Origin of the sequence: Affinundibacterium fentianense, assembly GCF_018139545.1 — a bacterium.
Lineage (GTDB): Bacteria > Pseudomonadota > Gammaproteobacteria > Burkholderiales > Burkholderiaceae_D > Undibacterium > Undibacterium fentianense.
The window spans coordinates 288,357-403,699 of sequence record NZ_JAGSPJ010000002.1; the positions used below are offsets into that span (position 1 = coordinate 288,357).

The 115,343-nt window shown below is 45.5% G+C and carries 94 protein-coding genes, 1 tRNA gene and 1 other RNA gene (2 of these 96 cut by a window edge); 47 read left to right on the forward strand and 49 right to left on the reverse strand.

Annotation, left to right across the window (positions count from 1 at the left end; genetic code table 11):
• Nucleotides 1-12, reverse strand: the start of a protein-coding gene (gene dnaE / locus KDM90_RS06050) for a DNA polymerase III subunit alpha (RefSeq protein WP_230409674.1). 3,420 nt of this gene lie to the left of the window's left edge; the window shows 12 of its 3,432 coding nt (coding positions 1-12); the start codon lies at nucleotides 10-12; its stop codon lies off the left edge, out of view.
• Nucleotides 13-265: 253 nt separating this feature from the next.
• Complete coding sequence (locus KDM90_RS06055; protein ID WP_212674702.1) at nucleotides 266-1,678, reverse strand: NAD(P)/FAD-dependent oxidoreductase; 1,413 nt, start codon at nucleotides 1,676-1,678, stop codon at nucleotides 266-268.
• 353 nt (nucleotides 1,679-2,031) lie between these two features.
• On the opposite strand from KDM90_RS06055, the gene KDM90_RS06060 reads away from it, so the two are divergent.
• Nucleotides 2,032-3,591 carry a sigma 54-interacting transcriptional regulator gene (locus KDM90_RS06060; RefSeq protein ID WP_212674703.1) on the forward strand — a complete coding sequence of 520 codons (1,560 nt, stop codon included), beginning with the start codon at nucleotides 2,032-2,034 and terminating at the stop codon, nucleotides 3,589-3,591.
• Between the two features lie 111 nt (nucleotides 3,592-3,702).
• Here the strand turns inward: KDM90_RS06060 and KDM90_RS06065 are convergent, their stop codons facing one another.
• The 4 genes from KDM90_RS06065 to KDM90_RS06080 all read right to left on the reverse strand — a co-directional run bounded on the left by KDM90_RS06065 (nucleotide 3,703) and on the right by KDM90_RS06080 (nucleotide 9,462).
• The gene (locus KDM90_RS06065) at nucleotides 3,703-5,886 is read right to left on the reverse strand and encodes a serine/threonine-protein kinase (RefSeq protein ID WP_212674704.1); all 2,184 of its coding nucleotides are present in this window, start codon (nucleotides 5,884-5,886) and stop codon (nucleotides 3,703-3,705) included.
• A 225-nt stretch (nucleotides 5,887-6,111) separates the two neighbouring features.
• Entirely contained in the window at nucleotides 6,112-7,362 is a 1,251-nt protein-coding gene (locus KDM90_RS06070) for a lanthionine synthetase LanC family protein (protein WP_212674705.1), read from the reverse strand.
• Nucleotides 7,359-8,378 (reverse strand): T3SS effector HopA1 family protein, encoded by a 1,020-nt coding sequence (locus KDM90_RS18255; protein WP_212674706.1) that lies wholly within the window; start codon nucleotides 8,376-8,378, stop codon nucleotides 7,359-7,361. The genes KDM90_RS06070 and KDM90_RS18255 overlap by 4 nt, the downstream gene beginning before the upstream one ends.
• Nucleotides 8,368-9,462 carry a phosphotransferase gene (locus tag KDM90_RS06080; RefSeq protein WP_212674707.1) on the reverse strand — a complete coding sequence of 365 codons (1,095 nt, stop codon included), beginning with the start codon at nucleotides 9,460-9,462 and terminating at the stop codon, nucleotides 8,368-8,370. The genes KDM90_RS18255 and KDM90_RS06080 overlap by 11 nt, the downstream gene beginning before the upstream one ends.
• A 256-nt stretch (nucleotides 9,463-9,718) precedes the next feature.
• On the opposite strand from KDM90_RS06080, the gene KDM90_RS06085 reads away from it, so the two are divergent.
• Together KDM90_RS06085 and KDM90_RS06090 are read left to right on the forward strand one after the other, a co-directional pair.
• Nucleotides 9,719-9,904 carry a hypothetical protein gene (locus tag KDM90_RS06085; RefSeq protein WP_212674708.1) on the forward strand — a complete coding sequence of 62 codons (186 nt, stop codon included), beginning with the start codon at nucleotides 9,719-9,721 and terminating at the stop codon, nucleotides 9,902-9,904.
• Entirely contained in the window at nucleotides 9,905-10,285 is a 381-nt protein-coding gene (locus KDM90_RS06090) for a hypothetical protein (RefSeq protein ID WP_212674709.1), read from the forward strand. It abuts the gene before it with no gap.
• A gap of 197 nt (nucleotides 10,286-10,482) precedes the next feature.
• Here the strand turns inward: KDM90_RS06090 and KDM90_RS06095 are convergent, their stop codons facing one another.
• Both KDM90_RS06095 and KDM90_RS06100 read right to left on the reverse strand, forming a co-directional pair.
• Nucleotides 10,483-11,793, reverse strand: a complete 1,311-nt coding sequence (locus KDM90_RS06095) for a hypothetical protein (RefSeq protein WP_212674710.1) — start codon at nucleotides 11,791-11,793, stop codon at nucleotides 10,483-10,485.
• Between the two features lie 104 nt (nucleotides 11,794-11,897).
• Nucleotides 11,898-14,087, reverse strand: coding sequence for a serine/threonine-protein kinase (locus tag KDM90_RS06100; RefSeq protein ID WP_212674711.1), 2,190 nt, complete (start codon nucleotides 14,085-14,087; stop codon nucleotides 11,898-11,900).
• A 359-nt stretch (nucleotides 14,088-14,446) separates the two neighbouring features.
• On the opposite strand from KDM90_RS06100, the gene KDM90_RS06105 reads away from it, so the two are divergent.
• The 4 genes from KDM90_RS06105 to gluQRS all read left to right on the forward strand — a co-directional run bounded on the left by KDM90_RS06105 (nucleotide 14,447) and on the right by gluQRS (nucleotide 17,789).
• Complete coding sequence (locus KDM90_RS06105; protein WP_212674712.1) at nucleotides 14,447-15,334, forward strand: sulfurtransferase; 888 nt, start codon at nucleotides 14,447-14,449, stop codon at nucleotides 15,332-15,334.
• Between the two features lie 199 nt (nucleotides 15,335-15,533).
• On the forward strand, nucleotides 15,534-15,965 hold the full coding sequence (locus KDM90_RS06110) for a hypothetical protein (protein ID WP_212674713.1): 432 nt from the start codon (nucleotides 15,534-15,536) through the stop codon (nucleotides 15,963-15,965).
• On the forward strand, nucleotides 15,965-16,753 hold the full coding sequence (locus KDM90_RS06115) for a DUF2145 domain-containing protein (RefSeq protein WP_212674714.1): 789 nt from the start codon (nucleotides 15,965-15,967) through the stop codon (nucleotides 16,751-16,753). Before KDM90_RS06110 ends, KDM90_RS06115 begins: the two co-directional genes overlap by 1 nt.
• Nucleotides 16,754-16,883: 130 nt before the next feature.
• Nucleotides 16,884-17,789, forward strand: a complete 906-nt coding sequence (gene gluQRS / locus KDM90_RS06120; protein ID WP_212674715.1) for a tRNA glutamyl-Q(34) synthetase GluQRS — start codon at nucleotides 16,884-16,886, stop codon at nucleotides 17,787-17,789.
• Nucleotides 17,790-17,857: 68 nt separating this feature from the next.
• Here gluQRS and KDM90_RS06125 read toward each other — a convergent pair whose 3' ends face one another.
• The 4 genes from KDM90_RS06125 to KDM90_RS06140 form a co-directional block, all read right to left on the reverse strand.
• Entirely contained in the window at nucleotides 17,858-19,318 is a 1,461-nt protein-coding gene (locus KDM90_RS06125; RefSeq protein ID WP_212675023.1) for a DEAD/DEAH box helicase, read from the reverse strand.
• Between the two features lie 407 nt (nucleotides 19,319-19,725).
• Nucleotides 19,726-20,886 carry an o-succinylbenzoate synthase gene (gene menC / locus KDM90_RS06130; protein WP_212674716.1) on the reverse strand — a complete coding sequence of 387 codons (1,161 nt, stop codon included), beginning with the start codon at nucleotides 20,884-20,886 and terminating at the stop codon, nucleotides 19,726-19,728.
• Between the two features lie 10 nt (nucleotides 20,887-20,896).
• Entirely contained in the window at nucleotides 20,897-22,315 is a 1,419-nt protein-coding gene (locus tag KDM90_RS06135; protein WP_212674717.1) for a transporter permease, read from the reverse strand.
• Nucleotides 22,316-22,408: 93 nt separating this feature from the next.
• Nucleotides 22,409-25,165: a TonB-dependent receptor gene (locus KDM90_RS06140; protein ID WP_212674718.1), complete on the reverse strand. Its 2,757-nt coding sequence runs from the start codon at nucleotides 25,163-25,165 to the stop codon at nucleotides 22,409-22,411.
• Between the two features lie 295 nt (nucleotides 25,166-25,460).
• Here KDM90_RS06140 and KDM90_RS06145 point away from each other — a divergent pair, with 295 nt between their 5' ends.
• From KDM90_RS06145 to KDM90_RS06165, 5 genes are all read left to right on the forward strand, one after another.
• Nucleotides 25,461-26,792, forward strand: coding sequence for a cyanophycinase (locus tag KDM90_RS06145; protein WP_212674719.1), 1,332 nt, complete (start codon nucleotides 25,461-25,463; stop codon nucleotides 26,790-26,792).
• Between the two features lie 5 nt (nucleotides 26,793-26,797).
• Nucleotides 26,798-28,129, forward strand: a complete 1,332-nt coding sequence (locus KDM90_RS06150; RefSeq protein WP_212674720.1) for a M20 metallopeptidase family protein — start codon at nucleotides 26,798-26,800, stop codon at nucleotides 28,127-28,129.
• Between the two features lie 8 nt (nucleotides 28,130-28,137).
• Nucleotides 28,138-29,256 (forward strand): succinylglutamate desuccinylase/aspartoacylase family protein, encoded by a 1,119-nt coding sequence (locus tag KDM90_RS06155; RefSeq protein ID WP_212674721.1) that lies wholly within the window; start codon nucleotides 28,138-28,140, stop codon nucleotides 29,254-29,256.
• Nucleotides 29,257-29,318: 62 nt separating this feature from the next.
• On the forward strand, nucleotides 29,319-30,329 hold the full coding sequence (locus KDM90_RS06160; protein ID WP_212674722.1) for a GlxA family transcriptional regulator: 1,011 nt from the start codon (nucleotides 29,319-29,321) through the stop codon (nucleotides 30,327-30,329).
• Nucleotides 30,326-31,354: an arginine N-succinyltransferase gene (locus KDM90_RS06165; RefSeq protein ID WP_212674723.1), complete on the forward strand. Its 1,029-nt coding sequence runs from the start codon at nucleotides 30,326-30,328 to the stop codon at nucleotides 31,352-31,354. Before KDM90_RS06160 ends, KDM90_RS06165 begins: the two co-directional genes overlap by 4 nt.
• Nucleotides 31,355-31,564: 210 nt before the next feature.
• Here the strand turns inward: KDM90_RS06165 and KDM90_RS06170 are convergent.
• Together KDM90_RS06170 and rpoD are read right to left on the reverse strand one after the other, a co-directional pair.
• Nucleotides 31,565-31,642, reverse strand: a tRNA-Ile gene (locus KDM90_RS06170).
• Nucleotides 31,643-31,868: 226 nt separating this feature from the next.
• Nucleotides 31,869-34,091 carry an RNA polymerase sigma factor RpoD gene (gene rpoD / locus KDM90_RS06175; RefSeq protein ID WP_212675024.1) on the reverse strand — a complete coding sequence of 741 codons (2,223 nt, stop codon included), beginning with the start codon at nucleotides 34,089-34,091 and terminating at the stop codon, nucleotides 31,869-31,871.
• Between the two features lie 619 nt (nucleotides 34,092-34,710).
• Here rpoD and KDM90_RS06180 point away from each other — a divergent pair.
• Nucleotides 34,711-35,037, forward strand: a complete 327-nt coding sequence (locus KDM90_RS06180; protein ID WP_212674724.1) for a hypothetical protein — start codon at nucleotides 34,711-34,713, stop codon at nucleotides 35,035-35,037.
• A 354-nt stretch (nucleotides 35,038-35,391) separates the two neighbouring features.
• Here the strand turns inward: KDM90_RS06180 and dnaG are convergent, their stop codons facing one another.
• From dnaG to ybiB, 6 genes are all read right to left on the reverse strand, one after another.
• Nucleotides 35,392-37,191, reverse strand: a complete 1,800-nt coding sequence (gene dnaG, locus KDM90_RS06185) for a DNA primase (protein WP_212674725.1) — start codon at nucleotides 37,189-37,191, stop codon at nucleotides 35,392-35,394.
• Nucleotides 37,192-37,272: 81 nt separating this feature from the next.
• Nucleotides 37,273-37,719, reverse strand: coding sequence for a GatB/YqeY domain-containing protein (locus tag KDM90_RS06190; protein WP_212674726.1), 447 nt, complete (start codon nucleotides 37,717-37,719; stop codon nucleotides 37,273-37,275).
• Between the two features lie 168 nt (nucleotides 37,720-37,887).
• The gene (rpsU, locus tag KDM90_RS06195; protein WP_186891961.1) at nucleotides 37,888-38,100 is read right to left on the reverse strand and encodes a 30S ribosomal protein S21; all 213 of its coding nucleotides are present in this window, start codon (nucleotides 38,098-38,100) and stop codon (nucleotides 37,888-37,890) included.
• A 172-nt stretch (nucleotides 38,101-38,272) separates the two neighbouring features.
• A complete protein-coding gene (locus tag KDM90_RS06200) occupies nucleotides 38,273-38,842 on the reverse strand; it encodes a hypothetical protein (protein ID WP_212674727.1) in 570 nt (189 codons plus the stop codon).
• 13 nt (nucleotides 38,843-38,855) lie between these two features.
• Nucleotides 38,856-40,079 (reverse strand): BaiN/RdsA family NAD(P)/FAD-dependent oxidoreductase, encoded by a 1,224-nt coding sequence (locus KDM90_RS06205; protein WP_212674728.1) that lies wholly within the window; start codon nucleotides 40,077-40,079, stop codon nucleotides 38,856-38,858.
• Between the two features lie 84 nt (nucleotides 40,080-40,163).
• Complete coding sequence (ybiB, locus tag KDM90_RS06210) at nucleotides 40,164-41,150, reverse strand: DNA-binding protein YbiB (protein ID WP_212674729.1); 987 nt, start codon at nucleotides 41,148-41,150, stop codon at nucleotides 40,164-40,166.
• 186 nt (nucleotides 41,151-41,336) lie between these two features.
• Between ybiB and KDM90_RS06215 the strand changes: the two genes are divergently transcribed.
• Nucleotides 41,337-41,831: a response regulator gene (locus tag KDM90_RS06215; RefSeq protein ID WP_212674730.1), complete on the forward strand. Its 495-nt coding sequence runs from the start codon at nucleotides 41,337-41,339 to the stop codon at nucleotides 41,829-41,831.
• 36 nt (nucleotides 41,832-41,867) lie between these two features.
• Nucleotides 41,868-42,233 carry a VOC family protein gene (locus tag KDM90_RS06220; RefSeq protein ID WP_212674731.1) on the forward strand — a complete coding sequence of 122 codons (366 nt, stop codon included), beginning with the start codon at nucleotides 41,868-41,870 and terminating at the stop codon, nucleotides 42,231-42,233.
• A 74-nt stretch (nucleotides 42,234-42,307) separates the two neighbouring features.
• On the opposite strand, the gene KDM90_RS06225 is transcribed toward KDM90_RS06220, so the two are convergent.
• From KDM90_RS06225 to KDM90_RS06240, 4 genes are all read right to left on the reverse strand, one after another.
• Nucleotides 42,308-42,991 carry a LysE family translocator gene (locus KDM90_RS06225; RefSeq protein WP_212674732.1) on the reverse strand — a complete coding sequence of 228 codons (684 nt, stop codon included), beginning with the start codon at nucleotides 42,989-42,991 and terminating at the stop codon, nucleotides 42,308-42,310.
• Nucleotides 42,979-44,016 (reverse strand): isopenicillin N synthase family dioxygenase, encoded by a 1,038-nt coding sequence (locus KDM90_RS06230; RefSeq protein ID WP_212674733.1) that lies wholly within the window; start codon nucleotides 44,014-44,016, stop codon nucleotides 42,979-42,981. The genes KDM90_RS06225 and KDM90_RS06230 overlap by 13 nt, the downstream gene beginning before the upstream one ends.
• Before the next feature lie 536 nt (nucleotides 44,017-44,552).
• Nucleotides 44,553-45,077, reverse strand: a complete 525-nt coding sequence (locus tag KDM90_RS06235) for a carboxymuconolactone decarboxylase family protein (protein WP_212674734.1) — start codon at nucleotides 45,075-45,077, stop codon at nucleotides 44,553-44,555.
• 161 nt (nucleotides 45,078-45,238) lie between these two features.
• Complete coding sequence (locus tag KDM90_RS06240) at nucleotides 45,239-45,787, reverse strand: peroxiredoxin (RefSeq protein ID WP_212674735.1); 549 nt, start codon at nucleotides 45,785-45,787, stop codon at nucleotides 45,239-45,241.
• Nucleotides 45,788-46,171: 384 nt separating this feature from the next.
• On the opposite strand from KDM90_RS06240, the gene asd reads away from it, so the two are divergent.
• Together asd and KDM90_RS06250 are read left to right on the forward strand one after the other, a co-directional pair.
• The gene (gene asd, locus KDM90_RS06245; RefSeq protein ID WP_212674736.1) at nucleotides 46,172-47,011 is read left to right on the forward strand and encodes an archaetidylserine decarboxylase; all 840 of its coding nucleotides are present in this window, start codon (nucleotides 46,172-46,174) and stop codon (nucleotides 47,009-47,011) included.
• Between the two features lie 295 nt (nucleotides 47,012-47,306).
• On the forward strand, nucleotides 47,307-47,957 hold the full coding sequence (locus KDM90_RS06250; RefSeq protein WP_230409637.1) for an energy transducer TonB: 651 nt from the start codon (nucleotides 47,307-47,309) through the stop codon (nucleotides 47,955-47,957).
• 56 nt (nucleotides 47,958-48,013) lie between these two features.
• Here KDM90_RS06250 and KDM90_RS06255 read toward each other — a convergent pair whose 3' ends face one another.
• Nucleotides 48,014-48,622, reverse strand: a complete 609-nt coding sequence (locus tag KDM90_RS06255) for a glutathione S-transferase N-terminal domain-containing protein (protein WP_212674738.1) — start codon at nucleotides 48,620-48,622, stop codon at nucleotides 48,014-48,016.
• A 367-nt stretch (nucleotides 48,623-48,989) separates the two neighbouring features.
• Between KDM90_RS06255 and purB the strand changes: the two genes are divergently transcribed.
• Nucleotides 48,990-50,417 (forward strand): adenylosuccinate lyase, encoded by a 1,428-nt coding sequence (purB, locus tag KDM90_RS06260; protein ID WP_212674739.1) that lies wholly within the window; start codon nucleotides 48,990-48,992, stop codon nucleotides 50,415-50,417.
• 148 nt (nucleotides 50,418-50,565) lie between these two features.
• Here purB and KDM90_RS06265 read toward each other — a convergent pair whose 3' ends face one another.
• The gene (locus KDM90_RS06265) at nucleotides 50,566-52,398 is read right to left on the reverse strand and encodes a M4 family metallopeptidase (RefSeq protein WP_230409638.1); all 1,833 of its coding nucleotides are present in this window, start codon (nucleotides 52,396-52,398) and stop codon (nucleotides 50,566-50,568) included.
• A 402-nt stretch (nucleotides 52,399-52,800) separates the two neighbouring features.
• On the opposite strand from KDM90_RS06265, the gene KDM90_RS06270 reads away from it, so the two are divergent.
• Genes KDM90_RS06270 through KDM90_RS06285 form a run of 4 tightly spaced genes read left to right on the forward strand, consistent with a single transcriptional unit; the run spans nucleotide 52,801 to nucleotide 54,990 of the window.
• Entirely contained in the window at nucleotides 52,801-53,346 is a 546-nt protein-coding gene (locus KDM90_RS06270; protein WP_212674740.1) for a cytochrome b, read from the forward strand.
• Nucleotides 53,343-53,909, forward strand: a complete 567-nt coding sequence (locus tag KDM90_RS06275; protein WP_438947425.1) for a YceI family protein — start codon at nucleotides 53,343-53,345, stop codon at nucleotides 53,907-53,909. Before KDM90_RS06270 ends, KDM90_RS06275 begins: the two co-directional genes overlap by 4 nt.
• A gap of 19 nt (nucleotides 53,910-53,928) precedes the next feature.
• Nucleotides 53,929-54,498: a YceI family protein gene (locus KDM90_RS06280; RefSeq protein ID WP_212674741.1), complete on the forward strand. Its 570-nt coding sequence runs from the start codon at nucleotides 53,929-53,931 to the stop codon at nucleotides 54,496-54,498.
• Between the two features lie 60 nt (nucleotides 54,499-54,558).
• Nucleotides 54,559-54,990 carry a MarR family winged helix-turn-helix transcriptional regulator gene (locus tag KDM90_RS06285; protein ID WP_212674742.1) on the forward strand — a complete coding sequence of 144 codons (432 nt, stop codon included), beginning with the start codon at nucleotides 54,559-54,561 and terminating at the stop codon, nucleotides 54,988-54,990.
• A gap of 103 nt (nucleotides 54,991-55,093) precedes the next feature.
• Here the strand turns inward: KDM90_RS06285 and secA are convergent, their stop codons facing one another.
• Together secA and KDM90_RS06295 are read right to left on the reverse strand one after the other, a co-directional pair.
• Nucleotides 55,094-57,856 carry a preprotein translocase subunit SecA gene (gene secA / locus KDM90_RS06290; protein ID WP_212674743.1) on the reverse strand — a complete coding sequence of 921 codons (2,763 nt, stop codon included), beginning with the start codon at nucleotides 57,854-57,856 and terminating at the stop codon, nucleotides 55,094-55,096.
• Nucleotides 57,857-58,058: 202 nt separating this feature from the next.
• Entirely contained in the window at nucleotides 58,059-59,042 is a 984-nt protein-coding gene (locus tag KDM90_RS06295; protein WP_212674744.1) for a M23 family metallopeptidase, read from the reverse strand.
• Nucleotides 59,043-59,093: 51 nt separating this feature from the next.
• Here KDM90_RS06295 and KDM90_RS06300 point away from each other — a divergent pair, with 51 nt between their 5' ends.
• Nucleotides 59,094-59,591 (forward strand): DciA family protein, encoded by a 498-nt coding sequence (locus tag KDM90_RS06300; RefSeq protein WP_230409639.1) that lies wholly within the window; start codon nucleotides 59,094-59,096, stop codon nucleotides 59,589-59,591.
• Nucleotides 59,592-59,634: 43 nt separating this feature from the next.
• On the opposite strand, the gene lpxC is transcribed toward KDM90_RS06300, so the two are convergent.
• From lpxC to KDM90_RS06405, 21 genes are all read right to left on the reverse strand, one after another.
• Nucleotides 59,635-60,570 (reverse strand): UDP-3-O-acyl-N-acetylglucosamine deacetylase, encoded by a 936-nt coding sequence (gene lpxC / locus KDM90_RS06305; protein ID WP_212675028.1) that lies wholly within the window; start codon nucleotides 60,568-60,570, stop codon nucleotides 59,635-59,637.
• Nucleotides 60,571-60,692: 122 nt separating this feature from the next.
• Complete coding sequence (locus KDM90_RS06310; protein WP_212674745.1) at nucleotides 60,693-61,199, reverse strand: peroxiredoxin; 507 nt, start codon at nucleotides 61,197-61,199, stop codon at nucleotides 60,693-60,695.
• Nucleotides 61,200-61,390: 191 nt separating this feature from the next.
• Nucleotides 61,391-62,584 carry a cell division protein FtsZ gene (gene ftsZ, locus KDM90_RS06315; protein WP_212675029.1) on the reverse strand — a complete coding sequence of 398 codons (1,194 nt, stop codon included), beginning with the start codon at nucleotides 62,582-62,584 and terminating at the stop codon, nucleotides 61,391-61,393.
• A 182-nt stretch (nucleotides 62,585-62,766) separates the two neighbouring features.
• The gene (ftsA, locus tag KDM90_RS06320; protein WP_212674746.1) at nucleotides 62,767-63,999 is read right to left on the reverse strand and encodes a cell division protein FtsA; all 1,233 of its coding nucleotides are present in this window, start codon (nucleotides 63,997-63,999) and stop codon (nucleotides 62,767-62,769) included.
• Nucleotides 64,000-64,108: 109 nt separating this feature from the next.
• A complete protein-coding gene (locus KDM90_RS06325) occupies nucleotides 64,109-64,870 on the reverse strand; it encodes a cell division protein FtsQ/DivIB (RefSeq protein ID WP_212674747.1) in 762 nt (253 codons plus the stop codon).
• Between the two features lie 28 nt (nucleotides 64,871-64,898).
• The gene (locus KDM90_RS06330; RefSeq protein ID WP_212674748.1) at nucleotides 64,899-65,843 is read right to left on the reverse strand and encodes a D-alanine--D-alanine ligase; all 945 of its coding nucleotides are present in this window, start codon (nucleotides 65,841-65,843) and stop codon (nucleotides 64,899-64,901) included.
• 49 nt (nucleotides 65,844-65,892) lie between these two features.
• The gene (murC, locus tag KDM90_RS06335; RefSeq protein ID WP_212674749.1) at nucleotides 65,893-67,278 is read right to left on the reverse strand and encodes a UDP-N-acetylmuramate--L-alanine ligase; all 1,386 of its coding nucleotides are present in this window, start codon (nucleotides 67,276-67,278) and stop codon (nucleotides 65,893-65,895) included.
• Nucleotides 67,279-67,300: 22 nt separating this feature from the next.
• On the reverse strand, nucleotides 67,301-68,383 hold the full coding sequence (murG, locus tag KDM90_RS06340; protein WP_230409640.1) for an undecaprenyldiphospho-muramoylpentapeptide beta-N-acetylglucosaminyltransferase: 1,083 nt from the start codon (nucleotides 68,381-68,383) through the stop codon (nucleotides 67,301-67,303).
• The gene (gene ftsW, locus KDM90_RS06345; protein ID WP_230409677.1) at nucleotides 68,380-69,513 is read right to left on the reverse strand and encodes a putative lipid II flippase FtsW; all 1,134 of its coding nucleotides are present in this window, start codon (nucleotides 69,511-69,513) and stop codon (nucleotides 68,380-68,382) included. The genes murG and ftsW overlap by 4 nt, the downstream gene beginning before the upstream one ends.
• Nucleotides 69,514-69,596: 83 nt before the next feature.
• Nucleotides 69,597-71,099, reverse strand: a complete 1,503-nt coding sequence (gene murD, locus KDM90_RS06350) for a UDP-N-acetylmuramoyl-L-alanine--D-glutamate ligase (RefSeq protein ID WP_230409641.1) — start codon at nucleotides 71,097-71,099, stop codon at nucleotides 69,597-69,599.
• Nucleotides 71,100-71,172: 73 nt separating this feature from the next.
• Entirely contained in the window at nucleotides 71,173-72,342 is a 1,170-nt protein-coding gene (gene mraY, locus KDM90_RS06355) for a phospho-N-acetylmuramoyl-pentapeptide-transferase (protein ID WP_212674751.1), read from the reverse strand.
• A 21-nt stretch (nucleotides 72,343-72,363) separates the two neighbouring features.
• The gene (locus KDM90_RS06360) at nucleotides 72,364-73,746 is read right to left on the reverse strand and encodes a UDP-N-acetylmuramoyl-tripeptide--D-alanyl-D-alanine ligase (protein WP_212675032.1); all 1,383 of its coding nucleotides are present in this window, start codon (nucleotides 73,744-73,746) and stop codon (nucleotides 72,364-72,366) included.
• The gene (locus tag KDM90_RS06365) at nucleotides 73,746-75,290 is read right to left on the reverse strand and encodes a UDP-N-acetylmuramoyl-L-alanyl-D-glutamate--2,6-diaminopimelate ligase (RefSeq protein WP_212674752.1); all 1,545 of its coding nucleotides are present in this window, start codon (nucleotides 75,288-75,290) and stop codon (nucleotides 73,746-73,748) included. Before KDM90_RS06365 ends, KDM90_RS06360 begins: the two co-directional genes overlap by 1 nt.
• A complete protein-coding gene (locus KDM90_RS06370; protein WP_212674753.1) occupies nucleotides 75,290-77,050 on the reverse strand; it encodes a peptidoglycan D,D-transpeptidase FtsI family protein in 1,761 nt (586 codons plus the stop codon). The genes KDM90_RS06365 and KDM90_RS06370 overlap by 1 nt, the downstream gene beginning before the upstream one ends.
• Nucleotides 77,047-77,322: a cell division protein FtsL gene (gene ftsL / locus KDM90_RS06375; protein WP_212674754.1), complete on the reverse strand. Its 276-nt coding sequence runs from the start codon at nucleotides 77,320-77,322 to the stop codon at nucleotides 77,047-77,049. Before ftsL ends, KDM90_RS06370 begins: the two co-directional genes overlap by 4 nt.
• Nucleotides 77,322-78,278 (reverse strand): 16S rRNA (cytosine(1402)-N(4))-methyltransferase RsmH, encoded by a 957-nt coding sequence (gene rsmH, locus KDM90_RS06380; RefSeq protein WP_212674755.1) that lies wholly within the window; start codon nucleotides 78,276-78,278, stop codon nucleotides 77,322-77,324. Before rsmH ends, ftsL begins: the two co-directional genes overlap by 1 nt.
• 9 nt (nucleotides 78,279-78,287) lie before the next feature.
• Nucleotides 78,288-78,716 carry a division/cell wall cluster transcriptional repressor MraZ gene (gene mraZ / locus KDM90_RS06385; RefSeq protein ID WP_212674756.1) on the reverse strand — a complete coding sequence of 143 codons (429 nt, stop codon included), beginning with the start codon at nucleotides 78,714-78,716 and terminating at the stop codon, nucleotides 78,288-78,290.
• Between the two features lie 387 nt (nucleotides 78,717-79,103).
• Complete coding sequence (locus tag KDM90_RS06390; protein WP_212674757.1) at nucleotides 79,104-82,274, reverse strand: bifunctional diguanylate cyclase/phosphodiesterase; 3,171 nt, start codon at nucleotides 82,272-82,274, stop codon at nucleotides 79,104-79,106.
• A 304-nt stretch (nucleotides 82,275-82,578) separates the two neighbouring features.
• Nucleotides 82,579-82,959: RNase P RNA component class A (gene rnpB / locus KDM90_RS06395), an RNA gene on the reverse strand.
• An 88-nt stretch (nucleotides 82,960-83,047) separates the two neighbouring features.
• A complete protein-coding gene (locus KDM90_RS06400) occupies nucleotides 83,048-83,653 on the reverse strand; it encodes a chalcone isomerase family protein (protein WP_212674758.1) in 606 nt (201 codons plus the stop codon).
• Nucleotides 83,654-83,828: 175 nt separating this feature from the next.
• Nucleotides 83,829-85,634: a hypothetical protein gene (locus tag KDM90_RS06405; protein ID WP_212674759.1), complete on the reverse strand. Its 1,806-nt coding sequence runs from the start codon at nucleotides 85,632-85,634 to the stop codon at nucleotides 83,829-83,831.
• Between the two features lie 200 nt (nucleotides 85,635-85,834).
• Here KDM90_RS06405 and KDM90_RS06410 point away from each other — a divergent pair, with 200 nt between their 5' ends.
• The 24 genes from KDM90_RS06410 to KDM90_RS06525 form a co-directional block, all read left to right on the forward strand.
• A complete protein-coding gene (locus tag KDM90_RS06410; protein WP_212674760.1) occupies nucleotides 85,835-87,523 on the forward strand; it encodes a thiamine pyrophosphate-binding protein in 1,689 nt (562 codons plus the stop codon).
• 41 nt (nucleotides 87,524-87,564) lie between these two features.
• On the forward strand, nucleotides 87,565-88,980 hold the full coding sequence (locus tag KDM90_RS06415) for an MBL fold metallo-hydrolase RNA specificity domain-containing protein (protein WP_212674761.1): 1,416 nt from the start codon (nucleotides 87,565-87,567) through the stop codon (nucleotides 88,978-88,980).
• Nucleotides 88,981-89,119: 139 nt separating this feature from the next.
• Nucleotides 89,120-89,836 carry a DUF6588 family protein gene (locus KDM90_RS06420; RefSeq protein ID WP_212674762.1) on the forward strand — a complete coding sequence of 239 codons (717 nt, stop codon included), beginning with the start codon at nucleotides 89,120-89,122 and terminating at the stop codon, nucleotides 89,834-89,836.
• 64 nt (nucleotides 89,837-89,900) lie between these two features.
• Nucleotides 89,901-90,572, forward strand: coding sequence for a 5-oxoprolinase subunit PxpB (gene pxpB / locus KDM90_RS06425; protein WP_438947426.1), 672 nt, complete (start codon nucleotides 89,901-89,903; stop codon nucleotides 90,570-90,572).
• On the forward strand, nucleotides 90,565-91,524 hold the full coding sequence (locus KDM90_RS06430; RefSeq protein ID WP_212674764.1) for a 5-oxoprolinase subunit C family protein: 960 nt from the start codon (nucleotides 90,565-90,567) through the stop codon (nucleotides 91,522-91,524). The genes pxpB and KDM90_RS06430 overlap by 8 nt, the downstream gene beginning before the upstream one ends.
• The gene (gene pxpA / locus KDM90_RS06435; protein ID WP_212674765.1) at nucleotides 91,517-92,287 is read left to right on the forward strand and encodes a 5-oxoprolinase subunit PxpA; all 771 of its coding nucleotides are present in this window, start codon (nucleotides 91,517-91,519) and stop codon (nucleotides 92,285-92,287) included. The genes KDM90_RS06430 and pxpA overlap by 8 nt, the downstream gene beginning before the upstream one ends.
• 80 nt (nucleotides 92,288-92,367) lie before the next feature.
• Complete coding sequence (locus KDM90_RS06440) at nucleotides 92,368-93,084, forward strand: DUF969 domain-containing protein (protein WP_212674766.1); 717 nt, start codon at nucleotides 92,368-92,370, stop codon at nucleotides 93,082-93,084.
• Nucleotides 93,081-94,070, forward strand: a complete 990-nt coding sequence (locus tag KDM90_RS06445) for a DUF979 domain-containing protein (protein ID WP_212674767.1) — start codon at nucleotides 93,081-93,083, stop codon at nucleotides 94,068-94,070. Before KDM90_RS06440 ends, KDM90_RS06445 begins: the two co-directional genes overlap by 4 nt.
• A 21-nt stretch (nucleotides 94,071-94,091) precedes the next feature.
• Entirely contained in the window at nucleotides 94,092-94,742 is a 651-nt protein-coding gene (gene pcp / locus KDM90_RS06450) for a pyroglutamyl-peptidase I (RefSeq protein WP_212674768.1), read from the forward strand.
• Nucleotides 94,743-95,408: 666 nt separating this feature from the next.
• Nucleotides 95,409-96,074 (forward strand): methyl-accepting chemotaxis protein, encoded by a 666-nt coding sequence (locus tag KDM90_RS18525; protein ID WP_438947427.1) that lies wholly within the window; start codon nucleotides 95,409-95,411, stop codon nucleotides 96,072-96,074.
• A 71-nt stretch (nucleotides 96,075-96,145) separates the two neighbouring features.
• The gene (locus KDM90_RS06460) at nucleotides 96,146-100,969 is read left to right on the forward strand and encodes a PAS domain S-box protein (RefSeq protein ID WP_212674770.1); all 4,824 of its coding nucleotides are present in this window, start codon (nucleotides 96,146-96,148) and stop codon (nucleotides 100,967-100,969) included.
• A gap of 232 nt (nucleotides 100,970-101,201) precedes the next feature.
• Entirely contained in the window at nucleotides 101,202-101,606 is a 405-nt protein-coding gene (locus KDM90_RS06465; RefSeq protein ID WP_212674771.1) for a response regulator, read from the forward strand.
• 230 nt (nucleotides 101,607-101,836) lie between these two features.
• Nucleotides 101,837-103,258, forward strand: coding sequence for a high affinity choline transporter 1 (locus tag KDM90_RS06470; protein ID WP_212674772.1), 1,422 nt, complete (start codon nucleotides 101,837-101,839; stop codon nucleotides 103,256-103,258).
• Nucleotides 103,259-103,371: 113 nt separating this feature from the next.
• Nucleotides 103,372-103,716 (forward strand): FmdB family zinc ribbon protein, encoded by a 345-nt coding sequence (locus tag KDM90_RS06475; protein ID WP_212674773.1) that lies wholly within the window; start codon nucleotides 103,372-103,374, stop codon nucleotides 103,714-103,716.
• 94 nt (nucleotides 103,717-103,810) lie between these two features.
• Nucleotides 103,811-104,434: a DUF502 domain-containing protein gene (locus tag KDM90_RS06480; RefSeq protein WP_212674774.1), complete on the forward strand. Its 624-nt coding sequence runs from the start codon at nucleotides 103,811-103,813 to the stop codon at nucleotides 104,432-104,434.
• Nucleotides 104,435-104,540: 106 nt separating this feature from the next.
• Nucleotides 104,541-106,343, forward strand: coding sequence for an aspartate--tRNA ligase (gene aspS / locus KDM90_RS06485; protein WP_212674775.1), 1,803 nt, complete (start codon nucleotides 104,541-104,543; stop codon nucleotides 106,341-106,343).
• 230 nt (nucleotides 106,344-106,573) lie between these two features.
• Entirely contained in the window at nucleotides 106,574-107,035 is a 462-nt protein-coding gene (gene nudB / locus KDM90_RS06490) for a dihydroneopterin triphosphate diphosphatase (RefSeq protein ID WP_212674776.1), read from the forward strand.
• 44 nt (nucleotides 107,036-107,079) lie between these two features.
• Entirely contained in the window at nucleotides 107,080-107,907 is an 828-nt protein-coding gene (locus tag KDM90_RS06495; RefSeq protein ID WP_212674777.1) for an endonuclease/exonuclease/phosphatase family protein, read from the forward strand.
• Nucleotides 107,900-109,063, forward strand: coding sequence for a cardiolipin synthase ClsB (gene clsB, locus KDM90_RS06500; RefSeq protein WP_212674778.1), 1,164 nt, complete (start codon nucleotides 107,900-107,902; stop codon nucleotides 109,061-109,063). The genes KDM90_RS06495 and clsB overlap by 8 nt, the downstream gene beginning before the upstream one ends.
• A gap of 19 nt (nucleotides 109,064-109,082) precedes the next feature.
• The gene (locus KDM90_RS06505) at nucleotides 109,083-109,463 is read left to right on the forward strand and encodes an RNA-binding S4 domain-containing protein (RefSeq protein ID WP_212674779.1); all 381 of its coding nucleotides are present in this window, start codon (nucleotides 109,083-109,085) and stop codon (nucleotides 109,461-109,463) included.
• Between the two features lie 226 nt (nucleotides 109,464-109,689).
• Nucleotides 109,690-111,402 carry a methyl-accepting chemotaxis protein gene (locus KDM90_RS17885; RefSeq protein WP_212674780.1) on the forward strand — a complete coding sequence of 571 codons (1,713 nt, stop codon included), beginning with the start codon at nucleotides 109,690-109,692 and terminating at the stop codon, nucleotides 111,400-111,402.
• A gap of 335 nt (nucleotides 111,403-111,737) precedes the next feature.
• On the forward strand, nucleotides 111,738-112,340 hold the full coding sequence (locus KDM90_RS06515) for a TetR/AcrR family transcriptional regulator (protein WP_212675033.1): 603 nt from the start codon (nucleotides 111,738-111,740) through the stop codon (nucleotides 112,338-112,340).
• Between the two features lie 78 nt (nucleotides 112,341-112,418).
• Nucleotides 112,419-114,209 carry an acyl-CoA dehydrogenase C-terminal domain-containing protein gene (locus KDM90_RS06520; protein WP_212674781.1) on the forward strand — a complete coding sequence of 597 codons (1,791 nt, stop codon included), beginning with the start codon at nucleotides 112,419-112,421 and terminating at the stop codon, nucleotides 114,207-114,209.
• A 109-nt stretch (nucleotides 114,210-114,318) separates the two neighbouring features.
• A protein-coding gene (locus KDM90_RS06525) for a 3-hydroxyacyl-CoA dehydrogenase/enoyl-CoA hydratase family protein (protein ID WP_212674782.1) crosses the window boundary here: on the forward strand, nucleotides 114,319-115,343 show its beginning. The gene runs 1,375 nt beyond the window's last position; the window shows 1,025 of its 2,400 coding nt (coding positions 1-1,025); its start codon is at nucleotides 114,319-114,321; its stop codon lies beyond the right edge, outside the window.

Below are 115,343 nucleotides of genomic sequence, written 5' to 3' on the forward strand. Positions count from 1 at the left end.
TTCGGAATGCATGCGCAAGTGAACAAATTGAGGAAAAGCTCCTACCTCCGTTGGGTTTCGAGGAGATTGGGTAGAAGATGCAAGAGCATCGGAAGTTGGCACAATAGCGAGATCTGTATTCATCCCGCTATTTTACCGTGTTGCGGCGAGCTTGAGAGGCAAAGATAGATGATTAGCATCGTCACGACCGAGCTGCGATAGCAACTGTCGTCATAACATCTCAAGTCACTTTTGCTTAGAAATAATCAATCAGATTGCATAATTTTCAATCAAAATATAATCGTTCAGTGTTGAAAAAGACCTTATCTTCCTCATCTTCACACGCGAGTTCAAGAAACCCAGTTTCTATCAATTCCTGCAAGCCGAGTAAGCATTTTTGCTCGGGAATAGGCAAGTGTTTCTCTTGGAACTGCTCAATCACAAGTTTCACCGGTTTACCCAATTCGCAGAGCAACCATAAGTCTTGCAACTCATTCGCTTTCAAGTGCACCGGGCTGCGTGCGAGCTTTTGTTCAAAATAATGCGTCGCTTTGATCTTTGATTCTTTAGAAATAGCAATGACAGCGCGCCTTCTTGCCCAAAAGATTGCGTTTGGCCAGCGGCTCTCACGTTGATAATACTGCCATTGCGTTTGCAAATACTGCCTAAAATCTTGCTCAATTGCTTGCGCATAAGCCCCTAGCAATTCGCCCCGAGAAAATAAACGATCAACAGCAATGAAAGCACCATGTATACCACTGGCGAGTGCACGTGGAATTCCAGAAGAAGAAATTGGATCATAGGAGGCAACGGCATCACCAACTGCAACCCAATCTTGACCACCAGCTTGCTTCAAATAAGATGAGAAACAAGGAAATGAGCGTGGGTTATCTTGAAACAATAGGAATTTCGCTTGCTCGCCCATGATTGGTAACTCACTTAGCAATGACTGCCAAATTTCGCTATTGCAAATTTGCATTTTGTGGGCGATATCGGGATCCGTCATGAGCATGACCGAGACTCTCCCGTCAGACATCGGAGAAATATGCCACCAACCATATTCACAAGCCTCAACCTGACTCACTATTTTTTCACGACGAGTTGCTGGCACGTCCGCCACGCATGCAATGCCGATCAAACGATCATGTACAGTGAGCGCTAAATTCAAATTCGTACGCATCACACCGCGCCGGCCAGTCGCATCAATAATATATTTACAAAAGATCGTTTGCATCTGCTGATCTTTGGACTTCACTTCAACGCGCCACCCTCCCTCTTCTTGACGATTACAAGTAATAACTTGGGTGTCCGACACCAATTTGCCGCCTTGTTTTACAAACGCGTTTGCCAACATTTGTTCAAACGCGAGACGATCCAAATTCCAGCCAGTACCGTGAGGCGTAAACATATAACCCAATTGGCGCTGCACCTCGTTTCCCCAAGCGACTTGACTGTAATATGGTGTTAAGTTTTGAATTTGTGAAAACGTTTCCCAAACATCGAGATATTCAAGTGTAGAACGTACGCCAGATGAAAGTGATTCTCCATATTTATGTTCAGAATAATCACTCCGCTCAATCAACATCACATCCACATCGCGACGCTTCAACAAGGCAATGCCAGCGGAAGTTCCAGCCGGACCACCACCCAAGACCAACACATCGAGCCTTTGTACTTTGCCAGTTTGCAACGCATCCATATAATTTGCCTTTTTTCATCGATACTCTGTGAACCAACAAAAAACGCTGCCAACGTTCACAACGATCTATTTAGGTGCTATTGCAAATCACATGCCAGCATTGGTCGATGTTAAAGTGCTTGAGCATTTAGGAGAAAGGCATGAATTATGCTTAAGTTCTCAAAGAATTGAGTGCATTGAAAAGAGTACAGTTGAATATCGATGCAAAAGGTACAATAGGGGCAGCAATGTTCCGCGAATCTTCGTCGCATTGGACGCACCAACAATATGTAAAAATTTCGTGTAAATTGATTTTTTACACGTAAAATAATTTTATTTATGACAATCAAACCCGTTTTTTACATCTAGTCACAATGTCGAACGCCGATTACACCATCACCTCGCCTTTGGCACTAACAACCGGCAACAGCCGCCCATTGCTCAGTTTCACGATTGCGTGGCATCCTGACACTGCGCGTATCGGTGAACAATTTATTGGAACCACAGAGGCCGGATTAATTGAGCTCAGTCGCTTTGTACCAGGTTTTCGCCACGTCAATGGCGACGCGCTGCCGCTAGGGCACGGTGGAATATCCCGCGATCCTCTTCGAATCGTCCGCGACAACAGCGATGGCATCACCATTTGCCCTCCCAATAGCAGAATGGTCGTTGAGATAAATGGTGAGGAAATTAAAGAGCCGCGCTATATCAATCCTGACCAGATCAACGCAGGTGTGATTTTGACTTTAGGACGGGCAATTTTTATCTGCATTCATTGGATGCGTTGTTTGCCAAAAAATAATCCGGTTGAAGGCTTTATTGGTGTTGGCAGCAGTGCCATATTCACCCGCGATCTGATTCGCCTCGCTGCGACCAATGACAATACCGTCTTATTATTGGGCGAAACCGGAACTGGCAAAGAAGTTGCCGCGCAGTCCATTCATAATTTAAGCAAACGTTCGAGCCAAAAAATGGTATCGGTCAATATGGCGGCCTTGAATGAGTCCTTAGCAGCGGCTGATTTGTTTGGCGCAACCAAAGGTGCTTATACTGGTGCACAAAACAGCCGTGATGGCTATTTTAGCGAGGCACAAAATTCGACATTATTCCTTGACGAGATTGGCAATACACCATTACCCGTTCAACCGATGCTCCTGAGAGTATTAGAAAACGGTGAATATCGCCCACTAGGCGCTACGAGAGATGCACGATCGACGGCGAGATTGATTACCGCAACCGATCAAGATCTCTATCACACCAATTTCAACCATGCTTTAGTTCGACGCCTTGAGAGTTTCATCATTCGCATTCCACCATTACGCGCACGTCGCGAAGACATTGGCCTACTCATCTGCCATATGGCAAAACGCGCTGACTTCGCGCAAATTAACCTTGGTCTAATTCCGCCATCACTGATAAGCGAATTGCTCAACTTTGAATGGCCTGGAAATATTCGTCAGCTCAGCAACGTCATTAAGCGAGCTTTACTCTCATTGCAAATGGGCGAGTTTCCCCATCTAAGCAATATGGTCGAACCACCTAGAATCACGGTCACCCAAAGTGCTGAGCTACGTCGCTTAGCGACTGCTTCGAGTAACGCTGCGGTGCCGCCGACGACCTTCAGCGAAGCAGAACAAGCTCCAACAGAACGCAAAAAATTAAAAAATCTAACCGAACAAGATGTGATCGATGCAATGAATCGACATGGTTGGACTATTCAATACGCGGCTGAAGATTTAGGAATTTCACGCCCTTCAATGTATAAATTGATCGAAGCCAACGCGCAAATTCGCCGAATAGAACAAATTCCGGCAGAAGAAATTCGTCAAGAATTTTATGCTGTGGATATGGTGGTCGAATCCTGTGCTGCCAATTTAAAGACACCCACCGAAGCACTTCGCCGGCACTTGCGCGGCTTAGGTTGGATTAAATAAAACTCTAGCGATATTTTCTCAATATCGGCCAAATGAACCTAGATTAATACCCAGAACCGACAACCAATATGCCAAGTTAGATGAACGATTTTCCACTTCCATCGTACTTGGCTACCGCAAATATTTTGGATCGCGCCGCAACGCTAACAATTCTGGTTCTGCTTCAATCAATTTATTTGGGTAACCAAACTCTTTGGATTTCACGATCGCCGCCAACGCTTGCGCACGCATATCAATCATTTCATAGCTAACCGCAGCCCGAAATTGAATCTCTGCACTATTTGGAGCAAGTGCAAGAGCCTGCTGAACAAAGTTCAACGACTCCGCATTCTCACCTAATTTTGCCGTGTAAAGTCCCATCAAAGAAATTAAATTTGCATCATGCGGTGTAATTTGAAGACGACCTTGCAATAAATTTCTTGCTTTCGCATAGGCAGATTTTGCAATATCAGCCTTCCCCGGTAACCATGACAAACTCTCAGCAAGTCTCGCCCAAGCTTGAAAATCTTTAGGATTTCCCTTGTCTTCACTCACTGCACTTTCAAATGCATTTGCAGCACCGACATAGTCACCTCGAGTAAACAGCGTATTACCGAGCGCACTAAACAATTCAGCTCCCGGTCGAATCTTAATGCCAGTCTGTAATTCTTGAATACTATCTTCCGCACGATTCAAAGCAAGTAAAGTTTGCGCCAATCCAATATAAGATGCGCTCGCATCGGGTTTGATTTGCAGACTCAATCGATAAGCAATTTCAGCTGCTTTAAAATCATTCTGAGCAAGGTAAATCTTTGCCATTTGATCCGCAAAAATCCTCTCGGAAGGATGATTTTTTTGCACCAATTTGACCTTCGTCAACGCCTCATCAAGACGGCCTGCTCGTATCAATACCTCAATTTGTGCACTGATCGCTAAAACGCTATTTGGATCCAAAGCCAGTGCCCGTTCGATGTCAGCAAATGCATCCTGAAATTGATCTTGTAATTCATACACTTTGGCCATTGCAACATGACTTAATGCCAGAAAATCATTTGAATCCACAGCTTGTTTTGCCTCGCTTTCTGCTTTCTGCAACCAAACTGTATTTTGGCGATCAGTCAGATAACGTTGACTATGCACCAAGGAAAGACTGGCAATCGCCGCGGCATGATTCGGTGACCTATCGATAATTCGCTGAAAATGCTGTTCGGCGCGATCCAGCATTGCAACTCGATCAAAATTATTCAAGGCATCAAGGCCCAATTGCATTTCGCGCGACTCAGAGTAGGTCTGTAGACCTTCACGCATTTGCGGCCAATAAGGTTGCGAATACCATGCGCCAATCATCGCACTGACAAGCAATACCGTCAGGCCCGTGCGTCTGCTATTTTTAACGAAGCCGCTCCAATTAAATTTTTTGTTCTCCGGCACTAGCGGCACACTCAATTTCAATGCTGAAAGGTTGAATGTGCCAGAGTTTAACGAAACCGCATCAATCGCAGCGATCTGAGCACACTGATTAGCGACCTCTTGCATCGTGCCAATACGATGCTCAATCTGCCGAGTTGTCATGGCTCGTACGAGTTGACGCAAGACCAATGGCAAGTTGTCAGGCCAAGGCCATTGATCAGAATTAGATTGAATGACGGCGGCAGCTAAAGCGAGTCCCGATAAACTAGCAAATGGTCGCGCCCCCGTCAGCAATTCGTACAGAATCACGCCCAAGGCGTAGATATCAGCACTCGCTTGTAACGGTGCACCCGTCAATATTTCAGGAGCCATATAGGCAATTGTGCCCTGAGGATCAGCTTGGACAAGCGAAGTTGTCGCATCTCGATCGGCCTGCGTCGCCAACCCAAAATCTAAGATCCGCACCACACCACTTGGCTCTTGCATTAAATTTGAAGGTTTTAAGTCACCATGCACAAGACCCGCAGCATGCGCTTCTTGCATCGCTTGGGCAATTTGTAAGACGATATCAATAACATGTGAAATGCTTGGAGTTTGAGTCTCAAGAACTTGACGCAAGGTTCGTCCGGGTACTAACTCCATCACAATTGCTTGGGATTCGCCAGCTTGTTCCAGAGCATGTACTTTAACAAATGCCGCATGCTGTAATGATGCAGCAAGTCTCGCTTCTTTAAGTAAATCGAGACCCGTCGCGAAATTCTTCAGATATTTAATCGCAACTTGTCGATGCAATTTTGCATCCCAAGCTTGATAGACGTGACCAAAGCCACCCTCGCCTAGACTTTTGCCTAGTTGATAGTGTAAAAACTGATCGGGTTGTGCAACATTATCTTTGCTAACGGACATGAACAATACTGGCGATTTTCGAATTTCAGGTTGACCGCCTATTCTAACTCGAATTCCACTCGAGAAAGGTATTCAATGGCAGGAACAACAACATTCGGTTCTATCGTACAAAGCAATGAGTGCAATCGGTCGAGAAATTGGCATAGCCGATCTGAAGTGTAGCGCCGGTGCTGCAAAAAAAGTTTTAGATGGTTTTATGTCGAAAATATAATTAGACGCAGCGCTCTAAAAATCTTCCACAATCAACAACACAGAGGGTACTTTTTGCGAATTATAGAGACGTAAATAGAAATGCCCTATGCCCGCCAAGCCCAACATTAGGTTGGGTGTCGTTCCCGAACCTCCGTTTCCACAAGGCCATGGCAAACCCTGCCTCGAATAACAACGGATGCCTTGCTCGCCCACATGTTCTGCTACTGCAATCAAATCTGGACGGGATAAATACTGACCAGCGGCGATCAGAAGCTCAGCATTTCCCGAAGCGCCATGGCATAGAGAATAATTTCCCTGTCCTGGGATCCAAATTGACGAAAGTGACTTACAACTAGTTTGTAGACACAGCTCTAAATCACTTTGCACGACAGGATTTTCTGGCAATACTTGACGAGCAAACAAACGCGACAGTCCAATCCCTGGTGCACCATGGCACCATCCAAGATAAAAATTGTCTGATGTCATTTGCGTCGAACTCATAATACGTAAATCACGCCAATTTCCGACTTCCGTATCAAGATAAGAATTTTCGTATCGTAAGGCCTGCAATGCAGCATCATGAAATCGCACTTCACCACTATCTCGATACAGATCCAACAATGCCACCATCAATCCAGCTGTTCCATGTGAATACCCAACTAGGTTAGCTTGCACAGGCATCGTTACGGTAGGCCAAGAATAGCCTCGCTCGTTTTCAACAAGTGAATCCAATAGATTTTGCCCATGCTGGTAGGCCAAATCTCTAGCCGCTTGAGACCCATTTCGGCGAGCAATCGAAAGCAAGCGTGGAATCGCACCTGCTGAGCCATTCACAACGTCCAAATGCTGTCGACTAATCGCTTCTTTTGATAAAGCAATGACTAGTGCAAGCGCCTCCTCGCGCAAATCGTCACGTTGCAACACCTCAGCAGCGCGCAAAAACGTGTGGATGATTCCAACATAGCCCGTATATAACGCGTGTTTTTGAGCAGGGGCAATTTTCGGTAACACTGAACGAATTTGATTAATTGCACCGTCAATGATTCTCAGAACTTGCAGATCCCCAGTAAACTGGTACAACTCAATCAAAAATAAGGCAATCCCGGCGTTACCATCATACAAACAAGCTGGCATAGACCGATAAACGTGCCATGTTTTATAGGCTTGCGCCTCCATTTCCCATCCTAGCCACGTACATCGGCCTTGACTATCCCACAGGGCATCACGGCACAGTTCTCGCCCTAAGCGATCTGCGATTTCAAGAAATTCTTGCTTGGTCTTCATGCACAATTTACTTTCGCAAAAATGTCTTTAGATCGCGGATTCAAGTAAGGTGCCGCCAACATCAGACCATATTCTAAGAATTTTTTTTCCACGCAATGAAAGCGCTCAGTTGAGGACTCCATTTGATGTTGCCATGCATAAACTAACGCTTCGGCCAAAATACGACAACGATGCATGCCAAAACTCTCACCCGTTGCAGGGTCTTCTGCGAGACCAATCCCTGGGAATAGTGCTAAGCAAAACAAAGGAACCTCGGAACGCAAACCTGCTCCCAATAAGCTAGGTAATTCTTCGATGAGCGAGGACACGATCTGATAATAACGACGTGCAATATACAAAACCGCAGCATCGGCTCGATCGTAGTGCTGAGCCTCAACCAAGGTCTTGAAATGAAATGGCACAAGATAGGCATTTAATCGTGTACTCAAAAAAGTTAACAAAGTCGTCGCAGAACTTGCGTCAATATTGAAGTAAATTCTCACGGCACTAAAGTCATCAAACTGATCAGAGAATTGACTCCCATACGAATGAAAAAAAGCCTGCTGCAATGCATTCGTACTTGGATAAACATGTAAGGCGACGAAGTCTCCCACTTGCACACCCGAATTTTTCATTTTATCAATCAAGTAGGTTCCAGAAAATGCGGCTCGTGAGCGATCACCTTTTTGTACAAAAATTTTTCCATCTCCACCGACTTGATAGATTCGCCACCCAAAATCCCAAGCGGCTTGGGTATGATTGGCTTGATTCAATAGCTCCGTTAAATTAGGCGGCAATTCAGTACCTGTCTCGAATTTTGAGCTCAATTGACCCGGATCGCATTTTCGAATGTAGCAATGTTCATAGAGACACTCGCCGATACGCCTAATTAATTCTGCTATGTCTGCGACCTTGTGCTGCGCACCGCCCAAGCCCGGCGATGGGTATTGAATACCTCTAAAGCTAAAATGCTCCAGATTATTGATCTCCAAATTCACACAAATGTCCTGAATTTCCTGTTCGAAGTTAGTACTCACCGATCTCCCCTTCCTGCACTCCGAAAATCTCACGAACTGCCCATTTAGGGTCGCGAAAAATACGATCGCTTAACGCTAGCATCACCGCAGAAAATGGCGATAAATAATTCAATTGGCAGGACCATTCAAATGCCGTCAACACCAAACGCCCAGCCGCAAATTCGACACATTGCGCAAAGTAGGCGCGCTGTGAAGTTACTTCCCTTTTCGAGGTATTGAGGTATTGCCGCCAAAAGGCACTCGCCGACGAATGAATCAATGAAACTTGCTGTAGGATTTCAGTGACGGGGTCTAATGAATTGGGAGAAGTCTGGATTTGCCGCTTAATCAGATACACAAGGTAAGATTGTAAAACTCCGCCAATGTCCCATCGCGCATCACCAACATCAAGCAATTCCCAATCAATAATTTTGAGTTGCAATTCCTGTTTTGAGTCAAGGTAGACGATACAGTTTTCCCATTTCATGTCTCCATGGATTAAACAATCGACTCGCCACTGGTGTGCCAAATTCTGTAATCTTGGAAAATGATCTGGTCGCAAATGTAACTGCTCAATAAATTTCTGCGCGCCCGCAGTTGCACCAGATGGCGCTTCGCTAAACGAGAATATCCAGGGAACTTGGTTAGGAAGCCGCATCTGAATCGTTTCTCGAATTGAATCGAGGTCAACAGCTTGATGGCAAAACGCCAAAGCCTCACCCCATTTCTCTGCAATTCGAGTTGAAAGATTACCTGTTCGGTCCAAGTATTCCGTTAAATTTTCAGCTGCAGGAAATAATTCCAGACATAGGCTATGGCGCGCTGGATTGCTCTCAATTATCTTTGGAAGATAAGCCGACCAATCCGAATACTTCTCAGCTAATTCAAAACAAAAAATTTCACGCTGAATAGTCGCGACGCTCTGCGTGTCCAGGGTCTTCACCTGTTTGATGAAATAGCCTTGATTATGACCAAAAAAGACTTTGAAATTTCGATTTCTTTGCCCCGCCTCGATGACTCGAAAGTCGCCATCAACGACGGATTCCACATCGAGCAAATTACGTGACAAGAGGTAATGCACCAAATTCGATGCAGTTAGAAACATAGACTATTCTCAACTCTAGACAAAATTCGACCGCGACAAAGCGCGGTCGAAATAAGGAAACATTTTCTCTACTCAACAAGCAAATTATCCAGGACAGCAAACTTGGGTAGACGTTGGACCGCTATGGCCAGTCTGTTTTGGTGGAATAAAATCACCATGCACAGGGCAACAAACCTGAGTCGAAGTTGGCCCAGATGTCGCGCCTTGAGCTGGCGCAACAAAATCACCCTGTGCTGGGCAACAAACCTGCGTCGATGTGGGCGATGGCGTTGTCGCCTGTTCTGGACAACACGTCTGGGTAGTTGTTGGCGGCGGTGTCGTTAAGTCAACAGGGCAGCAGGTTTGGGTTGAGGTCATTACTGCTGCAGTTGCTTGCGCTGGACAACAAGTTTGTGTCGTTGTTGGCGGCGGTGTAATTACATCCGTTGGACAGCATGTTTGAGTGGAAGTCATCACCGGACAACGGCTTTGTGTTGATGTTAGCGAGCTAGCTGCACCATCCACAGGGCAACAAGTTTGGGTTGTGGTAGGAGGTGGTGTCAACGCCTCTAAAGGGCAACATGTTTGCGTCGTAGTAATCACGGATCCACTCGAAGGGCAACAAGTCTGCGTTGTTGTCGGTGGCGGTGTCAATGCATCCACAGGGCAGCAAGTTTGTGTTGAAGTCATCACCGGGCCACCTACTTGTGCAGGACAGCAGGTCTGCGTCGTTGTTGGTGGCGGTCTAAGGGCATCAGATGGACAACAAGTTTGCGTTGTCGTTGGCGGTGGCGTCATTGCCTCTGCTGGACAACAAACTTGTGTCGATGTTGGTCCTAGTTGATTTTCTGGCTTGCTCATTCTCTCATCTCCTGAATCTATCTTAGTGTACGGATTTTTCAAGCTAACTTTTTCAATGCATTTATTGTTTCTTCATCGACATATGTAAAATGAAATCTCAAAACATATCATCCTGCTTCGTTTTGCAATTTCTATGCCAATTACGTGTTCGTGTTGAATGGCATTATCGGCATGAAACGTTTACGGGCTCTGCATAGCCAGCAAAAATGGATTATTCAGCCCATATATATGCAGCGCTCCTGGACCTGCGGCAAAATAATCCGAGAATGTGCCTTGAGTCAGATGGGGTTCATCCACCTCGACAACGCTGGTATCGTTACTTGGCATAATTTGAAAACTTGCAGGTGAAATGTTAGGGTCATTCCCAAGCGCTGCTGTTTCCACTCTGGCTAGCTGCGAGTGTGCGGAATAATTCCCCGATGTGTAATTGACGTAGAGTGATTCAACTCCATACAGATTACCTTCTTGAGGTCCAATCCTTTCGTTCAGAACCGTTTGACCATCACAATTGAATACAAAGCCGCCGTGGTTGGCAACAACATTCTCTTGGACAATCTGCGAGCCATATGAGGGAATCAACTGGATATGTATTCCATCCGACTTTTGTGGATAGGGCTGCAATCCCAAGTTATTTCGCAAACGCCCATCGTCGTGATCCAAACAAATCTCTACAGCAAAATCAAGATGGGGCGGCGCATTGCCGAGTGCGTAATTTTGTCTAAAAATCGCATACTTATCAAAAGCGTGTTGCTTTATATCGCCATTCGACAGGTCAATAGGAAAATAGGCAATCATTTGCTCTGTAATAATTTGATCGCCTGCTGTGCTTGGACATAACAAAAAGTCTTCCTCAGAGACGTAGTACTTTTCAGAGGTCATGACATTCGCATCCAGCTTTTGGGTCGGTGTATCCAATAAAATATTGCTGACAATAATTGCGCGATCACGGACATTGACGTTTGGCGCATCCTGACAATCATCGATAAAAGCACGTAAAGTATTTGCGATCAATTGATAAGTGGAACCACTAGCATTTTGCAGTTGTTGCGCGAGCGTTTGTACAATCGCATTCCGAGCAAGCACACTTTCCGACGCAAATACATTATTCAAATTTGCCACACGCGCAGTCACGGCCGTTCCAAAAACAAATGTCCAATTGGGATATTCTGTAGGATTAAAAACTTTTCGTAATTCACTTAACAAAAAAGGAACTGGATCTTCCGCGTCTGTCGCATACACATAAGGCCCTAGGACTCCATGAAAGAAAAATTCAGGAACCATAAAGAGATTAATAACACCAACATCCTTCGCTGAAGAGAATCTTGAGCGAGCCATGTCAACAGCATTCTTAAGAACTTGAATGCGCATGGCGATGTCAACTTGGTTATTAGAATTTCCCAAATAGCTGCCAACTCCTACTCCTGAGAGTGCTGGTCCGGTTGGGATTGCATAAGCGATAAATCGAATATGTGTATATTGATTGTCCGTCATTGATTGTCCGTTACTGTCTTATCTTTGATCACCGTGCCTCCGCAAGCCAATTGCTATTTGTAACGATCGAGTATTTTCTAAATTCAATCCAATTCGACTTAACACTATTCATACTTAGGATCTTCTCGCAAGTTCTTTAAGAGTGGATGCGTTTCGATTCTCCGTTTCGAAAACCCCTGCATTTTTGCGATGTGAATCAACTCGAGCGCACGTTTCCGCTGCCCCAGTAACTCATACGTCAATGCAGCAATAAATGCGCGCTCTGGTTGATTAGGTGCAAATTTTAAAGCTTGTTCGGTCAAAATTCTAGCTTGCGTAACATCGCCCAAACGCGCCATGATCAAACCCATCTCCACTAACAATACATCGTCGTCGGGTGATCGATTTAAACGTATTTCAAGTAGTTTTCTCGCATTCTCATAGGCTGCTAAGCCTTCCTTTTCACGTCCCGGAACCCACATCAAACATTCAGCTAATTCAAACCACCTAAAATAGCTACCCGAAATGCCTTTTTCAGGCGAAGCTGCATTCGCAAAGGCCGCTGCAGCGCCTACGAAATCACCCTGTTTGAATTTAATGTTACCCAAAGTCGCATACAGATTTGCATTGGGGCGTATTTGCAAACCTTGTTGGATCACTTGCAAAGCTTCTTGTGATCGTCCTTGCACTTCAATCGTCTGTGCCAATAAAGCATAAGCATTCGCTGAATCAGGTTGACGCTGTAGACTTTGTCGAATGGCTTGCTCCGCTTCGACAAATTCATTTTTTGCAAAATGTGTGCCACCTTTAATATCAAGCAAGAAACGATCTCTCGGGAAAAGCTTAGCGCCTTTTTCCGCCCAAAGAATTGCTTCATCGAGTCGATTTGACTCAAAAAGAGAACTCATTTTGGTATGCCAAGCAAAAATATTCTCTGGCTCCAGCTTAAGCGCTAATTCGACGGCCTCCAATGCCAGATCTAACTTATGATGCCAGTGTAAGATTTTCGCGTTGGCAATTTGACTGACAGCGAGTTGGCTATTTAACTGCATCGCACGCTGTGCACTTGCTTTTGCTTTTTGCAGCCAGATCTCATCACGTTTTTCCGCGTGGTAGCGGGATAAATAAACGATTGACATATAGCCGACTGCTCCCGCGTGATCAGGTGTGCGTTCTAAAATTATCGAAAAATGTTCCGTCGCAGAATCTAACTTCGCTGCATCCGGCTTGTACATGTATTCGGTTAAATTCTCGATACCCTGTTGCATTTCACGTGTTTCGGAATAGGGCTTGATAATTTTGAATATTTGCGGCCAATACGGCTTTGCCTGCCATCCGACGATGCATACCGACGTCAACAGCACAAATGAGAGAACTACGTAGTTTTTGTAGCGCTTTTTCTTACTCTCGCGGGCTTGGGCATTTAACAAAACCAAGTCCAAACCTGAGGCCCCACTAGATTGGGGATCATTTCCGACAATTCGTTTACACTCTTCATGGACTTTGCGAATGTCAAAACGTTGCCGAACATCCGCCCCCGTCATTCCAATCACCAGATCTTTTGCGACTGGAGAAACAGAGGTCGGCCACGCCCATTGGGGTGATGCAATTTGGATTTGTGCCGCAACTAAAGCCAGTCCAGAAAGATTGGCATGCGGTAAGCGTCCAACCAACATTTCATACAGAATTATACCCAGCGAAAAAACATCTCCTTCAACACCTGCTTGCTGACCGCTAAATCGCTCGGGCGCCATATACGGCACACTGCTTTCGGCGTTGATCTCAGCCACATTATCGATCGTAGAAAGATCATGAATACTCGCAAAACCAAAATTGAGAATGCGCATCCGTCCAGATTGGTCAATAATCAAATCACTGGCTTTCAAATCGCCATGGATCAGTCCTTTCCCATGCGCCTCTTGCATAGCCGCAGCAATTTGCGAGATATGTTTAAAAATTAATGCTTCTTGGCCACGGTGCTGCACAATCCAATCTTTTAAAGAATCGCCCGCGACGTACTCCAAAACGATATACAAAAAATCCTGTGCATCCTCGATCGCATGCATTTTGACAAAGGCAGCATGGTTCAACACCGCCGCTGATCGGGCTTCTTTTAACAAGAGCTCTTTATCGGCAGCCTGCGTACAAATTTGCTTTATCACAACTCGCCGACAAAGCTTAGTATCCCAAGCTTCAAACACTTTACTTCCACGATGCTCACCGAGGCAGGCCCGGATTTCATAGTGTTTGATCGTGTCAACGCCCACCCAATTCGGCGCCAAGTTTGGACTTAATTCTTGTTGACTTGAATTCATTTATTCTTGTGGCAATGTTGTATTTGCTTAACAACGAGCGTGTCCTCAAACGAGGTCAGACTTTACCATCAATGCGAAATCATCAGAGAAAAATATTGTCGTGTTTTACATGTTAATGTGTAGTTTTTACAAATATATTCGTTGTTATTGACACGTAAAAAAACTTCTCGTCGGACGGGATAGTTCCTAATAAGATCAATTTGCGATCTCTCGTCCACCTCGCGTCAACAGCAAGTCAGTACGCCTTGTTCATTCCAAAGTGTTTTTGTTCATGTTCACTTCATGATGAGTTCTGCTGATTCTATCCATTCAGAATATAATGCTGCCAACTCAAAAGTTTAATTTTCAAGAATTCCACCATGCACTCTGCGACCAATCCCTACGTCAATATTTCCGCCTACAAATTCATCACTTTCAATAATACAGAGGAGAGACGTCCCGAATTCATTGCCAAATGCCAAGAATTAAACTTAAAGGGAACAATCTTACTTACACCCGAGGGTATCAACATGTTTCTTGCTGGCTTACGGCACGAAATTGACGCCTACATGAATTGGCTACACAGTGACCCACGATTCGCCGATATCATCGCGAAGGAGAGCTACTCTGATCGTCAGCCCTTTACCAAATTGCTAGTCAAGATCAAGCCTGAAATCATTACCATGCGTATGCCTCTGATTAAGCCAGAAGAGGGACGTGCACCTTCAGTCGAAGCCAAAACCCTTAAACGATGGCTAGATCAAGGACATGATGACAATGGGAAACCCGTAGTGATGGTAGACACGCGGAATGATTTTGAGGTCGATGTCGGTAGTTTTGACAATACAATCGACTATCGAATTACAAAATTTACTGAGTTCCCAGCAGTCATCGAAGCGAACCGCGATGCGCTGAATGACAAGACTGTGGTCACGTTCTGCACTGGCGGTATTCGCTGCGAAAAAGCAGCCATACACATGCAAAATGTCGGTTTTAATAGCGTCTATCAACTCGAGGGCGGGATTCTAAAATACTTTGAAGAAGTCGGAGGTGATCATTACCATGGCGACTGCTTTGTTTTTGATTACCGAACCGCACTGAATTCACGTTTAGAAGCAACCGATACAACGCAATGTTTCGCATGCCGTGCCGTCGTGACACCTCGAGAACAAATTTCTCCTTGGTATATTGCTGGAAAATCTTGCCCGCACTGTAAAAAACAGTCGCGTGATCAAGTTGCTCAAGGCAATCCAAACCAGCAGACTTAATCGAGACAAAATCTATTCAAAAAATCCGGCCACTTGATAAGAATTATCAAGGCAAACAAATCGAATAAAAACTAGCGTCGCAAAGTATCAAGTGACGCCACTTTTTTATTGAACATATTCATCTTATGAAATTCTCATTGATGAACTTGCCTTGATTCGCTACCTTGATCTCCCTCCGGATAACTGAATCGAGGTTGATATGCGAATATTCCAAGTCGGAATTTTAATTTGTTTGACGAATATCGGATTGACGAATGCCTGCCAAGCTGCGACAACGACCGATTGTCCATCCTGTGGACACTCCAACGCCTCGATCGCTTTATCAGAAGCAGGCGCTCAAATTGTACAAGGTAGTTTAGTTGGACTAGGTGCGTCAGGCTTGCTCGTTGTCGAATCTGTCGAAGCAACTGGTGGATGGGTACTCGTTGCCACTAAATCAGCTTCGAACGCAGCGAAGATCACCTTCAAACTCTCAGAAACAAGCCTTAAGCAAGCTGGGACAATCAGCGCTACAACATTACAATTCAGCGCAGTCAATACGGGACACTTATTAATCTCGGCTGGCAAAGTGATTGCTTTTATACCGAATGAACTTGGGAAAATTTTGATCCATCACGAGCGAGTACGATAATGCTTAGATCGCTCTCGCTCTTTTTTCTAGTGATCACATGCAGTCTCGAGTACTCCTATGCCGGACAAACTTGCGAGTCGAAGCCCCCCGACCCTGTCAAACTAGCGCAAAGCTTCGAGCTCGCACAAAAAGTTAAAACACAGTTGGATCTGTCTGGCGCTCAATTGGCGTTACTTGCACGAGTCGGCCAAGATCTCTCCCGATATCAACTGACTTACTCCCATTTAGGTCTGGTTCAAAAAGATGAACAAGGTCGTTGGATTGTCACACATGAACTTAATCGTTGTGGAACGGCTGAATCGGATCTATTCCATGAAGGTTTAGCGAACTTCTTCATGGATGATCCGTTTCGCTATGAAGCATTAATTCTCATCCCGCGTCCGGCATTCCAACAACGCCTATCCAGCACCTTATCCTCAGCAATAGTCCGAACTCTACATGAGGCCCATTACAATATGCTTGCTTATCCTTTCTCAGTTCGATACCAAAATTCAAATCAATGGGCGTTAGAATTACTAGCAAGTGCGTTCGCCAATGATTTATCGATTACCTCACGCGAGCAAGCACAAAATTGGCTCCAAACAGCTGGTTATCGCCCAAGCACAATCGAAATTCCAACGCTTACCCGCCTCAGTGCAAGAATGTTTCGGGCCAATATTGCATTTGACGATCATCCACTCCAGCGCAGAATCTCGGGTCGAATCGATACCGTAACAGTTGATTCAATTGAACACTTTTTAACTCGACGCGATGCACTGCTCGAACGATTCGTCATTACTTATCCGTAAAACAGCGGCACTTGTATTCCATAGGGCTGCGTTTTTTAAGCAGGTGTCGCAATCGATGTTCGCTTCTTACACACATCCATATCGTATTTCTTGATAGACTAATACATATTTATCACACTATTTTATTTGTATGTTGCCCTACCGTGGCCGCTTTGCACCTTCACCAACGGGTCCATTACATATGGGTTCACTGGTCGCCGCCATGGCAAGTTATCTGGATGCCCGAGCGCATGCAGGAATTTGGTTATTACGTATCGAAGACCTCGATTTTGAACGCAGTGTCAAAGGTGCAGATAGAGAAATTATCCAATCCCTACAACGCTGCGGTATGCAATGGGACGAAGAAATTATTTGGCAAAGTGCGAGAACAATACACTATCAGGATGCGCTCGACAAACTGAAACCATGGGTATTTCCCTGCGCTTGTTCAAGAAAAGAAATTGCCGACTCTCGAGTGAGGATGGGACTATCCAACGCGCAAATCTATCCCGGCACCTGCAGAAATGGAATACAAAATGGCGTCACAGCTAAAGCATTTCGCCTTCGAGTACCCGATGGAAAAGCATCTGAGATACATTTTCACGATCGTTTGCTTGGGTTCCAATGGCAAGATTTAAGTGCCGAAGTTGGTGATTTTGTGCTTAAACGCGCCGACGGTTTTTGGGCTTATCAACTAGGGGTTGTGGTCGATGATGCAGAGCAAAGAATTACCCACATTGTACGTGGCTCGGACTTGTTAGATTCCACTGCAAGGCAAATTTACTTGCAGTCACTATTAGGATATTCAACGCCGTTTTATTTGCACATCCCAGTCGTCAATAATGCAGATGGTGAGAAATTATCTAAGCAAACCGGTGCACTTGCTTTCGATAAAGGTAGCAAAGACTTACTGAATGATGCGCTATGTCCTGCAGCAGAATTTCTAAACTTAAGGCTATCGACAAAACCGACTTCGATTACTCAATTTTGGGAATACGCAACCGATGCGTGGAAACAAAAATTTTTCACCGATCAAGGTCAAAGCAGACCTCAATGAAACAGCAGAAATCAAAATTCTGCATCAAGAGTCGACTTTTAATATTGTCTTGTTTCGTATCGAACGTTTCAGCTTGCCTTGACTAAGCCGCCCAATAAAGCCGCTTTCTTTTGCGGTTTCACTTCTTCCACCGACAGCTTAACAGCAGGTTTTATTGTCGTTGCTTGACTATTTGCACTCGGCTCATACGGTTTTAAAAACCACGGATCAATTTTTTCCCGAGGCGGTTGATAACTACGCATAGGGCGTTCATTGCGCTCTGATCGATCGCTCGGCCTTCCTGCTCGTTCTGAGTTAGAAAATGGACGCCTTTCTGTATGTAAAGAAGTCGCGACAAATCCTGCCAACTGCAAACGGACTATCTTTTGTTTAATCAGTTTTTCAATATCCGTAAGCAAGCGCTCATCTTTATCGGTATGTAATGAGATCGCATCACCCTTTGCACCTGCTCGTCCTGTTCGACCTATCCTATGTACGTAGTCTTCAGCGTTGTACGGCAAATCAAAATTGATAACACATGGCATTTCAGAGATATCGAGTCCACGTGCCGCAACATCTGTCGCTACCAAGATTTCGACTTCACCCCGTTTAAAGGCTTCCAATGCTGCCATTCGCTCTTGCTGTGATTTATCACCATGAATCGCAGTCGCTTTAATACCTTGTTTAACTAAATGCACTGCGACGCGCGACGCCCCAATTTTCGTATTCGAAAAGACGATCACTTGCTTTAAGCCTCGCTCACGGATAATGAATGCGACCGCATCTCGTTTTTCGTCTTCCTCTACTTTATACAAAACTTGTGTGACATTTTCTGAAGTCGCATTACTGCGCGCGACTTCAATCGATACAGGATTGTTTAAAAAGCTGGCTGATAATTTCTTTATTTCCGGCGAAAAGGTTGCTGAGAACATCAGATTTTGACGTTGCTTCGGCAACAAATTAATAATTCTCTGCAAATCAGGCAAGAAGCCCATGTCCAGCATGCGATCCGCTTCGTCCATAATGAGAATTTGTGTCTGTGACAAATTCACTGATTTTTGCGCCACGTGATCCAATAATCGACCTGGGGTCGCGATCACGATTTCCACCCCATTTCGTAAGATCGCGGTTTGTGGCGCCATATCAACTCCGCCAAAAACGACGGCCGCACGCAAGGCCGTATGCCGAGAATAAGCTTTTACATTTTCTGCAACTTGATCAGCCAACTCCCGCGTCGGTGTCAAAATTAAGGCTCTTACTGGATGACGTGCTGGCGATGCACTCGTATTCGCGTGTGCCATCAATAATTGAATAATCGGTAAAGAAAAACCCGCTGTTTTACCTGTACCAGTTTGTGCTGCGCCCATGACATCGCGACCTTGCAATACCACAGGAATTGCTTGCGCTTGAATCGGTGTGGGATGGACATAGCCTTGCTCGTTCAGCGCACGCAAAATTTCAGGTGCTAAACCAAAGGAGTCAAAACGAAGTGTGTCCGCAGCCAATTCAGCTACTGTTTCAGGCGCAGTCTTTAAGGGGGTGTCGGTCATGATTTGCATAGTGTGCCTTCCGTGAATCCAACACGGCATCACGTGCATCGGTGATGTTGCGTCAGCAAAAAGTCAAGGCGTGGAAGAAATTCAAATAGGCATGCATTATAACACCATGCATGCTGAGAACCATTTTTGATCCTCGCTCAAGATGGAATTTTGCCTAATAAACAGGCAAATCAACACTTACATGTATCAATAAAATAGGCGTGTTACTGAGATCAATTCAGCATTTGACCCACTGGCACTTGCGTTTTCACCCTGTCACATCACGCTGACCAACACAGTAACATTGCTATCTTAACAAATAAATTGGCTTACCTATGTCTCTCCAAAAATTAGTAATAGAGTAAGATTTGGAAAGTGGAGAAGAGGTTTCTTTCTAGCCTGCCACTTTCCAAGAAATCTTAAAAAATTAATTCACGTGCCACACAAAAACGCTGAACCTTCTCTTCCAAAACGGTGACGCCTATCCCTGCACCATCGGGAATTTCGATAAATCCATCATCACACAGAATAACCGCCGGCTCGACGATGTCTTCGCTGAAGTAGCGTGATGTTTCCGATGTATCGCCAGGCAAAGTGAAGCCTACTGCGGTCTGCAAATGCAAATTGAAGGCTCGACCAATTCCAGTCTCATCCATGCCTCCAGACCAAACATCAACTCCAGCATGTTGGCATAAGGCTGCGATGCGCAATGATTCGATCATCCCACCCACTCTACCCTGTTTAATATTAATCACACGAGCTGCGCTCAAGGCTAAAGCAGAACGGGCATCATCAAGATCATGAATCGACTCATCAAGGCACAATGGCGTCAACAGTTGTCTTTGCAACGCGGCATGTTGAACGATATCGCTGTACGACAAAGGCTGTTCTATCATGGTCAGATTGTATGCATCAAGTTTACGCAAATGCGCCGCATGCTCAAGCCGGTAATCGCCATTAGCGTCGGCCATCAAAGTCAAATTTGGATAAGCTTGGCGGACGGCGCTGACCCATTCAACATCCTTTCCCTGCATAATCTTCAGCTTGACGCGATGGTATGGGCGTTGCATCGCTTCCGCGACGGACTCAAGCAATGCCGGAATCGACTCTTGTATACCTAGACTAATCCCTGACTGAATTCTCCGCGCACGCAATCCAAGTAAATCGTGTAAAGGACGACCTTGCTGCTTGGCGATCAAGTCAAGCAATGCATTTTCTACCATTGCCTTTGCCATTCCATGGCCCCGCACTCTGCTCCAAGCTTGAAGTAAGGTCCCCAAGCTTTGCCCTGGGGTTAGCAAGGGCAACAGAAATTTTTTAAAAATGTGTCGCACGGTTTCGGTTGTCTCGCTCGCATAAAATGGATCAGGATCGGCGACACACTCTCCCCAAGCCACGACACCATTCGATTCAAGTCGTAACAAGAGTGCTTCTTTGTCGGCCCAGGTGTGGACGCTAGTAGCAAAAGGCTTCACAAAAGGTAAACGTACCGTGATCAGTTCAATCCGCTCCAACACGGGGACTTGCGCCGCAACTGCTGGCGAATCCGGCACTGAACAATGCAAAAAATCTTGATTCATTTGAACCTCCTCAGGTATAGCCTATCATCACTGCGATCGCCACCATCGCCATAGACATCAACAGAATCAGCAATTGAAAACGCCAAATAATACCAAACCAGCGTGTCCAAGGAACGCCTGCAACACCGAGACTTGCCATCAATATGGCACCCGTTGGTACACTCATATTTGCCATTGCGTTTCCCAACTGATAAGCCAAAACCGCGGTCTGGCGTGTCACACCGACCAAATCAGATAAGCCAGACATCAAGGGCATGTTGATCGCGGCTTGGGCGCTACCCGAGTGGATAACAAAAGTGAACGCGGTTTGTACTGCCAGCATCCCTTGGGCCGCCCATAACGGCGGCCAAGTTTCCAACATACTGCCCATGCTATGCAAAAAGGTATTGAGCACCGAAGGGACGTGAGGATTCGCACCGCCCAATAAATATTCGATACCTTTTGCCAATGAAATGACCATCACGGCAGACACTAATTGCTGCGCACCGCCAACAAAGGCTTCCGCAGCTGCATCGGCGGTAAGACGTTTCGCCAAAATCGCCACAATCGCAGAAAAAAAACAAAGCGTCACAAACTGAGTTGCAATTTCCGGAATGAAGTAGCCTGCTGCGACAACTCCCCACACTATCCAAATGATGGTGCCAACGATTCCACCGAGTATCAAGCGATCCGCAAATGCAAGCGGAGATGTCTCGATCGGTACCACGATTTGTCCATCAATACTGGCTTCTGCTTGTTTGCGATGGCGCTGTGCATACCACAAAGTAAATGCAATCCCCGCACTTACAAAAACTAAAAACATCGCGATACGTAAAGGTGCGCCAGACAAGAGTGGTACGTTCGCAATACCTTGCGCCAACGCCACACCAAACGGATTCATCCAAGATGTGCCAAATCCAATTTGGCTCGCAACGTAGGTAATCATCACACCAACTTCAGGTGGGTATCCAAGCCGTAAAATCAGTGGCAATAACAAAGCTAGAAAAGCAATCGTTTCCTCCCCCATTCCGAATACGGCGCCACCGGCAGCAAAAGCAGCAAATAAGGTCCCCAGTAGCAAACGTGGATGATTTCCTGTGATCACCATTAAACGTAGCAAGCCACGATCAACAGCTCCGGTCGCATTGATCACGCCAAATGCACCACCGACTAACAGAATAAATGCAATTACTCCAATCGCAGAGCCGCTTCTACTACCTGAGGTCATACCTTCAAAAGGCGCATTTAAAAAACCAATCTCTTTACCACTAGCAAACATGGAAATACTGATATTGTGTTCCGCAACTCGAAAAGACTGAAGCGAAATTGGCAAACCCTTTTCAAAGTATCCAGCGGATACCCATGGCACCACTATGGCAATCAACAAGGCTGCAAAGAGCAAGATGATTAGGGTATTCGGAACTTTAAATCTGCTACGCTGATCACTCATCGGGACCGGTCCTATGTTTAGTTATGATCATTTCCTCGTATAAAAAAACCCCACCTAGGTGGGGCGCTGAGGGGCTTTGGGGGGCGATTCAGCTTAATTGAATTTATACTGCAAATTCACAAAGATAGAGCGTCCACGTGGATCACCGTAGGTTGGATCCCAAGTCACTTCGAAATAGCGAGATTGATTTGTAAATGGTGGTGCTTTATCCAAAATATTGATGACACCTGCGCGCAACTTCAAGTTTTTAGTGAACGCATAACTGCCTGTCAAATCCCAAAGAGAATAGGCTTCAACATCACGATCATTCCAACCTGGGTCGGCTAAGCCTGGAATATTTTGATCACGATAACCGGCAAAATAGGTGTTCCCTAAGGTCAAGTTGAGTGGACCATGCGCCCAATCAAGATTGAGCTTATGACGCCATCTTTGTACGGCTTTGTCATCACGAAACACACCTAAACCATTTGTCAGTGGTGAATTTGGATCGGATTGGAATTTATACTCAGTCAAATACGTTGCGCCAATATTTGCACTAAAGCGCCCAATCGAAGTCGCATCACCGCGCCAATTCAGCGCCAGATCAAACCCAGAAGTATTTAGCTTGCCACGATTTTCTTTTTTAAACTGCAAATAAGAAACGAAGCCGTCAGAATCGCGCACGACAATATTTGGATTATTGTAATAAACCGGATTATCAAAAACAGTTTGCTCGCCAATTTCCGAAATAATATCCGTCTTACGAATCATCCAGTAATCAATACTTCCATTCCAATTTTGATTGGGTTCTAGCACCAAACCGAGTGAGAATTGCTTCGACTTTTCTGGTTTCAATAATGGATTAGCATAGCGATCCAAATCAAACTGTGCGATTTCACCGGAGACTGGATCTTTCACAAAGCTAGCGATTGTTCCCGATCGTACTGGCAAAAACATTTCAGAAATCGATGGTGCTCTGAAACCAGTACCAAATGAGGCACGTCCCAACATGGCTTTACTGGGTCGATAACTCAACGCAAACTTAGGATTCGTGGTGTCTAGATTTTGCGTGGTGACGCCCGATAGAGGATCCTTCACACCTTTATAATGGTCATAACGTACAGCGAATTGTCCTTCCCATTCTTTTGTGAACGGCGCATTGACCTCTGCATAAAAACCTGCAATATCACGTGAGTTCGACGAATCAGCAAGTAACTCATCAGAACTAGAACGATCACCCTGAACATCGTTTGTCTTTAGCGCTGGTGTTGAAGAAAACTCGGTTTTTTCACGGCGCATCTCTGCACCAAGCGCCAACATCACATCCCCACCTGCCATAGACATCAACGAACGTGTCAACTTGCCGTCGAAACTGTCACTGGTTCCTTTCGCAATACGGGCTGCTCCAGAAATTTTGATCGAGTTCATGAATTTCTTGCCGGAGTCATCCGTCGGCGCAACGAAGGGGTTATAGAGGCCCTTCGCAATACCATCGAGTAGTTTTGAGCGAGAAACCCATCCGTCGATATCCAAATCGGTCGCTTCATTAACGCTATGGTTATATGCCGTATCATATTCCCAACTTCCCAAGCGTCCGTTTGCACCCAATACAAGACGCGAGCTTTCGCTCGTGACTTCTGTAGTGCGGCGACCGGCGTCGGTTAAACGAAAGCGGAAATTGACTGGCGTTGTAATACCTGTTTTTGTCTGCAAATCCTTCGGCAAGTAAATTCCCGTGGTCGTTCCATTAATACTTCCAGAAGTAGCAGGTGATGCGGCATATGCAGTGACGGCTTTCGACTGTAAAGCCTCAAAGAAAACTTGGTGTTCATCAGAAACTAAGAATGTCGCCCGCCCGATGAAACTTTGCTTCTCAGACTTTGGATAGACCTCCGAATCGCCCATATAGTTGAATGAACATCCTTCTGTTCCGCCTGGTCCTAAAGGCCGAACGACATTTGGGCTACCATTCACGCATGACGCTTTACCTAGGCTCACACGGCGACCTGGTGAAGGTAACCATGTTCCACCTGGCCCCGATCCAAATAAATACGAAGAACTATTTAATGTGGCTAGTTGAGCTGAAGTCAAATCCACATTCGCGGGAAAGGATGTGCTCGACAATTGCGGCGATAAACGGTCTGGCAAACTATATTCCTGCATAAATTTGCGTTCCGAGCTGGCTAATCGTTCCATCCTTTGTACATCCAGCGCGCCGAACACATTGAATCGATCTTTGCCCAAATCACCAAAGCCGCCTGAAATCGATGCTGTCTTCTTACCACCGCCGCCTTCGCTGGTTTTTAATGCATAGACGTTGATATCGCCACCTTGATAATCTTTACGGGTAATGAAGTTAATCACACCACCCATTGCATCAGTACCATAAATTGCCGATGCGCCGTCCTTCAAGACTTCGACTCGTTGAATCGCACCAGCAGGAATGCTGTTTAGGTCGACGCCTGAGTTATCACCAGGACTCGCAAAGTTTGCGAGCCGACGACCGTTCAGGAGAACTAAGGTACTAGACACACCGAGTCCACGCAGATTGGCGCCGTTAAAACCACGTTGCCCCCCCATCACATCACTAACACTTACACCATCTGTCAAGCCACCAACATTCGATGAAATTTTTTGCAATAATTCTGCCGCAGTTGTGACACCAGTTTTGTCGATATCTTCACGTTTAATGATTTCCACAGCCAACGCAGTTTCACCTTCAATACGTTTAATGCTGGAGCCTGTGACTTCGACACGCTGCAAAGTTTGCGCAGTGACATTCAAACTCAGGGCACTCAGTGCAAACAACACTGCATGAGTGCAACGGGAGCGGCGGAACACGATCGCCTTGGGCTTGCTAGCTTGTTTCATGCGATAAATCCTTATAAAAGTTGGATCAAATTGAAATTAGCGGCATTCATTCTTAGTGTGAATGCTGGTATTACAGTATGTATTCAAATCACTGCACCTTCTTGTTGGCGCTCCTGCATTAAATGGAACGCTTTGAGTGTATGCAGTGTTTGTTCAATTGGGCCGTCTGATCCGACTTGGCGTCGCGCCCTGTGAAACCCGTGTCGCATCCATGCAATGTTATTTTGCTTACTTTGTTGCAAACTTCCGACAGAGCGACATGCATTTACCAATGTGCGCAAAGTGACGAGGAAGAATGTCAGAAGAAACCAGATTGGTGGCACCATCCACTTCAACAAGTTCTCATGGAAAGGCAAGCATTTTGAAATCTCTTATCTTTTTTACGCTGCTCGCGACAGCAATGACGAGCATCAACGCGCATGCCGAAAAATCCTCAAACAAAACAGTATTCCAACCCATCGCGGGCATTGTCATACCCATGGGTGGTGCTGTGAGAGGGGATAACGATGAGGTGCGTCAACGCGTTGTTGATCTCGCTGGCGGTAAAGGCGCAAAATTTGTCGTGATCCCCACTTCCTCAGGTAATCCCGTTGCATCAGGAGAAAATGCCGCACACGAACTCCGACGTCGTGGCGCACAAGTTGAAATATTAAAGATTGCTCCGCAGTGGCCCGGGGAGAATCTAGAGTCCGCGAAGCGTGCGGCCGCTGATCCGGAAAATGTTGCGAAAATCCAAGCTGCCAATGGCGTGTATTTTACTGGGGGTGCGCAAGAACGCTATGCTGATGTACTCAACCCCAAAGGCGTTGCCTCACCTGTTCTGCAAGCTGTAAGAGAGTTACAAGCACGTGGTGGGGTAATTGCTGGCACAAGCGCTGGTGCTGCAATCATGAGTCATGTCATGTTTCGTGACGCACTCAATCCGCTTTTGGTAATGAAAGGTCTGCTCAGAGAAGGCAAAGAAATCGAACGAGGACTGGGTTTCGCTGGAGAGGAAATTTTTATCGATCAGCACTTTCTGAAACGGGGCAGAATCGGCCGTCTACTCTCTGCGATGCTCGCCAAAGGTTATAAAATTGGATTGGGTATCGACGAAAATACTGCGGCCGTAATTCGAGGTGCCGATGTTGAAATCGTCGGCGCGACTGGCGCGCTCTTGATCGATCTACGTAATGCAACAATACACGCTGGACCGGTCAACGTCAGCAATATTCGTATTTCTTATTTAGACAATGGCGACCATTATGATTTGGAAAAAGGACAGGCACGTGTATTTCAAGAGAAACTCGGCAAAGGTGAGCTTAAGTTTAGACAACCTGACTTTATTCCGGAATTAGAAAACCCACGTCGTGATTTCCCCGATATTTTAGGTGAAAATGCAATTCAACGAGCCTTATCACAATTGGTCGATGGAAATCGTGAGTATGTCACCGGTTTCGCCTTCAGCGTTCTCACTGCCAAAGACGATCCCGCACCAAATCTAGGGTTTGAATTCGTATTGCGTCGAGACGAACACACTCGAGCCTGGGAAAGCACGGGAATCGATGGGAAAGACTATTCTGTGTTTGATGCAAGACTTGACGTCCGCCCAATCCGGATGACCGTCCCACTCTTTAAGCCTTGGTAATGATTATGCGAAACATTTTCGATCGAGGACTACTCATTTTCTGCGTTGGCGTTTGCACATTCAGCGCAGAAGTACCTGCCCAACAGGCGTCATTTGACCATGCAAAGCTAGATGCATCGGCCGCACAAACTTTGCCTGATGTCGTGAAGTGGCGGCGCGATTTACATGCCCATCCAGAATTGGCTTTTCAAGAACAACGTACCTCAGATTTCGTGGCAAGAGAATTACGTGGCATGGGATATGAAGTTCAGCGCGGGATTGCGGGAACCGGTGTTGTGGGAATTCTTAACAGTGGACGACCCGGTCCAGTCGTTGCCTTGCGTGCAGATATGGACGGCTTACCAGTGCTTGAACAAACTGGGCTTTCCTTCGCATCCAAACAACGTATCAAACAACAGGCCAAAAATGGACAGATCGATCTTCCTCTAATGCATGCCTGTGGTCATGATATGCATGTAGCGATGTTACTCGGTGCAGCGAGGGTTCTCGCTGAGGTGCGAGGACAACTTTCAGGATCGGTGAAATTGGTGTTTCAGCCAGCCGAGGAAGGTGTCGCAAACGAGCCAAATGGCGCAGAAAGAATGGTGAAGGCGGGTGTGCTTGAGAATCCGAAAGTTGATGCGATGTTTGGTTTACACGTGGGGATCACACCGCAAGCGACAGGAACAATTTCGCTCAAATCAAGAGGGCTGATGGCGTCAAGCGATACTTTTGATATTTTGGTTAAAGGACGTCAAACCCACGGAGCCTTGCCATGGAATGGTGTCGACCCTATTGTAATCGCAGCGCAAATCGTTTCGGGCTTACAAACAATCGTCAGCAGGCAAACGAACTTAAGTTTAGCGCCAGCCGTGATAACCGTTGGCACAATACAAGGTGGACAGCGAGCAAACATTATTCCAAGTGAAGTGCATATGAGCGGCACCATTCGCAGTTTTGAACCTAATATGCGCAAACAAATTCTCACACAAGTGCAACGTACAGCCGAGCATCTGGCTTCCGCTTCCGGCGCTATTGCTGAGATCCAATTTGATGCGGGTTATCCGGTTACTTGGAATGATCCTGCGCTTACTGAGAAAATGTTACCTAGCTTGCGACGTGTAGTAGGAAGTGCCTTACTCACTGATATTCCAGTAACGACAACGTCAGAAGACTTCTCCTATTTCGGGCAGCAAGTCCCCAGTCTACTTTTTTTTCTGGGTGTCAAACCACCAGCCACTGCAGACGCAGACTGGGCGCCAAACCACTCGCCTCAATTCAACCCTGATGAAGACGCCCTCCTTACTGGCGTCCGCGCACTTGCTAGCCTCGCAGTCGATTTTTTGACTCGAAACTGAAAGATCCCATGGAACAGACCACAATTACGCTCCCTTCTCCTTCGATCGGTACAACACGCTTTTTACCATTCATTCGGTTTGGCAAACCGGGAACAGGGCCCAAGGCATATATTCAAGCATCGTTACATGCAGACGAGCTCCCCGGCATGCTTGTTGCACATCATCTGCGAGAGCAACTTGCACACATTGAACAGCAAGGGCTTTTACTCGGCGAGGTGATTTTGGTACCCGCAGCCAATCCGATCGGCCTTGCACAAACCTTGCTAGGCAGTAGTCAAGGACGCTTTGATCTCCGTACTGGACAAAATTTTAATCGACTCTTTCATAATCTTTCAGAGATGGTTTTCTCAAGAGTGAAATCACAGCTCTGCGCTGACCCACTGATCAATCAGACACGAATCCGTGCAGCAATTCGTCAATGCTTGGCGGAACAAACAGTTCATGATGAATTGTCTGCTCAACGTTTGGCCTTAATGCGCCTTGCCGCAGATGCCGACGTCGTTATCGATCTCCATTGCGACTGTGAATCAGTTTTACACATTTACACTGGCACACCTTTATGGGAACGCGCTGCGCCGCTTGCCGGCTTACTAGATGCAAAAGTCGCATTGCTTGAGACCAACTCCGGAGATGACCCTTTCGATGAAGCCTGTTCTCGGATATGGTGGGATCTTGCGAAACTGGTCGACAATCAATTCCCCATCCCTTTAGCATGTCTCGCGGTGACAGTTGAACTTCGTGGTTTCTCGGATGTGAATCACGTCATGGCTGAAGAGGATGCGACAGCGATCCTCGATTTCCTACGTTTGCAAGGGATTATCGCAGGCCCATTATCGCGAGCCGTGCCACTTCCCTGTGATCCAACTCCGCTGGCTGGTTGCATTCCACTGACGGCGCCAACATCTGGACTTGTTGTCTATCTGCGAGAATTAGGGGAGACTGTAAAAGCTGGTGAACCACTCATAGATTTAATCGACCCAGTAAGCGGCCAAGTACGACAATTGCTAGCACCTGTGGATGGCATTTACTTTGCAAGAGAAAATCGACGCTACGTGCCACCAGGAACGCGTTTGAGCAAGGTCGCAGGAAAAGAGGCTTTGCGATATGGCTCATTACTGTCCGCGTAGACCACATCTGCGGTTTAATGTCGTTGTAGGATGTAAAATCCAGCTGTTCAATAGAAAATACTATGCCAACGCCCTTTCCTGTCTCGTTGATTTTGCTTCCCGGATTCTCGCTGTTCGCGCTCGGTGCAGTTCGCAGCGTTTTTACGGCTGCCAACGAGGTAAATGGCGAAGTTCTCTATAAAATCACGCAATATGCTGTGGAGGGTCCACAAGTTTTAGCGCAATGCGGCATCGCACTGACAGCCGTGCCTCTTGAACAACTCAATCTTCAGCAAAATGGGTTCTTAATGATCATTGGAGATGAGCGGGTTGACGAGAGTATTACTGGAATAGTAAGCAAACGCCTTCAATCCCAATTTAATCAAATCTACAATGATAGTGGCTGGATAATTGGTGCCTGCGGTGCGGGCTCACAAGTTCTCGCAGAATGTGGATTTCTAGAAGGCTACCGAGCTGCAATCCACTGGCAAATTCTGGCGGACGCCGTGAAACGCTATCCATCCACGATCTTCACGCCTAGTCTATTTGAGATCGACAGAAATCGCATTTCTGCTGGAGCAGGTGCTGCTGTTCTCGATCTCCTTTTGCATTGGCTGGGATTACGACATGGCAGCACTTTTGCGGCGGAAGTCGCCGCAATTTTGGGAGTGGACCGACTGCGTAGTAGCGACGAGCGTCAGCCGGTACCGGCATCTGCTCAGCCCGCACTCGGATCGGCACGCTTGAAGGAAGCATTAGAATTGATGGCTGCCAATTTGGCAGAACCATTACAAGCTGAAGACATTGCACAGTTAGTCGGCGTGTCCCGTAGGCAACTCGAGCGTCTGTTTCGACAGCACCTAGATACTTTTCCATCTCGATACTATCTAGAATTACGACTCAAACACGCGCGTCGCCAACTGAAACAAACAACGCAATCTATATTGCAAGTTGGTCTTGCTTGTGGCTTTACTTCCGGCCCTCATTTTTCTACAACTTACCGTAACTTTTTTGGTTACACTCCGCGCGAAGAACGCGCACGCCACACCATGCCGCAAATTCACACCAAGAACTCCGAAGAGGACATCCAATGAATCATATGGACTATCTGTTGCGCCCAGCAAATTTAGATGATCTCGACACCATCGAGCGTTTCTCGCAAGCCAGTACCTTCGGCATTCACACCCTCAAGCCTGGTCGTGCTCGCCTTGCGGAACGACTTGAGCGTTCACTCAAAGCCTTCGCTGGCAATGAACCTGTACGTGGCGATGAAATTTATCACTTTGTGCTAGAGGACTTGCGCGAAAACCGAATCGTCGGCACAAGCGGCATCGTGACTAGTGCAGGTGTCAATGGTCGCTTCTACTGCTACCGGAATGAATTTTCCGTGCATGCAAGTGATGAGCTTGGGATCAGCAATCGAGAACATACCTTACGTCTTTGCGAGGATCTTTCTGGGCATACCTTATTGAGTTCTTTTTACATCGAACCAGAATACGGTAATAGCCTTGCTCCACAATTGCTCTCACGTGGGCGGCTCATGTTTATACGAAATTTTCCTCATCTTTTCGCACAAAGAATTGGTGCAGAAAATCCCGGCCTATGTGACGAAGCTGGGAATAGCCCATTTTGGAATGCACTCGGTGGACGATTTTTGAAAATGCCATTTCCTGAAGCGGAACAACGAACGAGAGGCCGCTCCAAGAGCTTCATTGCCGAGTTGATGCCACGCTCACCAATTTATGTTTCTCTACTAGCAGAGGACGCACAATGGGCAATGGGACAACTGCATCCGGACGGCGAAGTCCCTTTCGAAATTTTAGTATCAGAGGGATTTGACGTCGATTCATTCATCGATATTTTTGATGGTGGCCCTATCGCTGAAGCGCGCGTTGCAATGCTAAATACCGTTGTTTCTGCAATTGATGTCGATTTGCGCACAGCGCCATTGATGGCGGGGGAAACGTGCTTGGTCGCAAACATGGAACGATCAGGATTCTGTGCGACACTGGCATTTGGCGAATTTATTGAAAACAATTTTTTACAAATACCGAATGACGCGATCGAACGACTTGGTCTTAGGGCTGGTTTGCGCGCTTGCGCAGTTCGTATCAAATAGCCACTCCTAAATTGAATAGGATTTCTTAGCAGATTGAATTCAGCCTGCATCGCCGTCTATCGTTTCAAACGATTTTTGAATATTGGCCATACATTGTGTGCAATCACTTTTTGAGTGCAATATCAATGGTGTCCGACCATGCGCTCACATCAAACAAAAAAAAGCTCCTACAATTTCTTGTAAGAGCTTGATTTCAAAATACATAAATTTTGGTGGGCCTCCCCGGAGTCGAACCGGGTACCAACGGATTATGAGTCCGCTGCTCTAACCAGCATGAGCTAGAGGCCCTAATTTGCTTGGCATCCACTGCCTAGCAAAAAGAGGGCTAATTGTATTACATACGACACTCTCAACACAAGGCTTCGCGTCTCGAAATGCTTGATTTGATGCGGCATTTCAGCCGAAACGCTCAAATTTTCAAAACCACATAGGGAAAATAAAAAACCGCACGATTTTTACTTCGTGCGGCTCTTTCTTTACATGGCATGATGTTTTAAGTTAGCTTCGAACTGACTTAATTTCCTTCTAAGAAGCTCTTCAATTTATCAGAGCGTGATGGGTGACGTAGCTTACGTAAAGCCTTTGCCTCTATTTGACGAATCCTCTCACGTGTCACATCAAATTGCTTACCAACTTCTTCCAAAGTGTGGTCTGTCGACATTTCGACACCAAACCGCATACGCAAAACTTTCGCTTCACGTGGAGTCAAAGAATCTAGTACGTCTTTCACTACATTCCGCATGGATGCATGCAGAGCAGCATCCGACGGAGCCAATGTGTGGTTATCCTCGATAAAGTCACCCAAGTGAGAATCATCGTCATCACCAATCGGTGTTTCCATGGAAATCGGTTCTTTCGCGATCTTCATGATTTTCCGAATCTTATCTTCTGGCATTTCCATTTTGATGGCCAGCGTCGCTGGATCTGGCTCGGCCCCGGTTTCCTGCAAAATTTGACGAGAAATACGATTCATTTTGTTGATTGTTTCAATCATATGCACGGGAATACGAATCGTACGGGCTTGATCCGCGATGGAACGCGTAATCGCTTGGCGAATCCACCAGGTTGCGTATGTTGAGAATTTATATCCACGACGATATTCAAACTTATCGACAGCCTTCATCAACCCAATATTTCCTTCTTGAATCAAATCCAAGAATTGCAAACCGCGATTCGTGTATTTTTTCGCGATAGAAATGACCAGACGCAAATTTGCCTCTGTCATTTCACGTTTTGCTTTGCGCGCCTTCATTTCACCCGCAGACATCTTCTTATTAATGCCACGTAAATCAGGTAATGGCAAAACAACACGTGCTTGCAAATCAATCAGTTTTTGTTGCAACTGTTGAACCGTCGGAACATTTCTTCCCAAGACAGCGCTGTACGAATGTCCAGCATTCACTTCACCATCGATCCAAGCCAAATTAGTTTCATTGCCAGGAAAAACTTTAATGAAATGTGAGCGTGGCATACCACACCGATTAACTACCACGTCTAAAATTTGTTTCTCAACATGACGCACTTCATCAACTTGACCACGCAAAGTATCGCAGAGCTTCTCTACCACTTTGGCGGTAAATCGAATACCAAGCAATTCATTTGATATTGCTTCTTGAGCCTTAATATAGTTCTTTGAGTTATAGCCTTCTTTTTCAAAGGCTTTACGCATTTTGTCGAAATTTTCCGAGATCGTTGCAAATTTTGCGAGTGAATCGCGTTTAAGCTGTTCCAGTTGTTCAGCAGAGATCCCAGCAGCAACAGCCGCAGTATCTTCTTCTTCCTCTTCCTCTTCGTCGTCTTCCTCTTCGTCCTCTTCGTCCTCGTCACTTTCCGCGACTACGACCGGTGCTTTTTCTTCCTCGGTCTCGGCATTCGGATCGACTAAGCCATCGACCATATCGTCAACTTTGATCTCATCGCTCGCAATACGCTCTGCTTGCGCAAGAATTTCTGCAATTGTTGTCGGACACGCAGAAATCGCTTGAATCATGTCCTTCAGACCTTCTTCAATTTTCTTCGCAATAACGATCTCACCTTCACGCGTGAGCAATTCGACTGTTCCCATCTCTCGCATATACATACGAACAGGATCTGTCGTTCGACCGAAATCAGAATCTACCGTCGACAAGGCCGCCTCAGCGGCAGCCTCGACTTCATCATCATCACTCGCAACAGTAACAACATTATCGGACAGCAGCAAAGCTTCCGCGTCAGGAGCCTGCTCATAAACGGCCACCCCCATATCGTTGAAGGTACTGATAATGCCTTCAATCGCTTCTGGATCGACTACATTCTCTGGTAAATGATCATTAATTTCTGCAAAAGTTAGGTAACCACGATCTTTACCCATCTTGATCAGAGTTTTCAAGCGCTGACGGCGGCGCTCCAATTCCTCCGCAGTTGCCTCAGGATCAGCAGAGAATGCGTCTTTCAAGAGCGCTTTTTCTTTCGCTTTGCGATCTTTTGCCTTCGCTTTATCCAAGGCTTTCATCTCTGCGCGCTCAACTGCGTTTAGCGCTGCCATTTCTTCGTTTTCTGGCTGATATTCTTTAGGCTTACGGCCACGACGACCGGGCACTTTCACGCCTGGCAATACATAACTAGACGTATCAATACTTGCCAGCAAGGCGGCATCCGTTGTCTGACTCACAGTCGGCGCAGAACCCGTCTTTATTTCTTGTACTTCTGGTGCTTTTTCAGATTTGGCAGCCCTCGTCGATTTTCTTGCTGGTTTGATTTCTTCTTTTTCAGCTAAATCTGACGTATCGGCTTTAATACTGGCGTTCGATGCTTTTGTAATCACAGAGGCTTTCTTTGTTGCGGCTGGCGGTGTATCAATTGACGTAACAGGTTTACTTGCAACTTTATCGACTTGCTTACTCAACTTTGGTTCCGCTTGAGGTTCATTTTTTGTCGCACGTGGTTTTGGCACTTCAACTTCCTTTTTACTGACCGACGATTTTAAATCTTTACTAGAAATCTTGCTCTCAGCCAATTTTACTGGCTTCTGTTCTACTTTAGGCGGTTTAACGTCTTTCGCAAGGACTTTTTTTGCAGCAACTTTTGACTGACTCGCCAAACTCGTTTCTGATTTTGATTTCAATGGCAACGGCTTCTTAGAATTCAATGGCGTTTTCGCGGTCAAGTTTGGCTTAGCTACCGATTTCTGAGGTGTTGACTTCACTTTTGCAGTGACCTTAGATGCCACATTGGGAACCGACTTTCCTATATTCTTTGGAGTGGACTTTACAGTTGACTTTACAGTTTTCGCAGCCGCTTTTGTTGGAGTTGGCTTAGCACTCACTTTCGCAAGAGCCTGCGCTCCTGACTTTGTCGGAGATTTCACTGCAGTCTTGATGGACGGCTTAGAAACACTCTTAGAGCCACTCTTCGTGCTCGGTTTAACGCTTGGCTTAGATACAGCTTTTGTTGAGACCTTAGTTGCAGTCTTCGTTGATTTTGTTCCAAGCTTAGTGGAAGGCGCCGTTATCGCCTTTGTCGAAGACTTTGCAACGACCTTGGCACTTGTTTTATCAGTCGATTTACCTACTGCCTTTGCTGGTATTTTGGGGGCCGTTTTTGTCGAACTCTTTGTCACTACGGAAGTCAGTTTTTTCGCGGGTTTCTTCATTGCACTAGCCATTGAAACAAACCATCCGAAGCGGCAGGGCAAAGTCAAATGAATCGGATTCGAACACCTCAATACGCGTCACCGCGCAGTTGGGGTCTCCACCATTCAAACTTAACTTTTCTGAGCGTCGGTGTTTTGGGTTACTCGGAGGAGCATATGCTCACCTAAACAACACATTCTTATGATGAACAGCCTTTGCCAATGTGACTGTAAAAAAAGAATGAAAACAACCTAAGACCTTGAATCGAAAGCCTTTAATTATATCACTTGCCACTCTTTTACTCAATGCAGAGGTCAAACATACCACCCAAAGAGTTTATTTTCCGTAAAGCAATTTAATTCATCATTCATTGCAATTTGAATATCTTTTATTTGAAATGATTATCCAGCTTTTGCGAAATTCAAATTAAACACTGCTGTTCGACGCTTCCTGTTCTGCTTCTCTTCGAATTGCATCTTGCAACTGCATAATTTCCCGATATCGTGCTACATCAGCGGGTTCACGAAGACCTCGTTGCGCTAATTGCTCCATTTCCATTTTTAGCACTTGAGTACGCATTTGGCGCAATGCACCAGTCAGTTCCATCCCGACAACGCCAATTTCAGACTCAGACTGCTCGGCAATTTCTGCAATTAATCCATCAAAATCAGATCCAGTTGCACGCAAATTCTCCGCCAATGCCGCAAAATTTGCCTGCTCACCCATTGGCTGCGCAATTAATACTAATTGCCTCAACATTTCCGCGCCATCAGGTGCAATTTTAGCGGCACACTCCAACATTGCAGGGGTCAGCATGACAGCCAGCGAAGGATGTGCGACTAAAATTCTCATGACTTGTCGCTCCAAACCAACAGGAGCACTTCGTCGGCTCTTAGGTGGAGCAATCTTCGCCCTTGCAACCGGTTGACTCAACTCAAATAGGCTTTCAATTTCCGCAGGCGTCGATTGCGTTATTTGTGCCAGATTTCGTACCAACTGCAAACGCAAACCCGACGGAACCATTTGCTGCAATAGTGGTTTCGCATCAAATTGCGTCTTCGCTCGCCCCTCCGCAGTACCAAGATCATTTTCCGCACTGACTTCACGAATAAAAAACTGTGACAATGGCATAGCATTCTGTACTTCTGTAGCAAAAGCGTCTGCACCGAACTCACGCACAAAACTGTCAGGATCATGCTCGACGGGTAAGAATAAAAATTTAATGACCTTATTGTCGTTCACATGCGCCAAACACGCATCCAATGCCCGTCGTGCTGCCCGTCGACCAGCGCTATCACCATCAAAACTAAACACGACATGATCCGTTTGACGTAGTAATTTTTGTACATGGGTAGAAGTGCAAGCCGTTCCCAAAGTCGCAACCGCTTGTGGAAATCCCAACTGAGCAAGCGCGACAACATCCATATAACCTTCAGTCACTAACACATATCCAGCATCACGAATAGCCTGTCGCGCTTCAAAAAGTCCGTATAACTCCATGCCTTTTTGATAAAGTGGAGTTTCTGGGGAGTTTAAGTACTTTGGTTCCCCTTGATCCAAGATACGTCCACCAAATCCAATAACTTGCCCTTTCGCATTTCTGATCGGAAACATGATCCGATCTCGAAATCGATCATAACGTTTACGATGCGCCCCCTCCTCATCACTTTTATCAATTACCATTCCGGCTTCCGCCAAGGCATGGGCAGAATAGTCTGGAAAAACTGACCTCAGACTATCCCAAGCGCCTGGAGCATATCCAAGACCAAATCGTGCCGCAATTTCACCTGTCAACCCACGTTTTTTCAGATACTGAATGGCGTGATCAGCGCCTCGCAATTGCTGTCGATAAAAGTCACAAGCCTTGCTCATCACTTCACTTAATGCCAGACTTTTTGCTGTATGCTCCGCACGCTGCGCCGGCAACATCCGATCGTCATCGGGAACGACCATGCCGTTGTTTAGAGCGAGATCTTTAACTGCATCGACAAAGCTTAGGCCAGAATATTCCATAAGGAAGCCAATTGAACTTCCGTGCGCACCACATCCAAAGCAATGATAAAACTGCTTAGTTGGACTGACGGTGAAGCTTGGTGATTTCTCATTATGAAATGGGCACAAACCCATATAGTTTGCACCACCCTTTTTTAATTGCACGTACTTCCCAACGACATCAACGATATCTACACGTGCGAGTAAATCTTGAATAAAGCTTTGTGGAATCACGCAATCAATCTCACGGAGTAAAAATGACGGCGGCTTCGGAGAAAAAATGCTCCGAAGCCGCGCTAAATATACATGTAAAACTTACTTCGACAACGCAACTTTCACCATTGCAGAAACAACAGTCATATCCGCACGCCCCGCCAATTTAGGCTTCAATACAGCCATTAACTTCCCCATATCTTGGGGCCCGCTAGCTCCAACTTCAGCAACCGCAGCGTTCACAGCATCCTGAACCTCCGCGTCACTTAATCCTGCTGGCATATATTGCGACAAAATTGCCAGCTCAGCCTTTTCGATATCTGCGAGGTCCTGCCGCCCTCCGGCCTCAAATTGCGTAATTGAATCTTTACGTTGTTTGATCATTTTTTCTATGATCGCCAAAACCATCGTGTCATTCAATTCAACTCGCTCATCGACTTCTTTTTGCTTCATTGCAGCTGTGATTAAGCGAATTGCACTCAATTTCGCCGTGTCTTTAGCTCGCATTGCAGCCTTCATATCTTCTGTGATTTGCTCTTTCAAGCCCATAATATCCTCTTAAAATTTCGATTCAAGCGTTGCATAATTTAACAACACAAGAAAACACAAACAAAAATAACAAAGCCCGCTGCGGTACACCGGAGCGGGCATGCAAACCTTAAGAACATGAGTACTGTATGACATTAAGCTTTTAAATTCACTCAATGCCAAACAGAATTAATACATCTTCTTAGGCAATTGCTGACTACGAATACGTTTGTAGTGACGTTTAACAGCTGCTGCTAAACGACGTTTGCGTTCTGCAGTTGGTTTTTCATAAAACTCGCGAGCGCGCAATTCGGTCAACAGACCGGTCTTTTCGATGGTGCGCTTGAAGCGACGCATGGCGACTTCGAACGGCTCGTTTTCTTTAAGGCGAATTGTGGTCATGTAAGTTCGGAACCAGTTAAAAATTTATAGGAAGACCGAGATCATAACAGAATTTTTAAAAATAGGGAAGTCGACTGATGAAAACTTACGCAAAATTTGTCGCATAAAGTATGCAGAAGTTTTCATTTTAACTATCACATCCTCATATTCAAAAAATTTTAGGCGGCAATTGCTAGAGAACCGAGTTTCGATTCATACCCAGCCGCACTTCTTTATACAAATCAAGTGCGTGGTCTTCCAATATAACGTTTGGCAATTGTGATCGGAAGGCTGGGTAGTTTTTAGAATACGCCGCAGTGCGGGCTTTCGATGCCGACCAGTCACCATGGCTATTTCTATTGACGATATGCAACTTTAGTTTCGATGGCCCTCGATTGGGTTGCGTCCTTTCCAATCTAGCTCGCCAATTCCGCAATCCGTGTACGTAGTAATCTTGGCGATCGCGTCCAGCAAGAACAATCAATGTATCAGTAACGTCTGCATATATCTGCGACAAGTCATCCCAAGGATTAGGCGCGATCGTCTTATCTAGCTGAAAATAAATAGATGGAAACAAACGTTGAAGATGCCGCAACTTCGAATTCGGCTCAATCGGATTTCGGACAACATCGTGTTCTCTCGTCAAGACAACTAAATGACCCAATTGACGTTGGAAGGCGATTCTCTCGAGATAGTTAAGTAATATCGCATGCCCTTGCGTAGGTGGATTCATGCGCGCAAACAGAAAAATCATTCCAGCCATTTTGATTCTTGCACTATATTTGTTCGGCGATTCCCTGGCCTGCAGCGACACCAGACGCCCACGCCCATTGGAAATTAAAACCACCCAACCAACCCGTCACATCAACCGCTTCTCCAACGAAAAACAAGCCGGGAACTTTCTTTGACATCATACTTTGTTGAGAAAGTTCACGTGTATCGACACCACCACGCGTCACTTCTGCCTTACGATATCCCTCTGTTCCATTCGGAATTAATTCCCAGCGATTAATTTTCTCGCCAAGCAATTGCAATCTTTTATCAGGCATATCTGCGATTCTAAGATTTCCATCAAAACCATGCGCCGCTAACAGCCCCTCGACCAACCGAAGAGGCAAATAAGCTGACAGCCAATTCGTCAAATTTTTCTTACTGCTTGTTTTCGCCTGAATCAATTCGGTAGACAACGCTACCTCAGGTAACAAATTCAAAAAAATGCTCTGTTTTGGTTGCCAATAGCTTGAAATTTGCAAAATCGCTGGCCCGGACAATCCGCGGTGCGTAAATAAGAGATCTTCACGAAAAACAATTTTATTTTTCTGACTACCTGTTTCAATATCAACCTCTAACGAAATTCCCGCCATTGAAACAAAGGCCGCCCAATCGTTTGCTTCAAAAGTTAAGGGAACCAAGGCTGGACGAGGTTCAACTACTTTCAATCCAAATTTCTTCGCAATTCTGTAAGAAAAATCTGTCGCTCCGATTTTGGGAATTGATAGACCACCGGTTGCAATCACAACGTTGTTGGCCATTAAGATCTTTTCTTCAGTGGTCACAACAAATCCATCCGGACTACGATCGATATCCAAGACTTTGCAAGGCATGGCCCAGCTCACTTGACCCGCGTTACATTCAGATCGAAGCATATTAATAATATCTTCTGCACTGACATCGCAAAATAACTGTCCTTTGTGCTTTTCGTGAAACGCGATTCGATAACGCTTCACAAGATTCAAAAAATCTTGCGGTGAATACCGAGACAGTGCGCTCCGACAAAAATGGGGATTATCAGAAATAAAATTTTGCCATGTCGCATGCAAGTTTGTAAAATTACATCGCCCGCCCCCAGAAATCCGGATTTTTTCGGCTAATTTGCTTGCATGATCGACCAACAGGACAGACTTACCAGCTTGACCTGCGACGGCAGCACACATCATTCCTGCGGCGCCCGCCCCAACGACGATCACATCATAGCTTCCGGATTTTTTTGATATTGACATAATTTCCTAATGAATCGACGTTGCGATTCCTTTGCAAAAACAACTAGAAGCGATGCATTGTAACGGAAATATGCATAGGTTAATTCAGCAACATTGTTTGACACGTCGTGCGAGCGCGAGGCACAACATGTGTTGCTGACGAATATTTTCTGGAATTTCTATTTTCCCGTCTAGAACCGACTTAATCCATCTAGCCGTGTGTTCCGCGCCTACGCCCTCCGGCAAATTCACCGACTCAGCGATCAGTTGAGATGACGCTTCTAACAATATTTCACGTTGTCCACGGAAATAGGCATCCATTCTTTGCGCACGTCCAGTACTTGCTACAACTTCCCCCTCAGTGCCGCGGCTCAAGACTACAGCACCATCCTCCGGAGGTGCGATCTGTTGAAAATAGCAATCCAACATCGCTTGGTATTCAGGATGCGTATATGAACTCAATCGCAATGCTGGCTGAGCAAATGGTTGTAGGATTTTGACGATCGTATGCGTTGAATTACGCACCCCTAAGATGCGCCTCATCATCAAAATTCTATATATCGCCGGAGACAAAGCTTTCAGAGGCATAAAGGCGAGTCGGGTCGTATTCAATTTCGTATCAACTTGATCTACCGTGCTAGCGGCATCGATTTGCAACTCGGTAAATATTTCCGCGCTAGTGACTCGACCAGGATCTTCCGTAAGGCCATGAACTAACACAGGCGCTCCTGAATTGGCCAGCAAGACAGCAAGAAGAGGCGTTAAGTTTGGGCGTTTACGTGCACCGTTATAACTAGGAATAATGATAGGCGCGTACTCTGAATTTAAGGGCGCATTTATGACTGGCATCGACGCATGTGCAGCGTCCAAAAAGCCAGCAATCTCCTCGATGGACTCTCCTTTGATTCGCATTGCCAAAAGTATCCCTCCCATTTCTAGGTCGTTAACACGCCCATCGAGCATTGCACAATACAAATGGCGGGCATCGTGACGAGACAAATCTCTTGCGCCATCTTTACCTCGTCCAATTTCTTTAATGTAGGAAGCTGCAATAAAAGGCTGGAGACTAAGTTGATCTTGAGTATTTTTCATATCCTAAGCTTACACTGCATCAGACAAAGTTCAAAACTCGCAGAATCAACTACAGAACGTCAATCAAATAAGCATGTTGAAAATGGACATCATAGTTAGGATACGTTTCTTATAGGGTGGAAATGCTGATGATTTACTGGTATCTTTCGCTATACTTGTTTCTATTCTCATAAAAAAACTCCTACCATGAATTCTCAAAATTCAAACACGAATGCCGCTTACCAAAAGCTTCACGTCCTATTGGTAGATGATGATGAGTTTCTTCTGGAACTCATGAAAGTGACATTGCGCGATTTGGGAGTTGGCAGTGTCGCTTTAGCACACAATGGTTTTGAAGGCCTCAACGCCTATCGACAAAACTCTCAACGTCCCAATCTCATCATTTGTGATTTATGTATGCCGCAGTTAGGTGGGATGGAATTATTGAGTCATTTAGCTTTGGATGGTTGCCAGTCGGACATCTTAATCATTTCTGGTCACAATCTTGTTCCTCCAGTCGACAATCATTGGTCACTTTCTAACTATAATGGCCCTATTCTTAATCTTGCGGAAAAAATCGCACGTATTCAAGGACTCAAAGTCCACGCAAGTTTTGAAAAACCCATTACTCGTGAAAAAATTATTGAAATGCTCGACGTTGTGATCGCACAAAATTCCCCTCGCCTTCAATCCGACAATTAGAATTCCCCTGCACCGGTCACCTCACAGAGAAACGCCATGATTTTAGGAATGCGAACCGTTATTTATCCCGTCTCTGATTTACAGAAAGCGAAGGACTGGTATACAAAAGTCTTGGAAAAAGATGCCTATTTTGACGAGGTATTTTATGTTGGCTTTCAGGTCGGTGGTTTCGAATTAGGTTTAATTCCAGACGGAATATCTGGGATTGCAGGATCACAAGCGTTGTGGGGAGTAACCGATGTTCAATTCGAGTTAGATCGTCTACTTAAGTTCGGCGCAAGCTTATTAGAACCCGCAACTGAGGTTGGTGGTGGCATAGTCGTAGCAGCAGTCAAAGATCCTTTTGGCAATCGATTTGGCTTAGTCCACAATCCTCATTTTGATTGCAATGCGGTACGCTAAAGAACAAGATGGGACGCAAGATTAATGAGCAAGCTTGACGAGCGTCCAAACAGTTTTGCAAATCACACAGTTATCTAAATAAGTACCAATAACGCGATCACCAGTAAAACAAGCGCAACAGCAAAATTAATGCTGCGAGTTACCCACGCTCGTTGGCGCAACCGGTTTGCGATCATTCCCCCAGCGAAAATCGCCAATAGGTCAGCTGGTATTGCCGTGATTGGGATTAACGCGGATAAAAAGAAAACAGCGGACGTCGATTTATTCTCAACAAATTGCGGCATAAAAGACAAAAAGAAAATAATCGTCTTTGGGTTGCTCAATTCAATAATGATGCCATTGATAAACAAGCGAACGATATCGTTTTTTCCTATCGAGGTCTGCTGGGCTTGTATGTTTTTAGCGCGGATAACAGAGATTTCAGCCTCCGAAGTGTCATTCAACTCCGCTATCTCATCTTCCTCTATTTTGGTCGCTGACATGAACGAATCATATGCAAGATATAAAAGGTAAATCGCACCAGCATACTTGACAAGCTGCAATAGCCAAGGGAACTTAACCGCCAACAAACTCAATCCCATTGCTGCAAAAAATGCATGTAAAACACCACCCATCGCAAGACCTAGTGAGGATGCCATGCCACCACTGACACCATACTGAACACTGCGAGAGAGTACATAAGCCATCGAAGGCCCTGGCGAAGCACTAAGCAACAACCCAGCGAACGCAACGGTGAGTACCGCGTTTAATTCAAACATGAAGCTTTTCCTTCTAAAAATTGATTCCTATTCACTAGCCCCAGTTTTCCGCTGTTTATAGTCAATCTTGAATACAAATCCTTTTCCTGACCGTCGCGCATTCTCAAGTAAGCAAAATCTTGTGTCACTTGCTTTAGAAGATGCTCGCCAGCGATGACCGGCTGCCGGCTATTTTTCTTGGCTTCAATCATCGGATGTATCACCGACTGATAGTCAAAAGCAGCAAAATAAGGCATGGAAAATCGCTCTTGCCCAGTATTCAATACACGATGTGGATTGGAACGATAACGCCCGCCTGAGATCACCTCGGCCATATCACCGACGTTCATCACGAGGGTGTTGGGTATGGGTGGAGCATCCAACCAGTTGCCCCTGACATCGACAGTTTGTAAACCGGGTGAAGTTTGATAAAGCAAAGTAAAGAATTCATAATCGGTGTGCGCTCCCATCATGCTATGCGTTCTAGCATTGCGTTGCACCGTATTGTTCTCTGGGTAATGAATCAAACGTAGCTGAGCTGTCGGCTTTGACATCATATTTGTTAAAGAATTGAAGCGCAGCCCCAAAGCTGCTTCAATTGTATGCGTTAGCATACGAGCCAGATCACTCACCGCTTCATAGTAGGAGTAAACAGCAGATTTAAATCCAAGTAAGTCTGGCCAAGTATTCGGGCCATAGAATATATTTCCTGAGAGGAAATCGATATCGAACGCAGGCAGCTCAAGGCCGATATCATAAGACTCATACATACGCATCGCCTCATCAACATACATGCCGCATTCTGAGAAACCAACATAGCCAGAGTGGCGTATCGCACGCGCTATGTCATATTTCTGTTTGAATGCATCTGACTGTGAAAAGAAGTGCAATGCTGCAGCTTGGGCTGAAGCAATCAATTTTAATGAAATTCCATGGTTCGACAAGTAGCAAAATCCAGTATTCTGCAATGCCGTATCTAGCAGTTCTGCCAATTTCGGCTCTCTCGGATTTCGTCTTAGTTCTGTCAAATCAACGATTGGAATCATCGATGCCTCCTCAATAAAGATGGAGCCATGATAACAACCATGAATATTAAATTAATATGCAAATAAGACAGCTAAATAGCCTTCTATTCTCCCTTTCAATTCGCGATGACACTATTCTTACCAGCTCAACAAAACTATTTACTTTTATACAATAATAGACGCAATTTTTCTGACCAACCATTGATCTCGAAATGATCTACTTGATTACGAGGCTGCCTTTAGAATTTGCATGGTCATGTCTCTTAGAGTTTGGCCTCTATTGTGAGTACCAATCAAACTTCAATGGCTGAGGGTAAGCTATTTTTTTAATCTTTAAATTATCATCAACTCTATTCAACGCGATGACAATGAATTGTCGCCTAAGCAATTCATTGCAAATTAATTGTAAAAAAATTAGATATCGTCCAGTGAAAAAAAAGCCGCATCAACACGCGGCTCTTTCCTATCTTGCACTACCGAACTCCGTCAAGATCTGCAGCAAAAGACAAAGCGTCTCAGCATTCATTGGAAAAACTCCCAGAGATTGATGAGAATTTCTACAAAGATTCGGCAGCGATCACCTGAGAAGCAGCATTGATGACTGCTGCGATCCGTCCTACATCACGTAACTGTGTGGTGGACATGCCTTCTTTACGGAGAAGATCAAAATGTGATTTGACGCAGAAATGGCATTTGCCAACAATCGAGGCAGCCAAAGCATACATTTCAAAACGGCGCTTATCAACACCACCATTCGTCGCATAGGCGTTCATACGAAGTTGTGCCCCCTGACTTTTCAGATCCTCATCATCGGCCATTTCAACGAATGGATACCAGACATTATTCATACCCATTAAGGAGGCCGCTGTCAGAGCCGCTTGCACTTCCTCAGGGGCGATGTGCCCTGAGTTCTTAATCAGATCTATCAACACTTTACTCTTCGCTGCAAATGCCGCTGCCAAGGCAACCGCTACAGCATCGTTACCTTCCAGACTAGAACGAGCGATTGTACTGTCCACATTCAAACGAATATCTTTTGCATAGTCAGGAATGCTATTTTTAATCGAAGTTAGAAATTCCATAGTTTTCACCTATTAATTAGCGTTTTTAAAACCCGCCGAAGCGGGTTGATTGTATTTTAGCGGAAGGAAGCACAGAAGTATGTGCTTGATCACTCCACATCATCGAAGACTACTTTGCAATGAGGACCAAAGCTAGGACAGATCGACAATTAACATTCAATTTATAAAGTCGAACCGCCTACTGAACGATTACATGGACACAATTCATCGGTTTGCAAACCATCCAAAATACGCAAGATTTCAGTCGGATTACGGCCGACATTCAAATTATTCACGGATACGTGTTGAATGACATTGTCTGGATCAACGATGAAAGTTGCGCGCAATGCCACACCTGCGTTGACGTCACGTACGCCCAACATATCCACTAACGAACCCGTTGCATCGCCGAACGCGTAGTGATTCAACTTATCCAAATCTTTGTGTTCACGACGCCATGCCAATTTGCAAAATTCGTTGTCAGTAGAACCGCCCATCAATACTGCATCGCGGTCTGAGAAATCTGACGCTAATTTAGCAAATTCAACGATTTCTGTTGGGCAAACAAAGGTGAAATCTTTTGGATAGAAATAGATGACTTTCCATTTACCTGGGAAAGAAGCTTCAGTAATCGTTTCAAAAGCAGACACGCCGTTCTCTTCATGATGATTAAAGCCAGGTTTTGCTGCTGGCACACTGAATGCGTCAAGTTTTTGTCCAACTGTTTTCATTGATTTCTCCTAGTTAATTGAGATGAGTATTACATTTGTTGTCGCTAATTCTTTTTTAAAGACATAAAAAGCAGAACATCGACAAATTCCGTTTAAATTCACAACTGAGACGAAGCTTACCACTATGAAACATTCAAATCCAATAGATATTTTCTAAATCACTATTAGCCTCTACCTAAGTCGATTCGCTTTTAAGATATCCTTAAATCACAAAATCCAGAGAGCAGAATAGTCGGTAATGACAATTGCCGTGACAAAAAAACGCTTAACAAAACAACTTTTGCGGTTTGCATCCCAAATTATGTCGCATATCGTGCGCAAAAATCTGCGAACACATGTTGAGCCGCTATAATCCGAATTCTTTACTTACATGACGAGTTCCCCGTGTTTGATCGTTTAGCCGTCCTTCCGCAATATTTCTTACCCAAATATTTATTAACAGCGTTTGCAGGTCTCGTTGCCAATGATCGTGGAGGCAAGCGTACCACGCGTCTCATCAATTGGTTCGTTAAAAAATACAAGGTCAATATGCTAGAAGCAGCAAATCCGGACACTGCTAGCTATGCGAGCTTTAACGAATTTTTCACACGTCCATTGCGCGCCGATGCTCGCCCTATTGCGTCTGCAAAATATGTATGCCCAGTTGATGGGGCGATAAGTGAATTCGGTAAAATTAAGCATGGACAAATTTTTCAAGCAAAAGGCCATTACTTTTCAACCGTTGCGCTAGTCGGTGGTGATGTCGACCTCGCCGCACAATATCAGAATGGCCAATTCGCGAATATCTATTTAAGTCCTCGTGACTACCATCGGATCCACATGCCTTGCGATGGTCAACTAAAAAAAATGATCTATGTCCCGGGCGAATTATTTTCTGTGAATCCGACAACTGCTCGCGGTGTTCCTGGTCTCTTCGCTCGAAATGAACGAGTCGTCTGTGTATTCGACTCCCCGCATGGAGAATTTATTTTAGTTCTCGTAGGCGCCACGATTGTCGGCAGTATGCAAACCAGCTGGCATGGCATTGTGAATCCTCCTCGTAGCAAAGAAATCCGCGAGTGGTCTTATTCCGATCACAGTGTATTTTTAAAAAAGGGCGAGGAGATGGGACGCTTCCTACTCGGATCGACGGTTGTAATGCTATTCCGCGAAGATAGCATGCAATTCAATCCAAAATGGAAAGCCACAGCGGCAGTAAAGCTTGGAGAGGAGATGGGTGCATAGCCTATTTGTTACTTCCAACAACCTATTATTCTTTCGACCTCTGATCCATAAGGGTGAGAGGCAAAAAGGTTGTCACAGAGATAAAAATCTTTCGACGAAACGATCTGATTAAGAGATCATTTCTACACAATTCGCAGACTAAAATACCTATCTTGATCCTTGAATTTGGAACAAGCTTGACCCGCCACAAGTAAATATGCATTGCATTGCACAAACTTCTTGCATCAACTTGAAACTTGATACATAATCTAAATACGAATTATTCTTATTTAGATTAATGTTTAAAGTCGCTGCTATGAACGCTCTGCAAGGCACCCTATTTCCACGTCAATTTGCAACTGGTAGTCTTATCGCCGCTTTGCATATAATTGTATTTGGTTTCATCATTTTGAATCCAAATAAACACTTTCAGGCAACACCTAAAGAAACGATCGTCCTGATGATGCCAAGCTCTATGCCTAAATTGGCGGCACCGATGGAAAAAGTTAAACAGGTACAGAAAACAACTCCAAATCAAGCAGCTCTTCCGCGACAAATCGCAATACGAGACATGACTCAAGACGCTATTGCGGTGAGCCCTATTCAAGTGGAAGAAAGCCTACACGCTACACCAAGCCATATCACGCCAACCCCCACCATAGCTACCAAGGTGGAGCCAGTCGGGCCAAAAATCATTAGTGCTGTCGAATATATTCAAGCACCACAAGCAGACTACCCTCCAATGGCTCGACGCTTAGGCGAGGAGGGTCGAGTTGTAATGCAAGTCCTTGTCAACGACAAAGGGCGCGCAGAAAAAGTGGAGATCCTAAAATCCTCAGGTTTCAGTCGACTCGACGAATCGGCCAAGATAGCCTTATTTAGAGCACTGTTTAAACCATATGTTGAAGATGGTAAAGCAACAACAGTATTAGCAACGGCGAGTATCAATTTTTCATTAAGAGGTTAAGCTGCCGCTCAAAAAATATCCTAAAAAAAAGCATGCTAAAGCATGCTTTTTTTTATTCACTCTGGAAGAGTATCTTTAAACGACGTGCGTTCACTTAATTTATCAAACAATTTTGCCAAATTTGGATATTCCTCTCGCCACCCTACCTGAGGGAACCGAAACGCTAACCAACCCAAGCAGCATCCAACACTTATATCGGCCAAAGTTAGATGATTTCCCACACAATATGCCGACTCACCCAAGCCTTGCGACATCGCCTTTAGCCCTGCATTGACTTTGTCCCACTGCCGATTGATCCACGATTCGCTTTGGAGCGAGGGCTCACGCAAAGTATGCTCAAGTCGTATCAAAACGGCAGCATCAAGAATACCATCGGACAAAGCTTCCCAGTTTTTGACCTCTGCACGTTCACGTCCGTGGGGCGGAATCAACTTTCCAACAGGTGTCAAAGTATCTAAGTACTCAACAATGACTCTTGAATCGAACATAGCTCCACCGTCCTCCATCAAAAGACAGGGAATTTTACCCAATGGATTTGACTGTTGAATCGTAGTGTCGTTTGACCAAACATTTTCGAGCAGCAAGGCGTAATCCAATTTTTTTTCCGCTAAAACAACACGGACTTTTCTTACGTAAGGACTAGTCAAAGAGCCGATTAATTTCATAGTATTTTCGGATAAAGAATTAGATCAGAACAAGCTATTTTTAATAGGAATTAAAAAATTACATTTCTCAACCTACATTATAACATTGCAGTGCAGTACGCATTTTGGAGGGGATGTAAAAGCTTGGCCAAATAGAGTGGCGCTAAAAATCGCGAGACCCATGTTAAAATATAGACTCAATTGCAGCCTAAAGAATGTACCAATGCTTGAACGATCTATGGATCAGTTTCAACGTTTCAATCCATTATTGCACGAAACACCCACCAAAGTTGCATAAGTAATAAATTTTTACTGCAAATCTTACTATACTCCCGGCGCGATTCTGTCACTACAGAAATTTACTTAACCTTACTATTTCCTCTTCGCCATGCCTTTATCTACTCTATCAGCACTTTCCCCTCTTGACGGACGCTATGCATCCAAAGTTGACTCGTTACGCGCAACTTTATCTGAAGCAGGTTTTATGCATCACCGTGTGAAAGTCGAGATTGCTTGGCTACAAGCACTTTCGCTCGCAGGATTTACGGAAATCAAGCCGTTCTCTGCCGCAGCAAACGCCTTACTGGAACGTATTGCAAACAATTTTTCAGACGAAGATGCGGCTCGTATCAAGTCAATTGAAGCGGTAACAAATCACGATGTGAAAGCAGTCGAATATTGGCTAAAGGAATCCGTTGGTCTTGCATTGCCTGTTAGCTACGATCATCTACCTCAACGTGTCTTAAATATCGACCCTGCAGTTACTGCGGAATTAAAAGCAGCTGCTGAATTTATACACTTTGCATGTACATCCGAAGATATCAACAATACCTCTCATGGGATGATGTTAAAAACTTCTCGCGATACGGTGATGATTCCAGCATTGGAAAAAGTCATTGCACGACTGAAAGAAATCGCGCACATCAATGCGGAGGTTCCTATGCTATCACGTACCCATGGACAGACCGCTAGTCCAACGACTTTGGGCAAAGAAATGGCCAATGTCGTCGCTCGACTGGAACGCGCTGTGCTACGTATCAAACAAGTAGAAATATTGGGAAAAATGAATGGTGCTGTTGGCAATTATAATGCCCACCTCTCAGCTTACCCAAATCACGATTGGGAAAACTTTTCTAAGAACGTGATAGAACAGCGCTTAGGTTTAGTCTACAACCCATACACAATTCAAATTGAGCCACATGATTACATGGCCGAGATGTTCGATGCTTTCGCCCGCGCCAATACAATTTTACTCGACCTAAATCGCGACATATGGGGCTACATTTCAGTTGGGTATTTTAAACAAAAGACGAAAGCAGGTGAAATCGGTTCATCGACCATGCCACACAAAGTCAACCCTATTGATTTTGAAAATTCGGAAGGTAATTTGGGACTAGCAAATGCGTTACTCAAGCATTTATCTGAAAAGCTCCCAGTCTCACGCTGGCAACGCGACTTGACCGATTCTACCGTGTTGAGAAATATTGGTGTTGCGTTCGGCTATACGCTTTTGGCTTATGATAGTTGCCTACGTGGCTTAAATAAATTAGAGACAAATCAAATTCGTTTGGCTGAAGACTTAGATAATACTTGGGAGGTTTTGGCGGAACCAGTACAAACCGTCATGCGCCGCTATGGGGTCGAGAATCCCTACGAGCAACTGAAGGAGTTAACGCGCGGCAAAGGTATTTCAAAGGAAGCCTTACGTGAATTTATCTTCGGCTTAGCTATTCCACAAGAAGCAAAAGATCTCTTACTAGCTATGACGCCAGCAAATTACACTGGCATCGCTGCAAAACTTGCGAAGGCAATTTAATCAAGCGATCAGGAGTCTTATAAGAAAAAGGGGCATTAAGTATTCGATACTTAATGCCCCTTTTTCTACATTGAATGCAATTTAAAACTAAATATCACGAAAAAAACGACATCAAATCTTTCGATTTAATGTCGACTTCGATGACATATTATTTATACGTCGCAACCAACGACGCGCCTTTAACCGCTTGATTTGCTTTTACCCAAACATAGTAAGTGCCGCTGTTCGGTTTCGAAATTAAGACACTCTCCGCATTTTTCGAACCAGTGGACTTACGCAAATATGCGGAGGTCGATGGAACCGCTCCGAAGTTCACATATAAATCCCCATCGCCTGTACCCGCAGACATTGCTACGGACAAACTCGATTTGCCCGCTGGCAGAGAAATACTGTACAAGAAACTACCGTTCTTCGGAATGACGATTGAGTTAACTTTCACGCCATTTTTCAATGGAATCGCAACTGGCAATGAGCCAGGGCAAGCAACGCCAACTGCAGCAAACGCATTTGTCACATCCGACACGCTATAACCACGATTGCGTGCTGCTTGTTCGACGCCACAAGCGCCAGAGTTAAATGTGCTGTTCTCAGTCCAGAAGAAACGATTAGCATCAGCCATCACTTCAAACGCTTTCCGAACACTCCAGTTTCTTGAAGTTGCCAAAAAGTAGAATGCACGATTGTATACGCCGCTGGAGAAGTGCACGTCCAAATCGTCAGTGTAATCTTCTGCGTGATCGATTGAATAACCATCTAATGACGGTTGAACCATCGTACGCAAGGCGCCATTTGATTTAAAGATCTCACGACCAACCAAAAAGTCATTCGATCCCTTCATATACACTTCGGTTGCCTCACCTGCCATATCAGAGAACGCTTCGTTCATACCGCCTGATTGGAATTCATATATCAAGCCCGAGTTTTGTTCTGTAAAACCATGACTCACTTCGTGACCTGCAACGTCCATCGAGACGAGTGGATAGAAATACGAATAGCCATCACCAAAAGTCATGGTTTCGCCATCCCAAAACGCGTTTTCATAATTTATCCAAAAATGGACACGCATAGACAATTTTTGATAGATAGGGCGAATGCCTAACCAATCTTTATACATGTTGAAAACACCATGACCAAAATAGTATGCGTCATTGATTGGTGAATAGGCGCCATTCACGGCCTTGTATGTATTTCGTGAGCAATCAAATTTAAATGGAGTGTTGAAGTAGTATTCATCCGTAAAAGGATCCTTGCCACTCATATCAACAGCAGCAACATCATCACTATCCATTGTGCAGTCAGATTTCACATTAAGGAAACCATAGTTTGTTCCATATTCATACTGACCCGTTTTTGCGTTGCCACCTGGGCCCGTCGCTTTTGTACCAGCGGTTGTAATCCCTTCCCACTGTTTCAAAATCGCACCTGAATCTGCATCAATCATGAAATGCGGGCGGCTAGGTTTCAATGAGGAGCGAGACAAAAATGACACTGCATAGACCAAACGCGCTTTACCGTTCTCATCTTGCTGCACAACCAATTTTGCCTGCTCATTTCCAGCTTTTAACGCGTTTGCTTTTAATTTAGCGATATTCAAAACCTGTGCGGCACTCAATTTTGGAGTGACGGATGGCAGGTCTTTCTCGATTCCTCGTAACATCGAGCCGACCATTGTAGGCACATTCACTCCATCTTTTCGTTGTTCAACGACCGCTTGCCCCCAAACTGGCACACCTTTATAGAGTTGTTGGTGGCGTGTGACGTTCAAACCGCTAGGTAATTTCGCGCTGCGCAGGGATTTCAGTTCCTCAGAACTCAACCCCAAGAACGACGCGGCTGGCACGAAAGTCTTTGACGAAAACAAGGACTTATTTGCGACGCTTGTCGTCGATAAATCAACACGTTCAGCAGCCATTGCATTGCATGCTGCGATAACACCTGCAGATATCAAGGTGAATTTTGTCATTTGTTTTAAATTGCGCATTTCTAGTCCCTATGTTTATTTGAGTCATCAGTTATGGCTGCTCTTCTTCGACCTTCTTTTTTTTGCTAAAAGCTTTTTAAAGGTTCATGTTCAGCAGTACGATGCTAGCACATTTTTTGTGTAAGAAAAGACATTTAATTTGTTTTTTTGATATTTTAAATCAAAATCAAACACATTCATTGCGATAACAAAATGCTTTTAATTTAATTTACTTTACTTGCATCAATATTATTTCTTTAAGGTATTTTTTAAGTTGCTTTTTTAAAAATTCTGCTTCTTGAGGGTAGGAATCATGACACTCAAAATACGCTGAGACCTGACTTATTTAGACTTTCAAGCACGATTGCTTTTTTTTTGCTATATTAGTTCTACTTCGAACTAATTTCCAATTTAGGAACGTCTATGAGTCGATATCCAAGCCTCAACATTGCTATACATTGGCTACTTGCCATCATGATCCTTATTGCTTTCGCAATGGGGTTTTATATGGTTGACTTAACGATTAGCCCGAACAAACTCAAACTTTTTGCGTGGCACAAATGGCTAGGTGTCAGCATTTTGGGATTGGTTGGTATTAGGCTACTTAGTAGACTGATTTTGGGAGCTCCAGCCTACCCGGCATCGATGAAACTATGGGAGAAATACATCGCCAATCTCACTCACATTATTTTGTATATCCTGATGTTTGCGGTTCCGATCTCTGGCTATTTATATACCTATGCGGCTGGGTTTCCTATCGTATATTTAGGCTTGTTTGAACTACCTGCAATCATCCCACCTCTTACAGAGCAAAAGAATCTGCTCAAAGACTTACACGAAACCCTAACCATGAGTATGCTCATTGTTTTAATTTTGCATTTACTTGCTGTGATTAAACATCAATTCATTGACAAGGACGAGATTCTTTACCGAATGCTTCCCATCCAAAGAAAGAGTGACCAAAAATGATTTCCTTCAATAAAGCAAACAAAATCAGTGCTGTATTCTTGATGCTCATGAGTTTTTGCATCGTGGCAGCTACCCCAGCGGGCATAGACAATACTAAAAGTAGTATCAATTTCGTATTCAAGCAAATGGAAGTGCCTGTACAAGCAAAATTTAAAAAATTTCAAGCAAGCATCGACTATAACCAGAATAAACCTGAAGCCTCGACAGCTAAAGTCGAAATTGATTTAAATAGTGTTGATCTCCCAGCACCTGAATATAACCAAGAGGTACTAAAAAAAGAATGGTTTAACGCTGCACAATTTCCCAAAGCAATTTTTACTTCAACAGGAATGAAATCTTTGGGTGCCGGAAAATTGGAGGCGACAGGCAATCTTTCAATTAAGGGCAAAAGTATCGTCGTTAAATTTCCTTTGACTATCAAGCCAGAGGGGAAGGGGTTTAATTTCGAAGGTACATTACCAATCAAACGTTTGCAGTTCAACATTGGTGAGGGAGAGTGGAAGGATACCAGTATGGTCGCCGACGACGTCCTCATCAAATTTAAAGTAGTCACCAATCCTTAACTTTCCAGGAGATCTAGCAATGAAACTAAATCAATTAATCGCAATCGGCTTGTTCGCAGTGGCAGCTCCAAGTTTTGCGCAAACCTACAAAATCGACCCTAGCCATACTTATCCAAGCTTCGAAGCTGATCACAAAGGGATCTCTTTCTGGCGTGGCAAATTTACCAAAACAGAAGGTACGATTACACTAGATCGTGCTGCCAAAACCGGCACAATGTCAATCACCATTGATGCAAACTCCATCGATTTTGGTCATCAAAAAATGAATGATCATGCCAAAAATAAGGACATGTTCAATGCACCTCAATTTCCAACCATTACCTATGTAGGCAAATCCATGAAATTTGATGGAGACCGCTTGGTATCAGTCGATGGCGAGTTAACTTTACTTGGTGTCACTAAGCCAGTTGCATTAACTGTCAACAAATTCAAATGCATTCAAGATGCGATGACCAAAGCAGAAATCTGTGGTGCGGATGCCAGTGCTGAATTTAAACGTAGTGACTTCGGAATGAATTTTGCGTTGAATTGGGGCTTCTCTCCAGACGTCAAATTATCGATCCAAGTTGAAGCTGTGAAGTCAAACTAATATAAAAGCCGAATAGAGTGAGGTATCAACCCCACTCTATCGCAAATGGCAGACGGCGTTATGGACAAAAGATACCTACGCAGCATTCGCTTACTATCTGAATGCATGCAATTGTTTGAAAAAGCTTCTAGCAAACGCGTTCGAGCGCTGGGATTTACCGATTCTCAATTCGATATTATTGCCACCTTGGGAAACACCGCAGGCATGACTTGCAAAGAACTGGGTGAAAAAACACTGATAACAAAAGGAACTCTGACTGGCGTCTTAGATCGACTAGAGGCAAAGGGCATCATTCAACGTGAGCGCGGCGCAGACAGGCGTCAGCTATTCATCAAACTCACTGAATTTGGTGAACATCAATTTCAACTCTCTTTCCCAGAGGTTGTTAATGATGGACGGCGCGCTTTTAGCGCCTATACGCAAACCGATTTTACGATACTTGAAGAACAATTAATGAAATTAAAAGATACACTCAGCTCGCATTTGGATTGAGTGGAATCAGTCTCCAATCAACTCAAACGAGTGTCATCAGTTAACAGCACATACAAAAAAAGACGGGTTGCGCCCGTCTTTTTTCATTTTCACACCGTATGAATCAAGCCAACTTACCGTGACATTGTTTGTATTTCTTACCGCTTCCGCATGGGCACAAATCGTTTCTTCCGATTTTCAATCCATGTTCAACATATGGCAACTGATCTCCCTCAATCGCTGGAGTTGGCGCTAACATTTCTTCAGGCGATGCATTTGCATCGAATTCGGCGTGTTGGTAATGTACATTCTCAACTTGTGACTGCGCCATTTGTTGCTCTGCCGCTTCAATTTCTTCACGAGACTGAATGCGCACCGTCACCACAATACGCACAACCTCATTCTTAATCATATCTAACATCTGGCCAAACAATTCAAACGCTTCACGTTTATATTCTTGTTTTGGATTTTTCTGCGCATAACCTCGCAAATGTATTCCCTGACGAAGATGATCTAATGCAGCCAAATGTTCGCGCCAATGATTGTCAATGCTTTGTAACATCACGCTACGTTCAAAGCCAGCAAATGCTTCTTTACCTACCAATTCGACTTTTGCATCGTAAACAGCTTTAGCAGCCCCGATCACGCGTTCGATGATGTCTTCATCGGACAAGTTTTTCTCAGTTTCGAGTAAATCGACCAAATTGAGCTCTAAACTCCATTCAGCGGCTAAGCTTGCCTGCAAACCCGCTAAATCCCACTGCTCTTCAACTGTCTCCTCTGGGACATACTGACGCACAAGATCATGAAACATGCCGTCCCGCAAAGAAGCGATCATGTCAGACATGTCGACAGCCTCAAGCAATTCATTCCGCTGCTGGTAAATTACTTTACGTTGATCGTTCGCTACGTCATCGTATTCTAACAATTGTTTACGAATATCAAAATTCCGTGCCTCAACCTTGCGTTGTGCAGACTCAATAGAGCGGCTAACTATCCCCGCTTCAATTGGCTCGCCTTCCGGCATTTTCAGGCGATCCATAATTGCACGTACTCGATCGCCCGCAAAAATTCGCAACAATGCATCGTCTAATGAGAGATAAAAACGTGAAGACCCAGGGTCTCCTTGACGCCCAGAACGTCCGCGCAATTGATTATCAACTCGACGAGATTCATGACGCTCTGTCCCAACAATGTGCAGACCACCAGCAGCAACCACCTGATCATGCAAGGACTGCCATTCATCACGTAATTTTTGCGACTGACTGTGTTTTTCTGCGTCCGACAAATTATCGGATGCTTCAATCATTTGAACCTGTTTAGCCACATTGCCACCAAGGACAATATCTGTGCCGCGACCCGCCATATTGGTTGCAATGGTAATCGCTTTTGGACGCCCCGCTTGTGCAATAATTTCTGCTTCGCGAGCATGTTGCTTCGCATTCAAAACATTGTGTGGAAGCTTGGCTTTATCTAAGATACCTGAAAGTAGCTCAGAATTTTCGATCGATGTTGTGCCAACCAGCACTGGCTGTCCACGCTCATAGCAATCTTGAATATCCTTAAGCATTGCGCCATATTTTTCTTGCGCAGATTTATAAACTTGGTCTTGCCGATCTTTACGTTGAGAAGGTCTATTCGGAGGAATAACTACTGTCTCCAAATTATAAATCTCTTGGAATTCATACGCTTCTGTATCTGCTGTACCTGTCATCCCAGATAACCGGGCGTACATACGGAAATAATTTTGGAATGTAATCGAAGCGAGTGTCTGATTTTCGTTTTGAATGCGCACACCTTCTTTTGCTTCAACGGCTTGATGCAGTCCATCTGACCAGCGCCGCCCTGTCATCATGCGTCCTGTAAACTCATCAACGATTACGATCTCATCATTCAAAACAACGTAGTGTTGATCTTTAAAATAAAGGGCATGTGCACGTAATGCAGCGTACAGGTGATGTACTAGTGAAATGTTCGCAGCGTCATACAGTGAGGCGCCTTCGGGCAATAAACCCATCTGAGTCAGAATACGTTCAGCTTTGTCATGCCCAGCTTCGGTTAGCAAAACTTGGTGCGACTTCTCATCTTTCGTAAAGTCGCCTGGCACCTCAACGACACCTTTCCCATCGGGAGTTTCCTCACCAATTTGCAAGGTAAGTAACTTCGGAACTTCATTGATTTTGTAGTAAAGTTCCGTATGATTCTCGGCCTGTCCCGAAATAATCAAAGGTGTGCGCGCTTCGTCAATTAAAATCGAATCTACTTCATCAACAACGGCGAAATTTAACGCGCGCTGAACCCGATCTTTGGCTTCGTACACCATATTGTCGCGCAAATAATCAAATCCATATTCATTGTTGGTGCCGTAAGTGACATCAGATGCATAAGCAGCTTGTTTAGCATCGTGTTCAAGCTGAGACAAATTCACGCCCGTGGTTAACCCTAACCAGCCATACAACTGTCCCATCTGATCCGCATCACGCTGCGCCAAATAGTCATTTACAGTCACGACATGCACACCTTTACCAGAGAGCGCATTGAGATAAATTGGCAAGGTTGCCATTAAAGTCTTACCCTCGCCAGTACCCATTTCCGCAATCTTGCCAAAATGCAATGCCATACCACCGATCATTTGTACGTCGAAGTGCCGCATTTTTAGCACCCGTTTGCTCGCTTCACGGCAAACTGCGAATGCTTCAGGCAACAGCGTATCTAAAGTCTCGCCCTTCATCAAGCGCTGTTTGAACTCTGGTGTTTTAGCCTTCAATTGCTCATCCGAAAAAGCTTCATACTTAGGCTCTAAGGCGTTGATTTCACGGACAATTTTTTGATATTGTTTCAAGAGACGCTGATTGCGACTACCGAATATTTTGGTCAGAAATGACATGCTAGTAGTGGGTTATGAAGGGTAAGGTTCTAAAACACTGCAAAAAACGCAAGATTGCAGCAGATATGATTAACTTTTTATTTTAACATGCCTCACACAGCTTTCCAGAATTTATCCTATTTAGAAAGCGAAGTTAGAATCGAGATGGAGACAAATCGAACAAATTCAAGATCAAGAGAATGCTGCTCCCGCACAACTCGCTTCAATTTGGCAATTGGCGATAGTAATTTGCAAGTTTTGAATGATCGACCCGGTCATTGCCAGGATTGAGAAACTTATGTGGATTTTGAGCGACACCTTTAATTCTGACTTCAAAATGTAAGTGTGCTCCAGTCGACCGTCCCGTCGATCCAATATTGGCAATATGTTGACCCCGTTTCACAATATCCCCAACTTTCGCCAACAATTTAGAAGCATGAGCATAGCGAGTGATCATGTCAGCACCATGATCAATTTCCAACATATTCCCAAACTCAGGGTGATACTCGGCGGCAACCACAACCCCACCCGCCGCAGCGACTATGGGGGTACCCGTTGGAGCCGAAAAGTCCAAGCCTTCATGAAAGGCGGTCCGACCTGAAAATGGGTCGAGGCGTCGCCCAAACGTTGACGCATTGTAACCAACATTGACAGGAACAATGGTCGGCAACAATTTTGCTTGAAGCTTGTAGCTCATCAATTTTGATTCAACAACATTCAAATAATCAGAACGATAATTCAGATCTTTTGATAAGGCGTCGAGGGCAGTCTGAAAGTCTTGCAAGCTCAAATCTTGTTTGGCTGTATCAGCAACAATCTCAGCACCGCCGCGAGCTGGTGCTTCTTTGAAATTAAACTCCTCTGGCTTAACACCTGCTAAGCCCTGCACTCTCTCTCCAAGTGCATCAAGTCGAATCAATTGCGCTTGCATCTCACCAATTTTGACCGCCATCGCATTCAAATTCTCTTTCAAGTATTTGTCGTTGCCTGTCAATGATACATTCGCGGAAGCTTGAAAAGCCTGTGGCAATATACTCTTCATTAAGGTCGAATCGGTCGACGCGATGCGACCTAAAATACCCATCAATACAAATGCGACTAGCAATACTAATAATGCAAATGCTGAGAGAAAAGCAAATAAATGTTTTGATGACAAAGTAACTGACTTTGCCCGAGTCAAGCGAGAATGCATGATAATCACTTGCATTAAGCATTACCTCCGTGATCAACAAGACTGAATTATGGTAATGTGCCGTTTATGCAATTACCTCATCCGACTTACCGACTAAATGTCAAACGCAGCAAAAAAATGGCTCAAAGCAATGAAATAGCATCATTTTTACGTCAAAATGATAAATTATCGCCATTATTACCGACTGTTAAGAGGAACATTTCGCTTCAAAAAGAATGTCGAAGCATTTTGCCCGCTATCTTTGATGCGTGCGAGGTTCTTAACCTCAATGATGAACATCTTGTGATGTCTGCACCAAACGCCTCTATTGCAACGAAATTAAAACAGCAGTTACCAAAACTGCAGATACATTTGCAACAACGAGGATGGCAGATTAACGCAATCAAGATTAAAGTACAAGTGAAACGCGTTATCGAAAAGCCCACAGCTATCAAACAGGCTCTTCTTACAAGGCCAGCTTTGAATGCATTTCAAAATTTAGAAAATAGCTTAGAAGCAACCCCACAAAATGCCGAACTAAAAGCAGCTCTGAGTCGATTGCTTAGTCGAAACCAAATCAAATAGAAACTGAGCCAAAACTCTAATCTGATAAAACCAAGTCAATAACTTAGTTCATTGCCCATTCTCGTCGCTCTTGATCAGCATAGGAACGGGGCGCCATTTGATCATCTTCAAAACTAACAATTTCAAAAGAGTCAGGCTGCGACAATAAAACTCGTAAAAGTTGATTATTCAATCCGTGCCCTGATTTGTGCGCAACATAACTTGCTAAGAATGGGTGTCCAATTAGATATAAATCACCGATTGCGTCCAAGATTTTATGACGAACGAATTCATCATCAAATCGCAATCCATCTGCATTCAGGATACGATACTCATCCATTACAATCGCATTTTCCAACGAGCCACCGCGAGCCAAGCCAATCCCTCGCAACATTTCGACATCTTGCATAAAACCAAACGTGCGGGCTCGAGCAACATCTTTCACATAGGATACTTGCTCAAAATCGACTTCAGCCGTTTGACTAGTGCCATCAACAGCAGGATGATTAAACTCGATAAAGAAATGTAACTTAAATCCATCATAGGGCTCTAACCTCGCCCACTTCTCTGACTTTCCTGTACCTTCTCGAATCTCAACAGGCTTCAGAACACGTATGAATTTTTTTGCGGCTAATTGTTCTTCCATGCCTGCTTGCTGTAGCAAATAGACGAAAGAGGAAGCAGAACCGTCCATAATAGGGATCTCTTCCGCACTAACATCGATATATAAATTATCAATACCTAGGCCCGCGCAGGCTGATAACAAGTGCTCGACTGTCGACACTTTGGCGCCTTCTTTGATTAAGGTCGACGCCATTTTTGTGTCACCAATATTTAACGCAGTTGCTGGAAACACGACAGGCGGCTGCAAATCAACCCGTGTAAATACGATTCCAGTGTCAATTGGTGCAGGGCGTAGAGTCAAGGTGACCTTGGTCCCAGAGTGGACACCAACCCCGATTGTTTTTACTTCTTGTTGTATTGTTCTTTGCTTTAACATAGCGAGATTATAAAGCGCGATGGAATATCGCACGGGCGTTTCCAAACTACGTATTCAACAGACAACAACAAGCGCACCATGAAAGCGCACTTGTTGTACTTATAACTGACTCAAAGCGAAATTTAAGCTAATTGGGCCAACATGGTTTCTGCATTGGACACAGCAAAATTACCACCCTCTTCCACATTCAGATGCTTCACAGTACCATCAACCACAACCATAGAGTATCGCTGTGAGCGCACTCCCATACCAAATTTGCTGAAATCCGCGTCGAGTCCCAAAGCTTTACTAAACGCAGCATTGCCATCAGCCATCATACGGACAATACCCGTTGCCTTTTGGTCGCGCCCCCAAGCACCCATTACAAACGCATCATTCACTGAAATACACCAGATTTCATCGACGCCTTTTGCTTTTAAAGCCGCAGCATGCTCAACATAGCCAGGTACATGCTTTGCGGAACAAGTCGGTGTGTACGCACCAGGCAAACCGAAAATTGCAATCGTCTTACCCTTTGTGAGGGCAGCTACATCAAAATTATTGGGGCCTAAAGAACAGCCCTCTGATTCCACTTCAATGAACTCCGCCAAGTTTCCCGCTGGTAGTTGATCACCTATTTTGATGCTCATAATGTGCTCCCTTTTAAATTCTAACAATAACAAAAAAGTCGACTGAAAATCATCCCAAGTTGAATTCCAGCGAAGTTTGCAAGTATGCCTTAAACAAAAGAAACCTGCAGAAAGCAAAAACGCCAGTCAGTCGACTGGCGTTTTTTGTTTGCGAAACTCAATTACTCGCTTGAGTCTAGGATTCAATCTACTTAGTCAGCCTGTTTTCGAAGAAAAGCAGGGATATCGTAGGTTTCCATCCCATTTTTTTCTAATGCTCGAACCTGCTCCGTCGCAGAATGACGCCACACAGCTGGCTTTGTCAAACTGTCGAAACCGGCACTAACCGTCGTCGTTTTGCTCACACCACTTGCAACAGCAGGGCTTGCCATCATCACTGGCTCATCACTAGTACCTGTACGCAAAACAGGTGTTTGAACTAACTGGATATTTTTCTTGCCACGCCCCAAACCTGTTGCCACCACAGTCACGCGAATCTCATCACCCATTGCATCATCGTAAGCAATACCCTGAGCAATCGATGCATCTGGAGCCGCAAAGGCGCGCACAGCCGCCATTACCTCTTTGATTTCTTTACCCTTCAATCCGCGGCTTGCAGTCACATTCACTAACACACCTCGCGCACCGGACAAATCAATTCCATCTAACAACGGTGAAGCAACCGCTTGTTCTGCAGCGATACGCGCACGATCGACACCAGAAGCTGTCGCCGTTCCCATCATCGCCTTACCTTGTTCGCCCATAATCGTTTTCACGTCATTGAAATCGACGTTAATATGACCTGGTACATTAATAATTTCAGCGATACCAGCAACTGCATTATTCAACACGTTATCAGCATGACCTAACCATTCGATCATGCTGTCATCTTCGTAAATCTCTTCAAGTTTTTCATTTAAGATGATGATCAATGAATCAACGTGTTTAGATAGTGCATCTAAACCTTCATCAGCAATATCCATACATTTCTTGCCTTCGTAAGAAAATGGTTTAGATACCACCGCGACAGTCAACGCACCTTGTTCTTTCGCGATTTGGGCGACCACTGGTGCAGCACCTGTACCTGTACCACCGCCCATACCTGCAGCGATGAAAACCATATGCGCACCGCGCAATGCGTCTTCGATACGAGAGCGAGAATCTTCCGCCAATTGACGACCCACTTCAGGTTTCATACCAGCACCAAGACCAGTCTCACCGATTTGAATCACATTATGTGCACTAGATTGTGTCAGCGCTTGAGCATCGGTATTTGCAGCGATGAACTCCACGCCCGAAACACCTTTATTAATCATGTGCTGAACTGCGTTACCACCTGCGCCACCGACACCAACAACTTTGATCACTGTGCCTTGCGTAGCGTTATCGACCATATCGAACTCCATCATGAATCCCCCAAGTAGGCAGTTTTCAGTCGCTAATCCTCACACGATGTGACGCCTAGCGAATAAAAACTGTAATTCACACCATTATAAAATGATTACAGCAATTATTTGTGAAAAATCTGCTGTAAATCGCCTCATTTCGTCTATAAAACAAACACTATTTTTTAAAACAAAAGATGGAATTAAAAATTCCCTTGAAACCACTCTTTCATACGCTGCCAAACTGCACTGGCAGAACCTGCTTGACGAGTCACAATATGACCACGTAAATACTGCTTCTTCGCTTCCAACAACAAACCTAATACCGTTGCATAACGTGGGCTACGAACCACATCAGCTAACTGACCGCTGTAGGCCGGCATCCCCAATCGCGCAGGTTTAAGAAAAATATCTTCCGCCATTTCGACCATTCCTTGCATGGTCGAAGATCCACCGGTCAAAACAATTCCCGATGACAGGACATCTTCATATCCAGATTCGCGTACAACTTGATGAACCAACGCGAATAATTCCTCAACTCGAGGCTCGATTACTGCCGCTAAAGCTTGGCGCGATAGGGATCTAGGTCCACGGTCACCCAAGCCTGGCACTTCAAGACTATCCGCAGGATCTGCTAACACTTGTTTTGCTACACCAAAGCGAATTTTGATTTCTTCCGCTTCTGAGGTTGGAGTACGCAAAGCCATCGCAATATCATTCGTAATTTGATCTCCTGCAATTGGGATGACCGCGGTATGGCGAATCGAACCTTCGCTGAAAACTGCCACATCGGTGGTGCCGCCGCCGATATCAATGAGTACAACGCCCAATTCTTTTTCGTCGTTCGTTAAGACTGCATCCGCTGAAGCCATCGGTTGCAAAATCAAATCCGACACTTCTAAGCCACATCGACGCACGCATTTCACGATGTTCTGAACGGCCGAAACCGCCCCAGTAACAATATGCACTTTGACTTCTAGACGAATGCCACTCATCCCAATTGGTTCCCGCACATCATCTTGACTATCGACGATAAACTCTTGTGGCAAAGTATGAAGCAACTGTTGATCAGTCGGAATATTCACCGCCTTCGCCGTTTCAATCACACGCGAGACATCCATTGCGGTCACTTCTTTGTCTTTAATTGCGACCATGCCGCTCGAATTAAAGCTGCGAATATGACTGCCTGCAATGCCCGTATATACTGTACGGATTTTACAATCTGCCATCAGCTCAGCTTCTTCCAAGGCGCGCTGTATCGATTCGACAGTCGCTTCGATATTCACCACGACGCCTTTTTTTAATCCTCGCGATTCATGCTGTCCGAGCCCGATCACTTCATGACGACCATCTGGCATCACTTCTGCGACGACCGCTACGATTTTCGAAGTTCCGATATCTAGGCCAACGATTAAATTTTTTGCGTCTTTTGTCATAATCTTTCACTTACCAATCTAAAGTGCTTATTGCCTTTTATAGCTCCGACATTGCTAAGCAACATCGAAGTCTGCATTCTCGACATCCAGTTATGTTATGCGAAGGATGTCATCTTCCGTTCAACACTACGTCCTTGCTACCAGCCCTCAAAGCCAGTCCATTTGGGTAGCGCATATCAACACTAACAATGTTTCCTTGTAGGCGAGTAACCAATTGCGGATACACTTTCACCAATTGATCAACTCGCTTTTTCAAACCTTTAGCATCCTGAGCTTTGCCCAACTCAACTTGCATACCATTGTTGAGTTTCACACTCCATGCATAACGAGTTGAATATTCGACTAATTCAGGTTCCAATCCAATTTGCGCAAACCACTCTTTGAACTGGCGATACTGTGCAACAACTTCCTTTTCACTACCATCTGGCCCTGAGAATCCGACCAACTCCACGTCCTCTTCGGCTTCAGCCAAATTCGCGGTAAACACATCTCCAGCAATGGAAACCAAACGACCATCCTCGCCCCAAGTTCCCAATACCTCATGCTCATCAATACGAACGATCAATTTATCTGGCCAAACACGTTGGACACTTGCCTTCCTCACCCAAGGGACCAATTCAAATGCCGCCCGAACTGCATCCAAATTAGTCGTGAAAAAATTTCCACTTATTTTGGGCAATGCTTGATCTCGTATCGTCAAGGCATTCACATGACGCAAATTCTGCTGACTATCCGCGACCACACGCACAACATGCAAGTTAAAAACTGGTCGATTGATCACCCACCAAACGCCCGATACCGCCATGGCAAGCAACACAAAGCTGAATAAGACATTCGCGATCGCATTTAACAACCTTACGTCTTGCCACATAAATTCATTTAACTTTCTACGAACTAAACTAGTTTGAATCTGGTGCTGTTTTCAATCTTGCTGTTTTCAAGATTTCAATACACACATCTTCATAACTCATACCTGCCGCCTTTGCCGCCATCGGCACCAAAGAGTGCCCTGTCATTCCTGGCGAAGTATTAATTTCAATCAAAAAAGGTTTGTCATCGGAAGAGCGTAACAAGACGTCGATCCGAGCCCAACCTTCGCAGTTCACTGCACGATATGCTGCCTCGCACATTGTTTTGATTTCTAATGCCAGCGTGTCATTAATAGGGGCAGGGCAAAGATATTGCGTATCATCGGTAAAATATTTATTTTGATAATCATAATTCCCGTCAGGAGCAACGATCTCAATCAAGGGCAACGCATACGCACTTGCTCCGCGACCCAAAACTGCCACAGTCAATTCGCGGCCTTGAATAAACTCTTCTGCTAAGACTTCCTCGTCAAAGCCTGCAGCCAGTCGATACGCTGCGGAAAGCCCTTCCGCTGCGACGACTTTTGTGATGCCAATAGTGGATCCCTCGTGCGGAGGTTTAACAATCAAAGGCAATCCCAATTGTGTTGGTATTTGTTCGAGATCTGTATCCTTATTGAGCACAGCATATTTTGGCGTTGTCAGTCCATGGTATAGCCAGATTTTCTTCGTGAAAATCTTATCCATCGCTAGCGACGAAGCCATTACCCCACTCCCCGTATAGGGAATCCCTAATTGTTCCAATGCACCTTGCAAGCTGCCGTCTTCACCAAATCGTCCATGCAATGCAATAAAGACGCGATCGAATTTTTCCGCGGCGAGTTCGGCCAAACTGCGCTCGGCAGGGTCAAATCCATGCGCGTCAACACCACGACTTCTTAACGCATTCAACACTCCCGTTCCCGACATGATAGACACTTCGCGTTCCGCAGAGCGACCGCCAAACAAAACACCAACTTTACCTAACTCTTTCATGATCTATTCTTTCAATCTAACGTTCACATATGTGGCGGTATTACTTGATTCAATGTGCTGCGGCCAACTTCGCTGGTACCGAACTTATCGAACCAGCCCCCATCACAATTAACACATCACCAGCGTTCAACATTTGCCGCAAAGCGGCAGGCATTTCGTTCATCTCTTCGACAAAAATTGGTTCAACTTTTCCGAGTACCCGAAGGGCTCGCGCCATGGCTCTGCCATCTGCCGCTACGATAGGCGCTTCTCCCGCGGCATAAACCTCAGCGAGAACTACAGCATCGGCAGTCGAGATAACTTTCACAAAATCTTCAAATAAATCACGCGTCCGAGTAAACCGATGTGGTTGGAAAGCTAGCACCAAACGGCGTCCCGGATACGCGCCTCGAGCCGCCGACAGAGTAGCTGCCATCTCAACAGGATGATGTCCGTAATCATCAACCAAAGCGAAACTCCCCCCTGTTTCCAACGGGATTTCTCCATATCGCGTAAATCGCCGTCCTACTCCATTAAATTCGCTCAGTGCTTTTTGCGTCGCGGCATCTTCAACCCCAACCTCCCGAGCGATTGCTATCGCTGCGCAAGCATTCTGAACATTGTGCATACCGGGTTGATTTAGGCTGACCTGCATGTCTGCATAGCCCTTTTGAACCACCGTAAAATGCATCTTTCCATCCGCGGCACTGGCATTAATCGCACGAACTTCTGCTTCTTCATGAAAACCATAAGTAACGATGGTTTTTGTAATTCTGGGCATGATTTCTCGAATATTTGCGTCATCCATACACAGCATCGCGACACCATAGAAAGGTAAACGCTGAGTAAAATCGACAAATGCTTGCTTCAATTTGGCGAAATCATGGTCATATGTTTCCATGTGATCTGCATCGATATTTGTGATCACTTCTATGACTGGCAATAGATTAAGAAACGATGCATCAGATTCATCTGCTTCTGCAACGATGTATTGACCGCTGCCTAACTTCGCATTCGCACCAGCGCTATTTAGCAATCCTCCAATCACGAACGTTGGATCTAAACCGCCTTCTGCCAAAATACTCGCGACCAAACTTGTTGTGGTCGTTTTACCGTGTGTACCCGCAATTGCGATACCACTTTTCAATCTCATTAATTCCGTCAACATTAAAGCTCTCGGAACAACAGGGATATGTCTCTCGCGTGCGGCCACGACCTCTGGATTATCTGACTTGACAGCTGTCGATATGACGACTGCATCTGCACCTTCAATATTGCTCGCCGCATGTCCTATGATGACCCTTGCACCAAGACTTGCCAATCGTTGTGAAGCAACATTGCTACTTAAATCGGAACCCGAGATGACATAACCTAAATTCAATAGCACCTCAGCGATACCGCTCATGCCTGAGCCGCCAATACCAACAAAATGCAAGTGCTTTACTTTATGTTTCATTTTTTCTTCTCTACAAAATTCTTTAGGTCAGTTCTTCGATAATTGTGGCGATCGTATCGGTTGCTTCGCGCCTCCCAAGCTGATAAGCGGCTGTGGCGAGTTGCAAACAATGCGCTCTTCTCATGTCTTGAATGAGTTGCGCCAAGCTACTGGGATTTAATTCCACTTGCGGCAAATGCACTGCTCCACCAGCTCCACTTAACCATTCTGCATTCGCTCTTTGATGCGAAGTACTCGATGCAACCAACGGAATCAAAATACTTGCGACACCGGCTCCGGTTAATTCCGAAACTGTAATCGCACCTGCTCGACAAATCACCAGATCAACTTCTGCATAACGACGTGGCATATCTTCTATGAAGTCGAGCACCTCAGCATTCACGCCAAGTCGACTATAACGTTGACGAAGCTCCTCCACATGCTGCTTGCCTGACTGATGGGTAATCAGTGGTCGACTTTGCTCAGGGATCAGTGCAAGCGCCTCTGGAACAATTTCATTGAGCGCTTTCGCACCCAAGCTACCGCCAACAACCAAAATTCGAAGGGGGCCTTGACGTGCCGGATACCTCTCAGCTGGTGGTGCAACGGCGCAAATCTCGCGGCGAATAGGGTTACCTGTCAAAACCATTTTTTTATCATAAACCGGCGTAGCGGAAGGCAACCCAAACATCAATTTTCTTGCAAAAGGTTTTAAGAGCTTGTTCGAGAGTAAAAGTGGCGCATCCGCATTCATCACGATAACAGGCTTCCCCATCAATGCACTACTGATTCCCCCTGGTACCGTAACGTAGCCGCCCATTCCTAACACTAAATCAGGTCGACGCCTTCTAACGATATCAATGCAAGCAAAGAAACTTCCTATCAACTTTATTGCGCCATTGATACTGTGTCGCAAACCTTTTCCCCGCATACCTGTGAAATCAAGCTGATCCATCGGAATGCCGTGTTGCGCAACGATCGCTGTTTCCATCCCCGCTTTCGTTCCCAACCAAGATACAGTCCAACCACGTGATTGCATTTCTGCCGCGATAGCAAGTCCAGGAAAAATATGTCCGCCGGTTCCCGCGGCCATAATCATGAGATGCTTCGTCGTTAATTTGCTCATACACGCCCCCCGCGCATCATCAATCGATTTTCATAGTCGATTCGAAGTAACAGGGTCAAACCGATACAGTTAATTAGAACACCTGAACCACCATAACTCATCAAAGGCAAGGTCAAACCCTTGGTCGGAAGAACGCCAAGGTTGACGCCCATATTAATAAAGGTCTGAACACCAATCCAAATCCCGATACCTTTAGCAGCCAAACCAGCAAATGTCGCGTCCAAAACAATCGCTTGCCGTCCAATATCGAACGCACGCTTCACGATCCAGTAAAACATAAAAATCACGGTGATCACACCCACAAAGCCAAGCTCCTCACCGATGACAGCTAAAAGAAAGTCTGTATGCGCTTCCGGAAGGTAATGCAACTTTTCAACACTCGCACCTAAACCCACTCCAAATAGTTCACCACGTCCAAATGCAATCAAGGAGTGCGTCAGCTGATATGCTTTTCCGAGTGCATTATCTTCCTCGAATGGATTCAAGTAGGCAAAAATACGCTCCCGTCGCCAAGGCGACAACAGAATGACTGAAGTAAAGATCCCAACCAAGGTCGCAGCAATGCCGCCAAACCAAATGCCATTAATTCCACCCAAAAACAAGATGCCCATCGCGATGCAAACAATCACGCCAAATGCGCCAAGATCTGGTTCGAGTAGTAGCAGCAATCCCAGCACAGCTACCGTGATCATCATCGGCAAAAAGCCCTTGGTCAATTTATGCATGAACTCTTGTTTTCGCACTGTGTAGTCAGCGGCATACAACACCATGAATAATTTCATTAACTCAGAGGGCTGCAAATTAAATACTTTGAATGACAACCATCGTTTCGCACCATTTACGCCTTTACCTAAACCGGGAATCAAAACCATCACAAGTAAAACTAAGGTCGCAATGAACAAGTAAGGCGCTGCTTTCTGCCAAGTCTCTACTTTCACCCGAAAAACCAAAAAGCTAACAACGATAGAGAACGTGACAAACATCGCTTGTCTTACTAAAAAATGATTATTTTTGTAGTTTGCATATTTAGGTGAATCGGGCAAAGCAATCGATGCGGAATACACCATTACCATACCGAATGTCATCAAAATTAAGGTCACCCATACCAAACTCTGATCGTACTCCATCATCTTTGAACGCTGCACAAATTGAGGCGCCGTCTGCGACGCAGACGAAGAACGCCAAAAATTCCAATTGAGCAGCAATTGCTTCATCAGCAAATTTCCCCCTGACTCAGCGCAATTTCACGTACTGAATCCACAAACACCTGCGCACGATGCGCATAATTTCTGAACATATCGAGACTCGCGCAAGCTGGCGAGAGTAAAACGATATCGCCGGCTACAGCAATCTCGGCAGCAAGTAATACTGCATCTTCCAATGTTTTCAAAAGTGTGACAGTCACACCTGAGACTTGAAGAGCTGCTTGAATTTGTACAGCATCTTTTCCAATCAACAGAACTTGCTTAACATAGCGAGAAATGGGTAGCGCAAGCGGCTGAAAATCCTGTCCTTTGCCATCTCCACCAGCAATCAAAATAATATGTTTGCCAGACCCGCCTTTTTCTTCACCAAGTCCCTGCAATGCAGCAACGGTTGCGCCAACATTGGTACCTTTACTGTCGTCGAAATAGTCAACATCTGCGATCGTCGCGACGCGTTCAACACGATGTGGCTCGCCCTTATATTCGCGCAAAGCATGCAAAAGTGGTGCTAACGGTAGTCCGATTCCTCTGCAAAGTGCCAGTGCAGCCAAGGCATTGGCTGCGTTATGTTGCCCGCGGATTTGCAAGGCATCTGCTGGCATCAGGCGACTGACCGTCACGGGAAGTTCTAAGTTTTCTTTCTTACGTTTGCGCGAGCTGGTCGATTCTTCCTCATCAGCATTTGCGACAGCAAGCCAGGTCATTCCTTGTTCATTTAACAAACCAAATTCTCCATCTGCTTTTGGTGCGTGAACCGAGAAGCTGGTGAAACGAACGTTTGGCCGCTGCATTGCAAGTACTTGCTCGTCATCACGATTGAGGACTTGCAAAGTATTCGTACCGAAAATTCTTGCTTTGTCAGCCGCGTAATTTTTCATATCACCATGCCAGTCAAGGTGATCCTGCGTAAGATTCAAAACCGTCGCAACATCCGGCTCCAAGCTAACATTGGTGTGCAATTGAAAACTAGACAGCTCCAAGATCCATACTTGAGGCAAACTATCACTATCAACGCATTCACACAGAACATCTAACATCGCAGGGCTGATGTTGCCAGCAATTTTTGCCTGCATCCCAGCACGCAAACACAATTGCCCCGTAAGACTGGTCACGGTCGTCTTTCCGTTTGTTCCAGTGATAGCGATGATTTTTGGATGATACTTTTTGTCTGTCTGTAATTGCCGCAATGCTTGCGCGAACAATTCGACTTCGCCCCAAACCGGAATTCCACGTTCATTCGCCAATTGCAGAAGTGGATACAATTCACCATTAGGCGCAAGTCCAGGGCTAACGAAAATAATCTCAATTCCGTCAAGGCTACTGAGTCGAAAACCACCGCCAATAAACTCAACTTCTGGATCCAAAGCACTTAACGCTGCAAGTCGTTCTGGATTGTCTCGGGTGTCGGTCACACGCAAGACTGCGCCGCACCGTTTTAACCAACGTGCCATAGCTAACCCGGATTCACCGAGACCAGCAATCAACACACGTTTTTCGAGAAAATTTATCATCACAAACCAAGCATTCAAATATGAAATTAGAGAATCCTCGATTAAACAAGGACACGCCTTAAGATTGAAACTTTCAACGTAACTTTAAGGAAGACAGTCCCAACAATACCAACAACATCGTAACGATCCAAAACCGCACCACGACTTGCGTTTCTTTCCAACCCTTTTGTTCAAAATGGTGATGGAGGGGTGCCATCAAAAACAATCGTTTCCCTACTCCGTATCTTTTTTTGGTGAACTTAAAATAAGTCACTTGCAACATGACTGAAAAGGTTTCGACAACAAAAATTCCACCCATGATAAACAAAACAACTTCCTGGCGAACGATGACAGCTATGGTACCAAGTGCACCGCCGAGTGCTAAGGCACCAACATCCCCCATGAAGACTTGGGCAGGATGTGCGTTAAACCATAAGAATGCCAAACCGGCTCCTGCCATTGCGCCGCAGAAGATAAGTAATTCTCCAGCACCGGGGATAAAAGGAATCAACAAATATTTTGAATATCCTGCGTGACCGGTTAAGTAGGCAAAAATGCCAAGAGCAGAACCAACCATGATCGTCGGCATAATTGCTAAGCCGTCGAGTCCATCGGTCAAATTAACCGCGTTGCTGGTGCCCACAATGACGCAAAAAGTCAGTGCGATGAAACCCCATACTCCGAGTGGATAATTAAAAGTCTTAAAGAAGGGAATAATCAAATCCGCTTTCGGTGGCAAATCCATACTCAATCCCGATTGCACCCATGCAAAGAATAGTTCCATCACTTTACTATTCGTCGGAGCTGAGACAGAAAATGCGAGATAGATTGCTGCCACGATGCCTATCAAAGATTGCCAGAAAAATTTTTCCCGCGATGCCATGCCATTCGGATCACGGTAAACAACTTTGCGATAATCATCGACCCAACCCACAGCGCCAAAACCGAGAGTGACAATCAAGACAACCCAAACAAAGCGGTTACTCAAATCTGACCAAAGTAAAGTGGAAATCCCGATCGATATCAGAACCAATGCTCCGCCCATGGTCGGAGTACCCGATTTAATCAGATGTGTTTGCGGACCATCAGTGCGCACTGCTTGTCCAACTTTTAAACGTGTCAACATTCTTATGACTGCTGGACCGGCAATCAAACCGATAGAAATCGCCGTCATGGTTGCAAATACAGCGCGAAAGGTAATAAAACCGAAAACGCGAAAGAAACCAATATCCTGTTTAAAAAGTTCTGCTAACCAAAGCAACATAGTTTTATTCCTTTTTTTTCGTTATTGTTTTAGGGAGATTTGATTTTCAATTTGCGTTGGATACATCAACTGCGCAACGACGCGCTCCATCTTCATAAAGCGCGAACCCTTAACTAGAATCGTATTGTCACTACTGGCTAATTTTTCGAGCGCCAGATGCAAGCCTTGAATTTCGTCAAAATGTTGTCCCGATTCACCAAAAGCTTGGCTCGATGCCTTGGCCAATTGACCAAGACTCATCAAAACATCAATCCCACATTGCTTGGCATAAGCACCAACTTCTCGATGAAATTCAATGCCATCCGCACCGACTTCACCCATATCGCCCAAGACTAAAATTTTCCGATGCGATGCTCCCGCTAAAACTTCAATCGCTGCTTTAACTGAATCGGGATTTGCATTGTAGGTATCGTCGATAATTCGAGCACCGAGCGCTGCTTGTTTAGGTTGCAGTCGACCAGCGACTGGTGAAAAAGCCTCTAAGCCCGCAACGATGGCGCTCATAGGAATACCAATTGCTGTACAGCAGGCCGTTGCGGCCAATGCGTTTAATACATTATGTTGACCCGCAGCCGTGAGTTGCAGCCTTGTCTTTGCACCACGAACAGTTAACTCAACATCACTTCCAAAGTCTTTTACAAGAAACGTCGCAGAAACATCTGCATTCGGGTCTAAACCAAAACTTAAGTGCTGGCAATGTGCCGCCTGTTTTTGCCAAATTGGGGTGAATGCATCACCATAGGGATAGACAGCAAGCCCTTCAGATGACAGACTTTGTAACACACATCCATTTTCAATTGCGACTGCTTCAACTGTTTGCATGAATTCTTGATGTTCACGCTGGGCATTGTTCACTAGTGCGACAGTGGCTTGTGCTGTCGCGCTCAATACTGCAATTTCACCAGGGTGATTCATGCCCAATTCTAGGACAGCGGCTTGCTGACTAGCATGCAAACCGAATAAAGTTAACGGTACACCGATTTCATTGTTCAAATTGCCCTTGGTCGCGAGCACACGGTCGGTGCCATAATGTGTCGACAAAATCGAAGCGATCATTTCTTTCACTGTCGTTTTGCCATTACTTCCAGTGACGGCAATCAAAGGCAGTGAAAATTGTTGGCGCCAGTAGCGGGCGATTTCTCCCAATGCTCGCTTGGTGTCAGGTACCAAAAGTGCAGGAGCCTCAAACCCTTGCGGGATGCGCTCAACAATCACTCCAACCGCGCCAGCGGCGATCACGTCATTCAAAAAATCATGTGCATCAAAATTTTCTCCTTTCAGCGCAACAAATAGATTGCCTGAAGTGATTTTTCGACTGTCAGTGCTAATGCCCTTGAATAGTACATTTCCTGTGGCACGAGAATTCACCACTTGACCTTCTAGCTCTTGTAAGGATGCTTGTATCAATTTACTCTCCGCATCGCGCTATTGGTTGCCACGGTTGCCAAGGCCAACAATGCATGTTCTTCATCTGAAAATGGCCATTTCTTACCATTAATCTCTTGGTAGGCCTCGTGTCCTTTACCTGCAATCAAAATCACATCATTGATCTGTGCATGTTTAACTGCATACAATATCGCACTAGCGCGATCTTCTATCGTATGCACTTCTCCATCCATACCTTGGACAATATCTTGAATAATTTTTGTCGGATCTTCTGTCCGCGGATTATCACTAGTAACAACAACGTGTTGCGCTGATTGTGCGATCTTTCCCATCTGTGGTCGCTTTCCAGGATCACGGTCACCACCGCAGCCAAACACACACCAGAGTTCACCTTGGCGTTCTGCACAAACTTCACTCAAGGTTTGTAAAGTTTTTTCTAATGCATCGGGGGTATGGGCGTAGTCAACAACAACCATCGCCTGACCAGGACCACCTAACAATTGCATCCGACCTGTCACTGAAGTCAGCTTTTCAATGCTTGCAATCGATTTTTCCCACGCAATGCCGCTCATCAACAAGACGCCAAGCACACCAAGTAGATTACTGACGTTAAAACGTCCTATTGTTTGGCTACGAACCATGCCACTTCCGAACGGTGACTCAACATAAAATTGCGTTCCACTATGTGTCGTTCTCAACTGACTTGCGCGCAAGCAGGCTTGGTGAATCTCACCGGGATAATCAATCGAATAAGCCAGTACTTTCAAATTCGGCTCAGACTTTGGTAAGTCTCGAATCAACTGTTGGCCGAATTCGTCATCTGCATTGATGACGGCAGCTTGTAGGCCCTCCCAGTGAAACAAGGCCTCTTTTGCAGCGGCATAAGCTTGCATGGTTTGGTGATAATCAAGATGATCGCGAGTTAAATTCGTGTATAAAGCGACGTCAAAATGTAAGGCATTTAAACGACCTTGATGTATCCCAATTGAGGATGCCTCAATTGCAAAAGCTTTCGCACCATTTTGCTTTAGCGACGCTAAACGACGTTGGAGTTGAATCGCATCCGGAGTCGTAAACCCAGTTTCCTCTAATCTTCCAAGTACTCCTTCGCGGTAACTGCCGACACCCAATGTGCCGATAACAGCGCACGCTTCGCCTTGCATAGAAAGGGCACGGGCCAACCATTGTGAACAGGAGGTTTTACCATTTGTGCCTGTCACAGCAATACTGGTCATACCTTGGTCAGGTTCCCCATACCAAAGTTTAGCGATCAAACCAAGCCGTGCCAAAAGCCCGGACACTGCATAATGGGGAACGCTGATTTCAATCGTCTCCTCAAAGTCAGTTTGTTCATAGACGATTGCTGCCGCGCCACGTTCAATTGCATTCTGTATGAATGCACGACCATCGCCTTTAGCGCCAGCAATTGGAAACGCAAAAAATACATCCCCCGATTGGATTTCTCGTGAATCCGAACTCAAATTTGGGCGCACCTTCGACGGTGGGAGATTCGCATCCAACCACGCAAAAAGATCATTAATGACTGCGTCTCTTTTTTCCATCACAAACTCTCCTGTACGCTAGGTTCAGGAATAATATTCATCACTGAAGAATCCGGCACGACGTTCATCGAGCGCAAGACATTGGCAACGATTGCAGCAAACACGGGACCCGCAACGTCTCCCCCATAATAAACTCCACCACTCGGCTCATCGATCATGACGGCAACAATAATGCGCGGCTTCGACGCTGGCGCGAACCCAACGAAATCGCCGACATATTTATTCACATATTTGCCGTGTTCAATTTTGTGCGCGGTACCAGTTTTGCCAGCGACACGATAGCCGGGGACACGTGCTTTTGTCGCCGTACCGCCCGGCTGCGTCACGCTTTCCAACATTTCGCGCATTTGCATCGCCGTTTTTTCAGAGATGACGCGTGTGCCGACTGGCATCTCTGCGGATTGCTGGAAAGTCAGGGGAATCATGTCGCCATTCCGAGCAAAAATCATATAAGCACGTGCGATCTGCAACAAAGAAACCGATAGACCGTGGCCATAACTCATCGTTGCTTGCTCAATCGGTTTCCAAGTTTTGTAGTTGCGCATACGGCCAGCGACAGCACCTGGGAAACCAATCTTCGGCTGCTGCCCAAAGCCTAAAGTCGCGAACATTTCCCACATTTCTTGTGCTGGGATTTGTAAAGCCATTTTAGCGGTACCAATATTTGACGATTTCTGAATGACGCCTGCCACCGTTAAAGTACCTTGACGATGTGCGTCATGAATTGTTGCAGATCCAATCGTCATGTGACCGGGCGCTGTTTCAATCACGGTTTCTGGCTTGACTCTACCTGTATCCAAGGCCAATGCCACGGCAAACGGCTTCATCGTTGAGCCAGGCTCAAAAGTATCCGTAATGACGCGATTCCGCAATTGCGCACCTGTCAACACTGAGCGATCGTTTGGGTTGTAGGTTGGCAAGTTTACCAAGGCTAATATTTCGCCTGTTTGCACGTTCAATACCACCGCACCACCCGCTTTCGCCTTGAATTTCTCAACGGCATCTTTGAGGTGTGTGTAAGCTATATATTGAATTTTACTGTCCACCGATAAGGTCAGATCTTTTCCGTCATGCGGTGGTCGTATGGATTCAATATCTTCGACCACGCGCCCCAAGCGATCTTTAATAACGCGTCGACTCCCAGTTTTTCCAGCAAGGTTTTTTTCAGATGCAAGCTCAATACCTTCTTGCCCTTTATCCTCAACATTGGTGAATCCAACAACGTGCGCCATCACCTCGCCTTCTGGGTAAAAGCGTTTGTATTCTTTCTCCGTTTTAATCCCTGGAATATCTAGTGCAAGAATTTTATCAACCAGTGCTTGCTCTGCCTGACGCTTTAAATAAACAAACTGGCGATCACTCACCAATTTTTTTCGCAGATCTATCTCGCTGATTTCCAACAATGCAGCGAGTTGCGCAATCTTCTCTTGCGGCGCTTCAAGCACACTTTCAGAGCTCGCCCAAATTGCTTTCACCGGCACTGAGGAGGCCAATACTTGTCCGTGTCTATCTGTAATTTTGCCGCGAGTCGCTGACAACTCTAAGGTACGAGCATATCGACTCGCCCCTTGTTTTTGCAAAAATTCAGTGGTCATTCCTTGCAGCCACATTGCCCGAAACATTAAGCCAAAAAATGCACCAAACATCAAAAACAATACCAGACGCGAACGCCAAATGGGCAGTTTCACTTCCAATACAGGACTAGAAGAGAAAGCAACGCCTTTACCAGCAGCTGTACGAGCATTCGATGGACGACTCATTTTTTCTCCTCCGCAGATAAGTACTGGGTACGATCAGGAGTAACATGGGCCATCCCTAACTCTTTGCTTGCAACACTTTCGATACGTGAATGTTTTCCATAGGTGGATTGATCTAGCTTCAATTGCGCCCATTCAAGTTCATACTGTTGGCTTAGTGTCTGTGCACGCTCAATCTCAATGAACAAGCGCCGTGCTTGATATTGAGAATTGATGAGCGAAAGAGCACACACAACCAAAAGTGAGCCCAATACTAGATTGACACGGGTTCCCATCAATCCGCTCCACTCAGGCGTTCTGCAACGCGCAAGATTGCAGAGCGAGCACGTGGATTACGCATAACTTCTTGCTCAGTCGGCTTAAGTCGTGAAATCAATTGCATCTCTGGCTTAGGCAGATCAACTGTGCGGATTGGCAGACGACGATCCGGCTGCGGAACTTTCACTTTAGACGCAAAAAACTGCTTAACGATTCTATCTTCAAGCGAATGAAAACTGATGATCGACATGCGTGCAGCAGGCGCCAAACTTGCATAAGCCGCGTTCAAACCGATCTCGAGGTCTTCAAGCTCCTTATTGATGAAAATCCGTATAGCTTGAAAGGTGCGAGTTGCCGGGTCTTTGCCCTTCTCGCGAGTTTTGACGGCGTGTGCAACGAGTTCGGCGAGTTGCCTAGTACTTGAAATGGACTCGCTCGTCCGGCGAGCAACAATCGCCTTTGCAATCTGAAAAGCAAACCGTTCTTCCCCATAATTTTCTATCACCTCTCTAATTTTTTGTTCGTCTTCATGCGCTAACCACTCAGCCGCCGAAAGGCCTCGTGTGGTATCCATACGCATATCAAGTGGGCCATCATTCCTAAAACTAAAACCGCGCTCAGCATCGTCAACTTGAGGGGAAGAGATCCCCAAGTCCATCAGCACGCCATCAACTTTCGCGATGCCCAAATTCGACAATTGCCGATCCATTTCTGCAAAACTTTCATGCACAATCGTAAATCGTGAATCCTGAATTTGGGCTGCATTTGCAATCGCATAAGGATCTTTATCAAAAGCGATCAGACGACCACTTGGCCCAAGTAAGCTAAGAATCTTTCGACTATGGCCACCTCGTCCAAATGTGCCATCGACAAATACACCGTTCACACGGTCGCCTTGAATCGCGAGCGCTTCAATGGCCTCATCTAGCAACACCGTTTGGTGACTCAGCTCTTCCGGATTAATAGCAGTCATGACGCGCGATCAAAAGGAAAAATTACTCAGCGCTTCAGGCATACCACCTGCAAGTGCCTCAGCTTCGTTTTCAGCGAGACGAGCCGCATCCCATATTTCAAAATGGGATCCCATACCAAGCAACATGACGTCTTTTTCTAAGCCAACAATATTGCGTAACTCTGGGGCTACTAAAATTCGACCGTTCCCATCCATTTCCACATCACAAGCGTTGCCAAGAAAAATCCTTTGCCAAGCTCGCGCTGCCATTGGCCATGCGGCGATTTGTTCTCGGTGTGCTTCCCAAGTTGGACGAGGGAACAGCAGCAAACAGCCATGAGGATGCCGTGTCAACGTCACACGCCCATCGCACTGCACGCTAAGGGCGTCACGATGCTTCGCAGGAATCGACATCCTGCCTTTCGCATCGAGATTCAGTGCTGAAGCGCCTTGGAACACGGGAATATCCTATTGTTGTTCATCATCAGAAGAATTCGGTGACAAAGTCTCAAATCAAACCACAAAAGAACACTTTTTCACACATTTTCCCACTTTAGTGGATGACTCGAACGGGGTCAAGCGAATTCACACACGAAAATGTGAAATAAATGAATAAAGTCAATGACTTAGCGCCGACACTTAAATCTAGACAAAAGGGAATATCTCAATAAATTAGAGACTTACGAAAGATACTGAAAGTAGCACCTTACAAATAATCATGTGTTTTCATGATTTAAGATGCCAGATGGCGCGGAATAAAAAAAGCCACATGACTTAACTGACGTTGCAGGGCGCATCGACAGTCGACTAGGAATCAAAATCTGGGCAGTTGTCCGCCCAAACCGATTAGAGAAGTTGAAAAAATTCCTGCTGAGGTATCGCCTTCGAGTAATAAAACCCTTGGTACTCATCACAACCAGCTGTGACGAGAGTTTGCAGTTGTACAGCATTCTCAACGCCCTCGGCAACCACTTTCAAACCAAGCGTTTTTGCCATCGCTACAATCGCTTTGACAATGGCGGTATCGTTAGGATCAGCGGGAATATCCATAATAAATGATCGATCAATCTTCAAATTATCAACGGGGAAACGTTTTAAATAGGCTAATGAAGAATAACCGGTCCCAAAATCATCGATCGAGAGCGTAAAGCCAGCAGCTTTCAAATCATCCATATGCGCGATCGCCCGTTCATGATTCTGCATCACCATACTTTCAGTGATTTCAAATTCAATGGCACTGCTAGGTATCTCCCAAAAATTAATGACATTACTTAATTCGCGAAGCAATCCATCATCACTAAACTGGGCGCCTGATAAATTGATCGCAATGCGGCCAAACTCCTTCCCTGCCGAACGAAAATTCGCAACATCACGGCATACCATGTCCAAAATCTGCATTCCCAATCGGCCGATCAAACCAGACTCTTCTGCTAGCCCGATAAACTCAGAAGGAAAAACCAAGCCACTATCAGGTCGATTCCAACGCACAAGCGCCTCTGCACCGACTACTTTCCCCGTCACAACACTCACTTTGGGCTGGTAATAGACCACGAATTCTCGGTTTTCTAAGGCTTTTCGCAATTGCGCCTCATAGGCTAGTCGTTCGACCGTATGCACGTTCATGTTCGGGTCGTAAAACTGATAGTTATTCTTGCCATTATGCTTCGCTCGATACATGGCAATTTCTGAATTTTTCATCAACACCTGCGCATCACGTCCATCATCCGGATACATCGCAATTCCTATACTTGCACTGATTTGCAATTCTTGTCCTTGCACCATGAACGGGGTCGAAGCCGAATGCAATAAGCGATCTGCAATATCGGTCAATTCACGCGGTGATTTATCTCTATCCAAAAACAACATAAACTCATCGCCACCGACTCGAGCAAGCGTATCCGACTCAGAGATGGATGCTCTTAAACGTGCAGATATTTCACGCAAGACTTGATCACCAGCTTCGTGGTCGAAACTATCGTTGATTGCCTTAAATCGATCGAGATCCAGCATAAATACCGCCAAGGTACCTTTGCTTGCTTGCGCGTACATCAAGGATTTTGCTAAATATTGACTGAATAGAAACCGGTTTGGCAGCTTAGTCACTTCGTCATAATGTGCGAGTCGGATCGCTTTTTCTTCAGCGCGCTTTCCTTCAATCGCAATACTTGAAACATCCGTGGCAATACTAATTAAGCTCAAATCTTCGTTACTCAAAGCGGCTGAGGATTCTGTGAACAAAGTAAAAGTGCCGAGTATCAGTCCCGTTTTACCCATAATCGGCCAAGATCCCACTGCCGCGTAATTCGCCAACAATTTTCGTTGTGCGATGAACTCCATCGCTGGCGACTTCGGAATTTCTTGTGTCCAGACTGGTACCACTTCTAAAACGGCTTCACTCCACACTCCATTGCCGTGACAAACTGGCGCGTCAGTCAGTTGACGACGCAAAATTTCCGGAAAATGATGTCCTATCGTTTGCGTAAAAAGTCGCTGATCAAGTGAGAGGAGCTGCACGCCGCAATGCCAATGCGGATTATTCTTTTCAACAAAATGACACGTATCAATCAAAATCGACTCGAGGCTTTCACTACTTCCAATCAACTGTAACAATTGATTCTGGCCCTGCAGTAACTTTTCTGCGTGTTTGCGCTGCGAGATATCACGCATAACGCAAAAAATAATCGGTTCTGATGAAATTTTAATGCGACTCAACGTCACTTCACTAAACCAGTCTTTACCACGACGGTGCGCGATCCATTCAAACTTCTGCACTTTTCCTTTGAAGGCCAAATCGACAAATTTCTTAATCGATTCTGCTTTTTTTGCTGCAACAGTCGGTTGCGTATAACGCCAATCCGCTGAAAATTCTCCAATATCGAGACTGTATAGATCCGCTTTACTGTCGACAGCTAACATCTCCAAAGCATTTTGATTGCCATCGACAAAATGGTAAGACCGATCAATCAGTAAGATACCGTCCTGTGCATCTTGAAAAAGCAAACGATAACGACGTTCGCTATCACTCAACTTCTCCCGCGACTGCTTTAGATGTTTCACTTTCTTAAACAACAAGGCAGCAAGTAAAAGACTCACCAAAATCGCTAAACCAGCAAACAACAAGCTCTGTTGCATGCGCTTATGCCATTCCAACAAAATCATATCGAGATCACGGCCTATCACCACAACCAGCGGGAAATCCTTCATTTTTAAATAGGCGTAACTCGTCAATCGATCGGCACCGATCAAGGTACTTTCGTACCGACCATTCTCCGCAAAACTATTCTTAAGATTAAGCGCAACGTCCGCATCGACTTCAGGTTTAAAAGATGAATGCTGACTCATCGCTTGTACAATGACTTGAGCGTCTTTGTCATATAGGGAAATTTTTGCTCCAGCATCCTTTGCAACACGCTCATAAAACTCTTGGAAATAACTAAGATTAATTTCCGCCTGCACTTGTCCAATAGATTGACCACTCGAATCAAATACATTCCGCGCAAGCGGTAGAATCGCTTGCTGCGATTTTTTAGGCAAATACGGTGAGCCCAGCCTGACCGTTTTTTGATAAGCGTTAACAGATTGATTTAAATAGCTGATGTGGTCGTTTTTAGAAAGATCGACCTGCTCAATTGGAAAGCGCAGCGACGAAGCCCATAGCATTCCACGGCGGTCTACCAGCGCTAGGGCGGAAATAAACTGTGAATCACGACGCTGATTGCTCAGGATGGTGCGTACACTCGCTTCATCCTTCAGATTCGCGTCATTTTTTGTTTGTAATTCTTCTGCCACAGCAACAGTCGCCCTCGCCGCGTCGTGCAAAATTCGATTGGCATGCTCCTCAAGAATTCTTAAATTCAGCAGACTATTTTTATTCGCTGTGGCAAGCGTCAATGCTTTATCTTGCGCAATTGACCACCAAGTTTGACCGAGAATCGCAATAATCAACAGTAACACGCAACTGGTCAGGAGCCAGACAGGGACTTCCCACACCTCGTTTTTTTTTGTTCGACTCCCCATCCAATCCCTCTCATTCAGCAAAATTAATGCAGATCTCCGCATTTTGTGCGAATACCGCGAGCCTACTGTATTGCCTGCTTACTCTGTGTATATGAGTGTAACACCGTGCCTATGATACAACACAATAGCCCCTAGTTAAATCGACACTTTGCCACTAAGAATGCGCTTAAACTGAGAATCATTGCGGGACTCGGAATGCGTACTAAAGATAACGAAACACATGCATTCGGTGAAGAAAATCAGGAACGCGAGCGCGAGCGTGATAGGGAATGAAATGAATTGGGGGATGTTTACGAAATTAAAAATATGAAGCAGGCCGGTAGGCCGGATTCTGTTACGGTGTTTTGCATCGCTACAAAACACTATGACAATCATTCCTCTAGGCGACGAATTACTCCGTCGCTCAAGCTTTCTACCCGCACGCTCAGCGAGCCACCTCAACGCGTGCCTATTTGAAATTGCTCCGAGTGGAGGTTACCGCGTTTCACCCTTTGTGGTTTAGTATCCGCTTACGCTTCGCTACTCCCCAAAGACTCGTCTCTGTGGCCCTATTCCTCGCCTTATACCTCAGCTTGCGCTTTGGCTTTCAACGTCCGGCCGTTAGCCGTCACCCTGCTCTATGGAGTCCGGACCTTCCTCCCGTTAGCATGTTGCCATGCCAACCAGCGATTGTCTGGCCTGCTTCAAGACGTATTGTAACAGACCTATGGTCTTTCCCAAAAACATAGGAACGCGAACAATCCCACATTTCAATATTTTTGGGATCGGGGCCTCTATTTTTCTTTTGAGTTCAACATTTTTTGCTTCAGAGCTTCGTCAGCAGGTTGCTTACCGATCCAAATTCTCAGAACCGCATTGTAAAAAGTGGCATCATTAATTGTTTCGCCAATTTTCGTTCCATTAAATTGACAAACAATCCCAGTGCCTGGAATCCAATCAAAAGTCAGAACATCGCCTTTTTTCAAAACGGGAACCAAGGAAAACATCTGTCCAAACGTTATCATGGGCTTGATTAATTTCGCCCGCTCATCAAGCTCAAGGTTATTGCGTAAGCCGTCCATAAAACGCTGCCCGAGATCATCGTTACTTAAATCTCGCATCATCACCAAAGTCACTCGTTTTGCACCTGGCAATGCCAATACATCGGCCGGCGTACTTTTCAATTCAGGTAAATACAATGCTGCAACATACACTTTGAAGAAAACTTTGTAGCGAACACCGGCTCCATTGAGCTTCAAACTTTGCGTCCCAACTTGCACAGTCTCGTCTAATTTCACTCCTGAGACCGTGACGTTATCAGCATTCGCTCCGAAACTAGTCACCGACAGCACCGCGAACGCTGCTGCACAGCAGCGAATAATGTTTAATAAGAATTTCATATTGTCTCCTAAGCTACTACATTTATCATTTCAAATGAATAATCGAACGCTCGTACTATTCTTTCACGCTTAAAGATAGAGAGAATTCGGGTTTCATGCAAGCAATTCAGTAGAGAATACGCGAATAAATCTTTAACCTTGAGACACCGTGAGCATATTCATCATAAACCTCTATTTAAACATCAGAGTTTGCTCGGGCGCTCTCATTCAACATAAGGGAAAAAATCTCTTCTGGGACACTGTCCACTATACTGATCGAACCAGAAATTTTTTGTAGCACAGTCAACCAATTCGAGCTCAGCGTCAGGTTTTGAACAATACTTGAATCAAAAAATTCAAGTGGAGCACCAAACTGCATGAATTGCTCAGCACTAACAGCGATGACAATCGACCTTGCCTGCTTTATTTTCAACAACATATAAATCGAAGCCCAAACCTGATCACTGCGACATTGGATCGACAAAGAGCCAAGCCCAGCCTGCGCACCACAAACCCATGCGATATGGTCAGGCTTCGGGAAACTAACTATCGCACGTTCCAATCGATCTAAATCTTTGGCCGCTATCACCATGAGTCGCGTCGCGATGCGTCCTGTTTCAAGCCCAAGTAATTCTCGCGCAACACGCTGAATGAAAAGACCTGATGCGAGAAAAACGTCGAGACCCGGTGTCGAATTCACCTCAATAAAAGCGCCTCGATTGACCGTCCATGATTGACTGATATCAGGAGAGATATAGTCCAGACCCGCAATACTCAGTCCTAAAGCTTGTGAAATCATCTCGGCCATCATCCGAATATCGGGATGAACTTCATCTAAAACTTCAATCAAAAAACCACCCGTCGATACATTGGCATTGCTGCGTAGCACGGCGACTTGCCCAAGCTCCAAAATCGTCTCCAAACACAAACCTTGGGCGGCCAAATGCGTCTGCATGACCTCATCAATTTCGATGACACGAAGGTAGCCACTTCTGTGCAAATTACCTGACCTTTGTTGATTTAACTCGGCGACTAATTCTCTGATCGACTTTACCCCATCGCCTCTGACTTGAGCCGCTGCACGGCGCACCACAGAACACAATTTCCCGTTGACTGTCGTCAATCGATAATCCTGCCCTTGAATATGCGATTCCATCAAAATATCATGCTCAGAAAACGTTCTTGCATTCAGAAACGCCGCTTCGAGTTGTTCGAGATTGTTGATACCAGCGGTCACACCCGCACCTTTACCTAAATGGATCGGTTTAACCACACAAGGCCATCCAACATGCTGCACGGCTAAGGGTAAGTCCTCGACAGTTTTTACCATGGTGAATGGCGGACTTGGCGCACCAATGTTGTCGAAAAAATTTTTACACAATTGCTTATTTGCGGCGATTTTAGTGCCGAGGACACTATCTTGATCGGACAGAGATTCATAAAATATGCGCGATCTTGAGCCCCAGCCAAATTGCCAATAACCTACCGCTCGAATATATGGCAGCACGGGCACCTTCAACTGACGCGCGGCATCCATCAAAATTGTCGCTTGATAGTCAGGATGCTTTTTGCGACACAAGTTCCATAAGCCATCTAACGCGGTTCGAACTGCTGCAAGGGAAAACCCTGGCTCATGGCATTTCAACATCATCCTGAGTGCCAGTTGCATTGCCCGAAAACTCAACTCGGCTTCATGGAAGCCGAGATACATGCGCAGACCATTCGAAGTACGAACTGCATTCGCCTGATGCAAAAAACCACGAACTTCGGTCAAAGCAGACAATGCCCATTGACTTGCCAAGCGAGCAAAGGCGAGCTCGACATCTGCCTCCAAAGTGGCTGAAGATTCACACCAATCTGGAAAATATCTCACGACCGAATCGCACATTTGTTGCAAGATCGAAGTATCAACATCCACAAATTGAATTTGTGCGACGATCACTGGCTCCAACGAGTAGGGATTGGGACCGTAATAGGTCGCCATCAAGTCCAATTTAATCACATTATTCTCACTGCTAAAATCAACTAACCTCGATTGTAATTGAGTTTAGCGTCCGCTATCTTGTCGCAAACAAAAGCCGGCGTATTTAGCAACATGCTGTCTAGATTTTCTGCCATGACCGATCCGCATCTGCTACCTTACTCACCTAAATTAATTTAACTAAACATTAACTAACAATAAAACGTCGATGAGAGACCATAATGGAGACGCTAAGAACTGGTGGTGAGATCCTAATAGATGCCTTAAAAATACATGGCGCAGACTTCATTTTCGGTGTTCCAGGCGAGAGCTATTTGCCAGTACTCGATGCATTGCATGAAAGTGAATTGCGTTTCATCGTAAATCGACAAGAAGGCGGCGCTGCATTCATGGCTGAGGCGTATGGAAAATTAACTGGAAAGCCGGGAATTTGTTTTGCGACTCGGGGGCCTGGCGCAACCAATGCTTCAATTGGTGTGCATACAGCTTTTCAAGATTCCACACCGCTGATCCTTTTTGTCGGCCAAGTCGGTAGCGAATTTATCGAACGCGAAGCCTTTCAAGAAATTGACTATCGCAGGATGTTTGGACAAATGACGAAATGGGTTGCCCAGATCGACCAAACCGAGCGCATTCCAGAATACGTCGCACGTGCTTTTCAAATCGCAACGAGTGGGCGTCCAGGCCCAGTTGTACTCGCATTACCAGAAGACAGCCTCGCTAACAAAGTCAGTGTCAACGATACAAAAGCCTATCGTCCAGTACAAGCGGCGCCGAGTCAAAATCAAAAAAAAGAATTAGAGGATCGTCTTTCAAATTCTCAACGACCTATCATCCTGCTGGGTGGAGCAAATTGGAATAGCCAAGCATGCCGGCAAATAGCAGATTTTGCCGAGCGCCATGATCTCCCTTTGGCTTGTGCTTTTCGCTTCCAAGATCTCGTTTCAAATTCACATCCAAACTACATCGGTGACGTGGGCATAGGGATCAATCCCAAGCTAGCTGAACGGATCAAACACGCTGACTTGATTCTCGCAATCGGACCACGACTGGGCGAAATAACCACGAGTGGTTACACTTTATTGGAAGCACCCTGTCCTAAGCAGTCGCTGATTCACGTTCACACAGATGCATTGGAATTAGGGCGCGTTTACCAAGCCGACCTCATGATCAACAGCGGGATGAGCGAATTATGTGACGCAATAAATGATATGAATGTGACCGTTTCACCGCTTTGGCAAACCCAATTGCAACAAGCAAAAAATGAATTGAGAGAGTGGCAAAAAGAACCGCTCCTATTCAAACAAGAAAAAGCTCCACTTAATTTGTGGCGTATCGTACAAACGATCCAAGTCCTCTGTCCGACCAACACGATCATCACGAATGGTGCCGGCAACTACGCCACTTGGGCGCATCGATATTTCCTGTATGGAGGCTTTCGCACACAGCTTGCCCCCACTGCTGGCGCAATGGGATATAGCGTTCCAGCGGCAGTTGCCGCAAAGATGGTCGCACCGGAGCGCACGGTGATTTGCTTTTCCGGTGACGGCGAATTCTTAATGAATGGCCAAGAGCTCGCCACAGCCGTGCAATATCGGATCGGCATCCTCATTATCGTTTTCAATAATAGTATGTATGGCACGATAAGGATGCATCAAGAGCGTGAATTTCCTGGACGTATATCAGGTACGCAACTCCGTAACCCTGATTTTTCCGCATTGGCGCGTGCCTACGGCGGATTCGGTGAGGTCGTGGAAAAAACCGAACAATTTCCAGCCGCATTACAACGCTCACTTGAATTTACCCGTCAACACAAGTTACCAGCGTTAATCGAATTGCGCTATGACGGTAATTTGATTACTCCCGGCGCAACCCTTGAACAAATCAGACAGAATGCCGAAAGACGATAAGTGTGGCGGCATGATTGTCAACAACCTTTAGGAGAATGACTGTGCAAATTTCATTTCATGGTGCCAACCGAGATGTCACAGGTTCTTGTCATTTAATCGAATGTGCGGGCAAGAAAATACTAATTGATTGTGGCCTATTTCAAGGCGGAAAGGAGCTGGCAGACGAGAATCGCGAACCATTTGGCTTTGATCCTGCCAGCATCGATATGATGCTACTGACGCATGCACATCTTGATCACTGTGGACGCCTTCCCTTATTGGTGAAGTACGGGTTTAAAGGTGAGATCATTACGACTGCCGCTACCAAAGATCTGGCACGATTGGTACTCCTTGATTCCGCCCATTTGCAAGAGGCCGAAGCAAAATTACGAGAAAAACAGCACCAGAGACACAAATCGCACAAAAGTCACCATGAGCCACCGTTATATACCTTGTATGAGGTGACTCGCTGCTTCGATTTTTTTGGGAGGGTCGCTCACTACAAAAAACCACTTTCAATCAGCGCTGGCATTACCGCAACATTTTTCGATGCGGGACACATTCTCGGTTCAGCAAGCATCCTATTAGAACTAAAAGAGGCAGGACAATCTTGCCGTATTGTGTTTTCTGGCGATTTGGGTAGCCAAGGCCGAAAAATTTTACGTGACCCACAAATACCACCGTCCGCGGACATTGCAGTCATCGAGACGACCTATGGCAATCGCCTCCATCGCTCTTTGCGAGCTTCAGTCAAAGAATTCTACCAAGCAATTACAGAAACTTTTCAGCAAGGCGGTAACGTCGTCATTCCTAGCTTCGCACTCGAACGTACTCAAGAAATTCTTTGGTATTTGCGGGAAGGTATCGAAAAAGGAAAGTTACCCGCTTCAATGCAGGTATTTCTCGACTCGCCGATGGCAATCTCAGCCACCGAAATTTTCCGCCAACATCCCGAATGCTTTGACGAAGAGGCTTACGATTTTTTACAACATCACCGCGACCCTTTCGCGTTCAACAATCTACACATCACGCGCGATATCGTTGACAGCATGGCGATCAACCGAATCACGAGTGGCGCGGTGATCATTGCGGGCTCGGGGATGTGCAATGGTGGGCGCATACGACATCACTTAAAGCACCATTTATGGCGCAAGAACGCGAGCATCGTTTTTGTCGGTTTCGCAGCAAAAGGAACATTAGCTCGGCAAATTATCGATGGAGAACCAACTGTGCGCCTATTGGGAGAAGATATCGACGTGAATGCCAAGGTCTATACCATTAACGGTTTTTCCGCACATGCAGATCAAGCCGAATTATTGAGTTGGCTCGATCAACTCAAACCGACCCATACCTTTCTCGTTCACGGCGAAGAAGAAGTCATGCAGGATTTCGCAAAAAAAATTCGCCGACTGAAAACAACATTGCCCATCATTCCATCGAGAAATCAAAGCGTCATACTCACCGATCTATTGAAATAGGGATCAGCATTCTAGATTTCAGCGCTTTTCGATTTTTTAAATTGAGGTGGGTCTTGCCTTTTTTCGAATAAAGCTACTCAGTTCAGCGTGGGATGCGTAAAATAATCGAACTCAATCAGATATTCCTTTGGAGCCACTCATGTTATCAAAAAAAATTCTATGTACTCTTGGTTTAATGATGGGAGCGAACTCGATTGCGTACGCTGGCACAAATTTCACCCAATTAAAAACTTTAAATCAAACTGAATTCAATCGTCTCGCGAAGGATCTCAATTCGGCAGCTAGCTATAAAGCTGTCACTCCCGCAGCGGCGACTGGGTTAACTGGCTTCGACATCGGTGCCGAGGTCTCGTTCACCCAACTAGCAAACAGTTCCGTTTGGCAAAAAGCCGGTGCAGATGTCTCGACCTTAATCCTTCCTAAATTGCATGTTCATAAAGGACTCCCTTTTAATCTTGATATTGGTGCTTCATTGAGTTCCGTTCCCAACTCAGATATGAAATTAATGGGATTCGAGGCGCGCTATGCGCTACTAGAGGGCAATCTCGCACTGCCAGCCGTCGCCGTTCGTGGTGCATACTCTAAGCTCTCTGGCGTCAGTCAATTGGCATTCGATAGCACAAATATCGAACTGTTAGTCTCAAAAGGTTTCGTGATGTTCACACCTTATGCTGGGATAGGACGTGTGTGGGGCAGTGTCACACCCAACGTCAATGGGCTTCAAAAAGCTTCGCCCACCTCAAGCAAAGTGTTCGCAGGGGTCAACGCAAATTTTGGCTTAATGAACCTCGCAACAGAACTAGATCGAACTGGAGATAACCAGACAGTGAGCATCAAGCTCGGATTCCGCTGGTAGTTACCAGCCAATAAGATCGACGACTAAGTTTTACTTCTAAGCCCCGTCACCGAGACAATACAATATGTCCGAGCCAGAAATCTGCTCTATGTCATTCTATTTGCTAGGGGAGCGCGCTGCAGTGATGCAATCAAACAGCGAGCGGATTGACTTGCGGCTACAGCAGCAGATTTGGCATATCTCAAGTGCACTGGCAAAAACTGGGAGCTGTATCGATCTAGTTCCGGGCATGAACAATCTCACGGCCATTTTCGATCCCTTAGAGACAAACGGCGCTGCGATACTTGAAAAAATGCAGCTTTTTTTTGAGCAGGCGAATTCGTTAGACCTCTTAGGTAGAGAAGTCACTATTCCAGTTCATTATGGCGGAATTGCAGGCCCAGATCTTTGTGAAGTCGCAGCGCACTGTGGGCTCAACACAAGAGAACTGATTGAGCTACATACCAGCGCAAGTTATCTCGTGTACTTTTTGGGTTTTCAGCCGGGTTTCGCCTATCTGGGCGGTTTGCCGGAACGCCTCAACACACCACGTCGCGCTGTTCCTCGCGTAGCGGTTCCCGCAGGATCGGTTGGGATTGGTGGCAGTCAAACAGGAATTTATCCTGCAACCAGCCCAGGAGGTTGGCAAATCATTGGACGGACTAAGCTACCTCTTTTCCAGATTCATCGTACGCCACCCAGCGCTTTGCTTCCTGGCGATACTGTGCGCTTCGTTGTGGAGAACGACGATGCATAGAGAGTCCGGAACACGTGAACAAACTTCCTCAATACGAATGATTCGTGCTGGCATACTGACGACAGTTCAGGATCTCGGTCGGCACGGATCACGTCACCTTGGTGTGGCACAAGCAGGCGCACTCGATCGCTATTCACTGATGCTTGCCAATAAATTGCTAGGGAATTCTATCGATTCTGCTGGCCTAGAAATTCTCGTTGGGCCGGTCGAAATTGAGTTCGAGAGAGATACTTGGTTTGTTCTCTGCGGCGCAAATTTTGCAGCCCATCTCGACCATATTTCCATTTCAAAGGCATGGCGTCATTTCGCTCGTGCAGGTCAACGACTGATCCTGCAAGGGGCACAAAAAGAAGCACGATGTTATTTAGCCGTCGACGGCGGTATTTGCGTTGGATTAGTCTTAGGTTCCCGCTCAACCGATTTGCAGGCTCAATTCGGAGGGTTCGACGGTCGTGCCCTCAAAAAAGGCGACCGACTCCCCATCGGCTCACCACGCAATTTGAGATCTCGCGTTGGCGTTCAACAACGTATGTGGACACCTGAGGTACGAGCAATTCGAGGACCAGAATTTACGCAGTTTGACTTGCCAACGCAAAAACGTTTCTGGCAACAAGCATGGCAAGTAACTTCACAAAGCAATCGCATGGGATTTCGTCTTCAGGGCGAGACACTCGAGAGGGGCGGACACTCTCAATTACTGTCACATGCTGTTTTACCCGGCGTCATACAAGTTCCACCGAATGGTCAACCTATTGTACTACTCGCCGACTGCCAGACAACTGGTGGCTATCCTCGCATCGCCACAGTAATCGAAGCTGATCTATGGAAAGTCGCCCAAACTCCGATCGGTGGTCATTTTTGTTTTATTGAAGTGGATCATGATGCTGCCAAAATCGCCAGCAAAAAATGGCAACGCGAGTTAAATCGATTAGATGGAGTCATCCATGCCTGAAGTACAAGCGCCACGCCAACCCATCCTATCCATTGACCTTAACGCCGATTTAGGCGAGGGAGGCGTCGACGATGCCGCAATATTGCAGTTAGTGAGTTCCGCCAATATCGCTTGTGGTGGTCATACAGGTGATGCGCTTAGTATGCGCACCGCTGTGCAATTAGCAATCAAAAATGAGGTCAAGATCGGCGCACACCCCAGTTTTTTTGACCGTACAAATTTTGGTAGAACGCGCATCCATCCTCCCCCCGTGGATCTCTTTGATCAGCTTTGTCGTCAGGTCGAAGCGTTAGGTCAAATCGTCCAGCAAGAAGGGGCCAATCTACATCACATCAAACCGCACGGCGCACTCTACAATCAAGCGGCACAAGACCCTAGCTTGGGAGAAATCCTGATACAAGTCATAAAGGAATGCGGTCCTGCAATGCAACTTATCGCGCTCGCTGGTAGTCCGTTAATCGAGCAAGCACGTGCCGCTGGCATTTTCGTCATTCCGGAAGCTTTCGCGGATCGTCGTTATAACCATGATGGTAGCTTACGCGCGCGCACTTTCCATGATGCCTGCATCAACAATGAGGCGGACGTATTAGCCCAATGCCTTTCGATTCTACGCGACCACACCGCGCAAACTTGGGACAACAAGCCAATTCGAATTGAAGCAAGAACGCTTTGTCTGCATGGCGACGGCCCGCACGCACTCCAACTTTTGCGAGCGATACGTTTAGGTCTAGCGCGCAATGCTATTCAAGTTACAGCTAAATAGAAACTATTGGGAATCCATTTCACTACTAGGTCATTCGAAAAAAATTAAGATAACAACATTGCGGTTAGGAGATAAGGTCGATGGAATATAGTCTTTGGTTACCTCTCGTTGGCATACCCATCATCGTATTGGGGTTTGCTCTACGTTTTAATCCGCTCATGGTCGTGGTCGCAGCTGGGCTGGCCACTGGACTCGCAGTAGGCATGGCCCCCCTCATTTTGCTAGAAACTTTCGGTGAGAAATTTATGAACAGTCGACAGCTCGCCAGTATCATGTTGATCTTGCCAGTGATAGCCTTACTGGAAAAATATGGACTGAAAGAGCATGCGCAAACATGGGTCGCGAATATTCGCAGCGCGACAACCGGGCGTATCTTGATGCTCTATTTTATCTTGCGTCAGTTCACGTGCTCCTTAGGTTTAATCAGTTTAGGTGGGCAAGCGCAAACTGTTCGCCCTCTTTTGTTCCCGATGGCAGAAGGGGCTGCGATTGCCAACTTTGGCGAATTGCCTGAGGCGATGCGCGAGAAAATCGCAGCGCATTCCGCTGCTTGTGACAATGTGGCGTTGTTCTTTGGTGAAGATATCTTCATCGCTTTTGGAGCTGTACTATTGATGACTGGATTCCTGAAAGAAAACGGCATTACTGACGTCGAACCTTTGACCATCGGTTTATGGGCCATCCCTACTGCTATTTGTGCGTTGCTGATTCATCTTCTTCGACTCTCTTGGCTAGATGCAGAGATCGCACGAGAGATCCAAGTATTACAACAAAAGAACACAAAGGATGCAGCATGAATACGGTGAACAGCATTTTCAGTATTCAAATCGTCTTTTACCTCATCGGACTTGTTTTGATGTCGATCGCATGGATGAGTGTGCGCGATCAAAGCAATCCAAAACGCTGGACAACCGGTTTATTCTGGTTTCTTTTTGGTATTGGTTTTCTTTTCGGAGACTGGATGGTGGCAGTATGGGGCAAAGCCTTTGCATATCGTAGCTTGGGGATGATCGTTCTTGCCCTCGCGGGCCTTGCCGGTGCTAACCTATTGGGCAGTGGAACTCACCTCCAAACCCCAAATTGGGATAAAAACGGATATGCGGTGAAATTAAAAAATAAATTATTTCTGCCCGCCGTTGCGATTCCTGTCTTCACTGTGACATTAAGTTTGATTGGAAAAGACTTGAAGGTCGGTGACATGTTTCTACTCGATCCCAAAAATCTGACTCTCGCATGTTTAACCATCGCCTGCCTCTTGAGCATCGTGCTGGCGGCCTCAATCACTCGCGGTAGCCTGGTAAGTGGGATCAAAGAATCCCGACGATTAGTCGATTCCATGGGTTGGGCTTTAATTTTACCCCTCATGTTAGCGATGTTAGGCGGCGTCTTCGTCGCGGCAAAGACAGGACAATCGATTCAAACGCTAGTGACCATGTGGATAGATCCGACTAGTAAACTGGCTTTGATTATTACCTATTGTCTTGGGATGGCCTGTTTCACCATGATAATGGGAAACGCGTTCGCAGCTTTTCCTGTGATGGCCGCAGGTATCGCTCTACCTTTCTTAATTCAACAACATCATGCAAGCCCAGCTCCGTTAGTTGCGATCGGCATGTTGTCGGGTTACTGCGGCACTTTGATGACGCCGATGGCGGCAAATTTCAACATCATTCCCGCCGCACTGCTTGAATTAAAGGATAAGTACAAGGTTATTCAATATCAAATCCCCACAGCGCTTGCGGTGCTAGCGTGCAATATTGTATTAATGTACTTTCTTGTTTAGCTTACTTCGCACGAACACACCATGACACCTATTCTATTGACCGGCTTTGCTCCATTCGACCATGAAACCATGAATCCTTCCTGGGAAGTTGTACGTCGTTTTCAGCATCGCGTCATCGATGAAGAATATCCCATTCAGATTGCGCAACTTCCCTGTGAATTTGGAACAGCAAATGCCAATTTAGTGCAGCTACTTCAACAACATCAACCATCTTTGGTTATTTGTATTGGGCAAGCGGGCGGACGTCCCGAGATTAGTATTGAACGTGTCGCAATCAACGTCGATGATGCGCGGATTCCCGACAATGCGGGACAACAACCGATCGATCAAACCATCGCTTTGAATGGTCCCGCTGCGTATTTCAGCACCCTTCCGATCAAAGCAATCGTTAAGCATCTACGCGACCAAGGCATTCCAGCAAATGTGTCGCAAAGTGCTGGAACCTATGTGTGCAATCACGTTTTCTATGGATTGATGCATTATGCCAACACTCACCCCACACTCAAACGCGCTGGTTTTATACATATTCCCTATCTACCAGAACAGGCGTGTTTACATCCAGGCACTGCAAGTATGTCCCTAGATACGCTTGAAAATGCGCTATGGCAGATCTTGCAAACCTGTTTGGAACAGGAAAAGGATATTCGTTTGAGTACCGGCACTATTTGTTAATTTATTAAATTTAATCTTTTGATATGCGTGAATATTTCCACAATGAAGGTTTTTTAATGCAAGAGTCGCAAATTATTGTTTAAAATCATTTGCACAGATACTAAGAAACGCTGAAATAGAGATCCCGCTTCAACGTGGCAATGGGTGCCAAGTTTCGGTTCAATCTAAAGGTAGGTAATGATGGAAAGAGATTTTTTTCGGAAACCCGTTTTTGCTTACTTATCTGGGGCAATCCTAGAAATTGCTGCTTTGACACTCGTCATTCGCCATCCCAATCTATTGAACTATATTTTATTGACGGTCATCACCCTCTTCGTCGTCTTATTGGTGACCAGTCTTCTGCGCTGCTTTGCCATGCAACAGGGTGTCGAAGAAGAGGCTGACTATTTGAGTCACGATGCACAAACCGTCGAACAGCTACGCGACCTTTTAAGTCGCGTTTTGCCGCTCTGGGAAGCCCATATAGACTCAGTTAAGAATCAATCTGAATCTTCGGTGCATCAACTTATTGTCAGTTTCTCGTCCATGGTCGACGAATTTGATAAAGCGGGATTTGGTGGTGTCAGTAATGTTGACCGAGATACGTCGCGGAATACGGACGCGACGATCACCCTACTACAGCTATGCAAAAAAGAACTGGCACCGGTTATCAATTCGCTCTCACAAATGATCGACAGTAAGGACGAGTTGCTAACGTGTATTCGTGATTTGTCTAAATCAACTAGCGACATGAACAATATGGCGCATGAGGTTGGACAGATCGCTGCGCAAACCAACTTACTCGCAATCAACGCTGCAATTGAAGCTGCACGTGTTGGTATTCAAGGACGAGGCTTTGCGGTCGTTGCGGATGAAGTACGCAAACTATCTCAGCTCTCAGCTGAAACTGGTAAACGCATGGCTGAACGAGTCGGGCATATTTCAGCAGTAATGAAAGTTGCGCTCAATGCTGCGGATCGTTCCGCCATCCAAGATAAGAAAATACTCGAGGTATCTGGAGCGGTAGTGACAGACGTTCTCAATCATGTTGAAACCATGGGGGACGCCGCAGAACAAATGCGCCATCATGGAAACGTCATTCGAAGTGATATTGAAGATCTATTGGTTGCATTACAGTTTCAGGACCGTATCAGCCAAATTTTACAAGTCGTGCGCAATGACATGACCAAAATGTGTGAGCTGGCAAATGATTTGAAACAAGTTGGCATGCCTTCCACCGACGCATGGCTAGAACACCTCCAAAGCACATACACCATGAATGACGAGCATCGCAATCATGGCAGCCGTGGTGATGCTAGTGTGAGCAAGGATTCCGAAATTACTTTCTTTTGATTTGAATACCGATAGGATAGAAACCATTCCCGATGACCAGACTAACTGACGCAAGCTAAACGGAGTTTTCTATGTGGTCTTCGCTGAATAAACCTAGAATCTTAATTGTCGAGAGCGACGAGCTGGTTGCAATTTTTGTGCAACTAAAACTTGAACTCTTTGGTTGTCAAACAGTCGGTCAAACCAATAATGGTGAACAAGCTATCAGATTGGTTTCGGAACTTCGTCCGGATTTGATCCTGATTGATACCCAACTCATAGGAGAACTAGACGGTATAGCGACAGCAGAGGCAATTCGTGCGCAGTTCTCCTTGCCTGTGATTTTTCTTACTGGTCAACAAAACGAGGAAATCGGAAAGCAATCAGATCGCTATCGTCATTTCACCTACGTTACGAAGCCATTTTCAGATCAAGAATTGCGCGCTGTTATCCAAATGGCGCTCTATAAACATCAAGCTGAAACCAAATTACAAATTAGCGACTTAGCGCTCAAAGCGATTTCGCAAGGTGTCATTGTGGCGACGCCCGACCAGAAAATCGTTAGCGTCAATGATGCATTCACCCAGCAAACTGGCTACAGCATCCAAGATATTTTCGGGCAAACTTTTGCACTACTCTATGGACCGTTAACCAAGCAGGAAACCGTCGAACAAATCGTCGATAGTTTAGAAAGACACATCCCATTCTTCGGTGAAGTTATCAACTACAGGAAAGACCAGAGCCTATTTTGGAACGAATTAACAATCACACCCGCGTTTGATGAGCTTGGTCAACTTACCCACTTTATCGGCGTCACACGCGATATTACAGAAAGAAAAAACACGTTAGAGGCATTGCGCCAAAGTGAATTTGACTTACTTGAAGCAGAAAGGTCAACTCACGTTGGACATTGGATTTGGGAATCGAGCAATAACAAGATCGTTTGGTCAGACGAAATGAAGCGTATCTGGCAACGCGATCCCACCGAATTTGACGGTGATTTGTTCGAAATGATCAAGCATACTGTGTATCCAGAAGATCAAGCAGTCGTGATTGGCACCTGTAAAGAAGCCTTTGAAGACAAAGAAGAATACGAACCATTCGAGTACCGAATTTTCTTGCCAGATCGCAGCATACGGACGATTTGGGCAAAAACGGGGCGCAAGCAAAAAGATGCAAGCGGCCGCATTACGCGTTTGACTGGCACTGTGCAAGACGTCACTGAACGTCGGCAAGCAGAAGACGAGCGACGTCTCAACCATGCACTGATGGAACAAGCCTTTGGTAGCTCGCCAATCGGTATGGCTTTAATCGATATTGACGGGAAGTTTCTACGCGTCAATCGCGTGCTTTGCGATATGTTTGGTTACACCGAACAAGAATTGTTAAATCAACCCTCGAAAAAATTCACCCACCCAGATGACGTCAATTTAGATAAGCAGTTGATACATCAACTGGTTCAGGGAGAAATCGAACGTTTCGAAATTCACAAACGGTACTACCACAAAGACGGCACATTGGTTTGGTTACAAGTGAATGTATCATTAGTGCGCGATGCGAATCATATGCCAGTCAATTTCGTCACACAAATTCAAGACATTACACAACGGCTAGTCGCCGAGGCACAACTGAATCAACTGTCTCAAGCTGTGGAGCAAAGTACGGAAGCAATTATTATCACAGACGTCATAGGCAAAATCGAGTATGTGAATCATACCTTTGTCACTAAATCGGGGTACAGCCGTGAAGAGGCAATCGGTCGCTACCCTAACCTATTGAATTCCGGCCAAACACCCAGGGAAACCTTTGCTGCACTATGGAAAGCAATTCGCGCTGGGAATACATGGAAAGGCGAACTCATTAATCGACGCAAGGACGGTAGTATCTCAAACGAATACGCGACCATTTCCCCATTACGTCAAGCCGATGGCACCATCACGCATTTTGTTTCGACGCAAGAAGACATTAATGAAAAAAAGAAGCTCGCTGAGGAATTGGAAAAGCATCGCCACCATTTAGAAGAATTAGTCGATAGCCGCACAAAAGAACTGGCTATTGCTCGGCAACTTGCCGAAGCTGCAAACCGCGCAAAGAGTAATTTCATTGCCAACATGAGTCATGAAATTCGGACGCCGATGAACGGCGTATTAGGAATGACTTACCTTGCGTTAAATAGCGCAACAGATCCCAAATTACGGGACTATCTACAAAAAATTCATTTGTCTGGTCAACACTTGCTCCATATCGTCGATGACATTCTCGATTTTTCAAAAATCGAAGCGGGTAAAATGTCCATTGAAGGCATTGACTTTAGCCTCGATGACTTGATGACTAAGCTTTCTGCAATGATGAACACCAAAGTCGCGGCGAAACAACTAAGCCTAAGCATACACATCGACGCAGATGTGCCAAAGCAAATGCATGGCGACCCACATCGCTTGAATCAAATTCTGATCAATTACACAAATAACGCAATCAAATTCACGGAAGTTGGTGAAATTAAGATCAGAGTACGTAAAGCGAATGACACGCCCAGCGGATGGTTAATCCGCTTTGAAGTGGAAGATCCTGGCATCGGCATGAATGAGGAACAACTCAGCAAGCTATTCCGCTCTTTTGAGCAAGCTGATACCTCCACCACGCGTAAATATGGAGGTACTGGATTAGGTTTGGCTATTAGTAAGCAATTAGCATCGTTGATGGGTGGACATGTTGGCGTTGAAAGCCAAGTAGGTAGCGGCAGCACTTTCTGGTTCACCGCAATGCTGGAACAAACGAAAGGTACACAACTTGAAGTTCGTGAGTCACAGCAAACGATAAGTGTACTCGATCGATTAACAGCAATCGCAAGACGCTCCAATGTGTGCGTGTTGTTAGTCGATGACAATGAATTCAATCAGCAAGTCGGTAGCGAACTACTGGAGGCTGCGGCGTGCCGAGTGTTAGTCGCCAACGATGGCCAACAAGCCTTGGCAATATTAACCCAGACCGAAACAACAATTCATTGTGTCTTGATGGACATACAAATGCCGGTGATGGACGGTTTAGAGGCAAGCCGTCGCATTCGTTCTTTGCCCGAGTTTGCTGATTTACCGATCATTGCCATTACTGCCAACGCGATGAATGAAGATCGGATCCATTGTTTATCAGCTGGCATGAATGATTTTATCGCCAAGCCATTTGCACCAGACCTTCTGTATGCGACGATTCTTCGTTGGATAGGCGATCTTCCATCTGAAGAAATCAAGATAGAGCCAGTTACCACGACAAATCATGTCCCATCGACACCGTACGTTGCGACTTCGGCCATACAACTAAGTGTCTTGGCAAAACTCGTTGGCAATTCACCCGAGAAAATTGGCAAGTTCGCGAAGAAATTTGTGGACTCAGCACGAGCAGGCTTGATTGAAATTCAAGCGACGCAGGCTCAACAAGATTTACAAGCTCTGGCTGCCTTAGGACATCGATTGAAATCAAGTGCAAGAACCGTCGGAGCACTGCACTTTGGTGAGCTATGCCATCAATTGGAATGTATTCGTGACACCAGCACCATCGACGCGGCGCGGGTGATTATTGCCGAGTTAGAAGCGAGTTTCGTACAAATAGAAAAAGAGGTCGAGGCCTACCTTGCCAACCCTTCAGACTCCGCGTCAACAAACACTAGCACAACGCAAAACTCGCACGCAATTTCTGGTCACAAGTTAAAACCAAATCTCCATGTACTTCTGTTAGAAGACAATCCTGTTGATTTGGAGTTGGCAGCAACAACATTACAGCAACTTGGTGTCGCGAAAATCACGCAATGTTCTGAAGGCGCACACGCATTAAGTATGCTACGTAACCATGAGCCAGATATCCTCGTCTGCGACCTGAATCTGCCTGGAATGGATGGCATCAGTTTCTTGCGCCTGGCGGCCGAAAATTCTTATAAAGGTGGCGTGATTCTTCTAAGTGGTGCAGACCGCAGCGTGATGAAGGCAGCGGAAAGCCTCGTAAAAGCATATGGATTGCATTTGCTAACAAGTCTTAATAAACCTGTATCTTCAAAAGATATGTTGGGCGCTTTAGCATTGCAAAATACGCAAGCAACACAACGAGATGATAAGACAAAAGTTGCCGTCCTCAGTTTTGCAGAATTACAAACAGGCTTAAGCGAGAATAGACTCGAAGTTTTTTTTCAGCCCAAAGTCAATATCAAGAACGGGCGCGTCGTTGGTGCCGAATGCTTGGCCCGCTGGCGCCACCCTACACGTGGTTTGCTCGGTCCGAATGCATTCGTCTCCGTGATGGAAACCCATGGCATGATCGATGCGTTAAGTAAGATCATTTTAGAAAAGAGCGCGATGCAATTGCGTAAATGGTATAACCAAGGACATCAATTGCGTTTAGCAGTCAATGTTTCGATGGACAATCTCAGTCAAATCGACCTACCAGAGCAATTCGAGACTATTTTGCAAGCAGTTGGCATCCGCCCTTCGCAATTTATCTTGGAATTGACGGAAACACGATTGATGGAAAATCTCACGATGAGCTTGGAGATTCTGACTCGGCTGCGCCTTAAAGGTTTTGGCTTATCCATTGACGATTTTGGTACTGGGTTTTCAACAATGGAGAACTTAAAGCAACTTCCTTTTACGGAACTCAAAATTGATCGCGCTTTTGTCAATAGTGCAATTCATGATGAGGCGTCCAAGGCTATTCTGAATTCAAGTATTCAACTCGGGAAGATTTTCCATCTCAATTTAGTCGCCGAAGGCGTGGAAACACGGCAAGATTGGGATTTAATCGCGGATTCTGGCTGCGATGAAATCCAAGGATACTTTATTGCGCAACCTATGCCAGCCGAACAATTCATCGACTGGAAGATCAATTGGGAGAAACGGAGTCGACGCGATGCGGGTGTAGAGAATTCATAGCCAAAGTTGATCGATCCAAACTAGTGAATTGCCATTCCATCCATACTTTCAATCAGCCTAAACTGCGATCTATCGATAATTCACGGATTAAAAATAGTAAAAAATTCGATATTCAATTAACCTATGTTTCTGGCACAATGAATTCGCTGTCTTAGCCGTACTCCAGAAGTGACTTTTGTTTGAAAAACAATGACAAAAGCTTTTTCGCGAAATCAAGGAAAGGATAGAAACAATGCGTAAACGTTATGAAGATCTCAACGTATTAATTGTCGATGATGACGAATTTCAAGTCGATTTTGTATCTGACTTATTGCAGGAGTTAGGGGTAAAAAATATCACCACAGCAAACGGTGGAAAAAAAGGCTTAGCTGAATTTGATCGTGCCATTGCCAAACCGGACTTGCTCCTATGTGATATTCAAATGCCGGACATCGATGGTTTTGAATTTATGAGCGCAATGGGAGAACGGCGCTTTCATGGCGGCGTGATCCTTATGTCTGGCCAAGGCTCTCGGGTTTTGCATTCTGCATCCTTAGTTGCACAATTATCTCGTCAAAATTTCTTGGGAAACATCGAGAAACCGGTCAGCAAGTCGGATTTGGAGGCCAAAATGACACAAATTCTGGATGCCGAATAAGCGAGGCGTTGACATCATCCATAAGCAATCATGGAATCATTCTACTTGATCCAATTCTGTCTTGCCCTTTATTGATATTGTGAATAAACGTCCCTAGCGCGCGACGAAATAGGACTTTTCCTCCAATCAAGGCGCGCGCTGACTGTCGTTATCGTCGCGCATTGCCTTATAATGCCCGCAATTTCTTTGCGGGCATTCTTTATTTCAACCTTACCTTTGTTATCGTTTCCATGAATACTTTGCTTTGGCTAGTCGTCCTTTATTGGATTATTTCGGTTGGGCTAGGCTTATATGCCGCACGCTTTGTCAACAATTCCAAAGACTTCGCGGTTGCCGGTCGATCACTCCCCATGTACATCGTGACTGCCACCGTGTTTGCAACTTGGTTCGGATCAGAGACCGTCTTAGGAATTTCCTCGACTTTTGTCAAAGAAGGCTTAAAAGGCGTCGTTGCTGATCCTTTCGGTTCCTCCCTTTGCCTTATTTTTGTCGGCTTGTTTTTCGCCCGTCCGCTCTACAAGATGAATTTGTTGACGATTGGCGATTACTACAAGGCGAAATATGGGCGAACCGTCGAAATTCTGGTTTCACTTTGCATCGTGATTTCCTATCTTGGCTGGGTGGCCGCACAAATTAAAGCCTTGGGATTGGTTTTCAGTGTTGTCTCGGGCGGAGCAATTGATATGAATACGGGCATGATCATTGGTGCCGGAAGCGTATTAATTTACACCCTCATGGGTGGCATGTGGTCAGTCGCAATTACCGACTTCTTGCAAATGATTATTATCATGATTGGCATGCTCTACATGGGTTGGGAAGTCTCCAACATGGTGGGAGGCACTGGTGCTGTCGTCGATCACGCTATCAATGCGGGTAAAATGGAATTTTGGCCAGCACCGACGAGTCGCGAAGTTCTCTGGTTTTTCGCAGCTTGGATCACGATGATGCTTGGTTCGATTCCACAACAGGACGTCTTTCAACGCGTTGCATCCGCTAAATCAGAAAATGCCGCCGCCAATTCTGCCGTCTTAGGTGGCAGTCTCTATTTTCTGTTTGCCTTCATTCCTATGTTTTTGGCCTATTCGGCGACTTTGATTGATCCTGCAATGGTTGCAAGATTAATTGATAGCGATTCGCAAATGATCCTGCCGACGCTCATCATGACGAAAATGCCTTTATTTGCTCAAGTGATGTTCTTCGGGGCCTTGCTTTCCGCAATTAAAAGTTGCGCCAGCGCAACCTTGCTTGCCCCTTCAGTCACATTTTCTGAAAACATACTGAAACCCTTGTTCCCCAACCAATCGGACAAGCAATTCTTATTCATGATGCGCGTTGTCGTTCTGATATTTACAGCAATTGTGACTTTGTTTGCGATGAACACGGAAGCCAGCATTTATAAGATGGTTGAGAATGCTTATAAGGTCACCCTCGTTGCAGCTTTCATTCCACTTGCATTTGGCCTCTATTGGAAACATGCGACCCAACAAGGCGCCCTATTCTCTATTATTTTAGGTATCAGTTCTTGGATCTTACTGGAAGCCTACGCTCCAGAAGGATACTGGCCACCACAACTTGTCGGTGTTCTCATGAGTTTGTTCGGTATGCTTGCGGGATCATTGCTGCCGCAATTTAAGCGCCAAACAAATTTTTAAATTGTCAAATATCGACAAAGGGACGCCCCAACATGGCAATTTGCATTTTTTGTCAATTGACCTGATAAACCGTTATAATTCAGGGTTTTACAAGTTTTTGTATGGGGAAATAAATGCCTATCTATGCTTATCGTTGCGAAGCATGTGGCTTTGCAAAAGATGTACTGCAAAAAATGTCGGAAGATCCATTGACGATTTGCCCCGAATGTCAGCAAGCGAGCTTCAAGAAGCAGGTCACGGCAGCGGGTTTTCAGTTAAAGGGATCAGGTTGGTATGTGACCGATTTCCGCGGGGGAGGAGCAGCGGCGAGCAACAGCGGTGCTGGCACTAGCACGAGCGATGCCGGTTCTTCTACATCAAATGCACAAGCATCAACTGAGACAAGTTCGAGTCCGAATGTGGAGAAATCCATGACGGCGCCCGCGTCAAGTAACAACAGTGACACAAAAGCAGCTTAAGTTGTGACTGAGCTCGGATCGATGAACTGCATCGCAACGAGCTCCAATCAGGCATATTGTTTGTACCCGTGAATTGAGAGTTTATACAAGGTCTATGCGTAAATATTTTATTACTGGTTTGCTGATTCTGGTGCCCTTAGCGATTACGTTTTGGGTCTTACATGCGATCATCACCACCATGGACCAGTCATTACTGCTATTGCCCCAACAATGGCGCCCTGAAGCTTTAATCGGATTCAAGATTCCAGGTTTTGGCGCGGTCTTAACAGTGCTGATTATTTTTGTGACTGGCCTGTTGACTAAGAATTTTGTCGGCAAGTATATTGTCAGTTTATGGGAAAAATTCCTCACGCACATTCCAATCGTGAGTTCCATTTATTCCAGTGTAAAACAAGTTTCAGATACCTTGTTCTCGTCAACTGGTAACGCATTTAGCAAAGCACTCTTGATTCAATATCCACGCGAGGGTTCGTGGACTATTGCGTTCTTGACTGGAAAGCCAGGCGGTGCGGTTGCCAAACATTTGAACGGCGATTTCATCAGTGTCTACGTTCCCACTACACCCAATCCAACTTCTGGATATTTTTTGATTATCCCCAAAAAGGATGCAATTGAATTAGAAATGAGTGTCGACACGGCGCTCAAATACGTAGTGTCCATGGGTGTTGTCGCACCTGAAATGGCAGAAAATTCGGAGAAAAGCGCATCAACTCCTTAAGTGCCATCGACTATGCCGAGAATGCGACTGAGCTCGAGCACAAGCAACAAACATCAACGAATTCACATCAAAGCAATTAACTTTTTAAAAAGACAGGTAAGAAATTATGTCCATGCGTACCAACTACTGCGGCCTTACTACTGAAGCATTACTCGGCCAAACCGTCAGCCTGTGCGGCTGGGTGCATCGCCGTCGTGATCACGGTGGGGTGATTTTTATTGATTTGCGCGACCGTGAAGGTTTGGTGCAAGTTGTGTGCGATCCTGATCGCGCTGACGTCTTTAAAAATGCAGAAACAGTACGTAATGAATTCTGCTTACGTGTAACAGGCATCGTACGCAATCGTCCAGACGGCACGATCAATGCAAATCTGAAATCAGGCAAAGTAGAAGTCTTGTGCCATGAATTAGAGATCTTGAATGCGTCGGTCACGCCACCATTCCAATTGGACGACGAGAACCTGTCTGAAACCACACGCCTGACACATCGCGTATTAGATTTGCGTCGTCCGCAAATGCAAAACAATTTGCGCCTGCGTTATAAGGTAGCGATGGAAGTCCGTAAATTCTTAGATGCCAATGGCTTCATCGATATCGAAACACCGATGTTAACCAAATCAACACCAGAAGGTGCGCGTGATTACTTGGTTCCTTCTCGCGTGAATGCGGGCAACTTCTTTGCCTTGCCACAGTCGCCACAATTGTTTAAGCAATTGTTGATGGTCGCGAACTTCGACCGTTACTATCAAATCACTAAATGCTTCCGTGATGAAGATTTGCGTGCTGATCGTCAACCAGAATTCACCCAGATCGATTGCGAAACATCGTTCATGTCTGAACAAGAAATTCGCGATATGTTTGAAGGCATGATTCGTGGCGTATTCAAAAATACTTTGGATATCGATTTGCCAAATCCCTTCCCTGTTATGGACTTCGCTGAAGCGATGGGCTTATATGGTTCCGACAAACCGGACATGCGGGTGAAATTGCGCTTCACCGATTTGACCGACGTCATGAAAGACGTAGACTTCAAAGTCTTCTCGAATGCTGCCAACATGACTAACGGCCGCGTAGTCGGCATGTTGGTGCCAGGCGGCGGCAGTATGCCACGTTCTGAAATCGACGCTTACGATCAATTTGTGCGCATCTACGGCGCCAAAGGTTTGGCGTACATCAAAGTCAACGACAAAGCCGCTGGCCGTGATGGCTTGCAAGCGCCTATCGTCAAGAATTTGCATGATGCAGCATTAGCAGAAATCATCGCTCGTACTGGTGCGAATGATGGCGATTTGATTTTCTTCGGTGCCGACAAAGCGAAAATCGTGAATGACGCAATTGGTGCATTACGCGTCAAAATCGGTCATAGCGAATTCGGTAAAGCAAACGGTTTATTCGAAGACGTATGGAAGCCATTATGGGTCATCGACTTCCCAATGTTCGAACATGATGAAGAAAATGATCGTTGGACAGCGACGCATCATCCATTCACCGCACCAAAAGATGGTCACGAAGACTTGATGGAAACGGATCCAGGCAAATGTATCGCCAAAGCTTACGACATGGTCTTGAATGGTTGGGAACTCGGTGGTGGATCAGTGCGTATCCACCGCGCTGATGTACAAAGCAAAGTATTCCGCGCTTTGAAAATCAATGACGACGAAGCACAATTGAAATTTGGCTTCTTGCTCGACGCCTTGCAATACGGTGCGCCTCCACACGGTGGTTTAGCATTCGGCTTGGATCGTATCGTCACCATGATGACTGGTGCCGAATCAATCCGTGACGTAATTGCCTTCCCGAAAACTCAACGTGCACAATGTTTGTTGACACAAGCACCGTCAGAAGTCGATGAAAAGCAATTGAAAGAATTGCATATTCGTTTGCGTGCTGCCGAACCAAAAGTGGTTTAAGCAATTTCAACGAATTGAGTACAAAAATTGAAAACGGCAGACAGAGTTCTGCCGTTTTTTTTTGCAGTATTTTTCGATGAGAATGGAAGCCCTGTCGATCGATCGTTATCGCATAAAAAACACGTGCCTTTGATTGCATTAGACATGACGCATTTCCCCGGATCCGAGCAGCATTCTTGAATTGTGGCATACTGCTGTCAAATCCAATTGGACAAAATTCATCGCAAGCCATGAGCATCAACTACAAAATTCCCGAATCCGTTTTAGTCGTCATCTACACCCCAGAACTTGAAGTTTTATTGTTGGAGAGAGCCGATAAACCGGGGTTCTGGCAATCCGTCACCGGCTCGAAAGATAGTCTAGATGAGGCACCAGAAATCACGGCGCAACGCGAAGTCATGGAGGAGACGGGCATCGATACCAGCCAACATCGTTTGAGCGACTGGCAAATTTCGAATGTATATGAAATCTATCCCACCTGGCGCCATCGTTATGCGCCAGGAGTGACACAAAACAAAGAATATGTTTTTGGTCTTTGTGTTCCACGCGACATCTCGGTTAAACTAGCTCCACGGGAACACTTGCGTTTTCAATGGTTGTCATTCGCTGCCGCAGCAGATTTATGTTTTTCCGCTTCAAACGCAGAAGCGATTTTACAACTTCGAGAACGGCACAACGGTCGGCCCGCTTAATTTAGTTCGACATTCAAGAGCTGCGCAATATCGAAGGCAAATGCATGAAGCTACGTATCGCAACTTACAATATCCACAAAGGCGTAAGCGCATTTGGCAGGAAAGCACGCATACATGAATTAAAAGCAGCAATCAAACTACTGAATGCCGATTTGATTTTTCTACAGGAAGTGCAAGGGCAACATGATTATCACGCCAAGAAGCATTTAGATTGGCCCGAACAATCTCAACATGAATTTTTAGCTGGCGAATCGCATGCGTTTGCCTATGGAATGAATGCGATTTATGAGCATGGTCATCACGGGAATGCACTATTAAGTCGTTTGCCCATTCTCCAGGCAAGCAATCATGATGTTTCCGACCACGCCTATGAGCAGCGTGGCATCCTCCATGTGCAAGTGCAACTGGGCGAAGTCGAAGCACATTGTTTCGTCATCCATCTTGGTCTTTTTGCCGCTAGCAGACGCCGCCAAATTCAAGCCTTGATTCAACAAATCCAGGAACAGGTCGATCCCAAACATCCATTAATTATTGCGGGTGATTTTAATGATTGGAGTCAACGTCTAAGCCATACTCTGTATAAAGAATTAGGCGTGATTGAAGCCTTCGACATCTCCCATCACAATCAAACCGAAATACCCACCCAACGCAGTGCGATCCACATGGTACGTCACTTATTTCAAGCAAGACCGACCCATGCTCGAACATTTCCAGCAGGCCTTCCATGGCTTAGTTTAGACCGAGTATATTTGCGCGGCTTCCATGTTGAGCAAGCACAAGTTCTAAACGGAAAACCGTGGTCCCAACTATCTGATCATGTCCCGATTTGCGTCGATCTTCGATTAAACCATTTACAGATTCATCATGGCTAAACTTGGATTTTGCGATGGTAATCAACTCCAATTGCTGTTTAGCGGCGAGGAATACTTTACGCATTTATTGACCGCCATCGATCAAGCACAAACCGAAATTTATATCGAAACTTATATCTATTCGAACGATGAGACTGCCAATAGGATCTCACGCGCTTTGATTAATGCCGCACGACGCGGTGTCAAAGTGCAGCTTATCGTCGATTGGATTGGAACAGGCCGTCAACATGCGCCTCTATTGCAAGAGCACTTTCAAGAGAATGGTGTTTTCTGTCGAATCTTTAACCCTTGGTTTAAACGTGGTTTGGCGCGTACCCATCGCAAACTAGCGGTCATCGATCATCAGATCGGTTTTATTGGGGGAATCAATATCGTCGATGATTGTTTAGCAGACGATGGATCCAACAAGCCGCTTCCTTTCCCGCGTTGGGATTTTGCAGTACGTTTTACTGGAACTCTGGTTCCTTTCGCCCGAAAAGAAATCTACGCACAATGGATCAAACTGGGAAAACTAGAATTTCTCAAACGCCTACAATTAGCGGTCAATCTCAGAGCGAAGCCGGTCTTAGACAATCCACAAGATGCATTGGCAGCCTTAGTGATACGCGATAATCTGAGAAATCGCAATACCATCCAAAAAGCGTATCTCAAAGCGCTAGGCTCAGCGAGGAGAACTGCAACTTTAGCAAATCCTTATTTTGCGCCCGGACGTAAATTTCGGAATGCATTGATCAATGCAGCGCAACGTGGCGTTGATGTCCAACTCCTCCTCGGCGTTGGTGAATTCGATTGGCAAGATGCAGTCGCACAATCTTACTACCCGCGACTATTGGCGAGTGGCGTTAAAATTTATGAATATCACAAAACGAAATTACATGCGAAGGTGGCAGTAATTGACGATGAGTGGGCAACAGTGGGCTCCAGTAATTTCGATGGCCTTAGCCTATTTTTAAATCATGAAGCAAATTTGATTGTGCTCGACCAAGATTTTTCACGGACTTTAAATCAGCATCTGCAGATGGGTCTACGAGATGCAATCCAAATTGATCCGCAATGCGTTGTTCGTCAATCATGGCTGAGGCGCTCCAAGCATCGCATTGCATTTTGGTTTTATCGCTTGCTGATGCGCTTGGCGACACTGGGACAATATCGCTAATAAGGATAGGAACTACGAAATGGAATCAACCCGTATTGATAAGTGGCTTTGGGCAGCGCGTTTCTTCAAGACGCGCAGTCTGGCAAGTCATGCCATTGAGCTCGGCCGAGTTTTGTTAAACAATCAAAGAACCAAACCGGCGCAAAAGCTTAGCGTTGGTGATCTTGTTGAAATTCACCAAGCGGAACTCGTATGGCAGGTTCATGTCGTCCGTATTTTAGAGGTACGCGGTTCGGCGAGTATTGCACAAACCCTCTACGTGGAAACAGCCGAGAGCGCTGAAAAGCGCAGACTCTACACAGAAAATCGTCGTTACCAATCCGAACCCGCGGCACAGTTACCCCATCGCCCAACCAAACGACAACGTCGGCAATTAAACCAACTCGAATTTGACCATTAAGCCCGCGCTTTTTATGTGTGCGATTGAATTTCAATACCATGGCAGCATCAATCATTGAATATTTGCAAATCATTTCTTATTAAATATAAATAACTAATGCAATTTAACAACTTTCGTCTAACTTAAGGCCTCACGTCAAAGAATTTAGGCGTATATTATTCTTCTGCAACTTTTTTCTTACATACCAACACTTGAAGTATTGAAATAATCCTCGAAGGAGATTCAAATGCAAGCGTTTTATGATTTAAGAATCGCCACAAAATTGATCGTCGGTTTTCTCGCAGTCCTACTACTAACCTGCTTTCTGGGTATTTTTTCCATCATTCAACTCGGCAAAGTGAATCACGCTGCAGATGAAATCGGAAATGATTGGATGCCGAGCTCAATTAATGGTATGGGAATGAAAGAAAGTGTGTCGCGCATGCGATCACAGGAGGCGCAATTGGCGACAGCGGATTCTCCTGCCGATGTCAAAAAGTACCATGACCGTACCAAAGAAGCAGCAGACGCGTTCAGAAAATATCACACCACTTCATTAAAATTTGCCGATTCTCAATCAGAAAAAAAGTCACTTGACGATTTGTTGGTCGCCTTCAACGAATACAGTGCAATCTCGGAAAAAATTGCCAGTTTCGCCAACGAGGGCAATGTAGCCGGAGCACTCGCAGTGTTACGCAAAGAGTCTTCAGACAGCAACAAAAAAATGCGTGAGTTATTAGATAAAATCGTCGACGCACACATTCAAGGAGGTCAAGAAGCATTCGCGGAGAGCAGTGTGCAGTTTTCACACGCTCGCACGATGATCATCGGCGCCATGATTGTTAGTATCGCGATAGGCTTAATGATGGCGATATGGCTTGCAAAAATCGTTTCATCCCCACTCAAACAAGCCGTCGACCTCGCGCAATCAATCGCATCGGGAGACCTCACCCAAAAAGTTGATGCAGAGAGCACCTGTGAAACCGGTCAATTGATTCGCGCACTCGGGGAAATGAATGCTAGTTTATTAACCGTCGTTAGCGAAGTGAGAGCGGGCACCGACCAAATAAATAATGCCGCAATTGAGATCGCCAACGGCAACCTAGATCTCTCTTCGCGTACGGAAGAACAAGCGAGCTCGCTGGAGGAAACTGCATCTTCAATGGAGGAAATCACCTCAACGGTCAAGCACAATAGTGATAATGCACGACAGGCAAATATTTTGTCTCAAACTGCAACTTCCATTGCTGAAAAAGGCGGCAGTGTGGTGTCAGAGGTGGTGACGACGATGACTTCCATCAATGAATCATCTAAGAAAATTGTCGATATTATTAGCGTGATTGATGGCATCGCCTTTCAAACTAATATCTTGGCACTGAACGCTGCGGTGGAAGCAGCGCGTGCAGGTGAACAAGGTCGTGGCTTTGCCGTGGTGGCATCAGAAGTTCGCAGTCTCGCGCAACGCTCAGCGAGCGCAGCGAAAGAGATCAAAGAACTCATTAACGATTCAGTCGAAAAAGTTGGTCAAGGAACACGACTGGTCGATGCTGCAGGTAGTACCATGCAAGAGGTCGTTGATAGCGTAAAGCGGGTAAGTGACATCATTAGCGAAATCACCGCCGCTGGCCAAGAACAAACCAGCGGTATTGAACAAATCAATCAAGCAATCATGCAAATGGATAGCGTGACCCAACAAAACGCGGCATTGGTTGAAGAGGCCGCTGCCGCTGCGGCTACCTTGCAAGAGCAATCCGCTAATTTAGTACAAGTTGTGAGTGTCTTTAAACTAGATCAGACCCACAGGCATCAAGGAATCAAATCAAGCACAGTGAACAGAAAAGCCAGCCCAGCTCCTGCACAAGTCTCTCGGGCTCCCGCTGCACGTATAAAAGCAGCACCGACCAAACCCGCATCAGTTGCATCCCAATCGACTCGAGAAGATTCATGGGAAGAGTTTTAATAAACTTACACTATCCTTTTTCCTTCATTGCCTAAGTATTCAATCAAATAACTATATGGCCATGTCCACCTCGAGTCGGCATGGCCATTTTCTAACAGGATTACAAAGCTCAAAATTGGGCTGTTGCGAACTCACACAGTATTGTAGGTATTCCATTCTAATGACTTTTTTCTGATTGACTTTTAAAGTCGCATGTTGAATAGTACGGTCGTTCGATTATTTTCTTTGGTGCAGGATTAAAGCTAAGTCCAACTGCGACCAAAGGGGTTTTTATCAAAACGATTTCAGCAACATTCGGAACCTCATTTGACTCTATGAATATCACATCGAAGTTTATGCGCAAGGGGGAATTAACTCGCGCCGCGATATTGGAGACGGCATTGCAGTCCGCGAGTCGGCACGGGCTTGAAGGATTGACTATCGGTTTGCTGGCTGAACAAATGAATATGAGTAAATCCGGCGTATTTGCTCATTTCGGCTCGCGCGAAGATCTGCAAATTGCCGTTTTGAAGCTCTATCATCATCTATTTGAGCAAGAAGTGTTTTACCCGAGCATGAAGGAAGATCGCGGCTTGCCGCGCTTACGCTCCATGTTTTCTCTGTGGGTCAAACGCGTGACCCAAGAAATTGCATCAGGTTGTATTTATATTAGCGGCGCGACCGAATACGATGATCGCCACGGACCAATTCGAGATGAACTCGTTGGGATGGTCAATGCGTGGCAAGGTGCATTATTGCGAGCGACGATCCAGGCACAAGAATTCCAACATCTCGAGGCGAATGTCGATCCTGCGCAAATTGTCTATGAAATGTATGGATTGATTTTAGCGCTACATCATGATGCCCGTTTCCTCAAAAAGTCAGGAAGCGTGAATCGCGCAGAAACAGGTTTCGAAAGAATGATCCAATCATATGCACCATATAAAACAGCAGCGTGAATACCGCGCAAGTAGCAATCAATAACGGCAAGTTTAATTTTTTAATTTTAGAACTTATTTAGTCCAGAGGAGAAAATCATGGGTCAATACATCGCTCCATTACGTGATATGCAATTCGTTTTACATGAATTGTTGGGAGTAGAAGCAGAGTTAAAAGCACTGCCAAAATACGAAGAAATTGATGCCGACATCATCAATCAAGTGATGGAAGAAGCGGGCAAATTTTGCTCAGAAGTGATTTTTCCCTTGAATCATTCTGGCGACCGAGAAGGCTGCCATCATGATAAAGCGACGCACTCTGTAACGACACCAAAAGGCTTTAAAGAAGCTTACAAACAATACGTTGAAGCTGGCTGGCCTGCCCTCTCATGCGATCCAGAATATGGCGGTCAAGGTTTGCCATTAGTCATGAACAATTCATTGTATGAAATGATGAATTCTGCGAATCAGGCGTGGACTATGTACCCAGGTTTGTCTCACGGTGCTTACGAATGTTTGCACGAGCACGGCACACCAGAACAAAAAGCACAGTTCTTGCCAAAATTGACCTCAGGCGAATGGACAGGCACGATGTGCTTGACCGAGCCACACTGCGGTACCGATCTCGGCATGTTGCGTTCTAAAGCAGAACCACAAGGCGACGGCACTTACAAAATCACCGGCGCGAAAATCTTTATCTCTGCCGGTGAACATGATTGCGCAGAAAATATTATTCACTTGGTATTAGCGCGTTTGCCAGACGCACCAGAAGGCTCCAAAGGTATTTCTTTGTTCCTAGTACCAAAATTCTTGGTGAATGCAGACGGCAGCTTAGGTGCACGGAATCCTATCTTCTGCGGCGCAATCGAAGAAAAAATGGGTATTCACGGCAACTCCACTTGCCAAATGAATTTGGATGGTGCGGTCGGTACTTTGATCGGTCAACCACACAAAGGTTTGAACGCGATGTTCGTGTTCATGAACGCAGCGCGTTTGGGCGTAGGGATGCAAGGTTTGGGCTTGACCGAAGTTGCTTACCAAAATGCTTTAATTTACGCCAAAGATCGTATTCAAATGCGTAGTTTGTCGGGCCCTAAAGCACCAGACAAACCAGCCGATCCAATTATCGTTCACGCTGACGTGCGTCGTATGTTGTTGACGGCGAAAGCATGGGCCGAAGGTGGTCGTGCATTGTGCTCACACGCAGCAATTTTGCTGGATAAAGAATTGAATCATCCAGATGAAGACGTGCGTAAAGAATGTGCCGATGAAGTCGCTTTGTTGACACCGATCATCAAAGCCTTCATCACGGACAATGCATGGACAGCGACATCTGAATGCTTACAAGTCTACGGCGGTCACGGTTACATCGCTGAATGGGGCATGGAACAATATGTACGAGATGCACGTATTAATTTGATCTATGAAGGTACCAACACTGTTCAATCTTTGGATTTGTTAGGTCGTAAAATTTTGCAAGACAATGGCGCAAAACTGCGTAAGTTTGGTGCAAAAGTACAAGCATTCGTGGAAGAAAATGGCACGGATGAAGCGATGTCTGAATTCGTCACACCACTGGCTGACTTGGGCGACAAATTGACCAAGTTGACGATGGAAATCGGCATGAAGGCTTTCCAAAATCCTGACGAAGTTGGCGCAGCTGCGGTTCCTTACCTGCGCGTTGCAGGTCATTTGGTCTACAGCTACTTCTTCGCACAAATGGCGAAGATCGCTTTAGCGAAACAAGATTCTGGCGATACCTTCTACAAAGCCAAATTAGCGACGATTCGTTTCTACTTCGCGCGTTTGTATCCAGAGACAGCGATGTTGATCCGTCAAGCACGTTCTGGTTCTGCGAATTTGTTGTCCCTAGAAGCAGAATTATTCTAATTATTGTTAAGCCCCCTCTCACGCAAGCGGGAGAGGGGGAATAAGAAATGTAGATCAATTGTTTTGAACTACCCCCAACCAAGTTTGAATTTCATGTAAAGGTTATCCAATGCCTAATTTCATCGTCAAAAAAGTCGCCGTCCTTGGCGCTGGTGTGATGGGAGCGCAAATTGCTGCGCACTGTGTCAATGCCAAAGTCCCTGTGGTTTTGTTCGACTTGCCAGCCAAAGAAGGCCCGAAAAACGGTATCGTTCTTAAAGCGATTGAGAACCTGAAAAAGCTCAACCCAGCACCGCTGGGCGACAAAGACGATGCAGCGTTGATCGAAGTCGCAAACTATGAAGACAACCTCGACGTGTTGGCAGGCTGCGATTTGATCATCGAAGCGATTGCAGAACGTATGGATTGGAAACACGATCTGTACAAAAAAGTCGCACCACACATTGCACCAAATGCGATCTTCGCATCCAATACCTCTGGCTTGTCGATCACGGCCTTGTCTGAAGGTTTTGATGCGGGCTTGAAAGAACGTTTCTGCGGCGTGCATTTCTTCAATCCACCACGCTACATGCACTTGGTTGAATTAATCCCGACTGCAGCGACGCGTTCTGACATCCTCGACCAACTCGAAGGTTTCTTGACGACGACTTTGGGTAAAGGCGTGGTTCACGCGAAAGACACGCCGAACTTCATCGCGAATCGCGTTGGTATCTTCGGTATGCTGGCAACGATTTATCAAGCGGAACAATTTGGCTTGAGCGTTGACGTCGTCGATGATTTGACTGGTAAAAAATTGGGTCGTGCATCCTCTGGCACTTTCCGTACAGCCGACGTGGTTGGTCTCGACACCATGGCGCACGTGATCAAAACCATGCAAGACAACTTGCAAGATGATCCATTCTTCGCGGTCTACAAAACGCCAGAAGTCTTGGCGAAATTGGTCGCAGCTGGCACGCTCGGTTCCAAATCCGGTGCAGGTTTCTACAAGAAAGTCGGCAAAGACATCCTGCGTTTAGATTTCGCGAGCGGTGAATACGTTCCAGGTGGCGCCAAGGCAGATGACTTGGTGGGCCGCATCTTGAAGGAAAAAGATCCAGTCAAGAAGATGAAATCTTTACGTGAGTCGACCAATAA

Excerpts from the sequence above, each read along its gene's own strand:
- KDM90_RS06135 (WP_212674717.1), bottom strand. The coding sequence starts at position 22,315 with ATGAGTGATCAGCGTAGCAGATTTAAAGTTCCGAATACCCTAATCATC.
- KDM90_RS06220 (WP_212674731.1), top strand. The coding sequence starts at position 41,868 with ATGATTTTAGGAATGCGAACCGTTATTTATCCCGTCTCTGATTTACAG.
- KDM90_RS06200 (WP_212674727.1), bottom strand. The coding sequence starts at position 38,842 with ATGGCTGGAATGATTTTTCTGTTTGCGCGCATGAATCCACCTACGCAA.
- rsmH (WP_212674755.1), bottom strand. The coding sequence starts at position 78,278 with ATGACTGCTATTAATCCGGAAGAGCTGAGTCACCAAACGGTGTTGCTA.
- KDM90_RS06055 (WP_212674702.1), bottom strand. The coding sequence starts at position 1,678 with ATGGATGCGTTGCAAACTGGCAAAGTACAAAGGCTCGATGTGTTGGTC.
- KDM90_RS06145 (WP_212674719.1), top strand. The coding sequence starts at position 25,461 with ATGTCAGAAGAAACCAGATTGGTGGCACCATCCACTTCAACAAGTTCT.
- KDM90_RS06205 (WP_212674728.1), bottom strand. The coding sequence starts at position 40,079 with ATGTCAATATCAAAAAAATCCGGAAGCTATGATGTGATCGTCGTTGGG.
- KDM90_RS06505 (WP_212674779.1), top strand. The coding sequence starts at position 109,083 with ATGGAATCAACCCGTATTGATAAGTGGCTTTGGGCAGCGCGTTTCTTC.
- KDM90_RS06460 (WP_212674770.1), top strand. The coding sequence starts at position 96,146 with ATGTGGTCTTCGCTGAATAAACCTAGAATCTTAATTGTCGAGAGCGAC.
- KDM90_RS06275 (WP_438947425.1), top strand. The coding sequence starts at position 53,343 with ATGATTTCCTTCAATAAAGCAAACAAAATCAGTGCTGTATTCTTGATG.
- KDM90_RS06115 (WP_212674714.1), top strand. The coding sequence starts at position 15,965 with ATGCTTAGATCGCTCTCGCTCTTTTTTCTAGTGATCACATGCAGTCTC.
- KDM90_RS06520 (WP_212674781.1), top strand. The coding sequence starts at position 112,419 with ATGGGTCAATACATCGCTCCATTACGTGATATGCAATTCGTTTTACAT.
- KDM90_RS06070 (WP_212674705.1), bottom strand. The coding sequence starts at position 7,362 with ATGAAGACCAAGCAAGAATTTCTTGAAATCGCAGATCGCTTAGGGCGA.
- KDM90_RS06110 (WP_212674713.1), top strand. The coding sequence starts at position 15,534 with ATGCGAATATTCCAAGTCGGAATTTTAATTTGTTTGACGAATATCGGA.
- KDM90_RS06330 (WP_212674748.1), bottom strand. The coding sequence starts at position 65,843 with ATGAAAGAGTTAGGTAAAGTTGGTGTTTTGTTTGGCGGTCGCTCTGCG.
- KDM90_RS06310 (WP_212674745.1), bottom strand. The coding sequence starts at position 61,199 with ATGAGCATCAAAATAGGTGATCAACTACCAGCGGGAAACTTGGCGGAG.
- mraY (WP_212674751.1), bottom strand. The coding sequence starts at position 72,342 with ATGTTGCTTTGGTTAGCAGAACTTTTTAAACAGGATATTGGTTTCTTT.
- KDM90_RS06235 (WP_212674734.1), bottom strand. The coding sequence starts at position 45,077 with ATGGAATTTCTAACTTCGATTAAAAATAGCATTCCTGACTATGCAAAA.
- lpxC (WP_212675028.1), bottom strand. The coding sequence starts at position 60,570 with ATGTTAAAGCAAAGAACAATACAACAAGAAGTAAAAACAATCGGGGTT.
- KDM90_RS06080 (WP_212674707.1), bottom strand. The coding sequence starts at position 9,462 with ATGTTTCTAACTGCATCGAATTTGGTGCATTACCTCTTGTCACGTAAT.
- KDM90_RS06470 (WP_212674772.1), top strand. The coding sequence starts at position 101,837 with ATGAATACTTTGCTTTGGCTAGTCGTCCTTTATTGGATTATTTCGGTT.
- KDM90_RS06060 (WP_212674703.1), top strand. The coding sequence starts at position 2,032 with ATGTCGAACGCCGATTACACCATCACCTCGCCTTTGGCACTAACAACC.
- KDM90_RS06285 (WP_212674742.1), top strand. The coding sequence starts at position 54,559 with ATGGACAAAAGATACCTACGCAGCATTCGCTTACTATCTGAATGCATG.
- pcp (WP_212674768.1), top strand. The coding sequence starts at position 94,092 with ATGACACCTATTCTATTGACCGGCTTTGCTCCATTCGACCATGAAACC.
- KDM90_RS06480 (WP_212674774.1), top strand. The coding sequence starts at position 103,811 with ATGCGTAAATATTTTATTACTGGTTTGCTGATTCTGGTGCCCTTAGCG.
- KDM90_RS06495 (WP_212674777.1), top strand. The coding sequence starts at position 107,080 with ATGAAGCTACGTATCGCAACTTACAATATCCACAAAGGCGTAAGCGCA.
- murG (WP_230409640.1), bottom strand. The coding sequence starts at position 68,383 with ATGAGCAAATTAACGACGAAGCATCTCATGATTATGGCCGCGGGAACC.
- KDM90_RS06255 (WP_212674738.1), bottom strand. The coding sequence starts at position 48,622 with ATGAAATTAATCGGCTCTTTGACTAGTCCTTACGTAAGAAAAGTCCGT.
- KDM90_RS06515 (WP_212675033.1), top strand. The coding sequence starts at position 111,738 with ATGCGCAAGGGGGAATTAACTCGCGCCGCGATATTGGAGACGGCATTG.
- KDM90_RS06420 (WP_212674762.1), top strand. The coding sequence starts at position 89,120 with ATGTTATCAAAAAAAATTCTATGTACTCTTGGTTTAATGATGGGAGCG.
- ftsZ (WP_212675029.1), bottom strand. The coding sequence starts at position 62,584 with ATGGAGTTCGATATGGTCGATAACGCTACGCAAGGCACAGTGATCAAA.
- KDM90_RS06105 (WP_212674712.1), top strand. The coding sequence starts at position 14,447 with ATGCACTCTGCGACCAATCCCTACGTCAATATTTCCGCCTACAAATTC.
- KDM90_RS06155 (WP_212674721.1), top strand. The coding sequence starts at position 28,138 with ATGGAACAGACCACAATTACGCTCCCTTCTCCTTCGATCGGTACAACA.
- purB (WP_212674739.1), top strand. The coding sequence starts at position 48,990 with ATGCCTTTATCTACTCTATCAGCACTTTCCCCTCTTGACGGACGCTAT.
- KDM90_RS06475 (WP_212674773.1), top strand. The coding sequence starts at position 103,372 with ATGCCTATCTATGCTTATCGTTGCGAAGCATGTGGCTTTGCAAAAGAT.
- menC (WP_212674716.1), bottom strand. The coding sequence starts at position 20,886 with ATGAATCAAGATTTTTTGCATTGTTCAGTGCCGGATTCGCCAGCAGTT.
- KDM90_RS06215 (WP_212674730.1), top strand. The coding sequence starts at position 41,337 with ATGAATTCTCAAAATTCAAACACGAATGCCGCTTACCAAAAGCTTCAC.
- KDM90_RS06465 (WP_212674771.1), top strand. The coding sequence starts at position 101,202 with ATGCGTAAACGTTATGAAGATCTCAACGTATTAATTGTCGATGATGAC.
- KDM90_RS06140 (WP_212674718.1), bottom strand. The coding sequence starts at position 25,165 with ATGAAACAAGCTAGCAAGCCCAAGGCGATCGTGTTCCGCCGCTCCCGT.
- KDM90_RS17885 (WP_212674780.1), top strand. The coding sequence starts at position 109,690 with ATGCAAGCGTTTTATGATTTAAGAATCGCCACAAAATTGATCGTCGGT.
- KDM90_RS06225 (WP_212674732.1), bottom strand. The coding sequence starts at position 42,991 with ATGTTTGAATTAAACGCGGTACTCACCGTTGCGTTCGCTGGGTTGTTG.
- KDM90_RS06065 (WP_212674704.1), bottom strand. The coding sequence starts at position 5,886 with ATGTCCGTTAGCAAAGATAATGTTGCACAACCCGATCAGTTTTTACAC.
- KDM90_RS06240 (WP_212674735.1), bottom strand. The coding sequence starts at position 45,787 with ATGAAAACAGTTGGACAAAAACTTGACGCATTCAGTGTGCCAGCAGCA.
- pxpB (WP_438947426.1), top strand. The coding sequence starts at position 89,901 with ATGTCCGAGCCAGAAATCTGCTCTATGTCATTCTATTTGCTAGGGGAG.
- KDM90_RS06300 (WP_230409639.1), top strand. The coding sequence starts at position 59,094 with ATGCAATTACCTCATCCGACTTACCGACTAAATGTCAAACGCAGCAAA.
- KDM90_RS06440 (WP_212674766.1), top strand. The coding sequence starts at position 92,368 with ATGGAATATAGTCTTTGGTTACCTCTCGTTGGCATACCCATCATCGTA.
- murD (WP_230409641.1), bottom strand. The coding sequence starts at position 71,099 with ATGATAAATTTTCTCGAAAAACGTGTGTTGATTGCTGGTCTCGGTGAA.
- ftsL (WP_212674754.1), bottom strand. The coding sequence starts at position 77,322 with ATGGGAACCCGTGTCAATCTAGTATTGGGCTCACTTTTGGTTGTGTGT.
- KDM90_RS06445 (WP_212674767.1), top strand. The coding sequence starts at position 93,081 with ATGAATACGGTGAACAGCATTTTCAGTATTCAAATCGTCTTTTACCTC.
- KDM90_RS06430 (WP_212674764.1), top strand. The coding sequence starts at position 90,565 with ATGCATAGAGAGTCCGGAACACGTGAACAAACTTCCTCAATACGAATG.
- rpsU (WP_186891961.1), bottom strand. The coding sequence starts at position 38,100 with ATGACCACAATTCGCCTTAAAGAAAACGAGCCGTTCGAAGTCGCCATG.
- KDM90_RS06160 (WP_212674722.1), top strand. The coding sequence starts at position 29,319 with ATGCCAACGCCCTTTCCTGTCTCGTTGATTTTGCTTCCCGGATTCTCG.
- ftsW (WP_230409677.1), bottom strand. The coding sequence starts at position 69,513 with ATGATGGAGTACGATCAGAGTTTGGTATGGGTGACCTTAATTTTGATG.
- KDM90_RS06410 (WP_212674760.1), top strand. The coding sequence starts at position 85,835 with ATGGAGACGCTAAGAACTGGTGGTGAGATCCTAATAGATGCCTTAAAA.
- KDM90_RS06325 (WP_212674747.1), bottom strand. The coding sequence starts at position 64,870 with ATGTGGCAAGACGTAAGGTTGTTAAATGCGATCGCGAATGTCTTATTC.
- gluQRS (WP_212674715.1), top strand. The coding sequence starts at position 16,884 with ATGTTGCCCTACCGTGGCCGCTTTGCACCTTCACCAACGGGTCCATTA.
- KDM90_RS06265 (WP_230409638.1), bottom strand. The coding sequence starts at position 52,398 with ATGCGCAATTTAAAACAAATGACAAAATTCACCTTGATATCTGCAGGT.
- pxpA (WP_212674765.1), top strand. The coding sequence starts at position 91,517 with ATGCCTGAAGTACAAGCGCCACGCCAACCCATCCTATCCATTGACCTT.
- KDM90_RS06370 (WP_212674753.1), bottom strand. The coding sequence starts at position 77,050 with ATGAGTCGTCCATCGAATGCTCGTACAGCTGCTGGTAAAGGCGTTGCT.
- KDM90_RS06230 (WP_212674733.1), bottom strand. The coding sequence starts at position 44,016 with ATGATTCCAATCGTTGATTTGACAGAACTAAGACGAAATCCGAGAGAG.
- KDM90_RS06095 (WP_212674710.1), bottom strand. The coding sequence starts at position 11,793 with ATGACGGACAATCAATATACACATATTCGATTTATCGCTTATGCAATC.
- KDM90_RS06280 (WP_212674741.1), top strand. The coding sequence starts at position 53,929 with ATGAAACTAAATCAATTAATCGCAATCGGCTTGTTCGCAGTGGCAGCT.
- secA (WP_212674743.1), bottom strand. The coding sequence starts at position 57,856 with ATGTCATTTCTGACCAAAATATTCGGTAGTCGCAATCAGCGTCTCTTG.
- ybiB (WP_212674729.1), bottom strand. The coding sequence starts at position 41,150 with ATGAAAAATACTCAAGATCAACTTAGTCTCCAGCCTTTTATTGCAGCT.
- nudB (WP_212674776.1), top strand. The coding sequence starts at position 106,574 with ATGAGCATCAACTACAAAATTCCCGAATCCGTTTTAGTCGTCATCTAC.
- KDM90_RS06250 (WP_230409637.1), top strand. The coding sequence starts at position 47,307 with ATGAACGCTCTGCAAGGCACCCTATTTCCACGTCAATTTGCAACTGGT.
- aspS (WP_212674775.1), top strand. The coding sequence starts at position 104,541 with ATGTCCATGCGTACCAACTACTGCGGCCTTACTACTGAAGCATTACTC.
- KDM90_RS06295 (WP_212674744.1), bottom strand. The coding sequence starts at position 59,042 with ATGCAAGTGATTATCATGCATTCTCGCTTGACTCGGGCAAAGTCAGTT.
- KDM90_RS06165 (WP_212674723.1), top strand. The coding sequence starts at position 30,326 with ATGAATCATATGGACTATCTGTTGCGCCCAGCAAATTTAGATGATCTC.
- KDM90_RS06100 (WP_212674711.1), bottom strand. The coding sequence starts at position 14,087 with ATGAATTCAAGTCAACAAGAATTAAGTCCAAACTTGGCGCCGAATTGG.
- KDM90_RS06400 (WP_212674758.1), bottom strand. The coding sequence starts at position 83,653 with ATGAAATTCTTATTAAACATTATTCGCTGCTGTGCAGCAGCGTTCGCG.
- KDM90_RS06190 (WP_212674726.1), bottom strand. The coding sequence starts at position 37,719 with ATGGGCTTGAAAGAGCAAATCACAGAAGATATGAAGGCTGCAATGCGA.
- KDM90_RS06150 (WP_212674720.1), top strand. The coding sequence starts at position 26,798 with ATGCGAAACATTTTCGATCGAGGACTACTCATTTTCTGCGTTGGCGTT.
- KDM90_RS06125 (WP_212675023.1), bottom strand. The coding sequence starts at position 19,318 with ATGACCGACACCCCCTTAAAGACTGCGCCTGAAACAGTAGCTGAATTG.
- KDM90_RS06390 (WP_212674757.1), bottom strand. The coding sequence starts at position 82,274 with ATGGGGAGTCGAACAAAAAAAAACGAGGTGTGGGAAGTCCCTGTCTGG.
- KDM90_RS18525 (WP_438947427.1), top strand. The coding sequence starts at position 95,409 with ATGATCGACAGTAAGGACGAGTTGCTAACGTGTATTCGTGATTTGTCT.
- ftsA (WP_212674746.1), bottom strand. The coding sequence starts at position 63,999 with ATGACAAAAGACGCAAAAAATTTAATCGTTGGCCTAGATATCGGAACT.
- KDM90_RS06180 (WP_212674724.1), top strand. The coding sequence starts at position 34,711 with ATGGACGGCTTAGAAACACTCTTAGAGCCACTCTTCGTGCTCGGTTTA.
- murC (WP_212674749.1), bottom strand. The coding sequence starts at position 67,278 with ATGAAACATAAAGTAAAGCACTTGCATTTTGTTGGTATTGGCGGCTCA.
- clsB (WP_212674778.1), top strand. The coding sequence starts at position 107,900 with ATGGCTAAACTTGGATTTTGCGATGGTAATCAACTCCAATTGCTGTTT.
- KDM90_RS06365 (WP_212674752.1), bottom strand. The coding sequence starts at position 75,290 with ATGGAAAAAAGAGACGCAGTCATTAATGATCTTTTTGCGTGGTTGGAT.
- KDM90_RS06270 (WP_212674740.1), top strand. The coding sequence starts at position 52,801 with ATGAGTCGATATCCAAGCCTCAACATTGCTATACATTGGCTACTTGCC.